The following is a 114,678-nucleotide window of genomic DNA, read 5'->3' on the forward strand; positions in this document are numbered from 1 at the left end:
ATTCCGGCACCAGGCTGGCAGATGAAGCGTCAGACTGCCCGGCGGACCCACGGGTTACCGACAGCTCCGCGCCCGCCGGAAACGCACAGGCCAGGAGGACAATTATCAGCAGCAGTGCAGGCAGCTTTGGCGCCGGGGCATCAATCATTGGTTACCGTGTCTGTCTCAGTCGGATCAACATCCTGCTCCCGGGCTTTCATGGCTTCCAGGCGGTAGCCGCGCTGGTAAATGGTTTTGATCCGGAAACCGTTTTCCGGATTCAGACCCAGACGACGGCGAAGGCGGCTCATGTGGGTGTCAACCGTGCGGGTGTTGATGTCGCGGGCCAGGCCCCAGACGCGCTCCAGAAGCATTTCCCGGGTAAGCAGGCGGCCCTGGTTCTGGAACAGGAACAGGGTCAGGTCGAAATCCTTGTCCGTCAGCGTGAGTCCTTCGCCGTGCAGAGAAATGATCCGGTGCTGAGTGTTGATTTCGAAGGGCCCGTAGCGAAGTGCTTCTTTCTCGCTGTCCGGGTTTGTGCGTCTGGCCAGGGCGTTGATACGTGCCACCAGTTCCGCCGCCCGGGCAGGCTTGGCGAGGTAATCGTCGGCACCCGCATCCAGGGCGCGGACGATATCCGCTTCACTGTCCCGTTGGGTGAGGAAAACCACGGGAATCGGCCAGTTCAGTTGGGCCCGTATGCTTTCAAGAACATCAATGCCGGTCATGTCCGGAATCTGCCAGTCCAGAATCAGGAGGTCATAACTGCGGTGCAATACCGCGCTCAGAAAGCTCTGGCCGGTAGGGAAGCTGTCGCAGTGGTGTCCGCGCTCAGACAGAATCGACTGGATGTGCTGTGCCTGTTCGGTTTCGTCTTCAAGCAAGGCAATACGCATTAAGTCTCTCCCGGAGTGTTGCTTCTTTTTTTGCCTGGCATGGCGCCGAGCTTTGGGCAGAGTGCTCTGCTATATCAATCAATTATCACAAAATGTGCATCTGTGTTCAGTATCGTTATGTAGACTTGCGTAAACGGACGGCGGGCTTTCCGTTGTCGTCATCCAGTGTTTGTCGGCAGCCGGGGAAATTACTGCAGCCCCAGAACCAGCCTTTTTTGCCTTTTCGCCGAACCAGGGGCGAGAAGCAGTGGGGGCAGGGGATCGGTTTCTGGCTGGTGCCGTCCTGGGGGCTGGCCTCTTCCAGTGGCCGGGTGCCGCGGCAGTCCGGATAGCGGGTGCAGGCATAGAAGCGCCCGAACTTGCCGTCCCGTTCGAGCATGGGGGCCCGGCATTTTGGGCAGTGGGGCGGGTTCTCGGGTGCGTCTGTGTCCGGGGGCGTGGAGCCGCCGGCTGGCTGCCCCTGGGGCCGGTTCAGGAAGCCGCGGATTTCCCGTTTCAGGGTCTCCAGAAACTGTCTCGGGTCGCCCTCGCCACGGCGGATGCCCTCCAGGGTGGCCTCCCACACCGCCGTGCGATCCGGCTTGCTGACCGATTCGGGCAAGGCACGGATCAGGGCTTTGCCTTTGTCGGTGGCGCGGATGTGCCGGCTGTCCCGGTACAGATAATCCCGTTTGAACAGGGTGTCGATGATGGTAGCCCGGGTAGCTTCGGTGCCCAGGCCATCGGTCTCGCGCAGGGTTTTGCGAAGCTCGGCATCGGTTACAAAACGGGCGATGTTGGTCATCGCCGAGAGCAGCGTGGCGTCGGTAAAAGGCTGGGGTGGTTGGGTTTTGCGTTCGGCGATGGTGCTGTCTTCGCAGAACACCGGTTCGCCCTTCTCCAGCCGGGGCAGCGGTGTTTTCTCCGGCTCGGCACGCCCTTCCCGGAGTTTTAGCTCCAGGGCTTTCCAGCCGGGCACCAGAATGGCCGTTTCCGTGGCGCGGAACTGATGCTCCGCTACTCGTACCGTCAGCTTGCCTTCCCGGTGAACTGCGTCTGCAGCGAACTGCATCAGGTAGTAGCGGCTGATCAGGCCGTAGATTTTCTGTTCCGCCGCACTGAGTTTGCCGTTGGGGGACGGCCGGCTGGTTGGAATGATGGCGTGGTGGGCATCGACCTGTTTATCGTTCCAGGCGGCAGTCTTCCTGCCCAGGTCTGCGCCATTGCAGGCTTCCTGAAGATCCGGTGCCACCCGGCCAATGGCACGCACTACCTGTTCCCGCTGGTCGTAATGGCCCTCAGGCAAGTACCTGCAGTCGGAACGGGGGTAGGTGATCAGTTGGTGGCGCTCGTAGAGGTTCTGGGCGGTATCAAGCACGTCTTTGGCACCCATCCGGAACAGCCGGCCGGCTTCGATCTGCAGCGCCGACAGGGACAGTGGTAGCGGCGGTGCTTCCGGCCGGTCGCGGAAGCGGGATTCGGTGATGGTGCCGGGCCGGCTTTGTACGCTCTCGGCTATCTGCTCGGCCACTTCCCGGCTCAGCAGGCGGTTTTCTTCGTCCAGGTGGTCCCGGAATTGTTCGTCGGGCAGCCAGCGGGCGGTGAAGGTTTGCTGGTCGGCTTCCTCTTCCTGGGCCTTGAAGCGGGCTTCAATCCGGAAATAGGGCTTGGGCCGGAAGTTTTCGATGGTGTTGTCCCGTTCCACCACCAGGCCAAGCACCGGGGTTTGCACCCGGCCAACGGAATAGACGCCTTGTTCGCCCTGTTGCTGATAGCTGAGGGTGTAGAAGCGGGTGAGGTTGATGCCGTAGAGCCAGTCGGCCCGTTGCCGGGCCAGCGCCGAATGGGACAGGCGCCGGAATTCGCGGTTGTCTTTCGGGCTCTGGAGGGCTTTGGCCACGGCTGCCGGGGTCAAATCGTTGATCAGGATCCGCTTTACCGGTGCGCGGGCGCCAAAATAGCGGATAACTTCGTCTACCAGAAGCTGGCCTTCGCGGTCCGGGTCGCCGGCATGGGTGATGGTTTCGGCCTGGCGGATCAGGGATTCGAGGACATTGAGCTGTTGCCGCACGCTGTCCTTGGGCATGACTTGCCATTTTTCGGGAAACATGGGCAGGTCTTCCTGGCGCCATTTTTTCCAGGCCGGGTTGTAGCGGGCCGGTTCCGCCGGTTCCAGGAGGTGGCCGATGCACCAGCTGACAGTGGCAGCCTGTTCGCCCTGGCCACAGCGAATCCAGCCCTGGCCTTTCTGGTGCGGGCCGGGGAGGGCGGCGGCGATGGCGCGGCCCAGGCTTGGTTTTTCGGCGATGTACAGGTGCATGGGGTCTGGTGTTTTGGAAACGGGATGGGAATGTGGCGCTTTGGCTTTGAGCTGTCAAGGTTCGGGCGGTGCCTGATATGTGTAGTAGACTGGTGGGCATGGGGGAGGCGGCTGTGGAAGTAGCTTTCCCAAAAGACGCCGTGAACCCTTCCATGGGGGCTTGGTGTTGCCATCCATGGCAACACACACTTTTGGGAAAGCTATCTCCATACCCGCGTCGGGTCACATGCAATTCGCCCCCTTAACCTCGGGTTGAGCAGTAGGAGTCCTAAAACATGAAAATTCAAAACGCAATTGAAACCAAACTGAACGAGGCGTTCGATGCGCGCTTTCTTCAGGTGGAGAACGAGAGCCACAAGCACAGTGTGCCGCCGAATTCTGAAACTCATTTCAAGGTGACGCTGGTGTCACCGGAGTTTGAGGGGCAGATGAGGGTGCGGCGGCATCAGGCGATTTATAAGGTGCTGGCCGAGGAACTGGAGGGGGAGGTGCATGCGTTGGCGCTGCATCTGTATTCTCCAGAGGAGTGGGAGGCGTCCGGGCAGGTGGCGCCGGAGTCTCCGAATTGTATGGGCGGGTCCAAGAAGGGTCCGGCGATGGCGGCACGATCCGCTCAGGGAGAGGGTTAATGAGTCAGTTTTTCCAGATCCATCCGGAGACGCCGCAGAAGCGTCTGATTAACCAGGCGGTGGATATCCTTCGCCGCGGGGGGGTGATTGTGTACCCCACGGATTCCGCCTATGCCATTGGTTGCCACCTCGGTGACAAGCAGGCGGCGGACCGGATCAAGCGGATTCGCAGGCTGGATGACAAGCACAATTTCACGCTGGTGTGCCGGGATCTTTCCGATATTGGCGTGTATGCCAAGGTAGACAACACCCAGTACCGGTTGCTGAAGAATTTCACGCCGGGGCCCTACACCTTCATTCTGGATGCCACCAGTGAGGTGCCGCGCCGGTTGCTTCATCCCAAGCGGCGGACTGTCGGTGTGCGGGTGCCGGACAATGCCATTGTTCAGGAGTTGCTGGGTGAGCTCGGTGAGCCGATTATGAGCAGCACGCTGATCCTGCCCGGTGAGACAGAGCCGATGACCGATCCCTACGACATCCGGGATACCCTGGAGCATGAGCTGGATCTGATTATTGACGGCGGGTTCTGCGGCATGGAGGCAACCACGGTGGTGGACTTCACCGGCGAAGCGCCGGTGGTGACCCGGGTTGGCAAAGGGGATCCGGCGCCTTTCGAAGTTTGATTACCCGGATGGGGCGCTGTCGGCCATCCTATGCCCGGGCGTTCAGGTTGAAAGCGTACGCCCGAGTATTGCCCGCCGCTTCTATCTGCCCGGCGCCCACCGAGCGCCGCAGGGTATCGTACCGGTGAACCAGGTCCTGAAGGCCGTTGAACTGCTGGTTTTCACTGATCAGTGTGTCCAGTAGCGGGTTGTTGACCCCGTAGGCCTGGTTCAGCTTGAGCGCGTTGTCCATGAAATCAAGCGTCGGTTCGTTGACGCTCAGGCGATTGAACGCTTCCTTGAAGTTTTTGTTCACGTTCAGGTCTTTTTCAATCAGTGCCCGGGTTTTGTCTGCAATTTTTCCTTCCACGGCAACGCTGCCGTTTTCATATTTGCTTACGTTGAGCGCGGTTGCCGGGTGCAGGTTGTATTCGGCAAGTTTATGCCGAAGTGTCTCCCGCACGAAGGCAAGATCCTGCCCCACGGTTTGTTTGTAGTCGGCCATGGCGAGCCGGCGGGCCTTCAGGCGGCCGAGGTCGGTCTGACTGTTGTCCGAGGGTGTGAAGCGGTCATCACCGGCGGTCGGCTCGGCTTCTACGGTTTTTGTTTGGGCCTTGGCCGCTGCGGTTTCCGGGCCTGTGGCCGGTGTCTGGCGCTTTTCCATGGCCTGCTGGAACTGGGTGCTTGCCCGGATCAGTGAAGTCAGTAGGGACATGGATGGTTTTCCTCCTTCGGCTTGCCCGAGAGCGGTTGCCGAACAGTCAGTGCTTGAGATTTCTGGTACTTACCACTGGTTCCTGCAGCTTTCAGGCCAACTCCACCGAACTTTCCCCGGTTTGCTTTTTCCATGCAGGGAGTGTCATTGACCTCTCCCCGATCTGACCCAAGTCAGGAAAAAAATGACACATATCTATAAAGTCCGGCGACAGTTGGCCGTTATTTTATCCAGTCAAACCAATTTTCAAGCCGCCCGCAGAGCGGTTCCTGAGTCGGGTTATCATGAAAAAACACTACTCCATTCGATTCCTGTTACTCGTTGCCCTGGCGACGGCTTTCTCGCTGGTACTTGTGTTTACCGTGCTCTATAGCGCGAATTCACAGCGTGCCCATGTTGAAGAGTTCAGCCACAAGTATGTCGACGGGCTGGCCAAGTCCTATTTCGACGGGCTGAACACCATGATGATCACCGGCACCATTGGCAACCGGGATGTGCTTCGGGAAAAGGTGAAGGCCCCCGAGGATGTTCTGGATGTGCGGGTGATTCGAAGTGATCTGCTGAACCGGGTCTTTGGTACCGGCAAGGAGTCCGAACAGAAACGGGAGCCCCTGGACAGGAAAGCGCTGTCCGGCGAGCGGGTGGAGGCTTATTCCAAAAATGAGGAGGGCCGGGTCTACACCCTGATTGAGCCGGTGATTGCCCGGGAGAACTATCAGGGCGTTAACTGCCTGGGTTGCCACCAGGCCAGGGAAGGGGACGTACTTGGCGCTATCCGGGTGGATTATTCCCTGGCGGGAAGCGATGCCCGTTTGCACCAACAGCTGCTCACCAGTGGTGGCATCCAGGTGGCCATATTCGTCGCCGTGTTTTTCCTGACGGCAGCGGCCTTGGGCCGGCTGGTGTTTTCCCGTCTGCGCCGGCTCCACGACAGGATGGACGAGATCTCCCGCAATTCCGACCTGACCATTGAGCTGGAAGTAACCCGTAATGACGAAATTGGCTCTGTCTCCCGCGCGTTTAACCGGATGATGGCGAAGATCAGGGAGAGCATGAACACCGTGATGGACAACGCCGAGCAAGTGGAGCAGGCGGCCCGCAGTATTGCTGGCAAGGCGGACACCACCGAGCGCGAGGTGCTGGCCCAGCGGGACAACACCGACCAGGTGGCCAGCGCCACCACGGAAATGGCGGCTTCCGCCGTGCAGGTCCGGGAAAACGCCATTCACACCACCCGTAAATCGGCGGACACAGCAGAATCCGCCACTAAGGGTGAGAGCCTCGCCCGCAACGCGGTGGAAGGCATCGGGGCGCTGAACAGCGAAGTACAGAGCGGCGCACAACGCATCGAACAGCTGGATCAGCGCACTAGTCAGATGTCGGATATGCTGGAGGTAATCTCCAACATTGCCGACCAGACCAACCTGCTGGCGCTGAACGCCGCCATTGAGGCCGCGCGGGCCGGTGAGCAGGGCCGTGGCTTCTCGGTGGTCGCCGATGAAGTGCGCGCACTTGCCTCACGCACCCAGGATTCCACCGAGGAAATCCGTAACACCATCAATGGGCTTAAGGGCGAAGTGGTGGACTGCGTGGCCACCATGCGACACGCCTCGGAGATGGCGGAACAGCAGGTATCCGCGATTCTCAAGGTGGAATCCGAGCTACAGGCCATTGCGGCGGCGGTGCGCCAGATTACCGATCTCAACCAGGAAATGGAAAGCGCTGCCAATGAGCAGAGCGAGGTTGCCGAATCCATCAATCACAACGTAATCGAAATCAGCCGTTCGGCGGAGCAGACCTCCGGCGACGCCAAGGAGACGGCCCGCATTGCGGGAGACTTGCTCTCCATGGCGGAAAACCTGCGAAAAACCATCGAGCAGTTCCGGCTTAACCAGGGCGGTCGCCATAAACCGGCGCGTTAACAGTTACCACGCCAGCCAGATAACGTGACGAGCGCCCTTGCCAGGGCGCAAAGCCCGCACCGTAACCGGCTCCACGGAAAACCCGGCGCGGCGCAGCCTCTCGGTAAATGCGTGCTCCGGGCCGGCGGACCAGTAAGCCAGGATGCCCTCGGGGCGCAGGGATTTCTGGGCCGCGGCAATACCATCCGGGGAGTAAATCCAGTTGTTCTCCTTGCGGGTCATCCCTTCCGGGCCGTTGTCGACATCCAGCAGGATGGCATCCCATTCGCCATCGCTGCTTCTAAGCAATTCCGCCACATCACCAACATGAACGCTGGCCCTGGGATCGTTCAACGGGTTCCTGGCAGCAGCGCCCAGCGGCCCCCGGTTCCACACTTCAACTTCGGGAACCAGTTCAGCCACCGTTACCTGCGCATCCTCGCCCAGTGCTGACAGCGCTGCGGCCAGAGTAAACCCCATTCCCAGCCCGCCAATCAGTACCCGGGGGGAGGGTTGATCTGCAATCCGCTCGCATGCCAGCGTGGCGAGCGCATCTTCCGAGCCGTGTATCCGGCTGTTCATCAACTCACCGGTAGTGCCGGCAATCTTGATAGAGAACTCATCGTTGCGCTGAAGCAGGCGTAATCGGGTTCCCTTGCCGGGAATGATTGCGGTGCCGATTTCGGTGAAGCGGGCCATTTGGGGTTCCGTTTGGTGGGTCGGACTCGCATCTTAACTTAGAGAATCCAAAAAAACGGAATACAACGATGAACATTCTTACGATTTATCGGATGATCCAGGGCAAAAGGACTATCTGGCGAAACACTGATGGACAGAAAACTTTAATCAGCCAGCGATGCGACGACGAAGTAGGTTTCAGGACTTCCTCTACTTCGTCAGCGCTCGCTGTGGATTAGAAGTTGTAACCCAGACCCACCGTATAAGCCCAGGCTCCGTCGTCCTGGAAGGCATCCGATGCGTCGTTGGTGTCGCTGAAGAAGAACTGGTATTCGGCTCGGGCGAGGAAATAGGTCTTCGTCCGCACGTAGTACTTTATTCCCGTTTCCAGGCCGGCGAAGGCGCTGTCCTTGACGCCATCGCCGTAGATCCCGCCGAGACTGCCGCCGACAAAGGGGCGCGCGCGATCAGCGAGAAACTGATAGTTGAAGTAACCACGGGTTGAGCCGTTCCAGAAATCATCCTTGACACTTTCTCCTTCGATGCTGGCGTAATTGATGCTTTGCCGGGCACCGGCAACCATGTTATCCCGCAAATACCAGCCCAGATCGCCGGTCACGCCGAAGCTGCCGCTGTTGAAATCCCGGTCGTTACTGCCTGTTCCGGAGAGGGAGAATTCGCGGTCGCCTTCATTCGGGCCGAACTCTGGGGATTGTGCGGATGCTGCCATAGGCAGGGTACCCAGAAAACAGAGCGTGATTGCCGCAGTGTAGACTCTGATCATGAGAAGCTCCTTACTTGCATTTTTCAGATTGCATTTCCGAAATGCGCTATTACGTGCTCGGCCCGGACCCGTTACGCAGCAGATGCCAAGGCAGTCAGCGGACGCCAGCACAGGCTCTCAGGATCAGTGTTTGACCGCTCGTCTGTCTGTTCGCAAGCACACACAGGAGGCTGAAAAGGGGATTTAAGGAGGGAGGAGAGTCGATACTTCTGGTCGGCTTAATCACACGAACTGTGTTGACGACATCCAGTGTTGATGCGGCAAGCGGATTGGTTTATGCCCGGCGTGCCTACACCGGAAAGTTTCCCCGGAAACGCCCGACAGGGGATTATTTATGGCATCAAAGAAGTAAGTCAACGTTACCGTGTTTGCTCCAAGAGCATTTGGCGATGGTTCGAGAAGGTCGCTTTCCGAAGCCGGTCCTGCTGTCCCCAAGAACCGCGCGGTGGCGTGAAGAGGGCCCCACTGAATTCTGTCCCTTAATAGACTTTATGAGATTAGAAGTCTAATATGAGACTGTTGATGCGCATAAAGCGGGGGTTAGTATGATGAGTGCGATTGCAGAGAAAAAATCACTCGCTGAAGCCCGTCGCATGGGTGTCAGTGGCCTAAAAACTGCGTTCAACATTCTCGATAAATGGGGATGTAGTGCCGAACAGATGCAGGCTATTCTGAGGCTCCCGAAGGCAACCTTTTACAAGTACCGGAACGATCCCGAGAGCGCCCGTCTGGACCGGGATCAGGTCACGCGCATCAGCTACCTGCTGAACATGCATCAGGCCCTGCGGATTGTGTTTGAAAATCCGGAGAACGTGTATGGATTCATGCGAAAGAGGAACCACAACCCCTTTTTCCATGGTAGGGCTCCGCTGGAGGTGATCGAAAGCGGAGATTTTGCAGCGCTATACGAGACGTTCAGGCGCATTGACGCCCTGCGTGGTGGTCTCTGGTGATGGGGTTGAACCTCCCGGTCATAACGGTTCCGAAAACAAAGGGCTTTCGCCTGGTCAACTCCAAGCTTCCTCCCATTGATATATTCAACGATGTGGCCGATCCCGATGAGTTTCAGGATCTTTTCGACCTGCAGGCCATGACAAACCCTCGCCTCAAGCAGGAAGTCGGTGACCTCAATTACATCGACCTGGAGGAAATTCCCTGGGGCATTCCCGGTTGTCCCTATGCTGCGTCGCCCTTTACCCATGTTTCCCCGGACGGAAGTCGGTTCAGTAACGGCGAGTACGGGATGTTGTATATCGGCGACACCATGGAGACAGCGCTCGCTGAGGTTGAATATCACCAGGGCCGATACCTGGCGAATATCGAGGACCTGAAATTCGACCGAATGATCTTCCGTGGCCTCGCCTGCACGTTTACCGGGGGCGTAATTCATGATGCCACCGCGTTGGCGGCGACCCACGGGATATACCAACCTGACGACTATTCCGCGTCTCGTGTGTTGGGTGCGCACCTTCGTGCTGGCGATTCTGAGGGAATCCAGTACTGGTCAGTGCGAAATTCCGGTGCCACTTGCTGGGGGTTATTTACACCAAGACACGTTCATTCGGTTGTACAGGCTGCGCATTTCGAATTCATCGTGTGTGGCGGGGAGATCGTAGACAGAAATAAAGTTCTCGGTATATGAGTTTTTCCAAAAACGCTAAAAAATTAACCTAAGCCCGGCCTCCAGTTACAGAGATACGGGGGGCACTCTGGACTAAGTGTATGTGGCGGGATGGAGCGGCATCTTAGCCTGCCCGCACCAATTACGGGTACCGGGCCGATGCTCGCCGGCATTTATTCTCTGGGGGGCTCATGCGGGCAGGCTTCACGTGGAATGGGTGGCAACCTTCAGCGGTTTACGCGGTGTCTTGGCAGTTTTCATACAAGGCTCACGTTTTCGCTCGCCATAAACCGGTAACGTTTGCGGGTTGTGAAAACCAGATCAAACGTTGTCAGGGAAGAATTCCATGATCACTCATCTCAAACCCGAATTTCGAAAGGCTTGGTTGCTTGCTGTTTTACTTTTGCTTGGCTCACTGCTCGCCGGATGTATGCCGGGTACAATTGAAACTGCCGCAGGCACCGCTTTCATCTGGGATCAGAAACAGGACTACAAACACAAGGGTGAAGTAGACCGTGCTGTCGACAGGTATGTGAGAGACCACGCCGAATCGCCTTGCAAGTATGGGGAGGACCGGGTGATGACCTCGGCGGTCGAAATTCTTAAAAAATACAGGCTTACAGGCCTGAAAGAGGTTTACAAAAGGCTTGAGGGCATCTATGAAGACGAGAGTCAGCCGGATAACGTTCGGGCTGGTGCTCTATATAACATGGCGGTTTTGCAATCACGCAGGCATGCACCCAAAAAAATACTGGCCCGGGAGTTCTTCAAGCGGCTTTACATCGAGTTTCCCAACGAGTACCGCTGTATTTTTAAAGCAACGGAATGGCGGGATTCCATGATTGAACAACAGTTACTGCTGCCGGGCGAAACCGTGGAGTCGTTTCTGCGTGAGGCCGCGGAAGATATCGAGAAAAGAAAAGGAGTGCAGTGACCGGTTGCGGCCCTGTGAGAAGAAGGCCTGCTCGCCAGTGCCCATCCAGAAACACGCGTTTTCAACCAGTTTGGCTCATCCCTGGATGTCGGTTTTGCTTTTTGCCAGCAGCCGACTGATCACATGCACGCCATCATTCAGCAACTGGCTGTCACTGGGCTGAGCAGTAGGGCTGGCCACCACGGTACTGTCGATGCGCAGCTTATCCAGAGAAGCCACCCCCGTGTCCCGCGGGCGTCCAATCTGGGCAAGGCAAAGAACTGGCGTCCTGCCAGCCCTCTGCAGGCTGTCTCTATTACAGCATTTTTTTCAGCTGTCCGTAATCTCCGCCGGTACGGAGCACCAGGGTGATGTCGTTGTCATTCCGGTTTCTGAAGAACCAGCCATGGTTGCCGGTAAAAGCGGCTTCCAGTTTGCCTTCGTCTTCCGGCACGCCCCGGCCTTTCTCGTATGAAATTGACTGGCCGCCCCCATCGCCATGGGTGTCGTAGTTGATGGGGCCACCCTCGGATGCCCAAGAGAACCGAGCCACGGCACTTTCTTCCATGGTGAGCTTGAACTCAGTACCTTCGCCAGGCGTGAGAACCACGCGCACTTCATCCTGCCACTGCGGTTCCGCAGGTACTGCTTCTGATGCTGTTTGCGCTTCGAGGGGCGCAGTTTCTGGCTCCAGGTTCGAGGCTGCGTCCTGGGTGGGTTCTTTAGCTACAGGTTGTGCTACTTCTGCTGCTGCCTGCTGATTGCCTGAGGATTGAACGGCAACCATCTGGGCGGCCTCGTCAGTGGCGGCCTCTTCGGCGAGCTGTTCCTTGATCTCGCCCATCTCGGTCAATCCCAGCAGTTGGCCCGCTCCGGTCGGGTCCAGGGCGTACTCGGCGGGCATGACCACAGTAACCAGCAGAACCAGTGCCACAATGGCAGCGATGATGGTTGATCGAATCAGTTTGGCGGCGCTGGGCAATTCTTCACGGCTTGGTGTATCGGTGTTGTACATACTGAATCTCCAGAATTAGGCTGCAAAATAACCGGTGAGCTGATAGCCAAAGAGCAGGAAACCTGCGCTCATCATGGCCACGTTGGCGGTGTAGGCGTGGCGGAAAAAGCCGTCGGTTTTACGCCAGAAGCTGATGCCGATCAGGATCATGGCCAGGGCGATGAGTTGTCCGATTTCCACGCCCACGTTGAAGGCGAGGAGGTTCGGGATTAGCCCATCCGGCGAGATGTCGTATTCGATGATCTTGGTGGACAGGCCGAAACCATGGAAGAACCCGAAAATCAGCGTGGCCGCCTTGGTATTGGGCTGGAAGCCAAACCAACGCTGATAGGCACCGATGTTGTCCAGTGCCTTGTAGACGATGGACAGACCGATAATCGCATCAATGAGGTAGCTGTTGATGCCCACGTTGAAATAGACGCCCAACAACATGGTGGTGGAATGCCCCAGGGCAAACAGGCTCACGTAGATCGCGATGTGCTTCATCTGGTAGAGGAAGAAGATCACACCCAGCAGGAACAGCAGGTGGTCATAACCGGTGACCATGTGTTTGGCCCCCAGATAGATGAACGCAATAAGGTTTACACCGGTAATTTCCTGAATGTACCCCTTATCGCCCTGGGCGACAGAATGGGCCAGCACATCGGTACTCAGGCCCAGTAAGCCCAGTGTCAGAAATATCCAGAACAGACGACTGCCTGCGCCCGTTGAGGGCACGCCACGGCAACCGCCAAGCAAGCTTGACAACATAAAGACTCCAATCGAATTTGTTTTCTCGGGCCGCCTAAGCGGCAAGAATCAAGCAGGAAGGAGTGCTTTTGGAGGGCGTTCGAGCCGATAGCGCAAGCTGCGGGGGAAATCACCGGCAAAGGGCACGGGCTGCCGGAGAACGGTCAGGCTTTGGGAAAGCAGGGGAACCCTTAGCTGGTCCACTGTCTCGTGGGTGTGATTTCCCGCATCGTGGTGCAGTGAGACCTCTGGTTCTTCGTCAAAATCATGGCTGTGCCCATGCCCACCATGACTGTCTGAATGGCCGCTGAGTCGTGATTCCCAATCACCTGCCAACTCAGCCACGCCGTGAGAGAACACCTCGCCAATCACCGACAGTGACAGGCCCGCCAATGCGAACAGCATGACGAGCGTCGGAAGCAGTTTTCTTTGGTGAATGGCCGAAATCATCAGTTTGTTGCGTCGAGTCGGTTGTTGGATTTCAGCGAAAACAAAGGATAACATCCCCCCGTGGGGGATAGGAATTAAACATGGTAAATGATCATACGCATCAATCGCACTCGAACATCATCAAACGCCTGAAGCGGGCCAGCGGCCATCTTGAAAGCGTGATTGGCATGATTGATCAGGGAAAACCCTGCCTGGAACTGGCGCAGCAGCTTCACGCTGTGGAAAAGGCCATTCAGCAAGCCAAGCGCGTACTGGTACAGGACCACATTGAGCATTGCCTGGACGATGCCATCGGGCCGCTGGAGCCGGACCAGCAGCGGCGCGTCGATGAATTCAAGGCAATCGCCCGGTATCTTTGATTCCATCACTGTTGCTTCTCTGTGTTACTCACACCGCAAAGGTTCCACCGTCACGTGGACCAGGGAGTGGCAGCGGGCCTGAATGCGTTCCTTGTAGACTGTGGGCGACTCGGGCTGGTGGGAGACCACTGAGACAATAGCCGCATGAATGTTTGGGCCAATCGCCCACACATGCAGATCACTGACTTTGGCATCGTCGTCTTCCACTGCCAGTTTGACGGTTTCCTCCATGTCTTGATGTTGCTCATCGAGGAGCACTTTTGACGTGTCTTTCAACAGGTGCCAGGACCAGCGTGTTACCAGAATGGCACCGATAATACCCATCATCGGGTCCATCCAGTTCCATCCCGCATATTTACCGGCTACAAGGGCAACAATGGCCAAGACTGAGGTCAGGGCATCGGCAAGCACATGAAGGTAGGCCGCACGGCGGTTGTGGTCATGGTGATGATGGTGGTGACCGTGATCATGTCCGTGACTGTGACCATGGTCATGGCCCGCATCCCCCAGTATCCAGGCTGACACCCCATTGACCACGAGGCCGATGATGGCCACGAAAATTGCACCATCGAAGGAAATCGAGACTGGCTGGATAAAACGCCCAACGCTTTCGATAACCATGTAGAGCGCAAAGACAGCCAGCAAAATCGCGCCGGTAAAGCCGCCCAGCGCATTGACCTTCCCGGTACCGAAAGAGAAGCGGGCGTTGCCTGCGTTTTTCCTTGCGTACGCATAGGCGAAGGCGGCAATACCCAGAGCCACCGCGTGCGAACCCATGTGCAGGCCATCGGCCAGCAAGGCCATGGAGCCATAAATGATCCCGGCCAGGATTTCCCAGACCATCATCGCCAGTGTCAGGCCCACCACGATGAGTGTTCGGGTTTCGCCGGAGCGCTTCAGATCCTGACCAAAGACGTGATTATGTTGCCAATGGTCGAGTCGTTCGTGGTGCATAACAGTGTTCCTGGCAAGGCTGATGATTGGTAAGTCCAGGGTCAAAACCAGCTTTTGACCTATCCCCCCTGGGGGGATAGCATGAGAATGCTACTGTAGTCAGATTTCTACCACAACCTTTCAGTTCCTGACCATGTCACTGGAGAGGCGGTGCTTGAGATCCTAAAACCCCGAACCTATCGCCATTTGTTCCTGGTCCAGGTGGTTGCATTGCTGGGTGCGGGACCGACGTCATCAACTTAAGCCCCGGACAAGCCAAAAGCCAGCCCTGGCAGCCTGTCGGACGTCATGGGCAGGGGATAAACAGCGTCACCGGGGTGATGTGGCAACGGTCAGCGCCGGATGAGGCGATCTGCAGGGTTTGCTTGAGGCGCAGGTAGTCGGTTTCGATGCCCCAGCGACGGTGGTAAAGCGGGGCAAAGTCGGCGGCGGGGAAGGCCTGTGCATCCCGCAGGGAGGTGGCGAGGACTTCGGTGGTACCCCCGGCAGGACTCGAACCTGCTACCTTCCCCTTAGGAGGGGGACGCTCTATCCAGATGAGCTACGGGGGCATTATCGCGAGAAGGGCGGTATGATAGCGGGCTGAGCTCTTAGGCTCAAGGTGCAGCTTTGTTTCGGTGAATTTCACGGAGTGCGTTTTGCCTGAACCTTTCTCGTTGAGCGTGATTGTCCCGGTCTGGATGGAGGCTGCGAGCGTTGCTGATACGCTCCGGGCTCTGCAGCCGATTCGCGCTCGGGGGCATGAGGTTATTGTGGTGGATGCTGGCAGCAGTGATCGCACCGCCGAACTGGCAAGGCCTCTGTGCGATCGGTTGGTGGTTTCCGGGAAGGGTCGGGCGGTTCAGATGAACGCCGGTGCGGCTGTTGCCAAGGGGGACGTGTTTCTTTTCCTGCACGCAGACACCCGGCTTCCGGACAATGCCCTGGATCATCTCGTGGAATTTGCCCGCTCGCACCGTGCCTGGGGCCGGTTTAATGTGCGCCTGAGTGGCCAGCGGCCGACGTTCCGGGTGATTGCCTGGTTTATGAACCAGCGCTCCCGCCTGACCGGTATCTGCACCGGCGATCAGGCGATGTTTGTGCGCCGGGATGCATTCGAGGCGCTGGCGGGTTTTCATCCCATGCCTTTGATGGAAGATGTGGAATTTTCCCGCCGCCTTTGCCTGGTGTCCCGTCCCTTCTGTATAAAAGAACCTGTCGTTACCGATAGCCGCCGGTGGGAAGAGCACGGTGCCTGGCGGACGATTTTCCTGATGTGGCGGTTGCGCTGGCGTTATTGGCGCGGTGAATCGCCGGAGTCTCTGGCCCAAATCTACCGATCGGATGTCCGTAATGCCTCAAAGTAATCCCCCCTCGGCGGTATTTCTCCAGTTTGCCAAGTGGCCGGAAGCCGGTCGGGTCAAAACCCGGTTGATGCCGGAATTGGGCGCGATAGGTGCGCTCGAAGCCCATATAAGGCTCACGCTGGCGGTTCTGGACAACCTGTGCGCTACCGGGTATCCGGTGGAGTTCTGGTGGGACCGGCCGGTGGATGACCGGCCAGGGGAAGCTGCCACCATTCTTGAAGAAGTGAACGGTGCGGGGCTGGTTCAGGGGGTGCAGCAGGGCAGCACGCTCGGGGAGAGAATGCACGCGGCACTCAGCCAATCCCTTCGCGACTATGACAGGGTCCTGGTGGTTGGCAGCGACTGTCCCTCTGTGGATCCGGATTATGCCCGCAAGGCGGTGGCCAGTCTGGCGGATTACGATGTTGTGCTGGGGCCGTCTGATGATGGCGGTTATGTCCTGATTGGCGCTTCACGGGTAGCCGAGGGAATGCTGGATAACATTGCCTGGGGTTCGCCGGATGTTCTGATCCAAACCTGTGAACAGCTTGATGCTGCAGGGCTCAGCTATTTCGTGCTGGAGCCCCGCTGGGATGTGGACGAGCCCGAAGACTGGGCCCGTTTTCTCCGTACCTGCTGAGACTGTCAGCTGGCGGGCACTGGCGGTAGTTCGGTCAACTTGCCCAGGGCCTGATCCGCTTGCAGGCCGTTGCCACCGGTGACCACCCGAAGTGACTGTTCCCGCTTAAGTACGGCTTTCCGGAAGGTGTCCAGAAGCTCCTGCAGACGGACATTCCTCACCGCTTCGGCCAGTTGCTCCCGGGAGTTGAAGCTTTCCGCACCACGATCAATCTCACGCCAGTAACGGCTGGAGATCTCGCCCAGTTGCCGGTCCTGTTCGAGCAGTTTGCTGATCACGGCCTGTTTTTCCTGGTTCAGCCGCTCACTGCTCAGCCCGGCCAGTGTGCTCTCGAATTCTACGGAGAATTCCGTTACCGCCTGGTCAATCTCGGTTTGTGAGGCGGACGGTGACTGCACTACAAAGCCCAGTGCCGGGGTCTCCAGCATTTCATAGGGGGTGGCGTAAACGATGTAGCCCAGCTGGCGGCTGGTTCGGATCTCCTCGTAGAAGGGGCTGCTGATGATCTGCGCCAGCAGGCGGAAACGGGCCCGCTCCTGGAAACTGGTGTTGTCTCCCTGCATGTAGAGCGTGTAGCCGGTGTCCGGGTGGTCTACGGTCAGGGAAACTTCGGTTTCCCGCTCTGGCAGTTGGCGCACCTGGCTGCGTGCTACCCGGGCGTTTTCGGTGTTTCGCAGGACCATGGCGTCGATCTGCCGGGCCAGATTGAGAGCCGATGCCTCAGTGAGATTTCCGTGGGCGAGCATCACCGGGTCTACTTGCGAGAATGCCGCCTCCGAGAACGAGCGCAGTTCATCGAACGTCACTTCCCGGGCTGCCCTGAGCTTTTCGTCCGTGCTCCAGGCGCCTTCGATCAGGGAGGTCTGGACAAATTCAGAGGTTTGCTCAACCGGGCGGTCTTTGGCCTTGTTCTGCAGGCTGTCGATCAGGTTCCGCCGGGCAATGTTGAAACGCTGTCTGGTCAGCTCCGGTGCCGCTACCTGAAGCAGGATCCGGTTCATCAGGGTGTGCAGTTTGTCGTTGTAACCGCCCACACGAACCGTGATGCCGCGCAGGTGCGTATAGACACTGTAATCCAGGCCGGCCAGGCTGGCGGAGTAGGCCCAGGCATTGAGGTTGGCGTTGATGGAGTCCACCAGCAGCTGGGTCAGTACGTTGCTTCGGGCAGATGCCCGTGCGGCCTGTGTTCGCAGGCTGATGAACACGTTGGCCCTGGGCGTATCAAACCGGGTATCCCGGGCAAACCAGATCTCCATGCCCCGGAGTGAGCCCAGTGATGTCGGCTTTTTCATGGTGCCCCCCGGCACCATCTCCAGGTCTTCTGGTACAAAGGGGTTGGCGGACGGCAATTGCAGCTGGGCGGCAAGCTCCGGCAGCTGCGGGGTTGTCAGCGCTTTCGGATCCAGTGGCTCGCGGCTCCAGGCAGCCTCGTACCAGTCGGTGCGGTTCGGATTTTCCAGCCCGGGGTTCGGCGCCAGAACGAATGCGAGGACATTATCCGGCGTCAGCCGGTTCAGAATGTCCCGGTACTGCTCCGGCGCATAACGTTCAACCAGCCAGGGTGCACGAAGCAGGTCCTCCGGCGGATAATCCATGAGCTGGCTGGACAGTCGCATGGCCTCATGCAGTGGGCTGCCCTGTTCACGGAACCGGAAATCAATGCGGGCCAGGTTCTGCATCTCCAGGAAGCGTTGCTCACTGATGCCTTTCTGGCGAATCTTTTCGATGTAATCGAACACCAGTGGCAGGATTTCCTCGTGGCGGCTCAGCCCTTCCGGGGTCAGGGAGATGCTGATTTCCAGAGTGGCGTTTTCGCCGGTGTCCATTCCCAGACCGGCTGACAAACTTTCAGCAAGGCCGGCCCGTTTGAGGACATCAAACAGGCTGCCAGGCCCCTCATGGCCGAGCAGGTTGGCCACGTAACTGGCGGGCTTGGTTCGGTAGTTATCCTCTTGCGAGGGAATAGGGAAGGTAAGCGAGAGGCTTCGCACATCCTTGAGCGCTTCCACTGTTACCTTGGCCGGCAGTGCATCCTTTTCAAAGAGACTGGCGGTATGGCGCCTGGGTTCGAGACCGCGGTTTTCGATGGTGTCAAAGCGGCCACGCACCATGGCTTCCAGATCGTCCAGGGTTTGCGGCCCGTAAACCGCCAGAGACATAAGGTTGGCGGAATAGTCCTGCTTCCAGAATTCGATGAGGTCCGGGCGCAGCGGGTTGTCGTCGGTGTTTTCAAGCGTGCTCAAATTGCCAACGGCAAACTGGCTGAAGGCGTGGTTCGGGTTGCTGACCGCCTTTTTAACGGAATAGAACCTGCGGCCATCCTCTTTCTGTTTGGCGCTGAACTCCGAATGGACGGCATTGCGTTCACGGTCCACCAGTTCGGCAGTGAACAGCGGTGCCGCAAACTGCTGGGCGAACCGGTCCAGTGCCGGTTTCAGAAATTCAGACTGAATATCAAAGAAATAGTTGGTGTCCTGGAATGCGGTAAAGGCATTGTGCTGGCCGCCATGGCTCTTGATGAACTGCTGGTATTCACCCGGCGCCGGGTATTTTTCGGTGCCAAGAAACAGCATGTGTTCCAGGAAGTGGGAGAGCCCCTCGCGATTTTCCGGATCGTCTCCACTGCCAACGGCCACATTCATTGAGGCCGCTGCCTTGTCTGCCTCCTTGTCCGAAACCAGGATGACCTTCAGGCCATTCTCCAGTTCGATGAACCGGTACTGGTTGTCATCATTGGGGCTTTTTTCCGGAATCTGGGTGGCAAGAGTAAAGGTGCTGAACAGCAGGAGTGTGAGCAGGGCAAACAGGCGTATCATCTGGCTTTGCATTGGGTGTTTCCTGGCGATGCGGGTGCTCATAGGCTCTCTGTTATCCTGTGAATGTGTTCTGGGTTCAGTGCATCAGCGCTTTGCGGGTACTTTCCGGCTGCTGGTCAAGGGTCTTACGAGCCAGGTCAGCGGCCTTCTCACCATCCAGCTGACCGGAGGCAATGCGCTCAAGGACGGTTGCCATAATGGCAACGGACTGGCGGTAATCGGAAAACTCGGCCTGAAAGGCGCTGTCGATGGCTTCGTAAACCGCCTGAATTTTCTGCTCGCGGGACCCGGCGTTTTCGGCCGTATCGTTAATGGCCTTCAGGCAGGCCCGGGCAATAGAAATGTAGCGTTCCGCGTTGGGGTTGTCTTTTTGCATGATCGGGATTCCGGCGGTCGGTTTTCCTGTGAAGTGAAGAGATGCCAAAAGGCGCGATAAGTTCCCGATTATGTCATTGCTGGCGGGGTGTTTCATTGCTTTGTGGTAATCCTGCAATCGGGCAGGCAGGCGGCAATTCCTGTGCTAGTCTCAAAAGCATTGTGTCGGTGAACCGGACACGCCTTTTAAAGGCCCCGGCCCGAAAAGTTAGAGTAATAGCTCTATTAAAAACAAAGGCTTGCAGAGTAAAAGCTCTAAAAAAGTTCGATACATGAAGGTTGCAATTAAGTACAATGCCGGCGTTTCCGGATTGACCTAAGACTTTAGTCGTATGGGTGCCGGCATGGATAGACAACAACCGAGCAACAAAGGGTGGACGATTGATGAATTATTTCCTGACCGGTGGCACCGGATTTATTGGCCGATTTCTCGTAGAGAAGCTGCTGGCACGCGGTGGCACGGTACATGTGCTGGTACGTGAGCAGTCCCAGGATAAACTCGAACAACTGCGCGAACGCTGGGGCGCAGACGAAACCCAGGTAAAGGCCGTTATCGGCGACCTGACCAGTAAAAATCTGGGTATCGATGCCAAAACGCTCAACGCCCTTAAGGGACAGGTTGATCATTTCTTCCATCTGGCGGCGGTGTACGACATGGGTGCCGATGAAGAGGCCCAGCAGGCAACCAACATTGAGGGCACCCGGGCTGCGGTCAATGCGGCCGAAGCCATGGGCGCGAAGCATTTCCATCACGTGTCCTCCATCGCGGCGGCCGGTCTGTTCAAGGGCATCTTCCGTGAGGACATGTTCGAGGAAGCGGAGAAGCTGGATCATCCGTACCTGCGCACCAAGCACGAGTCCGAGAAGGTCGTGCGCGAAGAGTGCAAGGTGCCGTTTCGCATCTACCGTCCGGGCATGGTCATCGGGCATTCCGCCACTGGCGAAATGGACAAAGTGGATGGCCCCTATTATTTCTTCAAGATGATCCAGAAAATCCGCCACGCACTGCCCCAGTGGGTTCCCACCATTGGCATTGAAGGCGGCCGGCTGAACATTGTGCCGGTGGATTTCGTGGTCAAGGCCATGGACCATATCGCCCACCTTGAGGGTGAAGACGGCAAGTGCTTCCACCTGGTGGATTCAGACCCGTACAAGGTTGGTGAGATTCTCAATATCTTCAGCGAGGCGGGTCACGCTCCCAAAATGGGCATGCGTATCGATTCCCGTATGTTTGGCTTTATTCCGCCATTCATCCGTCAGAGCCTGAAGAACCTGCCGCCGGTGAAACGGCTGACAGCAGCGGTTCTGGACGATATGGGCATTCCGCCTTCGGTGATGTCCTTCATCAACTACCCGACCCGTTTTGATGCCCGCGAAACCGAGCGCGTTCTGCAGGGTACCGGTATCGAAGTGCCGCGCCTGCCGGATTACGCACCGGTTATCTGGGATTACTGGGAGCGCAACCTGGATCCGGACCTGTTCAAGGACCGCACACTGCGGGGCACAGTTGAAGGCCGCGTTTGTGTGGTTACTGGTGCAACCTCCGGTATCGGTCTGGCCACGGCCCAGAAACTGGCTGACGCAGGCGCCATCCTCGTTATCGGCGCCCGTAAACTGGAGCGCCTGAAAGAAGTATCGGCGGAGCTGGAGTCCCGTGGTGCCAGCGTGCATGCGTATCCGTGCGATTTCTCGGATATGGAAGCCTGCGATGAGTTCGTGAAAACCGTTCTGGATAACCACGGCCATGTCGATGTGCTGATCAACAACGCCGGCCGCTCCATCCGCCGCTCACTGGATCTGTCCTTCGACCGTTTCCATGACTTTGAGCGCACCATGCAGCTGAACTATTTCGGCTCTGTGCGCCTGATCATGGGCTTTGCACCCAAGATGCTGGAGCGTCGCCGCGGCCACGTGGTGAATATTTCCTCCATCGGTGTACTGACTAATGCACCCAGGTTCTCCGCCTACGTCGCCTCAAAGTCCGCGCTGGATGCGTTCAGCCGTTGTGCCGCCTCTGAGTGGTCTGACCGCAACGTAACCTTCACCACCATTAACATGCCGTTGGTAAAAACGCCGATGATCGCACCAACAAAGATCTACGATTCGGTGCCAACGCTGTCGCCGGATGAAGCAGCAACTATGGTGGCCGATGCCATCGTTTACCGGCCGAAGCGCATTGCGACCCGTCTGGGTATCTTTGCCCAGGTGCTGCATGCCCTGGCGCCGAAGATGGGCGAGATTGTCATGAACACGGGTTACCGGATGTTCCCGGATTCACCGTCTGCCGCGGGCAGCAAGTCCGGCGAGCGGCCCAGGGTGTCTTCCGAGCAGGTAGCCTTTGCTGCCATCATGCGAGGCATTTACTGGTAATCGTAATGTTCCCCGAAACGAAAAAACCCGCCTCGGCCAAGCCGTTCACTTAAAGTGGATCTGGCTTGGCCAAGTCGGTTAGTAGAAAGGGCCGCTGAATTTCCCAGAGGCCCTTTTCGACATCTGATCACAAAAAGCAGGAAAAGCCCCTGCATGGTAATGCCATTAGCTGGATCAGGATTTGCCACCGCTCTTGCCTGCATCATTTATATCAATCATCCCTACTGAGCGTGCTTTTTTGTCAAAGCTCACTGTCGAGGTGCAACCACGGCTTTCGCAAATAACAGTTATGAGTGCATCGCTAAAATCGGCGTTCCCGGTTGAGAACCGCTTGAGCGCCAGATACACCAAATCGGCTTCGTCGATCATCAACTGTTTGGTGGTCAATAGTGCGTTGACAACATTTTGAATGGCATTTTTCGGTTGCTGGTAGCACGTCTCCAAAACCCAGATAACTTCAACCAGCACAATCGATGTAACGAAGCCTGGATTGCGCGAGGTCAACCGCTCCTCAACTAGCCTGTTAGTAATAGCCGCTTGACCTGGGTCGTCCTGGGTTAGGTAGCGCACGAGAACATTGGTATCCAGCCCAATCATAGACCCGCCCTTTGCCGGATCGCTGAGTCCATTTCCTCTATGCTGACGACCCGGGTAGGCGTAATCATTCCCTTCAGCCGACTAACATCCTCAACAGCGGCAAGCACTTCCCAGTGACCTTCCGCCACTTTCACAAACTCCACTCGATCTCCAGGGCCAACCTTCATGTCGGTGCGGACGTTAGCCGGGATCGTAATTTGTCCTTTACTGGTAATCGTTGCTGTAGTCATTTCACCTTTCCTCTTACCAAAATCCTTACTATAGGTAAGGTATCAATTAGGCAAAAAAATAGCCAGCGCTGACTCATGTTTTCCTGTCGGGTTTAAGCGCCTCGGTTTCGGCCATAACGAGGTGTTCATGGCCGGCAAGTGGGAGATCTGGAAAGATATCTTTCTATTGGAAAAAGGCACCAACACTGTATGGCTGCACAGAATTGGTACCTTTGTAGCCCGGCCCTCTTGCCTGAATCCACTTTAAGTGAACGGCTTGCGCCTCGGCGGGTTTTTTGTGGCTGTTATCCGGTCTCTTCCGGGATCAGGGGAGGCGGAAAGCCGCCCAGTTCCTTCCAGCGATTGACGATACCGCAGAACAGGTCTGCCGTTTTTTCGGCATCGTAGGCGGCTGAGTGGGCTTCCTTGTTACTGAACGGAATGCCGGCCAGCTTGCAGGCCTGGGCCAGGACGGTATGGCCGTAGGCGAGGCCCGCGAGGGTGGCGGTGTCGAAGGTCGAAAAGGGATGGAACGGATTGCGCCGGATATCGGAACGCAGTGCGGCTGCGAAGATGAAGTTGTGGTCAAAGGTCGCGTTGTGGCCAACCAGAACCGCCCGTTTGCAGTCGTGGTTTTTGACGGCCTTACGGATCGGATTGAAGATTTCGCTCAGGCCTTCCCGCTCGGGCACCGCCTCCCGTTCCGGATTCCAGGGGTCAATGCCGGTAAAGTCCAGGGCGGACTGCTCCAGATTGGCGCCTTCAAAGGGATCAATCTGCTGCACGTGGGTTTCGGTACGGCGCAACCAGCCGTCGTCGTCCATGGTCAGGATAACGGCTGCCACTTCCAGCAACGCGTCTCGCTCGGGGTTGAAACCGGCGGTTTCCACATCGACAACAACGGGCAAAAAGCCGCGGAAACGGCGGGACATAGGGTGCGGTGGTTTGTTTTCGTCAGTCACTCAAGCTCCGGTCTTGGCCGTGTGTGAGAAGGAATCAGCTATGTTTCGCCAGCCGCCAGTGAACAGTTTCACCGGCTTTCAGCGGCACAATGGTGCCCTCAACCAGGGGCAGCTCCCTGGGCATGGTCCAGGGCTCACGAACCAGGGTGATGGTGTCGGTGTTGCGCGGCAGGCCATAGAAATCGGCGCCGTTGAAGCTCGCGAAGGCCTCGAGTTTGTCGAGAATGCCCAATTCTTCGAAGATGTCGGCATACAGGCCGATGGCGCCGTAGGCGGAGTAACACCCGGCACAGCCGCAGGCCGCTTCCTTGCGATCTTTGGCGTGGGGCGCGGAATCGGTTCCCAGGAAGAAGCGTTGGTCACCGCTGGCAACGGCGTCCCGCAGGGCCTGCTGATGGCGGTTGCGCTTGAGGATTGGCAGGCAGTAAAGATGTGGGCGAATGCCACCTACAAGCATGTGGTTGCGGTTGTACATCAGATGCTGGGGCGTCAGGGTGGCGCCCAGGTTATCACCGCTATGCTGTCTCACAAAGTCCGCCGAATCGGCCGTGGTGATGTGCTCCAGTACTATCCGGAGGTTCGGGAATGCTTCCAGAGTCGGGGCCAGCACCCGCTCCAGAAAGACCTTCTCCCGGTCGAAAATGTCGATATCGGCATCGGTCACCTCGCCATGCACCAGAAGCAGCATGCCGCAGTCGGCCATGGCTTCCAGTACCGGGTAGATGTTCCGGATGTCCTTCACGCCGGAGGCGGAATTGGTGGTGGCGCCGGCCGGGTAGAGCTTTGCGGCCACGATGCCAGCGGCTGTGGCCTCCCGGATGGTTTCCGGGGTAGTGCTTTCGGTCAGGTACAGGGTCATCAGTGGTTCAAAGCCGGTGCCGCTGGCGGCTGCAAGGATCCGGTCCCGGTAGGCGGTGGCATCCGCTGCGGTTGTTACCGGTGGTGCCAGGTTGGGCATGATGATGGCCCGTCCGAAACAGGCCGCAGTGGCAGGCACGACGTCCCTCAGGATATCGCCGTCCCGGACGTGGAGGTGCCAGTCGTCGGGGCGGGTAAGAGTAAGCTGGTCTGTCATGGCAGTTGTCCGCAATACCTTTGGCGAGGCCGGGCCGGAAAAATTGGCAAGGCCGGGGCTGAAATTAAAGGACCTTGAAAAAATTTGCCGGATTATACCAGAAGGGGCCGGCGATTGTTTTCGCCTGGGGGCTAAAGAAACACGGACGAAGGCCGTTAAACACTCAAAGCTTTTTAACTCCCTGATACCGATGGCAACCGATATGGGATTCCGCCCCCGCAACAATCCGATGACTGTGCTGGCCGCCTGCCTTTTCAGTGTGTTTTTGCCCGCAAGTGGGCAGGCTGCGAGCTATGGTGCTGGTATTGAAAATAGCCAGTGGTACCTGGCCGAGTCGGTTTTCGAATGTCGCCTGGTGCACGAAGTGCCCGGTTATGGGCGAGCGGTTTTCTATCATCGCGCCGGCGAAAGCCTGTCGTTCTTTCTGGAATCTGAATCGCCGCTGATGCGCCCGGGGCGGGGTAGCCTGGTAGCAGAAGCGCCATCCTGGCGCCCGGGTGTGGCGCCGCGGCCCTTGGGAACGGTCAATGTCTCGGATGATCGCCGCCAGGTCACTCTGGATACCCGCCTGGCCTTTGTTCTGGCTCGCGGCCTGCTTGATGGCATGCGCCCCGTCGTTACCCGGGAGTCCTGGTTTGACGGCCGGCCGGTGCGGGTATATGTGTCCAACATCAATTTTTCCGGCGAGTATCAGCAATACCAGCGCTGTACTTCCAACCTGCTGCCGGTGAATTTTGACCAGATCCGCCGCTCACGCATTCCGTTTGCCAGCGGCAGCAGCCAGTTGTCGGATCGGGACAGGAAGTTGCTGGAAAATATTGTGACCTATGTGATTGCGGACTCGACAGTGGAACGGATTTTCGTGGATGGCCACAGTGACAGTATTGGCAGCCGGATCAACAACCGGGCCCTCTCGGAAGATCGTGCCAATGTGGTGGCGGATTACCTCAAGGCCCGGGGGCTTGATGAAAACATGATTACCGTCAGGGCCCATGGCGATCAGTACCCGGTATCAAACCGCCCGGCGGACAATCGCCGAACCAACATTCGCCTGCAGCGGGCCGGTGACCAGCCGGAACTGCAACAGGCCAACGGCTACGGCGGGGATCTCCGGGGATAACCGGGATCAGTAAACCGAATTCAGCACTTCCAGATGGGCGTTCACACTCTCCGCCAGAGCACGCAGGTGGTACCCGCCTTCCAGCGTTGAAATGATCCGGTCGTTGCTATGTTCATGGGCAACGCCCACAATCATTTCTGTCAGCCAGCGGTAGTCTTCAGCATCCAGGTTCAGCTCCGCCATCGGGTCCAGTCGGTGGGCGTCAAAGCCCGCTGAAATAACGATCAACTGGGGTTTGAAGTCGTTCAGCCGCTTCAGCCAGCCCGCCTCCACCCGCTTCCGGTACTCCTCTGAGGAACAGTTCGCCTCAATCGGAATGTTCACAATATTTTCCGCTTGCCGGTGCACGTGGGAGTGCGGGTAGAAGGGGTGCTGGAAGCTGGAGCACATCAGGATCCGTTCATCACCACTGACAATATCCACCGTGCCGTTGCCCTGGTGCACATCAAAATCGATGATCGCGACCCGTTCGAGATGATGGAAGGTCAGCGCGCGCATGGCGGCCAGGGCGACGTTGTTGTAAAAACAGAAGCCCATGGATTTGGCGCGCTCGGCATGGTGGCCTGGCGGGCGGGCACAGACAAAGGCATTGGTTACCTGGCTGCTCATGACCATATCCACCGCCTGGATATTGGCGCCGGCGGCCAGGCGGGCGGCGCGAAGGGTATCCGGCATCATGGCGGTATCCGGGTCGGTAAACACCCGGCCCCGGGTCGGTTGCATCAGGTCGAGCTGGTGCAGGTATTTTTCCGGGTGCACCGTCAGAAGCTGATCACGGGTAATTTCCTCCGGCCGGACCCAGTCGAGCTTCTGGTCCAGCCCGGTATCCGCCAGATAACTGATGATGGCCGCAAGTCGCTCCGGGCTCTCCGGGTGCTCCGGGCCCATGTTGTGTCTCATGAAGTCATCGTGGGAAAAGAATGCCGTGGTCATACGTCTCGGGCTGCCTTCAATATGCTTATATTTTCTCCAAGCTTATCAGGGAAAACCACAGGGTGCCGTGTTTCTTTGGTCTTATAGAGACGATAGCCATTTCACATCTGCGGTTCACGGCATAAGATAAGGGTCGCATCCATAAGTAACCTGTTTTATTGCATTTATTACCTCAACGGCCTTCCGGCCGGACAGAAGGAGAGTCAGCTTGAGCACCCGGTATCTGGAGAGCCTTTTCAACCCTGAATCCATCGTGGTGACCGGTGCGTCGGAGCGCGCGGATAACCTTGGCGGCATGGTATTGAGGAACCTGATGGGGGGCGGTTATCCCGGACGGTTGCTGGTGGTTAACCAGAACGATTACGACAACGTGCACGGGGTACCCTGCGTCAGGAAGGTCTCGAAAATGGAGTTTTCCCCGGACCTGGCGATCATTTGTACGCCGCCGGATACCGTTGCCAAGACCATCAAGCGGCTCGGCGAGGCCGGGGTACGTACCGCCATTGTAATGACCGGTGGCATGTCCCGCACCCACAGTAAAACCGGGCAGCCCCTGATGTATGCGGTACGGGAGGCCGCCCGGGAAACCGGTATTCGGGTTCTTGGCCCCAACACCATTGGCCTGATGGTGCCGGCCCGAAGCCTGAACGCCACCTATGCCCACATGGGCGCGATTCCCGGTCGGGTGGCTTTCGTTGGCCAGTCGGGCACCATTGCCAGCTCGGTGATTGACTGGGCTTTCGCCCGGGGTGTCGGGTTTTCCTATTTTCTGACCCTTGGCGATGGCATGGACATCGATCATGACGATCTGATTGATTACCTGGCCCAGGACACCCAGACCCGGGCCATTCTTCTACACATTGAGAACATTCCTAACGCCCGTCGTTTCATGTCGGCGGTCCGGGTGGCTTCCCGCACCAAGCCAGTGATTGCGGTGAAATCCGGCCGGGTGCCGGAATCCGAGTGGTTTCCCCATGAATTACCGGCCGGGCTCAAACGCAGTGACCCGATCTATGATGCCATGCTGCAGCGTGCCGGTGTGCTGCGGGTTGACGGTCTGGGGCAGATGTTCGATGCCCTGGAAACACTGACGCGAATGCGACCGCTCCGGCGGGAAACGCTGGCGATCATGGCCAATGGAGTAGGGCCGGGGGTGCTGGCGGTGGACCGGCTGGCGGACCTGGGCGGTGAGCTGGCGGAGTTGTCGGAATCCAGCATCGAGGCGTTGGCCCAGCTGCTGCCCCCATACTGGACCCGCAAAAACCCCATTGACCTTAACTACGATGCGTCTCCTGAGCTTTACGCCAAGGCCATTAAGATCCTGGCCAAGGATCCGGAAGTGGCGAATGTGCTGGTGATGTACGCACCCAGCCTGACCGAAGACAGTCTCCAGATTGCTGACGCGGTGGTGCAGGCTTCCAAGGGCACCCGCCTGAATGTGTTCACCTGCTGGTTGGGCCAAAGTACGGTCATGGATGCCCGGGAGGAGTTCTATCGGGCCGGGTTGCCGTCGTTCTTCAATCCGGAGAAGGCGGTGATGGCGTTCATGCAGCATGTTCGCCATCAGCGGGTTCAGCGGCTGCTGACGGAAACCCCGGAATCCTTTACCGATCATTTTGCCGACCGCACTCACACTCGTAAGGTGGTCATGAGGGCATTGCGTTCGGGGCGCTACCACTTGTCCAACCGCGAAGCCCGTGATCTTGTTCGGGACTATGGGGTCAGCACCATTGACACCATTTACTGCGATGACATGGAAGAGGTGCTGGAGGCCTTTGCGGTTGAACGCAGGCCGATCGATATCACCATCATTCATGAGCAGGCCTGCCACCCATTCCTGAATCTCAGTCCGACACAACGGCGCTACAAGGGCACCGTGCAGAAGCTGAACAGTGAAGCAGCCATCATGGATTCCTGCCGCTACCTGATGGAGGAATATCAGAGTCACTTCCCGGACAGTGGCTTTCTTGGGTTTGCGGTGCAGCGTTCCTACCAGCATGTGGGTGGTATCGAGTTCAGCGTTGGCATCACCCGGGACGCGCTGTTTGGCCCACTCGTGGTCTGCGGTGCCGCCGGTGCCCAGATCAACGTGATGACCGACCGCCAGATCGCTTTGCCGCCTCTGAACATGGTGCTGGCAAGGGAGCTTCTGCGCCGCACCTATATGTACAAGCTGCTCAAGGAACACAGCCTGAAGCCGGAGGAGGATATCCGGGCGGTTTCTGAAACCCTGGTGACACTGTCCCAGATTGTGATCGACATTCCGGAGATTCAGGGCCTGGAGATCGCGCCCTTGCTGTTTAACGAACAGGGGGCTGTAGCCGTGAATATCGCCATCAACCTGGCGGACAAGCCCGGCCGGCCGATTATCCAGCCTTACCCCAGAGAGCTCGAAGAGTGGATTGTGCTACCGAAATCCGGCCGGCGGGTGATTATCCGGCCGGTACTGGCCGAGGATGAACCTGCCCACCGGGCCTTCCATGAGTTGCAGTCGCCCGAATCCATCCGCTACCGGTTCTTCCAGTACCGCAAGCACTTCTCCCGGGAAGACGTGGCCCAGATGGTGCAGATTGATTACGACCGGGAAATGGTGTTCATCGCCAACGCGCCAAAGGAAGACGGCGAGGGTGAGGAAACCCTTGGAACCGTGCGAACGTGGACCGACGCCGACAACCTACAATGCGAGTTTGCGGTGATGGTGCACGACAAAATGAAGGGTGAAGGCCTGGGCGTTGCACTGATGCAGAAAATGATCGACTACTGCCGTGCCCGGGGCACCATGGAAATGGTCGGAAACGTGCTGCCGGACAACCGCCCGATGTTGCAACTGGCGGAGCATCTGGGTTTCGAGATCAAGTTCAACACGGAAGAGGAAGTGATGGATCTGCGGCTGGTTCTGAATGAACCGGAAAAGGACTGGCAGCGGGAGCGGTTGGGGAAAATGGGGTCAGATGAAAATGGGGTCAGATGAAAAGTTCATCTGACCCCATTTTCATCTGACCCCGAGTTCACGAGTTCAGGCGACAATCGCCGAGCGGTCTTCGCCGCCCAGGGCTTCCAGCAGTCCCGGAATCAGCCTGGACAGCTCCAGGGTCATCAGGGTGAAGGCTGCGTCGAACTTGGCCGCCGCGTCGTCCGCATCGACGTCGTCGAGCTGGTCCTGGAGGGTTTCGCCGAATTTCAGGCGGCGGATGCCCAGTTCCTCATCCAGCACGAACGAGACGTTGTCATCCCAGGTGAGAGACAGTTTGGTAACCTGCATGCCGGCGTCCAGATGATTGCGGATTTCGTCCGCTTTCAGGTCCAGGCCTTTGCAGCGCACCACGCCGCCGTCCTCGGACGGATCTTTCAGTTCGCATTCACTGCCCAGAACCACTGTGCCGGGTAAATCAATGGATTCGTTCAGCCAGCCGGTAAAGGTGAAGGCGGGTGCCTGCTCCACGGCCGGTGGGCGCACCGGTAGCGAACCCAGGCTCTTGCGCAGGGTTGAGGCCAGATCTTCGGCCTGTTTCGCAGAGCCGGCGTCAACGACCAGCACACCGTCCTGTGGTGCGAGATAGGCAAAACAGCGGCGATTCCTGGAGAAGGCCTGCGGTAGCATCTCCAGCATCACCTGTTCCTTGATCTCGTCCTTTTCCTTGCGGCGAACTTTGCGGCCCTGCTCGAATTCAATGGCTTCTGCTTTTTCTTCAACCGCTTCCTTGACCACCGGGCCGGGAAGAATCTTCTCTTCCTTGCGCAGGGCAATCAGATGGTAGCCGTTGGCGCTGTGAACCAGCAGCTCACCATGCTTGCCCAGCGGCGGCACCCAACCCTGGCGGCTGGTTTCCTGGGGACCGCAGGGCTTGAAGGCGTCCTCCCGGAGCTTTTCTTCCAGCTCTTCGGCGGAGATATCAAACGGTTTGGTAAAACGGAATACGCGAGCGTTGCGAAACCACATCAGGGCTGGTCCTTGTCTTTCATATTTGCATGATCTCTACGAGTACGGTTTTAACGATAAAGCCCACAACACCGGCGCCCAGTACGGTAAACAGGGCAATGGTGCCGAATTTTCCGGCCTGTGATTTCTTGGCCAGATCCCAGACGATGAAACCCATCCAGACAATCAGGCCGGTCAGAAACACCAGCATGGCGATCTGGGAAAACACTGCTTCGTTCATTGTTTACTCCGATATCAACGTGGATCAGGAAGCCTCAGGTTGACTCCCTATTGTTCATCCCGCAGGAAAACCCAGTTGTTCTTATCGGATTGGTCTTCGCTGAAGTAGTAGCCTTCGAGGTTGAACCCCTTGAGGTCGTCGGCTTGTTTAATGCGGTTCTGAATGGCAAACCGACACATCTGGCCGCGGGCTTTCTTGGCGTAGAAGCTGATCATCTTGTACTGACCATTCTTCCAGTCCTTGAATTGGGGGGTAACCAGCCGGCCTTCAAGGTCTTTCTTCTTTACGCTTTTGAAATACTCGTTGGAGGCAAGGTTCACCAGTACGCCGTCATCGTCTGCCAGCAGGCGGTTGATCTCGTCTGTGATCTTGCTGCCCCAGAACGCATAGAGATCCTTGCCACGGCGGTTCTCGAACCGGGTACCCATTTCCAGGCGATAGGGCTGCATCAGGTCCAGAGGTTTCAGTACCCCGTACAGGCCTGAGAGCATGCGCAGGTGTTGCTGGGCGAACTCGAAATCCTGCTCACTGAAGCTTTCGGCGTCCAGGCCGGTGTACACGTCGCCCTTGAAAGCCAGTACGGCCTGGCGGGCGTTCTCGGGCGTAAACGGCGTGTGCCAGTTCCGGAAGCGCCCGGCGTTCAGCTGGCCCAGCTTGTCGCTGATGCCCATCAGGTTGCTGATCTGGTGCGGTTCCAGTTCCTTGAGCTGATCGACCAGCTCACAGGCGTCATCGAGAAAGTCCGGCTGGCTGTAGGTGCTGGTCGCCAGCGGGCTTTCATAGTCCAGCGTCTTGGCAGGGGAAATAACCATCAGCATGTCAGGCAATCCTCATTGCAGGAATGTGAGTAATTCATCCCTGGTAAAAGGCCAGTCCAGTTCCTCGCCGGTGTCGTTACGTCGCAACACCGGTATCCGGGTGCCGTAGCGTTCCACCAGCTCTTCGGACTGGGCAATGTCCACCACGTCTACCGGTATGGGTTCCGGCATCGGCGTATTTACAAGCAGGGCTTCGGCCAGTTCGCACAAATGGCACTGAGATGTAGTGTAAAAAAGCAGTTCCATTATTTCGGTTGTGCGTCCAGTTTTTGGCCGTTGACACCCTGGCTGTCCCTGCCCATGAGATACAGGTAAATCGGCATAAGGTCTTCCGGCGCCGGATTCTGCTGTGGGTTCTCCGCCGGGTAGGCGTGGGCTCTCATATTGGTACGGGTGGCGCCCGGGTTCAGACTGTTTACCCGCACATTGTGACGCTCGTCATCCAGCTCTTCGGACAGCAACTGGCTGAGGCCCTCTACCGCAAACTTGGAGACTGCGTAAGCGCCCCAGTAGGCCCTTGCTTTCCGGCCGACGCTGGAGGAGGTGAAGATCACCGAGGCATCGCCGGATTTGCGCAACAGGGGAATCATCGCCCGGCTCAGGAGAAAGGGGGCCGTGGTGTTCACGTGCATGACCTTGTTCCAGGTTTCCGGGTCGTACAACTCCACCGGGCATAGGTTACCCAGGATGGCGGCGTTGTGCAGCAAGCCGTCCAACTGGCCGAAATTATCTTCCAGGGTCATCGCAAGTTCTTCGTAATCCTTGACTGCCGCCCCCTCGAAGTTCATTGGCACAATGGCAGGTTTCGGGTGGCCCGCGGCCTCGATTTCGTCGTAAACCGTTTCCAGCTTGCTGACAGTGCGGCCCACAAGTACGACAGTCGCACCATGGGCGGCATAGGCTTTGGCGGCGGCCCTGCCAATGCCGCTTCCGGCACCGGTAACCATGACGATACGGTCTTTCAGAAGATCCGCGGGTGCTTGGTAATCATGCATAATCTGTCTCCGTGTCAAGCTTTTCCCGGCCTGGAAGCCGGATCGTCAAATTGGCTGGCTATTGTAACAGCTTTGCCAGATCGGTGACGGTGTCGGCGATCAGGTCGGCTTGCCACAGGTCAATGCTCTCCGGTTGCTCGATGTAACCGTAGCGCACCGCAATGGTTTTCATGCCGGCATTACGCCCGGCTTCGATATCACGTTCGTGGTCGCCCACATAAATGCCTGTGCCGGGCTCCGTGCCCATTTGGTGGCAGGCCAGGATCAGAGCTTCGGGGTGAGGTTTGCGTTGGGCAACGTGATCCGGGCAGACCAGCGCCGCACAGCGGTCTGCCAGATCCAGTGCCTGGATCAGCGGTACGGCGAACCGGGCCGGCTTGTTGGTGACAATGCCCCAGGGTATTCCCCGCGCCTCGAGGGCTTTCAGAAGCTCGTCCATGCCCTCAAACAGTGTGGTTTCAACCGCCACGCCTGTTTCGTAGAGATCCAGGAAGGCCGTGTGCTTTTCCAGATAATCCGGATCCTCCGGTTTCAGCCCGAGCCCGACCCGGATCATCGCCCGGGCGCCGTTGGAGACCGAGCGGCGAATGTGTTCCGGGGGCAGGGCAGGCAGTCCATGCTGTTCCCGCAACTGGTTCAGGCAGCGGATAAAATCCGGTGCCGTGTCAATCAGCGTTCCGTCCAGGTCAAACAGGACAGCAGAGGGCTCAGTCTTCACGGATATCCCTGGCATGCATCAGGTAGTTCACGTCCACATCCCGGCTCAGTTTGTAGATCCTGGTGACCGGGTTATAGGTCATGCCGGTAAGCTCACGGACATCCAGTCCGGCGTGACGCAGGTGATCGGACATCTCCGAGGGCCGGATGAATTTTTTCCACTCGTGGGTTCCCTTCGGCAGCAGCCTGAGCACGTATTCGGCACCGACAATGGCGAACAGGAACGACTTCGGATTGCGGTTGATGGTTGAGACGAACAGATGGCCGCCGGGCTTGAGCATGGCGGCACAGGCCCTGATCACCGATGCGGGGTCCGGCACGTGTTCCAGCATTTCCAGGCAGGTGACCACATCGTACTGGCCGGCATGCTCGCTGTCCTGGGCCAGTTCTTCCACGGTTATCTGGCGATAATCCACATCAACCCCGCTTTCCAGGCCGTGCAGCCGCGCCACGGAGAGTGGCGCCTCGCCCATGTCGATGCCGGTTACGTGGGCGCCGCGCCGGGCCATACCCTCGGACAGCAGGCCGCCGCCGCAGCCGACATCCAGTGCTCGCTTGCCAGCCAGGGAGACCCGCTCGTCAATGTAGTTCAGGCGCAGGGGATTGATGTCGTGCAGCGGCTTGAATTCGCTGGTGGGATCCCACCAGCGGCTGGCCAGGGCTTCAAACTTGGCGATTTCATTCCGGTCTACGTTCTGGTTTGTCATGGTTGGTTCTGCCTGGTGAATCAATAGAAAATCGGTTGGTCAGTGCGTTTGCGGATTCGCCCGGCCCAGTCATCGACCCGAAGCATGAGATCGGCGACATCAATTCGGGTAAGCCGGCCATCCTGTAGTTGCGGTACGCCGTTTATCCAGCTGTGGCTTACTGACCGGCCGTGGTTGCTGTACACGAGGTGGGAGGCGGGGTCATAAACCGGCTGCAGGAACGGGTCGCTCAGGTCAATGGCTATGATGTCGGCCAGCTTGCCCGAAACCAGGGAGCCCAGCTCGTGATCCCGGCCGAGGGCCCGGGCACCGTTGATGGTGGCTATTTCCAGGGCCCGGTGCGCCGACAGCGCGGCAGCGTCCCCGGCCACAACCTTGGCCACCATGGCAGCGGTGCGCATTTCACCGAACAGGTCCAGATCGTTGTTGCTGGCGGCACCGTCCGTACCGATGGCAACGTTTACTCCGCTATCGAGGAGTTTCTGGACCGGACACAGGCCACTGGCCAGCTTCAGGTTGGATTCCGGGCAATGGATAACCTGGGCCCCAGACTGCTGAAGCAGGCTGATATCGCTGTCATCGATCTGGGTCATGTGTACGCACTGGGTTTCCGGGCGCAACACGCCAAGCTCTGCCAACCGGGCTGTTGGGCGCTTGCCGAGTTTTTTACTGGCCTCGGCCACTTCGAAAGCCGTTTCATGCAGGTGTATCTGGATCCGTGCGCCGGTGTCTTCTGACAGCCGGACCGCTTCGGCCATGGGGCCGTCTGACACAGTATAGGGCGCATGGGGGCCAATGGCCGACATGATGTAGTCATCGGCCTTCCAGGTGTCGATAAACGCTCGCCCTTTACTCAGATACTCCTCCGGTCCTGAACCCCAGGGGGTGGGGGCATCCAGTAACGGAAAGCAGATCTGGGCGCGGATACCGGCGTCGTGGGCGACCTGGGCCGCAATCTCGGGGAAGAAGTACATGTCCGAGAAAGTGGTGGTGCCTGTGCGCAGCATTTCGGCCATGGCCAGCTGGGTGCCATCGGCAATGAACGGCTCGCTGATAAAGCGACCCTCGGCCGGCCAGATGTGATCGTTCAGCCAGGTCATCAGCGGAAGGTCATCCGCCATGCCCCTGAAGAGCGTCATCGCCGCGTGGCCGTGCATATTGATCAGGCCAGGCATGACCACATGATGCGGCAGATCAACCGTTTCGCGGGTTCTGAACTCCCGGTCTGCCTGCTGTTGGGGAATAATCCCGGCAATCCGGGTTCCCTGAATGATCACTGCCTGGTTCTCAAGCACCATGCCCGCCGGCTCAATCGGGATCAGCCAGCGTGCGTTGATGCGAATATCGGCTGCGGTGATGGTGTCGGCCGTCATTAACCCTGCCTTCCAGCGGTTGGCGCGGTGCCGCCGCGCTATGGAAATGTAGTTCGGAAGTATAACCGTTATACTGAAGCTTTTCAGCGCTGCAAACCGGAGCATTTTTATGGCACAAACCCCGAAACCGTCTTCTGAGCGTGGCATTGGCACCGTTGCCATAAGATGGCACGGCAGCAGTCTTGAACTGCTGGACCAGCGCCTGCTGCCCGGGGAGGCGCACTGGATTACCCTCGAAGGCGCAGTCGGTGTGGCGCAGAGCATTCGGGATATGGTGGTTCGCGGCGCCCCGGCCATTGGTATCAGTGCGGCTTACGGGATCGCTCTGGCGGCACGGCATGCAGGTGGCGGCGACTGGAAGGCGGAAATAAAGCAGTCTATCCGCGAGCTTGCAGCGTCCCGACCCACGGCGGTCAACCTGTTCTGGGCGTTGCAGCGAATGGAGCAGGTGTTTCACCAATGCCATTCCCTTGACGAGGCGGAAAAGCGGCTGGCCAAAGAGGCGGTGGCGATTCACGAGGAAGATCTCGCCGCCAATGTTGCCATGGCGGACCATGCCCTGGAATTCATGGCGCCGGACAAACCCATATCGGTGCTTACCCACTGCAATACCGGAGCTCTGGCCACAGGCGGCTACGGCACAGCGCTGGGTGTTATCCGCCGGCTGAACGAGGAAAAGCTGCTGAAGGAAGTCTTTGCCGATGAAACCCGGCCCTGGCTTCAGGGCAGTCGCCTGACCGCCTGGGAGCTATCCCGCGACGGTATCCCTGTCACCCTGAATGTCGATGGTGCGGCGGCGGCGATCCTGGCTCGGGGAGAGGTGCGATGGGTCATTGTCGGTGCGGATCGCATCACCGCCAATGGCGATGTCGCCAACAAGATCGGCACCTACAGCCTGGCGGTTCTGGCACGCCACCATAAGGTTGGCTTTATGGTGGTGGCCCCCTCCAGCACGGTGGATATGTCCCTGGCCTCGGGCGCGGACATCCCCATTGAAGAGCGTGAAGGCCTGGAAGTGCGGGAGATTCGGGGGATTCCGCTGGCGCCGGAAGGCGTAAAGGTGTTCAACCCGGTGTTTGATGTAACCCCGGCCAGCCTGATTGATGCCATCGTTACGGAAAAGGGGGTGGTGCATAACCCGAATATTACCGGTATGCGGGCGCTATTTGGCTGACGGACTCTTGCCCGCTGGTCGCTTCCTGGCCGTTGGCTGCTTTTCAGGCTTGCCGGGCTCAGCGGGCTCCGGTTCCTCATAAGCCGCACGCAGTTCCTCTACCTGCCTTTCCTGTTCTTCCACAAAGTGCAGGGACATCTCGAAACTGTGGCGGGTGAACTCCAGTACCTTCTGGAAACCTTCGTCTGAAAGCGTGCGGGCATCGTCATGCCGGCGGAAGATATTGATGAACTCCCGCTCGCGCTCGAACTGCAGCGGCAGCCTTGCCAGACCCCAGTCATTCAGGAGCTGCCAGACCTCGGGGTTGTAGTTGCGCGTGGTGCGCATGATGAACGGAATGGGGTCGTTCCGGGCGATAAGGGCAGCAAGCCGGAGGATCAATTCGAACGAGAGGGTGGTGGTGCCGTTTTCAATGGCTTCCAGGACCGATTTGTCCCGGAGATTCAGGGCCTCGCTCATTTCCGACAGGGTCAGGCCGGCCACTTCCCGGATATCTTTCAGGGACTGACCAGCGGTTAGCATGGCCCGCAGCTGATCCTGGGAATTGATCAGGGCCCGGCCAACCCGACGGGAAGTGTCGGTGGCCTTGACCCCAAAACGAAGCGCCGAGCCGGTCAGGCTGGCCAGGCGGTCAATCAGGCCCTCTTGCGTTCGTTCCTGGGCCGCCGGTTTTTCAAGGCCGTCAACCTCTTCCAGAGAGCGCATGGCATGAAGTGCGTCCAGGAGCATGTCCCGAAGCATTCGCGCCTTTTGCCGGTTGTCCTGTCCGCCGTCGCCGTTTTCAGTCATGGGAGCTGGTGGCTTCTGCTGCCACTTATCTGGCCGGAGCCTGGGCCGCAAACTGCTGTGGGGTCAGAATAGAAGCCATGCGGCTATCCAGATCCAGCATGTCCGCCATGATGTGTCCACCTTCCCGAATGACGAAATCGAGTTCTTCATCGGTTGAGTTCAGGTCCGCAGCCTGCTGGTCCTGCCAGTCTTCGAGATCGTCCAGCGAATCGAACGGCTGCTCTCCTTTGAGCTCCCGGCGGGCATTGGCAATCGCCAGGCGGGTGCGCTCAACCTGCTTGTGCTGCTCGCGGCGTTCTTCCTGATTAAGGCTGACGCTGTCTGTCGCCCGCTGTTCGGCCAGGAAGTCGATTTCCTGTTGCAAAAGACTGAACTCGGGGCTTGTCGAGAAGCGCTCCTCATGACGCTTGCGAAGCTCATCAATAATTCCGCTGAAATCGTAGTAGCGGGTGTGAGGCACGGCCTCAATCTGGTCCCAGGGAAGGGCATGATCAAGGGCGTCTTCACCGATCCGGGTCTTGTCGATGCGGGACGGAATCTCGATATCCGGGATAACTCCCTTGTGCTGGGTCGAACCGCCGGATACCCGGTAGAACTTCGACTGGGTAATCTTGAGCTGGCCATGGTTCAGCGGGCGAACGGCCTGCACTGTCCCCTTGCCGAAAGTCTGCGAGCCGACGACCAGCCCACGGCCATAGTCCTGAATGGCCCCTGCGAAGATCTCGGAGGCGGACGCACTCATGCGGTTGGTCAGGACCACCAGAGGGCCGTCATAAGCAACGGACGGATCGTCATCGTTGAGCACCTGCACGTCGTTGTTGGCGTTGCGGATCTGCACGGTTGGGCCTTTGTCGATAAACAGGCCGACCAGGTCATTGGCCTCATGCAGGGCGCCACCGCCGTTATTGCGCAGGTCAATCACCAGCCCGTCGACGCTTTCCGCCTGCAGCTCGGCAATCAGCTTGCGAACATCCCGGGTCGTGCTCTTGTAGTTGGGGTCACCGGCCTGCATGGCCTGGAAGTCAGCGTAGAAGGTAGGGATCGTGACAACGCCAATGGTGTATTCCTTGCCGCCCCGCTCCAGTTGGAGAGTGTCTTTGCTGGCGCTTTGCTCTTCCAGTTTCACCTCATCCCGTTTGATGGCGATGGTTTTGGTCATGGTTTCATCAGAGGCGGTGGCCGGAATAACTTCCAGGGTCACGGTTGAGTTCCTTGGGCCGCGGATCAGGTCCACGACTTCATCAAGGCGCCAGCCAATGACATTCACGGGTTTTTCATCTTCCTGGGACACCGCGACGATCCGGTCTGCCGGTTGCAACTGGCCCTGCTTGGACGCCGGCCCGCCGGGAACCAGCCGGACCACCTTGGTGTATTCGTTGTCTGACTGCAGAACCGCACCGATCCCTTCGAGAGAAAGGCTCATGTTGATGTTGAAGTTTTCGGATGTGCGCGGCGAAAAATAAGAGGTGTGTGGATCCCACATGCCGGTAAACGCGTTCATGTAGGCCTGAAACGCATCCTCACTGCGGGCCTGGTAGGCGCGTTTTAGCTGACCTTCGTAGCGACGAAGCAGCGTTTCTTTAATAGCATCGTCCTCGGTGCCACTGAGTCGTTGTGCCAGGACGGCGTTCTTGATTCGCTTGCGCCAGAGTTCGTCCAGGGCCCGGGCATCAGGTACCCAGTCCGTTTCTGAGCGATCGACGAGAATGCGCTCGTTTTCCGAGAAATCCAGATTGTTGATGCCATTGTCGATCACGCTAATGGCAAACTGCAGTCGCTCAATGATGCGCTGCTGGACCAGATTGTAGATATCGAAGCCGGGCTGTAACTGGCCGGTTTTCAGGGCTGAACCCAACTGACCTTTTATCCGGTCGAACTTCTGTATGTCCCCTTTGGTGAGGTAGATTCGCTGGCCGTCCAGATAAGCCAGATAGGCATCAAACACATCGCCGGACAGCTTGTCGCTGATGCCCAGATTGCGGAAATGGGTAAACTGCAGCTGGCGGGCAATCAGGATGTTTGCCCGTGCCTGCTCGATAGTGGGCGCGACCGGCTCGTAGATCGACGGAGAGTCGACTTTGGCCTGCAGTCCCAGTGGCGTCGAGAGTAGCAGCGCAACCGTGACTGCCTTGCATACTCCTGTCCGGATGTTCTGTGCCGGAGAGCGACGGGCCATAATTCTTTCCGCAATGGTCATAAATGTATACCTGACGGTGTTGGGCAGAAAAGCACAGTAAAGACGCTTGCCTGACCGTGAGCGAATAAATTTATTGTAGGCAAGCGCTACACCCGTTGCCATAGGCAGCACGTATCGGTTCGTGACAATCTGTCCATGAAGCCGGCAGGTTAGTAACCGGAAAGCCTTTGGCGGTGCGCAGAAAGCAGAGAAATCTCGCAGTGAGAATGCCGGGAGGCGCTGTCATCCTCCTCCCGGCGCGGTGGCCTCAGGCGAAGGGTGAGTTGCTCTCGGCTCTCTCCAGTAGCAGTCTGGGTGGAGCAAAGCGCTCGCCATAAACGCTGGCAAGCTCTGTCGCCCGCTCTGTGAACGCTCTCACGCCATACTGATTAATGAATTGTAGGGTGCCACCAGTCCAGGGCGCATAGCCAATCCCGAAAATACTGCCGATGTTGGCGTCTTCCACCGTACGCAGAACACCTTCTTCCAGGCAACGGACGGTTTCAATGGCCTGGATGAATAGGATCCGGTCCTTCAGTTCCTGCAGTCTGACATTTCGGGCCTTCCGCGTATCCACGAACAGGTTCTCCAGCTCTGGCCACAAGTGTTTTTTGCCGTTGGCGGGGTAGTCGTAGAATCCGGCGCCTGCTGCTTTGCCTTTGCGGCCATGCTCGTTAACCATCGCATCAATCACCGCTTCCGCCGGGTGGACGTTCCAGGTGCCCCCTGCGGTTTCGGTGTCTTTTTTGCTCTGGTTCCGGATGTGCTGCATCAGGGTCATACTGACTTCATCGGATATCGCCAGCGGCCCCACAGGCATGCCCGCCAGTAGCCCGGCGTTTTCGATGCTGGAAGGGTGAATGCCCTCGCCGAGCATGCAGATACCCTCGTTAACGAAGGTGCCGAATACCCGGGAGGTGAAGAAGCCCCGACTGTCGTTCACCACCACCGGGATCTTGCCAATCTGCTGCACGTAATCGAATGAGCGCGCCAAGGTTTCATCGGAGGTTTGTTCGCCAACGATGATTTCCACCAGCTGCATTTTGTCGACTGGGGAGAAGAAGTGCAGGCCGATAAAGTTCTCAGGCTTTGTCGAAGCTCCTGCGAGCTGGGTAATGGGTATGGTGGAGGTGTTGGAGGCAAAGATGCCATTGTTCACCAGCCAGGGCTCCGCCTCCTGTGTTACCCTGGCCTTCAGTTCGCTGTCCTCGAACACGGCCTCAATCACCAGATCGCAGCCTTCCAGATCTTCAGCGGAGTCGGTGGCCTTGATGCGGCCGAGAATGTCGGCTTTCTGTCCATCGGTCATCCGGCCACGGCTGACTTTCCTGGCCAGCAGATTCTCCGAATAACTTTTACCTTTCTCGGCGTTTTCCATCGAGACGTCTTTAAGAACCACCTCAATACCGCGGGAGGCCGTAGAGTAGGCGATACCTGCTCCCATCATGCCTGCACCGAGCACACCCACCTTGCGGAAGGTTTCCTTTTCAACGCCGTCGGGGCGGCTGCCCCCAGCCTTGATGGCGTTCAGTTGGAACCAGAAGGTCCCGGTCATGTTCTTGGCGACCTGGCCAATCACCAGCTCGGCAAAATACCGGGTTTCGATCAGGCTGCCATTATCGAAATCCACCTGGGCGCCTTCCACTGCGGCGGAGAGTATGCGCTCCGGCGCGGGGTAGCAGCCTTTGGTTTTCTGTTTCAGCATGGCCGGGGCAATGGCCAGCTTCTGGGCCATGGCGGGGTGATGGGGGGCGCCGCCTGGGATTTTGAAGCCTTTCTGGTCCCAGGGTTGCTGACACTTGGGATGGGCGTCGATAAAGGCACGGGCCTTGGCGATCATGCCCTCGTAGGAATCCGCCAACTCATCGACAATGCCGGCTTTCAGGGCGGCTTTCGGGTTTAACTTCTTGCCTTCCATCAGGTACGGGAAGGCAGCCTCAAGGCCAATCATCCGCGGAAGCCGCTGGGTGCCGCCACCTCCGGGCAGCAGCCCCAGGGTCACTTCCGGCAGGCCCAGCTGGATGCTGTCATCGTTAATGGCAACACGGTGATGGCAGGCCAGGGCGATCTCGAGCCCGCCGCCAAGGGCGGTGCCGTTGATGGCGGCGACCACCGGCTTGCCGCTGGTTTCCAGGAAGCGCATATCGGCTTTCAGGCCGTTGACCATATCCTCAAAGGTCTTGGCGTCTTCCCGGGTGACCTTGTGAAGTTCTTTCAGGTCACCGCCGGCAAAAAAGGTTTTCTTGGCCGAGGCAATGATCACGCCCCGGATGTTGTCCAGGTCGCCTTTGACCTTCGCGGTGGTTTCCGAGAGGGCTTCCCGGAAGACGGCATTCATGGTGTTGGCGGACTGGCCAGGCAGGTCGATGGTGAGGGTCAGGATCTGGTCTGAATCCAGTTCATAACGGATGGCACTCATAATCGGTTCTCCTTAAAAAAGTGGACGGGTTCAGACGCGCTCGATGATGGTGGCAATACCCATGCCGCCACCGACGCACAGGGTGGCCAGGCCGTAGCGTAATTCTCGCCGCTCCAGCTCATCCAGCAGGGTGCCGAGAATCATGGCACCGGTGGCACCCAGCGGGTGGCCCATGGCGATGGCGCCGCCGTTCACGTTCACTTTTTCGTCGGGAACCGAAAGTTCCCGCTGGAAGCGCATCACCACTGAGGCGAAGGCTTCGTTGACTTCAAACAGGTCGATCTGGTCGGCGGTCATGCCTGCCTTTTCCAATGCCTTGCGGGCTGCGGGGGCAGGGCCGGTGAGCATGATGGTTGGGTCTGTACTGGTAACCGCGGTGGCGACAACGCGGGCGCGGGGCTTCAGGCCCATGGCCTTGCCCTTGGCTTCGCTGCCAATCAGCAGAGCGGTGGCGCCGTCGACAATACCGGAGGAGTTGCCGGCGTGATGCACGTGATCGATCTTTTCCACGTAGTGGTATTTTTCCCGGGCCACGCCGTCGAAGCCCATTTCGCCCATCATCTGGAACGAGGGCTTGAGACCGGCGAGGGACTCAACCGTAGTGTTGCCGCGAACGTGCTCATCACGGTCTAGGATGACAACCCCATTCTGGTCGGTGACCGGAATAATGGATTTTGCGAAGTAGCCGTTCTGCCAGGCGCTGGCGGCTTTCTGCTGGGATCTCACGGCGAAACCGTCGACATCTTCACGGCTGAAGCCTTCAAGAGTGGCGATCAGATCAGCGCCGATACCCTGGGGCATGAAACCGGTGTGCAGATTGGTCTCCGGATCCGTGGCCCAGGCGCCGCCATCGGAGCCCATGGGCACCCGTGACATGGCTTCCACGCCGCCGGCAACCACCATGTCTTCCCAGCCCGAGCGCACCTTCATGGCGGCGAGATTGACCGCCTCGAGGCCGGAAGCGCAGAAACGGTTCAGGGTGACGCCCGCCACCTTTTCATCCCAATCTGCCGCCAGGGCCGCAGTCTTGGCAATATCCGCACCCTGGTCGCCAACGGCGGTCACGCAGCCCATAACAATGTCGTCGATCTGGGCGGTGTCCAGGCTGTTCCTCTCCTGCAGCGCGCGGAGCACCGTGGTCAACAGCGTGATGGGTTTGACGCTGTGGAGTGATCCGTCTTTTTTTCCACGCCCCCTGGGGGTGCGGACTGCATCGAAGATATACGCCTCGGTGGTCATTGCTTGTCCTCTGGCCATGTTGTTTTCGGGATTGATTTATCGATAACACAACCATAGCCGGTTGCAGCTGTGGGGTGTAGTGACGCGGTCTGCCAATCGCATTGGCGAAATTGCTCATGCACCATGACAAGCCGCGGTGTGGCTTCTATGGTGTTAAGAACCGCAGATGAATTCAGGAGGCGTTTGCCATGTCTCTGCGAGATGCAATCGACAATTTCTACGAACGGTTGGTGGTGGATGCGATTGACGCGACCCGTGAGGAGTCCGATACCGCAGATTATCTGACCGACGTCATGTGTGTGGCGCTAAACCGCCTGCCCACGCGCTATTACCGCCACTCCATCGATATGATGTTCTATCTGGCGGATGAAGAGCTGAAGGAAATGAAACAAAAATCCCTGGCCGCCGTGAAAGACGCCAGGGAATTTGTCCGGGAGCACCAGCGGCAGTGACCCGCTTATCTGCTCAGGAGTTGATCAGGTTGGAAAGTGCACCATTCAGGCGCTCTGCCAGTTCGCGATTCGCGGCCTCGCCGGTCGCGCCCAGGCACCAGTTCGCTACCAGCTTTTCCACGTCCCTGAGTTGATCGCCGCTGGTATCCGGGGACCCCATTCCGTCGGCCAGGCGCTGCACCTGGATTTCCATCCGGCGTTGCTGATCCGAATCCGGTGACGGCACGCCGCACAGGATTTCGGCGCGGATCACCAGCTCAGCCGGATCCTGACCATCTGAAGCGTCTGCCAGTTCAGACCAGTGCTCCGGGGCCGCATCGATCACAGCCTCACCGGTCGCAGCTGCGAGCACAAGCGACCGCCAGGACGTCATTTTTGACTGCAATTGCAGGCCTGACAGAATCTGGGCCAGGCGCTGTTTTTCCTGCTGAACCTGCTCCCTGACACCCTTTGAAAGGGCAGCGGCATCAATTTCCCGGAGGGCGGAGAGCGCTGCCATTATTGCCTCCTCGTCGCTGTCGCCAGTCACCCCGGACGATTGCTGCAGGCTGGCTTTCGCAGCCTCGTCAGCGGCACGGTAAGCCTGTTGCTGTTCGCTGCGTTCGGTATCCCGGCGGGCGAATATCTGATCGCAGGCCTTGCGGAAGGCCTGCCAGAGTTTGCGGTCTTCCCGGTGACGGGTAATGCCAATGGCTTGCCAGTCAGTTTGCAGTGCCTTGGCTTTATTCATGGCATCCTGCAGAGGTTCGTGATCCACCAGCGCCTGGGCTGTCTGGACGATCTCCTGTTTCAGGCCCTCGTTTTTACGGCGCTCCTCATCCAGCGGCGCTTCCAGTCTTTTAAGCAGATCATCGAACCGCTTCTGAACCTGCCGGTTGTCCCGGAACTCCACCGGCCAGGCTTCCTTCCATTCCTGGCGGGCGGTCTGGTGAATGCGTTCGGTGGCTTTCCAGTCGATGGAAGACCAGTCGGCATTGTCCAGGAAGGTTTCCAGTTGCTCGCAAATGGCGGATCGCTTCTCCAGATTCGCCTGCTTCAACCCGGATTTTGCGGAGAAATACGCTTTGCAGGGTTCGTAGGCTTTGTCCGAAGCGGCTTTGAAACGGGACCAGAGGCTTCGGTCTGAAGATCCGCCCAGATCCCGCCATTCGTTCTGCAATTCCTTGATCCGCTCCGCCTTGGCTTCCGGGTCCATGGGCTGGTCGGCCAGGTATTCCATCTGCTCACACAGGGCAATCTGCTTTGGCTCTGTGGCAAAGCCCTGCCAGTCGGTAAGCTCTCTCAGTTGTCCGGTCAGAAGCTGCATCCGGGCCTGGAAGGGTTTGCCATGGCGATGGTCAAGGTCCCTCAGGTGCTGCTGGGCCGTCTTGAACAGTTGTTTCGATTCTTTGAGCTGTTTTGCCTCAAGGGCCTCTTCCAATTGTTGCAGATCGGTGTGCAGGCGAGCCGCCAGGGCTTTTTGTCGTTCCTGATCCGCCGGCGCTTCAACGGGGGATTTGCGCTTTCCAGCCAGCTTGCGAAGTGGCTCAAGCAGTGCCGGACTGGGATAGCCTTCCGGCCAACGGATTTCCTGGATCAGTGTTTTTGCCTGGGCGCGCTGATCCTCGGATGTGTCCTGCTTGCTGTCGAGGGCCGCGCTTAGCTCGGCAATCGTTTCCCGCTCCTGGTTGATGCGCCTCACCGCACTCAGATAGTTGCGCAGGGCGAGCATGGCGGTCTCGTAAGTTTTCTGCTCCTGCTTTTCGACGGCGGTATCCCGGGTTGCCTCAAGCCACCGGTTTTCCTGGGTCTTCTGCAAGGCATCCAGGGACGCTTGTGAGGGCAGGGTCTGCGGCGACTGCGCCTTGAGATCATCCAGAGTGCTGGTTAGCATGTTCAGGGTTTCCCGGCGCTGCAATGTCTGCTCGCGCTGGCGTTTTTCGTCCTCGGCAGCAGACTGGATGGCCGCTATCCTCTCCTTGCACCGATGAACCGCCTCCAGGAAAGTCTGGGCCTGTTCGGGGGAGGCGTGAGTTTCCACCTCTGACCATTGTTTCAACAAGGAATCCAGCCGGGCTTCGTAGAGTTTGGTATCGTCACTCTGTGCCTGATTCCGGGCGTGGCTGATGAGCGTGGCAATGGTCTGGGTGATACCTTCCTGGCGGGCCTGTTCCTCCCGCAGTTTCTGGAGCGTCAGTTTGACGGTCTGATACACCCCTTTGTCTTTGCTCTTGGCCCGCTTCTGAACCTGTTGCAGGCGGCTTTCTTCGGTCAACCGGCTGGCGGCAGTCTGGCGGATATCAGCCGTTGCGCCCTCAATCGCGATTTTTGCCAGGACATCCTGTGACGGGGAGCCTTCCATCGTTCTGAGCTGCTCCTCTCTCTGGCTGGCCCGCGTGTCTTCCTGCCCGACCGGGGCAGGTTGGGGGGCTTTCCGGCTTTTCGGGGCAGCATCGGGTGTCTTGCGGGATCTGAACAGTTTCTGGATGAACGCGGCCATAAGAGTATCCTTTGGTATTGAAACCAGTTCACGGTGTCGGGCAAAGTTAAGCCGCCACCGGCCATCGGCGCCCGGGTTCGGATGCCGGGTAGTTTCACCGGCCAGTCTGTCTGGCCAGCTGGAGAAATTCGCGGCTAGTCTAGCGTTTTGTATGCGTATGCGGAAAGGGTCTGTATGGCAAAACAGGAAAATCAGGACGATCAGGAATACAAGGCTCGGGCAACGGCCCTCAGGTTGCTGGCCAGGCGGGAGCACAGCCGTCTGGAATTGAACCTGAAACTCCGCCAGAGGAAAGTCCCGGGCGACGTTATCGAGGCTGTGCTCGACGAATACGAGAGTGAAGGCTGGCTCGACAATAACCGCTTTGCCGATGTCTATGCCCGCCAGCGAATGGACCTTGGCTATGGGCCCTTGCGAATTCTTGGGGAACTCCAGCAACGCGGGGTTCACCGCAGCCCGGTATGCCTGGATGACATGGCAGAGGAGGACTGGTGTCAGAAGGCCATCGATCTCAGGGAGAAGCGGTTTGGTCTGGCGGATCTCAGTGAAGACTGGGACGAGAAGCTTCGCCAGGCACGTTTTCTTAACCGGCGCGGGTTTTCGGCCAGTCAAGTGGAGAGAGCTCTGGAGGCCCGTTCACAGTAGCCGTTTGCAGTCGATGACTCAGAGTGTGGGTGGGATCATGCCCAGTTCCGGCGGCAGGCCCGCCCTGAGCTTGGATTCCGGGTACACATCCTGCGCCGGATTGTTGTTATCCCTTTTTTCTTCCATCTGAACGAATTGCGGTTTTTCCGGGGGAGGTGGCGGCGTGCCCGGTTCGTTGAGGCGGGCCAGCACATCATAGTAACGTCTGATGTTCTGAACGTAGACCACCGGCTCTTGGCCCCGGGCATAGCCGAAACGGGTTTTCGTGTACCACTCCTTCTGGGCCAGCAATGGCAGGAATTTTTTCACGTCCATCCACCGGTCGGGATCCTTTCCAGCGCCTTCCGTTAGCCTTCTGGCATCCTCAAGGTGCCCGAAGCCAACATTGTAGGAGGCCAGGGCAAACCAGGTCCGGTCCGGTTCCGGGATTCGCTCCGGAATTTTTTCACGCACTATCTTGAAATACTTGGCGCCGCCCTGAATGCTTTCTTCCGCATCCAGCCGGTTGTTGATGCCGATGTGGCTGGCCGTGTTGCGTGTCAGCATCATCAAGCCCCTTACGCCCGTGGGCGATACAGCGTTGGGGCGCCAATGGGACTCCTGGTAGCCGATGGCGGCGAGCAGTCGCCAGTCCATGCTGAAATCCCTGGCATAGTCACGGAACAGGGACTCGTATTTGGGCAACCGGTTTTCCACGTGGTGCATGAAGGTGCGTGCCCCGACATAATTCAGGCGGTCGAGATGACCGTAAAAGCGTTCGGAAATCTGGGCCAGAGTGCCGTTGGCCCTGAGCTTTTCCAGGAACTCCTCAGCGGCGGCGGCCAGTGATTTGTCCTGGGCTGCGGGAAAGAACCAGGCAAGCTTCCGGGGTTCCCCGATAGCAAAGGCCTCTTTCACCATGGGGTAGAAGACGTGGTTCAGGTCCAGTTCGTTGGAGGAGATGATCGCATACGGAAATTCTCCGCTTTCGACCCGGGTCAGTACTCCTGCGGCATCGAGGCCGGGGTGGACTTGCCACTGCAGGTCAGGGATTTCCGTCTGTGCCTCGGCGAGCCAGTCCTCGTGGTTGCTTTCGGCAACAACGTGGAGTGGTTTTCCCGCAAGATCAGCCAGAGAGTCAGGGCCTTCGACGTCTCGATTGTAGACCAGAACAGACTGAGCGGTAATGCCTGTCGGTACGGTGTGGTACTGGCCGGCAAGCGCCGGTTGCCCGGAGAGCCCGGCCATGCCGATATGGGCGTAGTTTTTCTCCAGCACCGAGAGGATTTCTGTATTGTCTTCGGCAACGCGGATGCGGAGTTTCACGCCCAGCCCTTCGGCAAAGAGCTTTACCAATTCATAGTCGTAGCCCGTCGGCCCGTCCTCTCCTTCAACATAAATCGAGGGCGCGACGCGAGTGATAACGTGCAGAACACCCTCTTCCCGGATTTCCTGAAGGGTGGTGGGCCGTGAGCAACCGGTAATAATAAAGGCCACACCAAGGAGAAGAAGGGTCCTGGCAGGTGCGCCTGCTATCGCAGTACGAAATCTCGACAAATCCTTGGTCTCCGTTATAGCTGGATCATCTGGTTACGGCGAACGTGAGGGCACCGTATCCTTTCCTATCCCGAGAGTGGATTCCCTTTCCAGCCTTTAGATGATCCTTGGTGTCGGAGGTCTGGTCAATAAATCTGGTTAATTAACATGCAAAACAATGTCAATTGTACTGTCCGGGGTTAACGTTTCCAGCGCTGTATCCTGACCCCGCTTTCGAGTATCATGGCGGCCTTTCAAATTGCACCCAGGCTTCCCCGTTTCGCGCGATACAGGTTGATATCATGCTTGAACTTCGCGGCGCACCCGCGCTCTCGCCATTCCGCTCCCGCAAATTGCATTCCCGGATTCAGGAAATCGTGCCTGAAATCGAGCATGTCTATGCAGAGTTCATGCACTTCGTTGATCTGGAGGCCGACCTTTCAGAATCCGAGCAGGCCATACTCGACCGGCTTCTGACCTACGGACCCAGTGTGCCAGTGGAAGAGCCCGATGGTGTGCTGTTCCTGGTTGTGCCACGCCCCGGCACCCTCTCACCCTGGTCCAGCAAGGCGACAGACATTGCCCGGAACTGCGGGCTCCGGCAGATTCACCGGATCGAGCGAGGTACCGCCTACTATGTGAGGTCTGGCCGCAAGCTGGGTCTGGCACAGCGTGAGAAAATTGCCGCACTGCTGCACGACCGCATGACCCAGAAGGTGTTTCACGAAATGGGCGGCGCGGAACTGCTGTTCAGCCATGAAGAGCCACGGCTGCTTGGACGGGTTCCGGTCCTGGCTGGGGGCCGGGATGCGCTGGTGGAGGCAAACTCACGTCTCGGGCTGGCGCTTGCAGAAGATGAAATTGACTACCTGGTCAAATCCTTTACGGATCTTGAACGGGATCCGACGGATGTTGAACTGATGATGTTCGCCCAGGCCAACTCCGAGCATTGCCGTCACAAGATTTTCAATGCCTCCTGGGATATCGACGGCGAGGGCCAGGAAAAATCCCTGTTTGCCATGATCCGCAACACCTATGAAATGAACAGCGAAGGTGTTCTCTCAGCCTACAAGGACAACGCTTCCGTCATTCGGGGCAGTCGTGGTGGCCGTTTCTACCCGGATCCTGAGACCGGTGTATACGGCTATAATGAGGAAGACATCCACATTCTCATGAAGGTGGAGACCCATAACCACCCGACGGCCATTGCGCCGGCGGCCGGTGCAGCGACCGGTTCCGGCGGTGAAATCCGGGATGAGGGTGCGACCGGCCGTGGCTCCAAGCCCAAGGCAGGCCTGGCAGGCTTTTCGGTCTCCAACCTGAACCTCCCCGATGATCCCCAGCCCTGGGAAATCAATTATGGCAAGCCAGAGCGGATTGCCTCGGCCCTCGACATCATGATCGAAGGCCCGATTGGTGGTGCCGCGTTCAATAACGAATTTGGCCGCCCCAATCTGGCCGGCTATTTCCGAACGTTTGAAGAGAAGGTGCCCGGTGCTGCCGGTGAGGAAGTGCGCGGTTACCATAAGCCCATCATGATTGCCGGCGGTCTCGGTAATATTCGTGAAGAGCATGTGGAGAAGGGCAACATTCCGGTGGGGGCCAAGCTTATTGTCCTCGGCGGGCCGTCCATGCTGATCGGCCTCGGTGGTGGTGCCGCCTCTTCCATGGATTCCGGCTCCAGTAATGAAAATCTCGATTTTGCGTCGGTACAGCGTGATAACCCTGAAATGGAACGCCGCTGTCAGGAAGTTATCGACCGTTGCTGGCAGATGGGTGACAAAAACCCCATCGCGTTTATTCATGATGTTGGCGCCGGTGGTCTCTCCAACGCCATGCCGGAGTTGGTAAAAGATGGCGGCCGTGGTGGCAAGTTCGAGCTGCGGGATATTCCGAGCGACGAGCCGGGCATGTCTCCACTGGAGATCTGGTGTAACGAATCCCAGGAACGTTATGTCATGGCCGTGGCGCCTGAAAACCTGGAGCTGTTCGATGCCCTCTGCCGCCGCGAGCGCTGCCCCTATGCGGTGATTGGTGAGGCGACCGAAGCGCACCATCTTGAGCTCGGCGATTCCTATTTTGATGACAAGCCCGTTGATCTGCCCATGGAGGTGCTGTTTGGCAAGCCGCCCCGCATGCACCGCAGTATCAGCCGCGCTTCGTTTACCAAACCGGTTTTTGATTCCACGAAGGTTGATCTGCACGATGCCATCCGCCGGGTTCTCCGCCTGCCGTCCGTGGGCTCCAAGAGCTTCCTGATCACCATCGGTGACCGCACCATCACAGGCCTGGTTGCCCGTGACCAGATGGTAGGGCCCTGGCAGGTTCCGGTCGCCGACGTGGCAGTCACTGCCAGCTCATTTGATGTCCGCACCGGTGAAGCCATGGCAATGGGCGAGCGTACGCCGGTTGCCACGATTGATGCGCCGGCATCCGGCCGTATGGCCGTGGGTGAGGTGATTACCAATCTGGCTGCGGCGCCAATCGGCAAGCTTTCCGACATCCGGTTGTCCGCCAACTGGATGGCCGCGGCAGGTCACCCGGGCGAAGACGAAAACCTCTATGAAACGGTTCGCGCGGTGGGCATGGAACTCTGCCCGGAGCTTGGAATTACGATCCCGGTCGGCAAGGACTCCATGTCCATGAAGACCATGTGGGAAGAGGATAACGGTGAGCAGAAGAGTGTAACCGCACCGCTTTCGCTGATTGTCAGCGGCTTTGCACCGGTCACTGATGTCGCGAAAACCCTGACCCCGCAGTTGGTGAAAGAGGCCGGCGAAACCGATCTGATCCTGGTGGATCTCGCCGCTGGCCAGAACCGCCTGGGCGGCTCTGCGCTGACCCAGGTTTATCGCGCGGTAGGGGCGGTAGCGCCGGATCTGGACGACCCCGAGGATATCAAGGCCTTCTTCGCTGTGATCCAGGGCCTCAATGCGGACGACAAGCTTCTGGCCTACCACGACCGCTCGGACGGTGGTTTGTTCGTAACCCTGGCTGAGATGTGTTTTGCCGGCCACTCCGGGGTCGACATCAAGCTTGATGGCCTGGCAGAAGACCGTACCCAGTTTGCACGGGAGCTGTTCAACGAAGAGCTGGGCGCCGTTATCCAGGTGCGCCGGGAAGACACCGGTTTTGTGCTGCAGCAGTTCTCGGCGGCCGGACTTGGAGATTACATCAGCGTTATTGGCAGCCCGAACGACACTGACCGGCTGCGCCTGACTTTTGAAGGCTCGACGGTTGTTGATGAGGCGCGCGTTGAGTTGCAGCGCCTATGGGCTGAAACGAGCTACCGTATCCAGTCCCTGCGTGACAATGCCGATTGCGCCCGGGAAGAGTTTGATAACCTGCTGGATGCCGAAGATCCAGGTCTTCACGCCGAACTTTCCTATGATATCAATGACGATGTGGCTGCGCCTTACATCAACAAGGGCGCACGTCCGAAGGTGGCTGTTCTGCGCGAGCAGGGTGTGAACGGGCAAGTGGAGATGGCGGCCGCGTTTGATCGCGCCGGCTTCGAGTCTGTCGATGTGCACATGAGTGATCTGCTCTCTGGCCGCGTGACTCTGGATGGGTTTAACAGCCTGGTGGCCTGTGGCGGCTTCTCTTACGGTGACGTTCTTGGCGCGGGCGAAGGCTGGGCGAAATCCATTTTGTTCAGCGACCGTGTCCGGGATCAGTTCGCGGCTTTCTTTAACCGGCAGGACACCCTGGCGCTCGGCGTCTGTAACGGGTGCCAGATGCTCTCCAATCTGCACGAGCTGATTCCCGGCAGTGAAGGCTGGCCGCGTTTTGTGCGCAATCAGTCCGAGCAGTTTGAGGCTCGCCTGGCGATGGTTGAAGTGATGCCGTCGCCGTCTGCCTTCATGGATGGTATGGCCGGTTCACGTATGCCTATCGCGGTCGCTCATGGTGAGGGCAGGGTTGAGTTCGCTGGCGGGACATCTGCCGCGGGCTTGTCTGAGAATGAACTGGTGGCCCTGCGTTATGTGGATAACCGGGGTGAAGCCACTGTTCGCTATCCCTACAACCCGAACGGCTCAGAGGCCGGCATTACCGGGGTTACTACCCGTGACGGCCGTGTGACCATCATGATGCCTCACCCTGAGCGTGTGTTCCGCGCTGTTCAGCATTCCTGGCATCCCTCCGGGTGGCAGGAAGACGGTTCCTGGATTCGGATGTTCAGGAATGCGAGACGCTGGTTCGGCTGATTAATCGGCCGGAAAACAAGCCGGTTTTGGATGCGCTTGCAAGAAGCGTTTACTCCAAAGCCGGCTTTTTATTTGCTGCTCTGTTTTTCAGCGTTTTTCAAGATAAAAATACGAAAAAATTGGTAAAAAATCCCTTGACTGAGTATTTTTATGCACACTCGTGGTGCCTTCCTGTTTGTTCTGTGAGCAAAAACATGGAGTTCGGTTCAACTTTTGCTTGAAAGCTATAACTAATTGAAAAATAAATGAAAAAACAATCAGGTGATTTTGTCGCCAATTTGACGGGAGTTCAGTGATTGCGGGGTTTGAGAGCTTGTTCCCAAAAACTTTCCCCAGAGTTATCCACAGATTCTGTGGGTAAGTATCTAAGCTATTAATCTGTACAAAAAATATCCGATTTGAAGGAGGGTCTTCGATGTACAAGATGTGTTATTTCGTCCCGGAAACTCATGTCGAACAGACAAAACAGGCGCTGTTTGATGCCGGGGCGGGCCGCATTGGTGATTATGATCGTTGCGCCTGGCAGTGCCTCGGCAGGGGGCAGTTTCGCCCGCTGGAAGGGAGTGACCCTTTCCTGGGGAAAGCCGGTGAGGTTGAAGCGGTGGATGAATACAAGGTGGAGCTGGTTTGCGAGGATGATCTGATCAAAGACGCCCTTGCTGCGCTAAAGCGGGCTCATCCTTATGAAGAGCCCGCTTATGAGATTTATCGCCTTGAGGATTTGTAGCCGGCTGCTTTACTGGCGATCTCTTGCCATCGGGTGACGGATATCACTGACATGAACACCGAACGACTCACTCCTGTAATCGGTGAGGAACAGCTCCAGGGTTCGCTTCACGGTTGGGAAGGAGATTTCGTCCCAGGGAATGTCATCCAGTTCGAACAACCTGGATTCCAGGGACTCCTCACCGGCGCCGAATTGTCCGTCCTTCAGGGTGGCACGATAGAACATATGCACCTGGTTGATGTGCGGAACATCGATGATGGAGTAGAGGCCCTCGATGTTTACTTCTGCCAGTGCTTCCTCAAGGGTTTCCCGTTCCGCGGCTTCAATGGTGGTTTCGGCGTTCTCCATGAAGCCGGCCGGTAGTGTCCAGTAGCCGTAACGCGGTTCGATGGCCCGCCGGCACAGGAGTATCTTCCCTTCCCAGACAGGAACCGTGCCGGCAACAATGCGCGGGTTCTGGTAATGTATGGTATCGCAACTGACACAGACATAGCGGTGCCGGTTATCGCCTTCGGGGATGCGTTGTTCAACCGGGTGGCCGCATGTGCTGCAGTACTTCATGATTTTCCCCGTATACTTTATTGGTTTGGTAGTCAGTTTAACGATCCCGGCTGCCGCTGTCTCATTCAACATCAGGGTGTACTTTGGAGACAAAACTTGCGTGATCTACTTGCCGAGCGCCTGGCCGGCTATGCGCCCAGACAGCTTGCTCTGGATTATCCCGAAGCCGGTATTCTGGTACCTGTAACCGATGATCATCGAAACCCCGAAATGATCTTTACGCTCAGATCTGAAAATCTGAGCACGCACCGGGGACAGGTGGCGTACCCGGGCGGAAAACGCGATCCCGGCGACCCCTCCCTTGCGGCGACGGCGTTGCGGGAAACCCACGAAGAGATTGGTTTGCCGCCGGATCAGGTGCAGATTATCGCTCCGCTCAGCCAGGTGATGTCCCGTTACGGAATCCTGGTTACTCCGTATGTTGGCGTGATTCCCGGTGACCATCCCCTGAAGCCTAACCCTCATGAGATTGAAAGCGTATTCCGGGTGCCGCTGTCCTTTTTTCTGGAAGACAGGCGGGAAAGAACCGACGCTTTGAATTTTCTGAACCATACGTTTTACGTGCCCTGCTACCGTTGGGGGCGCTATCGGATATGGGGGCTGTCCGCAGTGGTTCTGGTGGATTTTCTCAACGCTGTGTACGATGCCGGAATTGATCTGCTTGAACCGCCCGAAGGAAGCTGACCGAATCTTTCGGTCTTCTATTCGTTCACTGATTTCTCCCTCCCTCTCTTTCTATCTCAGGTGTTTTCTGGTTCCCGCCGTTTGAAAAATAACGGAGGGGGCATGTTTGCGCTCAAAAAAACACTTAAAGATAAGGCTAAAGTCTAATATGGTTAATCGGTGAACAGGTATTACATGGTGAATACTGTATGCAAACGATATCGAAGGAGCTGTGTCGTGGAGTTTGTTCAATGAAGAAAATCCAAACCGAGAAGAACCTTCCAGAGCTCATTTACGATTCGGTGGTTAATGCCATCGTTGAAGGTTTGCTCAGGCCGGGTGAGCGGGTTACCCAGGAAAGCCTGGCCGAAAGACTGGATGTCTCACGGTTGCCGGTGAGCCAGGCAATGCAGCGTCTACGCGATGACGGTTTCCTCTCCGCCGTGGGGCGTCGGGGCCTGATGGTTTCCGTACTTGATGAGAATTTTGTGGCGCAGTTGTACGAATTTCGATGCGGCATTGACCTGATCAGTGCAGGGCTCGCCGCCCAGCGGGCGGATGCCGGGTCGCGAAAACGTGGTGAGGCCATTATCGAGGATGGCTATGCAGCAGGAAAGGCAAACGACCTTCCCGCTCTTATCGACGCCGATATGCGCTTTCACGGCTTCATCTATGAGCTGGCGGGAAACACCTTCATTCTGGATTCAATGGAGGCCCATTGGAACCATGTAAGGCGTGTTATGAGTGACATCCTGATCGTGGAAAAAAACCAGAAACAGATCTGGGAAGAGCATGCGGCAATACTCGATGCGGTATTGGCCGGTGATGCCCGGACGGCTGAAACCCTTGCGAGGCAGCATGTGGAAACCGCATCAAAGTGGCTTCAGCAAGAAATTCAAGACTCCCGTGAACCTCTGAAAAGAAGCGGTGGCGCAACTAGTTAATCCAAGGAGAATGCGATGCAAAACAATGACAATAATGCAGGTGTGATTCGGGTAATGCTGGCAAAGATCGGTCTTGATGGTCATGACCGAGGCATAAAGGTGGTCGCGCGTGCTCTAAGAGATGCCGGCATGGATGTGGTGTATACCGGACTGCATCGAACGCCCGAGGAAGTAGTCGATGCCGCTATCCAGGAGGATGTCGATATTCTGGGTATCAGCTTGCTCTCGGGTGCGCACATGCACATTTTCCCCAAGGTACTGGAGCTTCTGAAAGACAGGGAAGCGGAAGACATGATCGTTGCGGGTGGTGGTGTCATTCCGGACGACGATGTCGAAGAGCTGTACCAGATGGGCGTCCACAAGATTCTTCTGCAGGACACTCCTCCCCAGGAAATCATTGATTCGTTCCGGCAATTGGTCGCAGACCGTGGTGTCCGATAAATCCGGCACTATGGCGGTCGGGCAAAGCCGGGCGCTCAAAACAGGTTTCCTCAGATGACAACCAATAACAATATCAGGAGTCTCCGATGGAAGAGTGGAATTTCCCCCCCAGTTACAGCAACGACTATTTCCCCGACCCGAACAACCCCTACTGGTTTCGGGATCGCGAAACGATGGATCCTGAAAAACGAGATGAGTTAATTGTTGCGCGCATCCGCGAAGTGATGGCCTATGCTTACGATCACTCGCCATTTTACCAAAGCAAGTGGGACGAGGCCGGTATAACGGCCAACGACATCCGTACCCTTGCAGACTTCGAACAGGTTCCCGCCGTTACCAAGCAGGAGCTGCGTGACTCCCAGGCGAAAAAACCGCCATTCGGGGACTATCTTTGCTGCCCGGAAAGCGAGATCCATCATATCCACGGCACCTCTGGCACAACCGGCCGGCCCACCGCTTTTGGTATTTCCCGGCGTGACTGGGAGACCATTGCCAACAACCATGCCCGAATCATGTGGGGTATGGGCCTGCGGCCGGGAGATACGGTGTTTGTCGCTGCCATCCTGAGTCTCTATATGGGATCCTGGGGCGCGTTGATCGGTGCTGAGCGCTTAGGCTGCAAAGCCTTCCCGTTTGGCGCGGGTGCTCCCGGAATGACGGCGCGAGCGGTCACCTGGTTAGGGATGATGAAACCCGCTGGACTCTACTCCACACCTTCCTATGCGCTAAGGCTGGCGGAAGTGGCCCGAGAAGAAGGCGTTGACCCCAGGGAGTTCGGTATCAGGGTGCTGTTCTTTTCCGGCGAGCCGGGCGGTTCCATCCCCTCCATCCGGGATAAGATCCAGGATATCTACGGTGCCAAAGTGGTGGATTGCGGAACCATGGCCGAGCTGACGCCCTGGATGCACGCCTCTGGCAGTGCGGACACCGAGGGTATGCTGCTGTGGCAGGACATTGTCTACACGGAAGTGGCAGACCCCGATACCAACCGGCGAGTTCCCTATGGTGAGCAGGGTACGCCAATCTATACCCATCTCGAGCGAACCTCCCAGCCGATGATCCGCATGGTCTCCGGCGATTTGACCCATTGGGTGATGGAAGACAATCCCTGTGGCCGAACTTATCCGAAATTGCCCAAAGGCATCTATGGCCGTATCGACGACATGTTCCAGATCCGGGGTGAAAACGTTTACCCCAGCGCCATCGCTGAAATTCTGGAAGGCCTTGCGGGTTATGGTGGTGAGCACCGGATTATCATTTCCCGTGGTGGCTCAATGGACGAGCTGGCCGTGCAGGCAGAATTTGACCAGGAGACCAGGCGCAGAGGCCCGGATGCGGTCAGGGCGTTGTCAGAACGGGTAGAGGCCGAATTCAGTCGCGTGCTGAGTGTCCGGGCAAGGATTGTGATGGTCGAGCCGGACACCTTTCCGCGCACCGACTTCAAGGCCCAACGGGTGGTTGACGACCGGGACCTTTACCACAGCCTTAACCAGAAACGTGGGGGTTAGATGATTAACCGCATATCTTCGATGGCGCTGGCGGAACGGGTGGGGGAGGGACACCCCCGCGCCATCGCCAGGCTTATTACCCGCGTTGAAAGTGGCGGCGACCCTGAAGTGCGCCAGGCCCTGGCGGCGCTCTACAAGAGCACCGGCCGCGCCCATGTAGTGGGCATTACCGGTGTACCGGGGGCAGGGAAGTCGACCCTCGTTACACAGCTGGTCCATGAATACCGGGCCAGTGGCCGTAAGGTCGGTGTCGTTGCCATTGACCCCTCAAGCCCGTTTTCCGGTGGTGCGATCCTCGGTGATCGTATCCGCATGGGAGACTTGGTTTCCGACCCCGGGGTATTCATTCGCAGCATGGCCACCCGGGGAACCCTAGGTGGCCTGGCGAGACCGGCCCTGGACGCCGTCGACCTCCTGGATGCAGGTGGGTTTGATGTGGTCCTGATCGAGACGGTCGGGGTGGGCCAGGACGAAGTTGATATCGTGCGTGCGGCTCATACCACGGTGGTTGTCAACGCGCCTGGTCTGGGCGATGACATTCAGGCCATCAAGGCAGGGGTGCTTGAGATAGCCGATGTCCATGTGGTGAGCAAAGCCGACCGGCCGGACTCCAACAAAACCATCCAGGAACTCAAGGCCATGCTGATGATGAGCTTGGAGCCGGGTGAGGGCATCTGGCGGGTGCCGGTGGTACCGACCAGTTCTGAAAAGCACACCGGTTTCGGCGAGCTGATGGCCGCGATTGACCGTCACGCAGAGCACCTGGAGCGAAGCGGCGAAATCACCGAGCGGCGCCGCCAGATTGCTTTAACCCGGGTGGTGAAGGTCGCCGAAGAGATTGTCCGGGACAATTTTGTACGTGACAGCAGGTCGCAAACCGAAGAGCTGCTCAAAAAGGTTACTCAACGCGAACTGGATCCCCACGGCGCCGCGGTGATCTTGCTAAAAGCCATGAAGGAGACGATTCATGAATCACACTGACCAGTATGACCCCGCTGCACTCAAGCATATTGAAAAAGAGTTCAACGAGTGGGAAAAGAACGAAGTGTCGTCCTTCATAAAGCGGGCGCCGGAGAGTAAGTCAGAGTACACCACCGCGTCGGGGATGCGGACGAAGCGCACGTATACGCCACTGGATGTCAAAGACACCCCGTTTGAGGACGTTGGTTTTCCCGGCCAATATCCCTTCACCCGGGGGCCCTACCCCACCATGTACCGTGGCAAGAACTGGACAATGCGCCAGATTGCCGGTTTCGGTACTGCCAGGGAAACCAACGGGCGCTTCAAATACCTCATTGCCCAGGGCCAGACCGGGCTGTCGATCGACTTCGACATGCCTACCCTGATGGGGTATGACTCGGGCCATTCCATGAGCCAGGGTGAGGTGGGCCGCGAGGGTGTCGCCATCGACACTCTGGCGGATATGGAGGAGTTGTTCGACGACATTGACCTGACAAAAATTTCCGTCTCCATGACGATCAACCCGTCAGCCTGGATACTCTACGCCATGTACATTGCCCTGGCGCAGAAGCGCGGCTATGACCTCAATGACCTCTCGGGCACCATCCAGAACGACATTCTCAAGGAGTATATCGCCCAGAAGGAATGGATATTCCCGGTGCGGCCGTCGGTTCGCCTGGTCCGTGACTGCATTCAGTACGGATCCGAGAACATGAAGCGGTACAACGCCATCAACATCTCCGGGTACCACATATCGGAAGCCGGTTCGACCGCTGTCCAGGAAGTGGCGTACACAATGGCGACCACCATGGAGTACGTTCAGACTGCAATCGACGCCGGGGTGGATGTTAATGAGTTTGGTCCCCGCCTCTCGTTCTTCTTCGTGAGCCAGGCAGACTTCTTTGAAGAGATTGCCAAGTTCCGGGCGGCCAGGCGGGTATACGCCAAAATCATGCGGAAAAAATTCGGCGCCACGAAACCCGAGGCAAGCCGGTTACGTTTCCACGCACAAACCGCGGCAGCGACCCTGACCAAGCCGCAGTATACGATCAACCCGATCCGCACCGCGCTTCAGGCACTGTCTGCTGTGCTGGGTGGCGCTCAGTCGCTGCACACCAATGGCATGGATGAGGCCTTTGCCATACCCACCGAGGAAGCGATGCGGATCGCCCTGCGAACCCAGCAGATCATTGCCTACGAAACCAACATCACCCAGGTGGTGGATCCATTGGGTGGTTCCTACTATGTCGAAAGCCTTACCGATGAGATTGAACGGGAAGTCTGGAAAATCCTTGATGAGGTTGAAGAACTTGGTGGCACCCTCCAGTGTATTGACGATGGCTACTTCCAGAGAGGCATATCCGATTCGGCCTATGATTTCGCGCTACGCAAGGCCAGCGGGGAGCGACCGGTCATCGGCGTCAATATGTTCGTCCAGGAGGAAGAGGATGTTGAGATTGAAACCCATCCACATGATCCGGAAACCGAGCGCCGGCAGATTGAGCGCCTGAACAAGGTCAGGAACAATCGCGATGAAGAAAAAGTCCAGAGTCTGCTCACGCAGTTGAAAGAGCAGGCCGAGGACGAAACGGTAAACCTTATGCCCATAACCATTGAATTGGTCAAAGAAGGGGCTTCGATGGGCGATATTGTTGAAACCCTGAAAGGCATTTGGGGAACCTACCGGGAAAAACCTGTAATCTGACCGGCTTCGTTGATGGACGGAACCGGGTCACGGGAGAAATGAATGGTCAGGCTCACCAAGATATATACGAAAACCGGAGATAAGGGCGATACCGGCCTGGGTGATGGTAGCCGGGTCGCCAAGTACGATCCGCGTGTGGAAGCCTACGGCACGGTGGACGAAGCAAACGCCGTTATTGGCCTGGCGCGGCTGCATGTCGACGAGACGCTGGACAGGATCCTGGCACGCATCCAGAACGATCTGTTTGATGTCGGTGCCGATCTTTGCACGCCTGTTGTGGAAAATCCGAAATATCCGCCACTCAGGCTTGCAGACTCCAAGACCCTTGAGCTTGAGCAGGAAATAGACCGGTTCAACGCGGATATTCCGTCCCTGCGATCTTTCATTCTCCCGGCGGGCAATCCCGCAGCAACGTATCTTCACCATGCCCGGACAGTGACTCGCCGGGCTGAGAGGATCATTGTTCAGTTGAAGGAAGAGCAGGAGATTAGCCCCTCGGTGCTGGAGTATATGAACCGCCTGTCTGATTTGCTGTTCGTGATGGCCCGCTATTCGAATGCCAAGGGAAAAGGCGATGTGCTCTGGGTACCCGGTGAATGACATCCGCTAACGATGAAGGTCCTGGGGTTTGATATTCTCGTCTCCCGAGCACGGTGGCCGGCGCCGTGCCGCAGTGTCCCGTCTGGCTAATTCGCAGTAGATTAGCGAATTAGCCAGACGGGACACTAGTGTACCCACTGTCGGATCTGGGGTATGGCAACATCTGGAGGAGCCCCTGACCGAACAGGTATTAGAAGCAGAGGCCAGGAAAGGTTAAAGTGAGCGCCTTTGGGCCACATAGTTTTCCACTTGGTCACGGTTAAGCAGTCAGGTGAGGTAGGCAGGATGAAAGTCGCCGATAAGGTACGCTCGCCCTGTGTGAGCATTTGCGCGCTGGACGAGAATGACATTTGTGTTGGTTGTCATCGCAGCGGAGAGGAAATTACGCGGTGGTCTCGGATGAGCAACGAAGAACGCCGTGACGTGCTGCGAAAAGTTGCCGAGCGTGAAAGCAAGGTTTTGGTCTAGATTGTTATGTTCATTAGGGCAATCGCGTTTATGGCGTCGCCGGGCAATATTGGGCATTCGTAGATACCACACAGGACAGGCAATATCATGACTGACACAGTTCGAATTGGTACTCCTCTGAAAGAAAACGCCTTCAGGGTTCTCTTTTGTGGTTCCGGAGAGCTGGGCAAGGAAGTTGTCATCGAGCTTCAGCGCTTTGGCGTGGAGGTCATCGCGGTTGACCGTTATGCCAATGCTCCGGCCATGCAGGTTGCCCATCGCAGCCACGTTGTCGATATGCTGGATGGAGAGGCCCTTCGCCGCATTATTGAGGCGGAAAAGCCGAACCTGATTGTGCCTGAGATAGAAGCTATCGCCACTCCCGAACTGGTGAGGCTGGAGCGCGAAGGCTATCACGTGATTCCCACCGCACGGGCCGTTAACCTGACAATGAACCGGGAAGGTATCCGTCGCCTGGCCGCCGAGGAGCTCGGGCTTGCTACATCGCCGTACCGATTCGCGGAATCGAAAGAGGAATATCTCGCGGCGGTCGAGGCCGTCGGTTTGCCCCTGGTGGTGAAGCCGGTGATGAGTTCGTCCGGCAAGGGGCAAAGCCTGGTCAGGTCTAGCGATGATATTGAGGCTGCCTGGGATTATGCCCAGACCGGTGGTCGCGCCGGTAAGGGGAGGGTGATCGTTGAGGGGTTCGTGGACTTCGAATACGAAATCACCTTGCTTACCGTAAAGCATCGCGACGGCATTTCGTTCTGTGATCCGATCGGGCACCGTCAGCAAGACGGGGATTACCGTGAGTCCTGGCAGCCGCAGCCAATGAGTGAAAAAGCCCTGGCCCGTTCCCGGGAAATCGCCGAAGCTGTTGCCGGCAACCTTGGTGGCTATGGGGTCTATGGGGTGGAGCTGTTTGTTCGGGGCGACCAGGTATGGTTCTCCGAAGTGTCGCCGCGCCCCCACGACACCGGGCTGGTTACCCTGGTTTCCCAGGATTTGTCAGAATTTGCGTTGCATGCCCGCGCGATCCTGGGGCTGCCAATACCGGCGATACGCCAGCAGGGGCCATCTGCTTCCGCAGTGATATTGCCTGAGGGAGATTCCGATGCCGTTTCCTACTCCGGGCTTGAAAAAGCGTTAGCTGAGCCTGATATTTTTCTCAGGCTGTTTGGTAAACCTGAACTGAGAGGGCGCCGCCGTATGGGGGTGGCTCTTGCGACCGGTAGTTCGATTGCCGAGGCGAGGGAAAAAGCGACCCGGGCGGCGGCCGCGGTAAAAACCGAGTTTTGACGGTACATTGTCGATTTACCGAAAAAGTTATAACGAACCGTTGACACCTCTGAGCAGGTCTGTAGAATGCGCCTCTCTTTCGAGGGACAAGCCACTGACACAGGGGCTTCTTGAGGGAGTAACTGCTTGAAAGCGCTGAAGAAATTGAGTTGAAAAAATTCTTCAGAAAGCGATTGACAGGAAAGCGATTCGCTGTAGAATGCGCGCCTCGAAACAGGTAGTAAGCCGGTAAGTTTTTCGGCGATTTCCGGAGACGGAAGCAGCGAAAAATAAACGGTTGACAGGGTGGCGGAACGATGTAGAATACGCCTCCTTGATTGAGCCACGGCTCAACCGCTCTTTAAAAAGTTAACCAAGTAATTCGTGTGGGCGCTGGCCGAGGTATTTCGGAGATGAAATATCAGGACAGTGACTCGTCGAAATTGAGTTTTGTCTTGAGCAAGAATAGAGGATCTTCGGATTCTTGTATGATTTAAACTGAAGAGTTTGATCATGGCTCAGATTGAACGCTGGCGGCAGGCTTAACACATGCAAGTCGAGCGGTAACAGGTCCTTCGGGATGCTGACGAGCGGCGGACGGGTGAGTAATGCTTAGGAATCTGCCTGGTAGTGGGGGATAGCCCGGGGAAACCCGGATTAATACCGCGTACGCCCTTCGGGGGAAAGCAGGGGATCTTCGGACCTTGCGCTATCAGATGAGCCTAAGCCGGATTAGCTAGTTGGTGGGGTAAAGGCCCACCAAGGCGACGATCCGTAGCTGGTCTGAGAGGATGATCAGCCACATCGGGACTGAGACACGGCCCGAACTCCTACGGGAGGCAGCAGTGGGGAATATTGGACAATGGGGGCAACCCTGATCCAGCCATGCCGCGTGTGTGAAGAAGGCTTTCGGGTTGTAAAGCACTTTCAGTGAGGAGGAAGGCCTTAAGGTTAATACCCTTGAGGATTGACGTTACTCACAGAAGAAGCACCGGCTAACTCCGTGCCAGCAGCCGCGGTAATACGGAGGGTGCAAGCGTTAATCGGAATTACTGGGCGTAAAGCGCGCGTAGGTGGTTTGATAAGCGAGATGTGAAAGCCCCGGGCTTAACCTGGGAACGGCATTTCGAACTGTCAGGCTAGAGTGTGGTAGAGGGGTGTGGAATTTCCTGTGTAGCGGTGAAATGCGTAGATATAGGAAGGAACACCAGTGGCGAAGGCGGCACCCTGGACCAACACTGACACTGAGGTGCGAAAGCGTGGGGAGCAAACAGGATTAGATACCCTGGTAGTCCACGCCGTAAACGATGTCAACTAGCCGTTGGGACTCTTGAAGTCTTAGTGGCGCAGCTAACGCACTAAGTTGACCGCCTGGGGAGTACGGCCGCAAGGTTAAAACTCAAATGAATTGACGGGGGCCCGCACAAGCGGTGGAGCATGTGGTTTAATTCGACGCAACGCGAAGAACCTTACCTGGCCTTGACATGCTGAGAACTTTCCAGAGATGGATTGGTGCCTTCGGGAACTCAGACACAGGTGCTGCATGGCCGTCGTCAGCTCGTGTCGTGAGATGTTGGGTTAAGTCCCGTAACGAGCGCAACCCCTATCCCTAGTTGCTAGCAGTTTGGCTGAGAACTCTAGGGAGACTGCCGGTGACAAACCGGAGGAAGGTGGGGATGACGTCAGGTCATCATGGCCCTTACGGCCAGGGCTACACACGTGCTACAATGGCGCGCACAGAGGGCTGCAAACCCGCGAGGGGGAGCCAATCTCACAAAACGCGTCGTAGTCCGGATCGCAGTCTGCAACTCGACTGCGTGAAGTCGGAATCGCTAGTAATCGTGAATCAGAATGTCACGGTGAATACGTTCCCGGGCCTTGTACACACCGCCCGTCACACCATGGGAGTGGATTGCACCAGAAGTGGTTAGTCTAACCTTCGGGAGGACGATCACCACGGTGTGGTTCATGACTGGGGTGAAGTCGTAACAAGGTAGCCGTAGGGGAACCTGCGGCTGGATCACCTCCTTAAACGAAGCCGAAGGCTTCGGTCAGAGTCCACACGAATTACTTGGTTGGCTAATAAAGAGAGCAAAGGGTCTATGCAGGCCCGTTGTCGGTTTGGTTCAAACCACGAGACGATCTCGGGGTTTGGCGCCGGATTCGCGCCAGCTGACAAGGCGCAGGCTGAGAGAGTGAGGGAGCGTACCCAGGTACGTGACTGAGTGATCGAAGACTGCAACGCAGCCCAGGTGGTGCGAAGACAAGCAAAACCGGGTCTGTAGCTCAGGTGGTTAGAGCGCACCCCTGATAAGGGTGAGGTCGGTGGTTCAAGTCCACCCAGACCCACCAAAATTGCGTTATCCGTCGTTATCGCCGGGCTCACGTGCTACTCGCACGCTACACCCGCCGATGCCTAGGCTAACCCAATTTTCGGAGCGCGCCTCGCGGTAAAGAGGTGGGCCGAGTGGGTCATCCGCAAAGGTAGCGACGTACGCGGATGCGCCGGACAGGTTTTGTCAATCCAGGCGCAGCTTGAATGAGTGAAGGAGTGACCCTCGATGGGTCATGACGGATGCGAACGAAGGCTGCAACGACGAGTGACAGAAGCTGGACAAGTAGACGGGGCTATAGCTCAGCTGGGAGAGCGCCTGCCTTGCACGCAGGAGGTCGGCAGTTCGATCCTGCCTAGCTCCACCAAATTTACTGACCAACGCGAGTTGGCAGTGTACAGAAACAAGTTTTTCAGTTTGATGACCGAGTTAAGGGTTATGGCTGAAGGCCTTCTTTCTGATCACTGGGTCAGATTTGCTCTTTAACAAATTGGACGAGATAGAACACGAAGACGTTTTCTCATTATCTCCGAGAAAACGTGTTCAATGTGATAGCGATTTCAAGCGTTATCCGGTGTTGTCGTTGAAGTGGTTGTTATATTGCTTCAAGTGACTGTCTCGAAACAGGGTTCTTTGTCAGGCTTGCCTGGTAAGGGATGTTGATTCGTGAACAGTTGTCTTGGGGTTATATAGTCAAGCAACTAAGCGCATACGGTGGATGCCTTGGCAGTCAGAGGCGATGAAAGACGTGGAAGCCTGCGATAAGGCTCGGGGAGCTGGCAAACAAGCTGTGATCCGGGCATCTCTGAATGGGGAAACCCACCGACTTTCGGGTCGGTACCGTACAGTGAATACATAGCTGTGCGGGGCGAACCGGGGGAACTGAAACATCTAAGTACCCCGAGGAAAAGAAATCAACCGAGATTCCCTCAGTAGCGGCGAGCGAACGGGGACCAGCCCTTAAGCTGGACGACGGGTAGGAGAAGGCTCTGGAAAGGGCCGCCATAGTGGGTGATAGCCCCGTATCCGAAACCCAAGTTCAGTGAAATCGAGTAGGACGGGACACGTGATATCCTGTCTGAACATGGGGGGACCATCCTCCAAGGCTAAATACTCCTGACTGACCGATAGTGAACCAGTACCGTGAGGGAAAGGCGAAAAGAACCCCTGTGAGGGGAGTGAAATAGATCCTGAAACCGTATGCGTACAAGCAGTCGGAGCGGACGTGTTCCGTGACGGCGTACCTTTTGTATAATGGGTCAGCGACTTATGTTCAGTGGCGAGGTTAACCGTTTAGGGGAGCCGTAGGGAAACCGAGTCTGAATAGGGCGATTTAGTCGCTGGGCATAGACCCGAAACCGGGCGATCTATCCATGAGCAGGTTGAAGGTTGAGTAACATCAACTGGAGGACCGAACCCACTGTCGTTGAAAAGCCAGGGGATGACTTGTGGATCGGAGTGAAAGGCTAATCAAGCCCGGAGATAGCTGGTTCTCCCCGAAAGCTATTTAGGTAGCGCCTCGGACGAATACCACAGGGGGTAGAGCACTGTTTCGGCTAGGGGGTCATCCCGACTTACCAACCCGATGCAAACTCCGAATACCTGTGAGTACTATCCGGGAGACACACGGTGGGTGCTAACGTCCATCGTGAAGAGGGAAACAACCCAGACCGCCAGCTAAGGTCCCCAAGTACCAGTTAAGTGGGAAACGATGTGGGAAGGCTCAGACAGCTAGGAGGTTGGCTTAGAAGCAGCCATCCTTTAAAGAAAGCGTAATAGCTCACTAGTCGAGTCGGCCTGCGCGGAAGATGTAACGGGGCTCAAACTGGTCACCGAAGCTGCGGCTGTGCACGCAAGTGCACGGGGTAGGGGAGCGTTCTGTAAGCCTGCGAAGGTGTGTTGAGAAGCATGCTGGAGGTATCAGAAGTGCGAATGCTGACATGAGTAACGACAATGGGGGTGAAAAACCCCCACGCCGGAAGACCAAGGGTTCCTGCGCAACGCTAATCGGCGCAGGGTGAGTCGGCCCCTAAGGCGAGACCGAAAGGTGTAGTCGATGGGAAACGGGTTAATATTCCCGTACCTTGGATAGCTGCGATGGAGAGACGGAGAAGGCTAGGTGAGCCGGGCGACGGTTGTCCCGGTTTAAGCGAGTAGGGAGTGGACTTAGGCAAATCCGGGTCCACAATCTCGAGACGCGACGACGACTGCTCATAGAGCGGGAAGTCATTGATGCCCTGCTTCCAGGAAAATCTTCTAAGCTTCAGGCTATTCGGGACCGTACCCCAAACCGACACAGGTGGTCAGGTAGAGAATACCAAGGCGCTTGAGAGAACTCGGGTAAAGGAACTAGGCAAAATGGTGCCGTAACTTCGGGAGAAGGCACGCCGGTATTACGTGAAGCCCCTGCGGGTGGAGCGGACGCCGGTCGAAGATACCAGGCCCCTGCGACTGTTTATTAAAAACACAGCACTGTGCAAACACGAAAGTGGACGTATACGGTGTGACGCCTGCCCGGTGCCGGAAGGTTAATTGATGGGGTTAGCGCTTGCGCGAAGCTCTTGATCGAAGCCCCGGTAAACGGCGGCCGTAACTATAACGGTCCTAAGGTAGCGAAATTCCTTGTCGGGTAAGTTCCGACCTGCACGAATGGCGTAACGATGGGGCGCTGTCTCTACCCGAGACTCAGTGAAATTGAAATCGCCGTGAAGATGCGTGTATCCGCGGCTAGACGGAAAGACCCCGTGAACCTTTACTATAGCTTCACAGTGAACTTTGAGCATGTTTGTGTAGGATAGCTGGGAGGCTTTGAAGTGGGAACGCCAGTTCTCATGGAGCCAACTTGAAATACAGCCTGACCTGTTTGAGGTTCTAACTTGGTCCCCTGATCGGGGATGAGGACACTGTTGTGGTGGGTAGTTTGACTGGGGGCGGTCTCCTCCCAAAGCGTAACGGAGGAGCACAAAGGTGGGGCTAAGCATGTCGGACATCATGCGGTTAGTGTAATGGCACAAGCCCGCTTAACTGCGAGACAGACACGTCGAGCAGGTACGAAAGTAGGTCATAGTGATCCGGTGGTTCTGTATGGAAGGGCCATCGCTCAACGGATAAAAGGTACTCCGGGGATAACAGGCTGATACCGCCCAAGAGTTCACATCGACGGCGGTGTTTGGCACCTCGATGTCGGCTCATCACATCCTGGGGCTGAAGCCGGTCCCAAGGGTATGGCTGTTCGCCATTTAAAGTGGTACGCGAGCTGGGTTTAGAACGTCGTGAGACAGTTCGGTCCCTATCTGCCGTGGACGTTGGAGATTTGAGGAAAGCTGCTCCTAGTACGAGAGGACCGGAGTGGACGAACCTCTGGTGTTCGGGTTGTCACGCCAGTGGCATTGCCCGGTAGCTATGTTCGGACAGGATAACCGCTGAAAGCATCTAAGCGGGAAGCCCCTTCCAAGATGAGATCTCCCTGGCCCCTCGAGGGCCCTGAAGAGCCGTTCAAGACCAGGACGTTGATAGGTCGGGTGTGTAAGCGCTGCGAGCGTTGAGCTAACCGATACTAATTGCTCGTGCGGCTTGACTATATAACACCCAAGACAATTGCGGGTAACGCAAACCGGAAATCGATTATCACTCAGAAAACACCCTGAACGTTCCATCTCGTCCCCCAGTGATCAACCGTTTTTGCCTGACGGACCATAGCGGTCTGGAACACCTGATCCCATCCCGAACTCAGAAGTGAAACAGACCAGCGCCGATGGGGTAGTGTGGCGTTGGCCCATGGTGAGAGTAGGTCATCGTCAGGCTCCTATATAAACAAGCCCGACAGGCAATAGCTGCCGGGCTTTTTTTGTGTTGTGCGCCAGGCATGGCGGCGTAGCGCCTTGACGGGGCGCTGTTCCGGTACAGGTGGTGCTGGTGCCGGATGACTGGGGGTGCAATCCCCTGTGGGCCCGGGTAAGGGGAACCACTAGCCGGACGGGCAAGGTGTCCATCGCGAGGGTGGAATCTGAAGGGAAGCCGCAGGGCAAAACACTGACCTGCGACGAACAGAAATCGCATACGAGGCGGGCACACTGGGTAAGGCGGCCAATATCGTCAAAGCCCGATACTTGCACAGGAAGGTGTGAACGTAGATGCGGCGGGTATAAGTGTGAAGGTCACGCGTCTTACCCTGGGAAGTCTGGTTTTCTGCCACCGTGCTACTCACCTCGTGAGGGGTGGGGATGGGAAGCCAGAACTCAGCAGAGGCCATAGTAGGTGTGTCACCGCACACTGAAGGGCTGAACATGGTTGACCGCAAGTAGGCGATGAGTGCTCGTTGGTCGTGCTTATGAAGACAGAAGCGGCCCGGATGGGGGTCAGGGCAATCAGGGAGCGCCGGACGGAATCCGGCAGAGACTGGTGCCCGTGTCGAGGCAGACGCGGGAGGCTCATTCGTGGTACGAACGCGGAGCGAACGCGCGGATGGAACAGGTGCTTGAGCGCCCGAACCTGATGCGTGCGTATCAGCGGGTTGGTGTCCAACAAGGCGCAGCTGGCCGTCCGATCAGATGCCCACAACGGCCCTGAAAGGCCACCTGCAACAGCATTGGCCAACGGTGCGTGAGCGCTTATTGGCCGGGACGCTACCATCCTCAGCCCATACGCCGGGGTCAGTATCCCAAGCCGCAAGGCGGCGAACGGGTACTGGGTATTCCGACGGTACAAGATCGCCTGATTCAACAAGCCCTTCACCAAGTGCTGAGCCCGATTGCTGGAACCGACCTTCTCGGATCACAGTTACGGCTTCCGGCCTGGGAGAAGTGCCCATCAGGCGGTCAAGGCGATGCAGCAGCACATCAATGAGGGCCACCGTTGGGGTTGGTCGATCTGGATTCTGGCCCAGTTCTTTGACCGGGTCAACCACGATGTGCTGATGAGCCTGCTGGCTCGTCGCCATCACCGACCGCCGGATACTGACCCTGATCCGACGTTATCTGCGAAGCCGGCATGCTGGACGGTGGGGTGGTCAGCCCGAGACGGGAAGGACGCCACAAGCGGCCCGCTCTCGCCTCTGCTCTCCAATGTTCTTTTGACCGAACTGGACAGGGAGCTGGAGCGCCGGGGCCATCGGTTTCTGCCGCTACGCGGACGACTGCAATATCTACGTTCGTAGCAAGCGAGCCGGGCACCGGATCATGGCCAGCCTCACCCACTATCTGGAAACGCACTTGCGCCTGAAGATCAACACGGAGAAAAGCGCCGTGGATCGGCCTTGGCGCCGGAGCTATCTGGCGTTACAGCGTAAGCTGGCACAAACAGGTTCGGCTGAGGATTGCGCCCAAGAGCCTGAAAGCTCATCAGGCCAACCTGCGTCAGTTGCTCCGACGATCACGGGGGCGATCGCTGCTGACCACCATCCAACACCTGAATCCAGTGCTGCGAGGGTGGGCGAACTACTACCGCCTGACCGACTCAAAGCGCTCGGTAGAGGCGATGGACGGGTGGGTACGGCGACGACTCCGCCTGATCCTGTGGCGACAATGGAAGCGAGTTCACACTCGAGCTCGCAACCTGATGCGGCTTGGACTGGTGGAGGAACGGGCTTGGAAAAGCGCGACAAACGGGCGCGGGCCTTGGTGGAATAGCGGGGCATCGCATATGAATGCCGCACTCCCCAAGAAGGTCTTTAACCGCCTGTCTCTGGTAAGCTTGTTGGATACGATGACTCGGCTTCAGAGCCAGCCATGAACCGCCGTATACGGAACCGTACGTACGGTGGTGTGAGAGGACGGGGGAGGTAACTCCCCCTCCTACTCGTTCCCGGAATTTGTGTTTATGTTGTGCCAGTCAGGGCAACCAGATTTCAAAAACGCCACCACCAAGGCTGCCGCCATTGTGCAATTTGATGGCTCCGGTTCTTTTCCCGTCGCTGTGAAGCTCGGCAACGGAAGACGCAAAGAACAGCCCGAGGCTGGTGCTGCCACTTTTGAAATCCAGGGATTTGAAGCTCAGGGTGCCAGTGTGCTGCATGCTGTCCGGGTACCCCTTTCCGTCGTCTTCAACACCTATCACGAGATAGCCGTCCCTTTCGCCGGCCGTAAGGCGGATCTTGCTCTTGGTGTAGCGTATGGCGTTATTGATGGTGTTATTGAGCGCGCCGGTCAAAAGATCCTCGTCGAAAAAGCCGTTAATCTCCTCGGCCTCTACCGAGCAATCAATGCCCAGACCCTTGAGTAGCGGGGTGTGCCGGACCAGGTGTTCGGAGAGGAAGTCGGGCACAAAGTGCTCCTCAATATGAGCAGACAGGTTATTTTCCCCCAGCCGGTAGATACCCAGAAGCTGAACCAGGTCGTTATGCATGCGTTCGGCTTCATACTGCAGGGTATTGAATCGTGAAGACTCCCCCAGTGCTCTCTCCTGTTCTGATCGCAGTTCGTCCAGGGAATTCAGGAGCATACCAAGGGAGTTCTTCATATCGTGAACAGCGGAGGCAAGGACCATTGAAAAATCAATATTATGGTTGTTCATTCGGTGAGCCCCTTCAGCTTGCGTTGCAAGGCGATATAACGTCGGTGTTGGCGGTGTTGCCCTGGCAGGTTTGATAACCGGTCCAGGCAGGTCTGGCAACGCCTGAGAAGATCGGTTTTTTCCGGGTTATTGTCGTATTCCTTCATCAGCACCTGCACCAGGTTCAGGTTCAGGGCGGCATGATCAGGAACAATTTCCAGGGCTTTGGTAAACGTGTCCGCGGCTTCCCGCAGGTCCCCGGACTCAAACGCCCTGATGCCGTCGCGGTTAAGCGTGCGGGCCATGATCTTCTGACGGAATCCGACAGGCTCGTCCAGGAGACTTTCGATTTTCTGCAGGGTGTCTGGATCATCGCTGAAACGTTCGGCCATTTCGGCCAGAAGCTGTTTCGCTTCCGTCTCGTGGCTCATCCGGAACAGGGTTTTTGCATAGTCCAGCGCCGTTTGTACGTCCAGTGTTGTGGTGTCCTGAAGCTCAGGCCTGATTCTTTCGAGGATCTTGGCCGCCTGCTGATCCTGCCCCTGGCCAGCATACACCCGGCACTGAATGATCTGACTGCGCACCGCGATGTCTTCTTCCTCCGCGAACCGTTTTTCCATTTTTTTCAGCATAGCCAGTGCTTCTTTGGCCCGCGCGGCGCCTTCTTCTTCCAGATCGCCCTCACTGAGGTCGGACAACGTTTGCCCGAGAGCAAGATAATGGCCAGAGTTGTCGTGAATCGAGTAGGTTCCGAGCTCAACGGTCCGGCGCCACGCATCCGACGCAGTGTCCATGTCCTGATTGGAGCCGGCCAGCTCCGCCAGATGCTTCTGTCTGAGCAGGGCATTAGGGGAGTGTTGTGCGGCCTGTTCGAGTATTTGCTGGGCCTGGGTCGGACGACCCTGTCGCTCCAGACCTTCCGCGAGGAGGTCATAGGCTTCCATATAGTCTGGATGCTTGGCGATAAGCTCCCGAAGTCCATCAACTGCGTCGTCGAAGCTTCGTTTTGCAAGCAGGACTTTGCAGCGGCCAAACCTTGCCCATGAAAGCTCACGTTGGGCCAGCACATCGTCAAAAACCTTGAGCGCGTGAGCGAGATCCCCCAGTTGGAAGTAGAGGTCTCCCAGGGTTTTCATCAACCAGGTTTTGTAGCGGGGTTGCCTGGGGAGTGCCTGGAGGCATAGGGAGATGGCCTCCGGATAGTTCTCCCGGTCGATTTCCCGGTTAATGGGCATAAGCGCGTTACGCTGGCTGATGAGGCTGCCAAGTCTTTTCTCTAGAACTGCCCGGTTGATCGGTTTGGTCAGATAGGCATCCGGCTGATATTCCCGAGCCCCCATTACCATTTCCTTGGATGTCTCGGCGGTGACCATCAGAAACAGGGAGGAGCGCTTCAGGAGCTTTTTATGGCGGAGTTCTTCCAGTATGTGCTGCCCGTTTTTGCCTTCCCCAAGGTTGAAGTCACAGAGCACTACATCAACGTGGTTGTAGGTGCAGTACTGGATAGCCGGATTGGCATGGGCAACCAATTCGATTTTGTCTGCGCCACAGCTGCGTAACATCTGGCGTATGGACAACCGGAAGTTCTCGAAGTCATCAATAATCAGGAATGTCAGCTTGCCGAAAGGATTGAAATCGGTTTTTGAATCGGTCATGAGCGCTTCTGCTTGAGTAACTTGTTAACCAGCGCCCGCAATGCAGCGGGTTTTACAGGCTTGTAGAGAATCTGGTAACCACGGTTAATGGCATCTTCCCGAACTTCGGGTGCCATATACCCGGTGATAAGTATCCCCGGGATGTCCTCGCTAAGCGCGTCACGGATACTGTCCATGGCATCCAGGCCATTCTTGTTATCATCAAGCTGGTAATCGGCAAGTATAATATCGGGTCTCTGGCCTTCCAGTTTTTCCATGGCATCTTCGAGGCTTTCCGCAGCGGTCACATCACACTTCCAGTTACCAAGCAAAGCCACCATGCCGTGAAGAATGGCAGGGTCGTTGTCGATACACAGGAAGTGCAGGCCGCCGAGGTTCGAAACCCGTCGTGAGGTTGAGGCAGACTTAGTGGCGACGGGCTCGTTCTGTTCCGGCGCGGCGACAGGGACGGTGATTCCGAACACACTGCCACGGCCCTGAACCGAGTGTACGCTGACCGGATGGTTCAGCATGCCACTGATCCGGTCCACGATGGCCAGGCCGAGCCCGAGCCCTTTCTTGTCCCGGCCGTGCTGGAAACGGCGAAACTCCTCGAAAATGTGCGCCAGCTGGTCTTCGGGTATACCCGGACCCGTGTCCCAGACTTCAATGCGGATATACCCCTTTAATCTCCGGCAGCCGAGCAGAATCTTCCCTTCCGGCGTATAGCGTATGGCATTGGACAGGAAATTCTGGACCACACGGCGCAGCAATTTGGCGTCCGAGCGGATCCAGACACTGCTGGGTACAACGTGGAGCTCCAGGTCCTGATCCTTGGCAATCGCCGAAAAGTCGGTCGCAAGATGTCGCATGATCTCATTAACCGGGAAGGCCCCGATGTCCGGTTCCAGTGCACCTGCATCAAGTTTGGAGATATCAAGCAATGTACTGATGATCTCTTCGGCAGCACCGAGGGAACTGTCAATATGATCCACCAGATCTTTCATTTCAGTATCGTCGGCCTTGCCAGCCAGGGCAGAGGTAAACAGACGGGCCGCATTGAGGGGCTGCAACAGATCATGACTGGCCGATGCCAGAAACCGGGTCTTGCTCTGGTTGGCCTGCTCGGCAACGGATTTCGCTTTCAGCATCTGCTCATTGATGACCTGAAGCTCCTGGGTACGCTCCTTCACCCGTTGTTCAAGGTAGATATTGGTTTCCTTGAGGGCCTGCTCGGTCCTTCGCATGGCTGTGATGTCCTGGAAGGTGGTTGCATAGCCACCCCCGGGTATCGGGCTGCCGTCTACCCGCAGGACGGTTCCGTCGGGCCTCTGGCGCTCGTAGGACATCGGCCGGCCTTCCCGCATGCTGGTGCAGCGGTCCTCGACAATTTCATCAATCCTGCGGGCTGACAGGTTGGCGTTGGTCAGGTTATACCGCATCAGATCTTCGACCGGGCGCCCAACCTTGACAAACCCCTTGGGGTAAGTGAACAGCTCGAGATAGCGATGATTCCAGACCACCAGTTGTTGCTGATGGTTAACCACCGAGACGCCCAGACTGATGTTTTCAATGGCTGACTGTAGCAGTTCCCGGCTGAACGTCATGGCCTGGGAGGCCTCATCGACGATGCTGACCACGTCCTCAATCTGCATGTCGCGACCGGTGAGGGTGGATTCCAGCACCACGCGGGCCGTGGAGGCCCCGATAACGGAAGCCAGCTGCCGCTCGATGTACTTCATGAGGTGGGCGGATGCAGGACGGTGTGGGTGCAGCCGGATGGCGTTGCGGCGCTCGTAATTCCGGAAAATCGTCTCGGAACGCTCCTCGCCCATGAAACGGTCGGTGAGGGCCTGCAGGTCAGAGGTCAGAATCTCGCCCTGCCAGCTCTGGTGCTGGGCGGTTTCCGCTTTCGGCTGGGGATCGTGAAAGAACGAGGCAATCTGGATTTTTTCCCGCACCCGTTGTCGGGTAAGCATGGAAAGCAGGATGTAGACCACGGTATTTATGCCAAGGCTCCAGATAATGCCATGGCTGATCTGATCCAGATCAGAGCCAAACAATGCCGTGGGTCGGGTCCAGTTGATACCCCAGATGCCCTGTTCAATCAGCGAGTCCGTTACCCATCCGGTGGTTGCGAGTGCCGGCAGCAGCAGGGTGTAGCACCACATCAGGAAACCCAGGCCGAGGCCCCAGACGGCGCCCATGTAGTTGCCGCGCCGCCAGATGATACCACCAACCAGCGCCGGCCCGAACTGCGCGGCTGCTGCGAAGGAAAGCAGTCCAAAGGCGGTCAGGCTGTAATCCTCGCCCGCCATACGGTAGAAGCCATAGGCAGTCAGCAGGACCACAAAGATCGCGACACGGCGAATGCTGAGCAGAAGATAGCTCAGGTCGTTGCGCCGGTTCATCCCCGGCCGGAAAAATTTCAGGAGCGCCGGCATGATAATTTCGTTGCTTACCATGGTGGCGATGGCGACCGAACTGACGATCACCATGGCCGCTGCGGCGGAGCCACCACCCAGAAACGCCAGTATCGCAAGCCATTCCTCCCCGGCCATGATCGGCAACTGGAGAATCAGTATATCGGGGTTGCCCGCGGCCGCTTCGGGAGACAGCATGCCCGCCGCAGCGATGGGAAGTACAAAGGCGGAGGCCACGATCAGGTAGATGGGCATGGCCCAGCGCGCGATCTCAAAATCCCGGTGATCGGTGTTCTCGACCACCATGACATGGAATTGTCTTGGCAGGCAGATGATAGCCAGCATCGCAACCAGGGTCTGGGTGATAAAGGCGGGAGCCTCGATGCCGTCGGTGGTCAGGGTGCCCATCAGGTCGGCGTCTTTCGCCCGGGAAAACAGGTCGCCGAATCCACCGTACAGGCCGTAGCCGACAAAAAGGCCGACGGCGATAAAGGCCACGAGCTTTATCAGGGACTCGAAGGCGACCGCCTGAATCATCCCCCGGTGGTGCTCCGTCGATTCCAGGTGCCGGGTGCCAAACAGCACAGTGAATACCGCCAGGGCCAGGGTGATGTACCAGGCAGAATCCTTCCAGGCCGCTGAGCTTAGCCCCTCGTAGCCGGTACCTGTCCCGGACAGGACGGCGAAGCCCATGGCAATGGCTTTCAGCTGCAAGGCAATGTAGGGAACGCTGCCTATGAGGGCGAAGGTTGCGATCATCGCGGCCAGGAGCTGTGATTTGCCGTACCTGGAGGCGATGAAATCGGCGATGGAGGTGCTGTTGTTGCGTTTGCTGATGTAGATAATCCGGCGCAGCATGTGAGCGCCGAACACGAAGACCAGCAGCGGGCCCAGGTAAATCGGGAGAAAGCCAAGGCCTTCCTGGGTGGCGCGGCCCACGGCGCCATAGAAGGTCCAGGAAGTAAAGTAAACTGCCAGTGACAGGGCGTAGATATGGGTTCGTGCCAGGCGCCGCCGATACAGCCCCGGATGTTTGTCGCCGGCCCAGGCGATCACGAACAGGATCGAAATGTAAGTGATGGAAATAAGAGCCAGCAACCAGGCGCTAATCATGGATATTCATTCCCGTCAGGGTCGGCAGGTCAGGGCGTCACGCTATTGTCGCATCATTCCGCACAGACGGTGTCATACAGGGCATCTCCGGGTTCAAGAACCTTCAGATTGTCTACCCGGGGGCTTCCGTCCGATCCCAGGGGCACGAGTTCCCGGGACGCACAGTTGATGATGTGAATGCGGTGGGAAACGGCGTCTATCACCTTCTGTTCGAAGCGATAGAGCGTAAACCGGACGATGTCATCGCTGTTTGTGTCACGGCTGATACTCTTGATATCCACAGTCGAAAAAGCGGTAACATACGGAAAAACAAAGGTCCAGGGCCGCCAGAGGATGCCGTCAGTTTCAGTATTCACAACCACGGCTTCTTCCGGCAGGCGGGATTGTTTCTGGTCGAACCAGGTGTATTCCATGTAGATGAGATAGCCGAGCATGCCGGCGCCGGCAAAAACGGGGATGATCCACTTCGGGGCTTTGTTTCGGGTAGCGGCCCTGATACCGAGAGCGATACCTGCGGCACCCAGGCCGCAGACTACTGTGGCAACAAATGTCCAGAACATAAAATAACTTCCTCAAAAAAGAACGGGCTCCCTCATTGAGGAAGCCCGTTCAGTATCAACCTGTCAGTTCAGGGAACGAATCAGGTTGAGATGTTGCTCAGTGGTCTTGAGCTTGGCCGGACCCACGTGGGTAACGGACGCTTTCAACCAGCTCCTGAATCTCAACGGGCGGCTCTTCAGTTGCGTTGGATACAATGAAGGCTACCGCAAAGTTGACAATTGCGCCAACCGCGCCGATGGACAGCGGGGAGATGCCCAGCACCCAGTTCTCCGGGGTATCTGCCAGGTTGTTGGTACCCGGAATGAACAGCCAGCCCTTATAGACGAAGATGTACGCCAGGGTGAAGCCCAGGCCGGTCAGCATGCCGGAGATGGCACCGGTGTTGTTAACACGCTTGGAGAAGATACCCATCATCAGCGCCGGGAACAGGGACGCGGCGGCAATACCGAAGGCAAGTGCCACCACCTGTGCCGCGAAGCCCGGGGGATTGGCGCCAAGCCAGGTCGCCACCGCGATCGCGACAGCCATGGAGATCCGTGCTGCCAGCAGTTCGCCTTTCTCCGAGATGTTCGGGTTGATAGACCCCTTGATCAGGTCATGACTCACCGCGGAGGAAATCGCCAGCAACAGGCCCGCTGCTGTGGACAGTGCTGCCGCGAGGCCGCCCGCCGCAATGAGACCGACCACCCAGCCTGGCAGGTTGGCGATTTCCGGGTTGGCCAGAACCAGGATATCCCGGTTAACGACCAGCTCGTTGCCTTTCCAGCCACGGGCGTCAGCCTCGGATTGGAAAGCTTCGCTGTCGTTATACAACTGGATACGGCCATCTTCGTTCTTGTCGGTGAACTGAATCAGACCGGTAATTTCCCACTCCCTGATCCAGTTCGGACGCTCATCGTACTGGATTGGCTCAGCTGCGGTGCCGTCCGGGTAGATGGTGGTCATCAGGTTCAGGCGCGCCATGGAAGCAACAGCCGGCGCAGTCAGGTACAGCAGGGCGATGAAAACCAGGGCCCAGCCGGCTGACCAGCGCGCGTCGGCAACTTTCGGCACGGTGAAGAAGCGGATGATGACGTGCGGCAGGCCAGCAGTACCGATCATCAGTGACAGGGTAAACAGGACCATGTTCAGTTTGTTGTCCACGTCCGCGGTGTACTCGTTGAAGCCGAGGTCGGTGATGACCTGATTCAGCTTGGAGAGTAGCGGCATGCCGGAGTCCACGTGGGTGGAGAACAGGCCGAGACCGGGAATAGGGTTACCGGTCAGTTGCACGGAGATGAACACGGCAGGGATGGTGTAGGCGACGATCAGCACGCAGTACTGGGCAACCTGGGTGTAGGTGATACCCTTCATGCCTCCCATAACGGCGTAGATGAAGACCACGACCGCAGCAATGATCAGACCCAGGGTGGCGTCAACTTCGAGGAAGCGTGAGAAGGCAACACCGGCACCGGCCATCTGGCCGATTACGTAGGTCACGGACGCGACGATCAGACAGATAACCGCCACCAGGCGCGCATTCTTGCTGTAAAAACGATCACCGATGAACTCGGGTACGGTGAACTTACCGAACTTCCGCAGGTACGGGGCCAGCAGCATCGCAAGCAGAACGTAACCGCCGGTCCAGCCCATCAGGAAGGTGGAGTTGGCGTAACCACCGGCGGCAATCAGGCCCGCCATGGAAATGAAGGATGCCGCTGACATCCAGTCGGCACCGATCGCCATACCGTTGGTGATCGGATGAACGCCGCCGCCGGCAACGTAGAAGTCCTTGGTGCTACCGGCTTTCGCCCAGACAGCGATCAGGATATAGATGAGGAACGAGGCCCCTACGAAAATGATGTTGATGGCAAATTGGCTCATTCGTTCTTACTCCTCGTGCACGCCGAATTGTTCGTCGATCTTATTCATGCGCCAAGCGTAGAAGAAGATCAGAGCGATAAACGTAAGGATGGAGCCTTGCTGGGCGAACCAGAAGCCCAGATCGGTGCCACCAATCGGAATGCCCGCGAGCATCGGACGAAGCAGAATTGCAAAGCCATAAGATACCAGGGCCCAGACAATCAGGCTCCCGAATATCAGGCGCAGATTCGCCTTCCAGTACTTCTCAGCGTCGTAGCTATGACCAACTGACATAGGATCACTCCTGTTTTGTTGTTGTGGAGGTTGGGTGGGTTTTTGGCGAGGCACTTGGGTTAGAGAATTTATTATTCATATAAGTACTTCTCCGACTAGTTGTCCCTACTGACTTTACTGGTCAAGCGATTTATAGATATTGGCAAAAGGTCTAATTCTCAGTCATTTGCCGAATAATTGATCGAATTCTGCGCACTCGTTCGTAGCTGGAATTAAAAACGATGCATGTTTTGCAGTCGCCGGTGATAAAGAAGCTTGTCGTGGAGTCCCTTAAGGGTTTTTACCCCCTCCTTCCGGGCCTTGTTCAGGGCCACCAGGGTCAGCTCTGCGGTCGCCAGGGCATCGGACGCGGCGTGGTGCCGTTCAGTAACCTCCAGGCCAAAATAGTCCGCCCAGTGATCAAGGCCCTTGCCGCCCGTCTTTGTATTCGGAAAAAAGGCCGGCATCAGGTCTGCAACGTCCATCCAGGTGTGGCTCAGGGTGTAGCCAATCTGGGCCCGTAGGGTTCTCTCCAGGAATTTCTGGTCGAATGCCGAGTGATAGGCCAGTACGGGATCGCCGTTCATCCATTCCAGCAGGTAAAGCAGTGCATCTTCGGTTTCCTGGCCCTGGGTAAGGGCTTCGGGGCCAATTCCGTGGATGAGTACGGTTTCCCGTATATCCAGTTCCGGTCGCCTCAGAATCAGATCAAACTGGTCACTGAGGTGGATAATGCCGCCCCGGATGGCAACAGCGCCGATTGCGATGACCTCATCTTTCGCAGCATTCAGCCCCGTGGTTTCCAGATCGAGTACAATCAGGCGGCAATCGGATAGCAGCTGCTCCCCCGGTGATTTGGGATGGGGCAGATTGTCCGGGTCGTGGCTGCCAATCTTCCCGCCCCGGCGCTGCTCTATCCATTGTTTTATCTGTTCCAGCATGACGTGTTGCCTGACGGTCAGAGTTGGTAGGTCACTTCGAGTTTCTGTTGCAACCGCTGAGCCTGTCTGAAAGACTCCCGGAGGATGCGCCGATCCAATGGGTTCAGATCGTCCGGATCAATGTAGTTGGTCAGTTCTTCGCCCTTTTCGAGCATTTCCTGGTGGGCTCGCATCCGGATGGCCTGGATCAGGCTATAGCTTTCCTTCCAGGCATTGGCGTCCTTCGGATCAAAGACCCCTTTTTTTGCCAGCTCATCCATGCGCTCCAGGGTGTTTGCCGTTTCGACCCCGTTGGCTAATGCAAAGACCCTGATCGCTTCCACGAAGGGCGCAAGGCCCTGGCGTTTGAGGTCAAGCGCACGCTTTTTGCCTTCTGAGACATAGCGGAAATTCCGGAACATGGTCAGCGGCGGCTTCCGTTGAAAGGCATTGCCCGCCAGCATCTTCTGGAACAGGGCGTTTTTCCGGATACGGGACAGCACTTTGTCCAGCAGATCATGCAACGGCTCGGTGGCGCCAAACACCGCTCTCATATCGAGAAAGATTGAGGAGTACACCAGGTTCTGGGGTGTCGAGGCATCAATAAACCGGATAAACCAGTCGTCCCATTCCCTGTCACTGAGGCAAAGCTTCGGGTTGCTGGCCATGATGTTGCCTTTGCACAGGGTAAAGCCGCACTCCGCCAGCTCCTGGGTGACGGTCTGGGCAAATGGCAGCAGTTTCTCCCGAACCTGTTCTTCGGTCATGCCTTCCGGGGTCCGGAACAGGATGCCGTTGTCCTGATCGGTCAGCAGTGTCTGCTCCTGGCGCCCTTCGCTGCCGAAGGTCAGCCAGGTAAAGGGAATGCCCGGGTCGTTTTTCTTGATGTTCAGTTCCAGTACCCGTCGAACGGTTACGTCGTTCAGGGTTGTGATGATCTTGACCACCTGCCCGGAATCGGCGCCGTGGGCCAGCATGGCATCGACCAGACGGGACACGTCTGATCGCAGGCTGACCAGGGTGCGCAAGTGGGTGGCGGTACTGATGGTGCGGGCAAGGTTGACCAGATCCACCCGTTGAAGGGCGAAAAGGTCCCGCTCCGACACTACGCCAATAAGTTTGTTTTCATCATCGACCACGCACAAGTGGGCAAAATGGTGTTCCGCCATCAGCATGGCAGCCTCAAAGGCATCCGCATGGGAGGGCAGGCAGCAGGGCTCTTTCGTCATGACCTGCCGAATTGGCGTATTCAGGGGGCCCTTTTCCTCGGCGATCATGGTACGAAGATCCCGCAGCGTAAAAATGCCGGTTGGGTGGCGGTTGTCGTCGGTAACGATAATGCTGCCGACGTTGTTTTCGTGCATGCGTGCCACTGCTTTTCGTACCGGAAGGTCCGGGGAGCAGACAATCGGATTGCGCAGGGCAAAGCGCTCAAGAGGCGTGTCCAGGGACGTGCTGGAGCCCATGGAGGCCATAGCGCCGGACTGGATGCGCCGGTTTACCTGATCAAGCAGGCTGCTGACACCGCGAAGGCAGAAATCCCGGAAAGGCTCACTCTCTGAAAACAGGGTAATGAAGGCATTCTGTCCGATGCTGAGGCAGAAGGTGTCTCCAGACGCGCGGTGCAGGGTTCTGGTTGGCCGTTCGCCAATGATGGCCGCCAGTGGAAAGCATTCGCCCTGGCTGATTTCAAAGGTGGTTTCCGTCCGGTCTTCCTTTTCATTATGTCGCTCGCCACGAATCCGCCCCTGCTTGACCACGTAGAATCTTTTTACGACGCCCTGATCCGGAGACAGAACGGCGTCGCCGTCTGCATAGAACTGCAGAGATGCGTGCTCGGCAAAATGTGCGAGGTGCGTATCATCCATGCTGGAGAAAGGCGCATGTTCCCGAAGAAAGGTCATAATCGCGCGGATGTTCTGGGGGGGGGTGGTTTCTGTGTTTGCTGCGGCCATGTCCGTATCCACTCGATTGTTATTATTTTCCGTAAGAAGTGTAGTTCAGTGAGTAAGGTCACCGCCCTACGATTTTCGTCGCAAACTGACTGACGCAAGTCAGTTTTCTTTAAGGGAAGGGGGGTGGGTGGTAAAGTTCCTGTCGAACCAGGTCATTAATTGTAATGTCATGACTACCAAAGACGAACGCCTCAGTTTTCTTGAGGAAATGAAAGATGTCCGGCGCATCCGAAAGCCCAACCGCGCCGAGGTATCGACACCCCGTGAACTGACGCCAGGGCATCTTGAGCGACAGCGGTCCGCCGTGGAAAGTCCGGTCCGGGACAAAAACCCCCTGACCTCGGACATAGTCGAACCTCTCACAGCCCACGACGTTCTGAGCTGGCGGCGTCCGGGCATACAACACGGGGTATTTCGCAAGCTGCGGCTGGGGCAATACCCCATTGAAGCCCGGCTCGATTTACACCGGATGACGGTGGAACAGGCCCGAAGAGAAGTGTTTACATTTGTCGGTGATTGCGTCCGTTATGGTCTGCGCTCTGTGATTATTCTCCATGGCAAGGGGGAGCGCAATCCTGATGGCATTGCACAATTGAAAAGTTACCTTGCCAAGTGGTTGCCCGAGCTGGCTGATGTCATGGCCTTCCATTCGGCCCAAAAACACCATGGTGGAACCGGAGCGGTTTATGTCATGGTGCGAAAAAGTGAACGGGACAAGCAGCACAATCGTGAAGTTCACGGAAGCCGTTAACGGCTCCAGCTTCTGAGGTCTTCAAATCTGGTCATTCAAACGGCCAAACGGAGGTTATCGTCGTGAAAAAAGCAATGTTGGTTGTATGTGCAGTACTGGCGCTTGCTGGCTGCAAGGATCGCGTAATCTGGAACGACAACGGCAAGGTGGAAGAGGCAACCACGGACCGGGAGGTCTGGGATTCCAATGATCAGATGGAAACCGGAGAGCGCAAGATCTGGGTTAACAAGGACGGAAAGGAGGTTATCAAGTAAGACCGGGTGAACTTCGACACCAATAAGAACGATAAATCCGGCGCACAGAACCGGAATGCCTACAGGAGAGAGTAGGAATGGCATTAAGGCTGACAGTCAACGGAGAGCAGCATTCGCTGGATGTGGAGGGGGATACACCCCTGTTGTGGGTAATCCGTGACGAGCTGGGGCTGAAAGGTACCAAGTTCGGCTGCGGTGCCGGACTTTGCGGCGCCTGCACGGTGCATCTGAACGGCCAGCCTGTCCGGTCCTGCTCGACGCCGGCTGAAATGGCGGCCGGTGGCCAGGTGCAGACCATCGAGGGGCTGGGTGGTGGCGATCAGCTTCATGCCCTGCAGCAGGCCTGGATTGAGCAGGGCGTTCCGCAATGCGGTTACTGCCAGTCGGGCCAGATCATGAGTGCGGCACACTTGCTGGCCAACAACCCGGCTCCCTCGCGGGACGATATTGTTGCCGCGATGACAGGCAACCTGTGCCGTTGCGGAACTTACTCCCGGATTATTGCGGCGGTGGAATCCGTTGCCACCGGTTCATCCAACAGTCAGGAGGTATGACATGGCGATGAATCGACGGGATTTTCTCAAGGTCGGCGCTGGTGCCTCCGGCAGTCTGGTGGTTTCCCTGGCTTTGCCGGGCTGTGCCGGAATCCAGACAGGTTATCAGCCAGAAGCCGGTGAGTGGCGGCCGGATGCCTGGCTGGAACTGACCGAAAACGATGAGGTGTTCTTCACCCTGGCCCATGACCCCCGGATTGACGATATGGGGCTGCTGGCGGCGTTGCAGTCGAAAGCATTTTACATCGGTGCCATGGGCTCCCGAAAGACCTCGGAAGCACGGCGTGAACGACTGAGTTCGCTGGGCCTGGAAGACGCGGTACTCGACCGCTTGCGCGCCCCCATTGGCGTCGATATTCCCAGCAAGACGCCTGCGGAAATTGCAATCTCCGTGGTCGCGGACCTGATCGTGGCCCGACACCATTTGCGGGCCGCCCCTCCATCCCTATAATGTCGGCAAATGAACGTGTCAAAGACATCTGAACCCCGGGAGAGAATCCGTGTTTGATGTAACCCGATACGCCAGGGCGGCCGACTCGATTGTCGAAGCTGGGAGCTTCCTTTACCAGCGAGGCTGGTCGCCGGCGACCAGCAGCAATTACTCTGCGCGCATTGACGGCGAGCATATTGCCATAACCGTATCTGGTCGTCACAAGGGGCAACTGGGTGCTGGCGATGTTATGGTGGTGGATCTGGCGGGCCGTCCGGTTCAGAGCAACTGCCGATCTTCGGCCGAAACCCGGTTGCACACCATATTGTACGAAGTTTTCCCGGAAGTCGGCGCGGTGCTTCATACCCACTCGGTCAAGGCGACAGTCCTGAGCCGGCTGCTGACACCGGGGCAGCCGCTGGAGCTGGAAGGCTATGAGCTTCAGAAAGCCTTTGCCGGCGTTGAAACCCACGAATCGGTATTAACCATTCCGGTCTTCGACAACACCCAGGATATTGATGCTCTGGCGCAGGAGACCGGGGACTGGTTCCGGGGCCATCCGGATCAGCCCGGTTACCTGATTCGGGGCCACGGTCTCTACACCTGGGGCAACACCATGGCCGACTGCCTGCGCCACGCCGAAGCCTTTGAATTCCTGTTTGAATGTGAACTTGAAACCATGAGGATGCGCCCATGACGACCTTGAGTGTTTTTGATCAAAGCCAGCCAGAAACGGCCCGCACGGTCACCGAAAACCCCGCCGAGATCCGCGAACTGCTCGCCCGGCATGGTGTTCGCTTCGAACAGTGGCCCACCCGGGATCTGCCAGCGGACGCGTCCCAGGAGGAGGTCCTGGAAGCATACGGCGATGAAGTAGCGAAGCTGAAGGCGGAATGCGGGTTCCAGGCTGCTGATGTGGTGAGCCTGAACCCCGACAATCCCCAGAAAGAGGCGCTCCGGAAAAAGTTTCTGGACGAGCACACCCACAGAGAGGATGAGGTTCGTTTTTTCGTGCGGGGCCAGGCTCTGTTCTACCTGCACTTCGGCAACGAGGTGTTCGCCGTGCTGTGCCAGAAGAATGATCTGATCAGCGTGCCGGATGGCACACGGCACTGGTTCGATATGGGGCCGGAGCCGGAATTCACCTGCATCCGCCTGTTCACCAACCCCGAAGGATGGGCTGCCGATTTCACCGGCGAGGACATCGCCGCCCGGTTGCCGCACTACGAGGCGCTGGCAGGAGCGGCGGGGTGATCCGGGTCGTGCTTACGGACATCGAAGGCACCACCAGTTCCATTTCCTTTGTCCACGATGTCCTGTTTCCGTATGCCAGTGAGCATCTGCCGGGCTTCGTTCGTGCCCGGTGCCAGGATAATCCGGCGGTTGCAGGGCAACTGGATGCTGTAGCGGAAAAATCCGGTGTAGCGCGCGATGATGTTGATGGACTTATCGAGGTCCTGCAGGGCTGGATTCGCGAGGACCGCAAGGAAACCGCGCTCAAGGCGTTGCAGGGTATGGTCTGGGAGCAGGGGTACCAGCAGGGAGAGCTTAAGGGACATATCTATGCCGACGCGGCCGAATACCTGCAGCGCTGGCACGATCGGGGCCTGCGTTTGTTCGTATATTCCTCCGGGTCGGTCAAGGCCCAGAAGCTGATTTTCGGCTTTACCACGGAGGGCGACTTCACGCCGTTCTTCTCCGGCTATTTCGATACCCGTATCGGGGGCAAGAAAGAGGCGGATTCCTACCGCAATATCCTGTCGGAGTTGGGCGTTGAGGCGGGCACGGTGTTGTTCCTGTCCGATGTTGAGGCCGAGCTTGAGGCAGCCGAACAGGCAGGCATGCAAACCGCCTGGCTTGTTCGCGAGGGAGATCTGCCGGAAACCGGACGTTTTGTGGCCCGTGATTTTGCGGAGGTCGATACCCTGCTGCAAAAGCGGTAAGGCCACAGCTCTGTCACGCCAGCGCAGGAGGACGGACCCAATGCCCGGAACCGGATTTTTCAGAATTGTCACTCCGGTCCTTGCGTTGCTTCTTGCAGGTTGCAATCCCTTCTCAGATGCCCGCCCCATGATGGATGAATACGTGGAGCGGGTCGCCCGCGTCCTGGAAACCGACCCTCAACTCTCTGACATCGGTTCTGCCAGCCAGCTTCCCCGTCGCCGGGATCGTGTGCTGACCATGCCGGAACTGGACATGGGGGTGCTGGATTTTCTCTCCCTGTATGGTTGTGAGCTGCAGTACGTTGTGGGTGAGAAAAACTCGGTGATGGGGCGGGTGATGCAACCCCTGAACCGCCTGCGTTATGAAATCCGGTTTATCGAGGCGGCCAGGGACTGTCTTCCCGGGATCGAGGATGAGGACTTCTCGGAGGAGCTTGGCGAGGCCATCAAGAGCAAGCTCGAATCCCTGCCCATTGCCATCTGGAACGCCACCTGGGGTGTGGAAGAGGTCGAAAAGCTGTTTACCCTGGCCAAGGGCTATTATCCGGTCGCGGCGGACGGCAATCCCGTCTCCGATCTGGCCCTTGATATCGACAGCCTGAACGCAGCGGTTGCCAGGTTGCGCGCAGAGGACCTGGCCGTTTCCCTGGATTTTGCCGGCGATGTTCATCAGCGCTGGCAGGCCGAGTACCGGGTCGGCCAACTGATCAACAGCGCGCTCCTGCTGACAGCGCGATTGCAGGATGGTACCGAATTACTGAAGCAGCGAATTGAAGGACGGCCCCTGTGCCTCAACGGCCAGTCCAATAATCAGTCGGATATCGTGCAGAATACGTTTTTCAGCGTGTACATCGAAAAGATCCAGCCGTACATGAGTGCGGTCAGGCAGGGGCGGACTGAGCTTATTGAGCCGTTTGAGCGGCTGGCCGAGCTTCAGGCGGATATCATGCCGGACAGCTTCGCTGGCTGGTATGAGCGGCATCTTTCGCAGGATGCCGAGACCAGTCTCTGGCGGAAACTCGACGTGGCCATGATGGACCACACCGGAGCCTGGCAGGATTTACTCGGCCAATGTGGCTTGCGTCCCGGCACCTGATCCGTTTCAGCGCTGGCTTTCCGGCGTTACCCTCAGGATTTCCTCGACCGTGGTCTGGCCCGCGGCCACCTTCTGGGCACCACTCAGGCGCAGGGACTTCATGCCTTCCTTGTAGGCGTCCAGCCTGAGCGGTTCCAGCTCGCAATGATCGGTGATCTGCCGGAGCAACGGGCCCGAAAGGGTCATGATCTCATAAACCCCGGCGCGGCCCAGGTAACCGGTGTTCCGGCATTCCAGGCAGCCTACGGGCTGATAGAACTGCTTCGGAACTGGTGCCTTCCAGGGCCGGGTCAGTGTCTGCCAGGCCTGTTCATCGGCGGGGCCGGGCGACTTGCAGTGGGGGCACAGGGTTCGGGCAAGGCGTTGCGCCATCACGCCCAGCACCGTGGCCCGGATCAGATACGGCGGAATGCCCAGTTCCATCATCCGGGTAATAGCACTGGGGGCGTCGTTGGTGTGCAGGGTGGAAAGCACCAGATGGCCGGTGAGTGCAGCCTGCACCGCCATTTCAGCGGTTTGCAGATCACGGATCTCGCCGATCATGATGATATCCGGGTCCTGCCGAAGCAGTGCCCGAACACCGGCCGCGAAGGTCAGGTCTATGGTGGTCTGAACCTGCATCTGGTTGAACGCCGGTTCCACCATTTCGATGGGGTCTTCGATGGTGCAGACATTGAGCTCGGGCAAGGCGATCTGTTTCAGAGTTGAATACAGGGTTGTGGTCTTGCCGGAACCGGTTGGCCCGGTCACCAGAACAATGCCGTGGGGCCGGGAGGTAATTTCCTGCCAGCGCTGGCGGTCTTCCTTGCTGAATCCCAGTTGCTCATAGGATTTCAGCAGTACATCCGGATCAAAGATCCGCATGACCATCTTCTCGCCGAACGCGGTCGGCATGGTAGCCAGGCGAAGCTCGACCTCGCTGTTATCCGGTTTGCGGGTCTTGATCCGTCCGTCCTGGGGCCGGCGTTTCTCCGCCACATTCAGGCGCCCAAGAATCTTCAGGCGGCTGGTGACCGCTACTCCGACGTGTTCCGGGAATTCATAAACGTTATGAAGCACGCCGTCGATCCGGAACCGAACCTGAGTGACGGACCTCCGGGGCTCAATGTGAATGTCCGAAGCGCGCTGGTCGAAGGCGTATTGCAGCAGCCAGTCAACAATCTTGACCACATGCTGGTCGTTGGCATCCGGGTGTTCGCTGGCGCCCAGATCCAGAAGCTGTTCGAAGTTCTGGTTACCGGCAACACCAGTGGCCTTGCCACCACTGGCTTTGCTGACGGAACTGGCAAGCTGATAGAACTCAACGGTGTAACGGCGGATATCTACGGGATTGGCAGCCACGCGCCGGATGTCCTTGCGAACGGCTTGCTGCAGGTTCTGCACCCAGTCGCTCTTGAAGGGTTCTGCGCTGGCGATCAGCACTTCCTCCCGGCCAATCTCCACCGCCAGGATGCCGTGGCGCTGGGCAAAGGCGTAGGACATCACCCGGGCAATCGCCGGGGTATCAATCTTCAGCGGATCGATGTGGTAATAGGGCTGCCCGGCCCAGTCGGCCAGCCACTGGGTAAGCCGGTCCAGATCCAGGGTGCGACCGCTTGTTTCGCTGGTCAGGGAGGCAATAGCCACCAGTTCAAGCGGATGGCGCTTGGCGGCCTGCCCGCTGCCGGTTGTCGCGCCAAGGTTTGCCGATAATACGCGCTCGGCGTCTTCCTGGCTGACTTCGCCACTGCTCACCAGAGCGGTACAGACATCTCGCAGGGTCAGGGTGCTTCGGGGCGGCGCGGGTGGCCGCTGCACGGTTTCGGAGGTGTCTGTTTCAGCCATAAGCGGTCAGATCCAGGTATCGATAAGTGTGTTTCAGTTCGTCACCGGCCGGTTCACTTTAAGGTGAATCATGGCAACAGTGAACAGCAGGAAGGTCAGTATCGTCAGAATGACCGGTCCGGGGGCGCCTTCGCTGAGCCAGGCCGAAACGACCGCCTGGGTGAAATAGAAGATCACCACGAACGCCATCCAGATATAGCCCCGGTTGTTGGCCCGGACTACCGGTACGGCGAAGGCCAGCAGCGGAATCAGCTTCACCGACAGCATCAGTGGAATCGACACGCCCTCCACCGGCGCCGGATAGAAGGTGGTGATCAATAGTGTGGCCAGCACGCCGATGTAAAGGGCAATGGTTGCCCGGGCAGTGTAACGGGCCTTGGGGTTGTTCAGCATAGTATGATTCCGGCATAGAAAAGTGGTTGAGAAGTTACGTTCCGGGCCAAAGCCTGTATCAGTCCGCGGTCTGGCTCAGAGAATGGAAAGTACGTTTTCCGGTGGCCTGCCAAGGGCCGCTTTGCCGTTTGCGAGCACAATTGGTCGCTCGATCAATTTTGGAGTGGCAGCCATGGCGGCGATTAATTGTTCACGGCTAAGGTCGGGATTATCGAGGCCCTGCTCCTTATACTCTTTTTCCCTGGTGCGCATGAGATCACGGGGATCCAGATTCAGTGCAGCAAGAATATCCTCGAGCTGCTGCTCTGTCGGTGGCGTTTCAAGGTAGCGTATAATCTCCGGTTCAATACCCCGTTCGGTAAGCAGTTCAAGGGTTTGGCGGGATTTTGAGCAGCGAGGGTTGTGGAAAATCCGGGTTGGTTCTGTCATCTTCGTGCCTGGTTGTCTGAATGGATACCACGATTTCCGTGGCCGGTAGTCTAACAGGAGGTTTTCCAGTGCAGTACCCTGATTCGTTGCGTGTTCGCCCGCGGCTTGCCTCTGCCGGCTTTTTGCTGATGGTGATCGCACTGGCGGGCTGCCAGAAAACTGAACTGGAGCGGGCCGGCGGTACAAAACTGAACTGGGACACCTTGCGTGGCCAGTGGGTGCTGGTGAACTACTGGGCGGAATGGTGCAAGCCATGTCTGGAAGAAATTCCCGAGTTGAACGAGCTGGACAAGGCACCTGATATCACTGTTCTCGGCGTTAACTTTGATGGCATACGGGGCGAGGCGCTGGTGGAGCTGGGTGGTCGGATGGGTATCGATTTCACCATGCTTGCGGACGATCCGGGCCCCGGGTTTGGCTGGAAGTTACCCCTGGCTCTGCCGGCTACATTTATCGTTAACCCGGACGGCGATCTGGTTGAAACCCGCTTTGGCCCGCAGACTGAAGAAGACATCCGGGCGCTGATTGGCGGCTGAAGACCGTTGCCCTAACCGAATTTTACAGCAGGAATAACCTGACATTATGTCGCAGACTTTTGTACACCTCCGTGTCCATTCCGAGTACTCCATGGTGGATGGCCTGGTACGGGTTAAGCCGCTGATCAACCGTGTTGCTGAGCTGGGCATGCCCGCGGTGGGGCTGACCGAACAGTCCAACATGTGCTCGCTGGTGCGTTTCTACAAGGCAGCCATGGGGGCGGGCGTAAAGCCCATTATCGGCGCCGATATCTGGCTTGAAAACCCGGATGAGCCCGATAATCCGTTCCGGGTGACACTGCTGGCCCGGGATAACGACGGCTACCTGAATCTGACCGAGATCATTTCCCTGGGTTACACCGAAGGCCAGCGCTTCGGAAAACCGATCATACAGCGCAAATGGCTTGAGGCCCGCCCGAAGGGCCTGATTGCGCTCTCCGGCAGCAAAATGGGGGATGTCGGTAAGGCGCTTCTGGCAGGCAAACCGGAACTGGCCAGTGAGCGCGCCCGTTACTGGATGGAGCTGTACCCGGAAAGCTATTACCTGGAATTGCAGCGCACCGGCCGCCCGGGGGACGAAGACTGCCTGCACCTGAGTGTCGAGCTGGCCCAGGCATTGGCCCTGCCGGTGGTGGCCACCAACGATGTCCACTTCCTGGATGCGGATGATTTCGAGGCCCACGAAGCCCGGGTGTGCATCGGCGAGAGCCGTACCCTGGATGACCCCCGTCGTGACCGTCGCTTCAGTGACCAGCAGTACCTGCGCAGCGCCGGGGAAATGATCGAGCTGTTCAGCGACATCCCGGAAGCGATCGAGAACACGGTGGAGATCGCCCGCCGCTGTTCGGTCAAGGTCCGCATGGGTGAATACTTCCTGCCGAACTACCCGATTCCGGACGGGATGACCATAGACGAATACTTCCGCAAGGTATCGGAAGAAGGCCTGGAAGAACGACTTGCCAAAACCCTGAGCAAAGACGACCCGGAATACGATGCCAAGCGCGAGGCCTACTACACACGCCTGAATTTCGAGCTGGACATCATCATCCAGATGGGATTCCCGGGCTACTTCCTGATCGTTATGGACTTTATCAAGTGGGCCAAGAACAACGGCGTGCCGGTCGGTCCGGGTCGGGGCTCCGGTGCCGGCTCCCTGGTCGCCTATGCCCAGCTGATCACCGACCTGGACCCCCTGGAATACGACCTGCTGTTCGAGCGGTTCCTGAACCCGGAGCGGGTTTCCATGCCCGATTTCGACGTCGATTTCTGTATGGAAGGGCGGGACCGGGTGATTGCCTATGTGGCCGAGAAATACGGCCGGGAGGCGGTCTCCCAGATCATCACCTTCGGTACCATGGCAGCCAAAGCGGTGGTGCGTGACGTTGCCCGGGTGCAGGGCAAATCCTACGGCCTGGCAGACAAACTCTCCAAGATGATTCCCTTTGAGCCGGGAATGACCCTCGAGAAGGCCCTGATTCAGGAGCCCCAGCTCAAGGACTTTTTGGATCAGGACGAAGAGGCCCAGGAAATCTGGGAAATGGCCCTGAAGCTGGAAGGGGTCTGCCGCAACGCCGGCAAGCACGCTGGCGGTGTGGTTATTGCCCCCACCAAGATCACCGATTTCTCGCCCCTGTACTGCGACGACGAGGGCGGCAGCCTGGTCACCCAGTTCGATAAAGGCGATGTTGAAGACGCCGGCCTCGTAAAGTTCGACTTCCTCGGGCTGCGGACGCTGACGATCATCGACTGGGCTCTGAAGATGATCAATCCTCGCCGGGAAAAGCGGGGATTGCCGGCACTGGATATCAACGAGATTCCCCTGGCGGATGCGCCCTCGTTCGACATGCTGAAAAAAGCGGAAACCACGGCGGTGTTCCAACTGGAATCCCGGGGTATGAAAGACCTGATCCGGCGCCTCCAGCCGGATTCCCTGGAAGACATGATCGCCCTGGTGGCCCTGTTCCGCCCCGGGCCGCTGCAATCCGGCATGGTGGACGACTTTATCGACCGGAAGCATGGTCGGCAGCCCATGTCGTTCCCGCACCCGGATTATCAGTACGAGGGTCTGAAACCTGTCCTGGAGCCTACCTACGGGGTCATCCTGTACCAGGAGCAGGTCATGCAGATCGCCCAGGTGATGGCGGGCTACACGCTTGGTAACGCTGACATGCTGCGCCGGGCCATGGGCAAGAAAAAGCCCGAGGAAATGGCGAAACAGAAGCAGTTTTTTCTGGACGGTTGTGAAAAGAATGGCATCAACAAGACCCTGGCAGAAAACATTTTCGACCTGGTGGAAAAGTTTGCCGGTTACGGTTTCAACAAATCGCACTCGGCCGCCTATGCCCTGGTGTCCTACCAGACCCTGTGGCTGAAGGCCCATTACCCGGCGGAGTTCATGGCCGCAGTGCTTACCGCGGATATGCAGAATACCGACAAGGTGGTCACCCTGGTCGAAGAATGCCGGACTATGAAGCTGGATCTGCTGGTGCCGGATGTCAGTCGCTCTGAATATACCTTCACGGTTAACGATGAGGGCCAGATCGTCTATGGTCTCGGCGCCATCAAGGGGTTGGGTGAGGGGCCGATCCAGAGCATTGTGGAAGGGCGCGGAGAAGGCGGGCCGTACCAGGATATTTTTGATTTCTGCCGGCGGGTCGACCTGAAAAAAGTCAACAAGCGGGCCATGGAGGCCCTGATCCGCTCCGGTGCCATGGACAAACTCGGTGCTGGCCGGGCCCAGTTGATGGCGAGCATCGAAAAGGCCGTGCAACAGGCCGACCAGCAATCCCGCAACGAATCTGTCGGCATGATGGACATGTTCGGCGAAATGCTGGAGGCCGGTGACGGCGGCGATCCGTACGAAGATGTCGCCGGGATTCGAGAGTGGCCTGAAAAGCAGAGGCTCAAGGGGGAGAAGGATACCCTGGGGCTTTACCTGACCGGCCATCCGTTCGATGAATATGAGAAAGAGGTACGGCGGTTCGTGCGGTCATCCATTGCCGACCTGAAACCCAACAAATCGCCCCAGCGGGTTGCCGGGCTCGTGGTGGCCCAGCGCACCATGAAAACCCGCACCGGGTCCACCATGTGTTTTATAACACTGGATGACCGGAGTGCCCGGATTGAGGCGACCCTGTTCTCGGAAGCGTTTTTCGAGAATCGGGAGCTGCTGCAATCCGATCAGGTGATTGTGGTGGAGGGGCAGGTGAGCCACGATGACTACTCCGGTCAGATGAAGATGCGGGTGAGTTCGGTGATGGATGTCGCCACAGCGCGCCAGCAGTTCAGTCGCGGACTGAAGCTGAATCTCCATGCCGATCAGCTGCGGAATGGTCTGCTTGAAAAACTGGACAGCACCTTGCGGCCCTTCCGCTGCGAAGGCAGCCCGGTGTGGATTGAGTACAGCAGTCCTGAGGCTTCAACCCGGATCGAGCTGGGTGAGTCCTGGCGGGTCCAGCCCGACGATAACCTGTTGCTGGAGCTCCGGTATCTCGTAGGCGACCAGTCGGTAGAACTGGTCTATGATTAAGTAAGCCCGAAAATTAAAACTTTGTCAGATTGCGGACTCATACCAAGGTCCGCTTTAGCCCTTGGCCGGGCGCTGCTATCTTTGTTTCAAATTCTGGTTTGGCGGAGCGTTGTCCCGCCTGGCAAAAAATGATGGAACATCATGAACCCTAATTATCTGGATTTCGAACAGCCAATTGCCGACCTGGAAGCCAAGATTGAAGAGCTTCGTATGGTCGGCAACGACACCGACATCAACATCTCCGACGAAATTACCCGGCTGAAGAAAAAGAGCGTCAGCCTGACGGAGAGTATTTTCTCCGACCTTCAGCCCTGGGATGTTTCCCGTCTTGCCCGGCATCCGCGCAGGCCCTATACCCTCGATTACATCGAATCGATTTTCGAGGATTTCGACGAACTGCACGGTGACCGCCGCTATGCCGACGATCTTGCCATTGTGGGCGGTACTGCCCGGCTGGATGACAAGCCGGTGATGGTCATCGGTCACCAGAAGGGCCGGGAAGTGCGTGACAAGGTCAAGCGCAACTTCGGCATGCCACGTCCAGAGGGGTATCGCAAGGCCCTGCGCCTGATGGAAATGGCCGAGCGGTTCAGGATGCCGATCCTGACCTTTATCGATACGCCGGGTGCCTACCCGGGCATCGGTGCCGAGGAGCGGGGCCAGAGTGAGGCCATCGCTTTCAATCTGGCGGTGATGTCGCGGCTGAAAACACCCATTATTTCCACGGTGATTGGTGAAGGTGGTTCTGGTGGCGCACTGGCCATCGGTGTCTGCGACCAGCTGAACATGCTTCAGTATTCCACCTACGCGGTTATTTCCCCGGAAGGCTGCGCCTCTATACTCTGGAAGAGCGCCGAATATGCCGCTCAGGCGGCAGAGGCGATGGGGGTTACCGCAGACCGGCTGAAAGAGCTCGGGTTGGCGGATAATGTTATCCGGGAGCCTTTGGGGGGTGCGCATCGCAACCCCGAGAAAATGGCGGAATCTCTCAAGGAAGTTCTCGCAAAAGGTGTCGCAGAACTCAGCCGCCTGCCCCTGGATGAGCTGGTAGCCCGCCGCTATGAGCGGCTGACCCGCTATGACACCGGGCGCTGAGCCCGGATCCGGATTCCGCTGGCCGGAGGCCTTGAGTGCCCCGGTCAGAGAACTCTCCGACTTTTCCCGCCTTTGGGTTGCCCTGAGTGGTGGCCTGGATTCGACCCTGTTGCTGCATCTTGCCGTCCATTGCCATGGCCCTGCAGGAACCGTTAACGCTGTCCATATCAATCACCAGTTGCAGCCGAACGCGTCGGAAACCGAGGCGTTCTGTCGGGCGCTGTGCGCCGTCTTGGAAGTGCCGCTGGTGGTTGAGCGGGTGTCGGTTGTTTCCGGTGATGATCGCGGAGGTTCCGGTGGCATTGAGGAAGCGGCTCGCACGGCCCGGTATGGGGTGCTTGAGGAGCTCATGCGGCCAGGGGACATTCTGTTGATGGCCCATCATGGTGACGATCAGGCTGAAACCGTTTTGTTCAGGATGCTCAGGGGAAGTGGTGTGGCGGGGCTGGCGGGTATGCCGGCCAGTCGCGCCCTGGGCGCCGGGCGTCTGGTTCGGCCATTGCTACACCTGGAGCGGTCAGAGCTTGAGCACTGGGCACAGGCGGCCGGACTATCCTGGATCAACGATCCCAGCAATACCAACGAGCGTTTCGACCGGAATTTTCTCCGGCACAGGGTGCTGCCGCTCGTGCGGTCCCGCTGGCCGGGGCTGAACCGCAGGCTTTGCCACACCGCCGACGCCTGCGCCGAGAGCGAAACCCTGAACCGGAAACTTGCCGCGTTGCAGTGGAAGTCTCTCGGTGGTGAGTGGGACCGCTTGCCGACAACCGGCCTGAAGGCACTCTCGCTGGCAGAGCAGAAGAACCTGATTCGCTGGTGGGTCCGGGAGCGCGGGTTTCAGCCGCCCTCGGTCGCAGACTGGCAGCAGAGCCTGCATGATCTGCTTTTTGCAGGCGAGGACCGGGAGCCGGAATTGAGGGCTGAAGGCTTCAGCCTTCGACGGTTTCAGGGTGGTTTGTATCTGGTTCCAGAGAAAGCGCCATTGCCGGAAACGCCGGTGGCCCTCGAACCCGGTCCGGCCCGGCGTTGGGGCGAATGGTCCCTGAAGCTGGAGCCGGTCTCTACCCCGGAAAGCCTGCCACCGCCAATACGGATATTTACGAGGCAGGGCGGGGAGCGCGTTCGTTTTCACCCTGATGGCCGGTCCAGATCGCTCAAGAAATGGCTTCAGGAGCTTAGGGTGCCACCCTGGGAGAGACCCCGCCTGCCGCTGGTTTTTGCAGGCTCCGAGGGCGTTGGGGAACTCATCGCCATTGGCGATTTGTGGTGCTCTGAACAATACTCGGGAGGCGCCCATGCCGCCGCTTGGCGGCTGGTTGTTGAACGGGAATGTGATTGAGTCAGTGGGGCCTTTCTGGTAGTCTGGCGTCCCATCTTGAGATGACAATCTCCCTCCTTCACCGAACCAGACAATCATGGAATCTGCATGACGCGTTATATTTTCGTCACCGGCGGTGTCGTGTCCTCCCTGGGGAAAGGTATCGCATCAGCTTCTCTGGCTGCGATCCTCGAGGCACGCGGCTTGAAAGTCACTATTCTCAAGCTGGACCCGTACATCAACGTGGACCCCGGCACCATGAGCCCGTTCCAGCACGGTGAGGTTTTTGTCACCGAGGATGGCGCGGAAACAGACCTCGACCTGGGCCACTACGAGCGCTTCATCCGTACTCCGATGAGTCGTCGTAACAACTTTACTACCGGCCGTGTCTACGAAGAAGTTATTCGTAAGGAACGCCGCGGTGATTATCTCGGCGGTACCGTTCAGGTGATTCCTCACATCACTGATGAAATCAAGCGTCGTGTTGTGGAAGGCGCGGCCGGTGCCGATGTCGCCTTGATCGAAATCGGTGGCACCGTGGGTGACATCGAATCCCTGCCGTTCCTTGAAGCCTGCCGTCAGTTGAAGGTGGAAGTCGGGCCCCAGCGCGCGATCTTCATGCACCTGACCCTGGTGCCTTACATCGCCACCGCAGGCGAGATCAAGACCAAGCCGACCCAGCACTCCGTCAAGGAAATGCGCTCTATCGGTCTGCAGCCGGACATTCTGCTGTGTCGTTCCGAGCATGAGGTAGATGCAAGCTCCCGCCGCAAGATCGCCCTGTTCACCAACGTTGAAGAGCGGGCCGTTATTCCTCTCCAGGATGCCAGGTCCATCTATGCCATTCCGCGCATGCTTTATGAGCATGGCCTGGATCAACTGGTTATCGAGCGCTTCGGTCTGGACGCCCGGCCTGCGGATCTGAGCGAGTGGGACAACGTTGTTGAATCGTTGATGAACCCGGAGCAGGAAGTGACCATTGCCATGGTTGGCAAATACATGGAGCTTCTGGACGCCTACAAGTCCCTGATCGAATCCCTGCTGCACGCGGGCATCAAGACCCGCACCAAGGTCAATATCAACTACATCGATTCCGAGGATATTGAGCGTGACGGCACCGGGGCCCTGGCCAGTGCCGACGCCATTCTGGTGCCCGGTGGTTTCGGTGAACGCGGTGTGGAAGGCAAGATCCGCACGGTTCAGTACGCCCGCGAGAACAAGGTTCCGTATCTGGGCATCTGTCTGGGTATGCAGGTAGCGGTTATTGAATACGCCCGTAATGTGGCCGGCCTGAAGGACGCCCACAGTACCGAGTTCCGCGAGCACACCCCCGAACCGGTGGTCGGCCTGATTACCGAATGGCTGGACGCCACCGGTGAGCGTGAGGAGCGGACTGAAGAATCGGACCTTGGCGGCACCATGCGGCTGGGGGCCCAGGACTGTGTGCTGAGCGATAATTCAACCATTGCCAGTTGTTATGGCAAGAAAACGATCCGCGAGCGCCACCGTCATCGTTATGAGGTGAACAACCATTTCCTGGCGAGGCTGGAAGAAGCTGGCCTGAAAATCGCGGGTCGCTCAACCGATGGCCGGTTGGTGGAAGTGGTCGAGGCGCCGGATCATCCCTGGTTTGTGGCCTGTCAGTTCCACCCGGAATTCACCTCCACGCCCCGCGACGGCCACCCGCTGTTCAAGGGTTTTGTTGAGGCAGCGCTGGCCAACAAGAAAGGATCCTGAGTATGGCGCAGAGTACCGTAAACGTTTCCGGAATCGAGGTCGCCAACGACAGGCCGTTTGTACTGTTCGGCGGCATGAATGTCCTCGAGTCGCCGGAACTGGCCATGGAAGTGGCGCAGGCTTATGTTGAGGCCACCGGCAAGCTCGGTATTCCGTACGTGTTCAAGGCGTCTTTTGACAAGGCCAACCGGTCGTCTGTGAACTCCTTCCGGGGCCCCGGCCTTGAGAAGGGGCTGCAGATACTGGCGGACATTAAGAGCAAATTCGGTGTTCCCATCATCTCTGACGTCCACGAGCCGGCACAGGCGGCTCCGGCTGCTGAAGTCTGTGACATTATCCAATTGCCGGCGTTCCTGAGTCGCCAGACTGACCTTGTGGTCGCGATGGCCAGAACCGGCGCGGTGATTAACATCAAGAAGGCTCAGTTCCTGGCGCCTCAGGAAATGAAGCACATCATCACCAAGTGCGAGGAAGCCGGCAACGACAAGGTGATCCTGTGTGAGCGGGGCAGCAGCTTCGGTTACAACAATCTGGTCGTCGATATGCTCGGCTTCGGTATTATGAAATCGATGAACGTGCCGGTGATGTTCGACGTGACTCATTCGCTGCAAATGCCAGGTGGACGATCCGATTCTGCCGGTGGCCGCAGGGCACAGGTCACCGATCTCGCGCTGGCGGGCATGTCTCAGGGTTTGGCTGGTTTGTTCCTGGAGGCCCACCCGGACCCGGATCAGGCCAAGTGCGATGGTCCCTGCGCCCTTCGCCTCAGCCAGTTGGAGCCTTTCCTGCAGCGGGTGAAAGCAGTAGATGATCTGGTAAAAAGTTTTAAACCTATCGACACCGCCTGACTGGCGGTGTTGGCGTTTATACGGACTATGGGAGTGAGCGGGAACGGCCCTGCGAAAATGTAGAGGGCCAAGGATGGCCCGAAACAAGCGCACATGGATGTGCTTGTAGCGGTTTTCGCAGGGCCGTTCCCGCTCGCTCTGACTCCCAAATTTGAACACAAACTTGGAGACAGAGAAGAATGACCAAGATTGCCAACATCAAAGGCCGTGAGGTTCTGGATTCCCGCGGTAACCCCACTGTCGAAGCAGACGTTATCCTCGAAGACGGCACTGTGGGCACTGCCTGCGCGCCGTCCGGTGCCTCCACCGGTTCCCGGGAAGCGCTGGAGCTGCGTGATGGCGATAAATCCCGTTACCTTGGCAAGGGTGTCCTGAAGGCGGTTGAGGCTGTAAACACCAAAATTCGTGATGCCCTTATCGGCAAAGATGCGGCCGATCAGCGTGCTCTGGACAACATCATGCTGGAGCTGGATGGCACCGAGAACAAGGCCAACCTGGGCGCCAACGCAATTCTGGCGGTTTCCCTGGCGGCGGCCAAAGCGGCGGCGATCTCTCTGGGCAAGCCGTTGTACGCGCACATTGCCGACATCAACGGTACGTCTGGCAAGTTTTCCATGCCGGTGCCGATGATGAACATCCTGAACGGTGGTGAGCACGCGGATAACAACGTTGATATCCAGGAGTTCATGGTGCAGCCGGTGTCTGCCAAAAGCTTCTCCGAGGCCCTGCGTGTTGGTGCGGAAATTTTTCACAGCCTGAAGAAAGTACTCAAGGCCCAGGGCCTGAACACTGCAGTTGGTGACGAGGGCGGTTTTGCCCCGAACCTGCCCTCCAACGAAGCGGCGCTGGCGGTGATTCAGGAAGCGGTTGAGAAGGCCGGTTACAAGCTGGGAACCGATGTGACTCTGGCTCTGGACTGTGCGTCTTCCGAATTCTACAAGGGCGGCCAGTATCAGCTTTCCGGTGAGGGCAAGAGCTTCGATTCCGAGGGCTTTGCCGATTACCTCGCCGGTCTGTGTGAGCGTTACCCGATCGTGTCTATTGAAGACGGCATGGACGAGAGCGACTGGGGCGGCTGGAAGGTTCTGACTGACAAGCTGGGTAGCAAGGTTCAGCTGGTCGGTGACGATCTGTTCGTAACGAACACCAAGATCCTGAAGCAGGGTATCGACAGGGGAGTTGGCAACTCCATCCTGATCAAGTTCAACCAGATCGGCAGTCTGAGCGAAACCCTGGATGCCATCAAAATGGCCCAGGATGCCGGCTTTACGGCAGTGATCTCGCACCGCTCCGGTGAAACCGAGGACACCACCATTGCCGATCTGGCTGTGGCGACCTGTGCAGGCCAGATCAAGACCGGCTCCCTGTGTCGTTCGGATCGGGTTGCCAAGTACAACCAGCTGCTGCGCATTGAAGAAGCCCTGGACGGCAAGGCGCCGTATCGCGGTCTGAGCGAGATCAAGGGGCAGGGCTGATCGACGGATTTGACCGGTTCTGGCAAAGTGTCAGGCCGGTCGTCAGCAGAAAACTGTTAAGGCCATCGTGTTCCGGGCGAAAGTTTGGATGCGATGGCCTTTTTGTACAGGCAGTTAGAAGAATTTGTTGCTAATCTACTCTAAGGTCTATACTCAACGTCCGGCGTTGTTATTCTGACTGATTAATTTTTGAACGGTATCGGCAATGAAGTTGCTCTGGACCCTAATGGTGGTTGCGATTCTCCTGCTCCAGGTGCGCCTGTGGGTCGGGGAAGGCAGCTTTGCGCAGGTGTGGGCACTCGAGCAGTCCATTGCTGAGCAACGTAAAGAAAATGCCGAACTGGCTACCCGCAATGAACGTCTCTATGCCGAGGTCAGGAATTTGCGCAACGAGCAGGGCGCCGTCGAAGAACGGGCCAGGATGAACCTTGGCCTGATCAGGGAAGACGAGACCTTTTTCCTCGTTGTCGAAAACTGATTGTCTATGACCGCTCCGAGACTTTGGCTGATTGTTCCTGCCGCAGGCATTGGCCAGCGTATGCAGGCCGGGCAACCGAAACAGTATCTTCGGATCGATCAACGTTTCATTCTCGATATCACCCTGTCCCGACTGATGGATTCCGCGCCTTTTTCCGGCTGCATGGTGCCACTGCATCCCGCCGATCACTGGTGGCCGGATACAGAGGCCAGCCGCGATAGTCGTATCCAGACCTGTACTGGCGGCTCTGAGCGCGCCTGTTCGGTTTTGTCGGCACTGCATGCTATGGCGGAGCAGGTAGCGGATGATGACTGGATTCTGGTTCACGACGCCGCCAGGCCATGCCTTCACACCCGGGATCTGTCCAATCTCATTGAGCGGCTCTACGACCATCCTGTTGGTGGCCTCCTCGCTTCGCCGGTGGCAGATACTCTCAAGAGAGCCGATACCGGCGAGCTCCACGAAGTCGCCGAGACCGTCGACCGTTCGGACCTGTGGCGGGCCCTTACGCCCCAAATGTTCCGCTACCGGTTGCTGGTTGATTCCCTGGAGGCCGCTCTCAGGGAGGAACTTCCGGTCACCGATGAGTCCTCTGCCATTGAGTTTTCCGGTAACATGCCGGTTCTGGTTGAGGGGCGGCCTGACAACCTTAAAATAACGGTACCTGCGGATCTGGCACTCGCAGGTTTTATCCTGAGCCGGTTCTGATTTCCCGAGTTTTCCGGAGCACATTATGCGTATTGGTCAGGGCTTCGATGTCCATGCCTTCTGTGAAGGCGACTCTGTCATTATCGGCGGTGTAAACATTCCGCATTCCCGGGGGCTGAAGGCCCACTCCGATGGCGACGTACTCTTGCATGCACTGGCTGATGCACTTCTGGGTGCCATGGCAGTTGGCGATATCGGCCATTTTTTTCCGGACACCAGTGACGAGTGGGCGGGGGCAGACAGTCGTGATCTGCTGCGCCGGGTAATGGCGCGTGTGCGTGATGAAGGGTTCAGTGTGATCAATGTTGATACCACGGTAATTGCCCAGGCCCCGAAAATGGCGCCTCATATCGATGCTATCCGCCTGAACATTGCGGAGGATCTGGGGGTTCCCGCCAGCCGTGTCAGCGTCAAGGCAACAACAACGGAAAAGCTTGGTTTCACCGGCCGTGGTGAGGGTATTGCCTGTCAGGCCATTTGCCTGCTTGAAGCGGTGGATTCGTGAGCCACTGGAGGCTTGACTGGCCAACCTCTGGTGGCGTGCGTTTGGCGCATGCCCAGCTCAAGGTGTCACCCGCGGATTTCTTCGTGGACGAGGTCCTGGACCTGGCTGGAGAGCTGACCGCTCCGGAGCCAACGGAGGTCAGGGGTCGCGGGGAGCACCTCTGCTTGAGGCTGGAGAAAGTCGGCGACAATACCGAGTTTGTCGCCCGTGAACTGGCGCACCTGACTCACTGCCGCAGCTTTGACGTGGGTTTTTGTGGTCTGAAGGATCGTCATGCGGTAACCCGTCAGTGGTTCAGCCTCTATCGTCCGGGCCGTGAGGCTGAGGACGCGGACCTGCTTCAAGAGGTTTCCTCCCGCTGGTCGGTGGTATCTTCCTTCCGGGATGCGCGGAAGTTGCGTCGCGGTGACCACTGGGGTAACCGTTTCGTGATTACCCTGAGGAATGTTTCCGGGGATCGGCAGGCGATAGAAAACGCCCTTCAGCGGCTGGCTACTGTCGGCGCTCCGAACTATTTCGGTCCCCAGCGGTTTGGAAGAGATGGCGCCAATCTGGACCGGGCTCTCCATACCGATCCGTCAGTGTTGAACCGGCGTAGCCGATCGGGTGGAAAAGGTCGCGGAGGTAAAAAGCGCGCTGGAAGCGAGGGCGCTAAAAACGTATTGTATTTTTCGGCGGCGCGCTCCTGGCTGTTCAATGAGGTGCTTGCCGCCCGCGTCCAGGATGGCAGCTGGGCTGAGGCTTCGGCAACCGGCCCGCTGTGGGGCGACGGCGGCACCACGGCCACGGGGCCGCTGGAGGCGCTGGAACGAGGTATTGTGTCGCAGACACCCGGGCTGGCGGATCTGTTCTCGGTCACCCGTATGAAACCCGAGCGCAGGCCCCTGGCGGCAAGGCCGGAAGATCTTGTCTGGCACTGGCAGGGTGACGACTGTCTGGAGTTGGCGTTTTTACTTTCTCCGGGGCAGTACGCCACGACGATTTTGAATGATATTTTCGAGCTTGAGGACATGAGCCTCGGCCGACATAACGAACAACAAGGCTAGCGGAGAACACTGTGCGTATTCTGTTGTCGAATGATGACGGCGTTCATTCACTGGGGCTGATTGCTCTGTACGAGGGGCTGAAGGGGCTTGGTGAGCTTGAGGTAGTGGCGCCTGACCGCGATCACAGCGGTGCCAGTAACGCGTTGACCCTGAACCGCCCGCTGACCGTGGAAGAACATCCCAACGGCTTTCGTTCCGTGGATGGAACGCCGACAGACTGTGTACACCTGGCGGTAAACGGTCTGTTCCGGCAACCGTTTGACCGCGTGGTTTCAGGCATCAATACCCACGCCAACCTTGGCGATGACATTATCTACTCAGGCACCGTAGCTGCGGCCACCGAAGGGCGCCACCTCGGACTGCCTGCCATTGCCGTTTCGCTGGTTAACAACGGTTATTTTCATTACGAGACGGCGGCCCGGGTTGTCCGGATGCTCCTTGAGAGCGAACGCCCCCTGGTCCTTGGACCGCGCTCCATTCTCAATGTGAATGTCCCGGATGTGCCCTGGGAGCAACTGGCCGGTATTCGTGTTACCAGGCTTGGTCATCGTGAACGGGCAGAAGGTGCGGTTCCGATGACCTGTCCCCGGGGCAGGGAGCGGTACTGGATCGGTGCCGCCGGGGCGGGCGGTGATGCCGGCCCCGGAACGGATTTCCACGCCATTCGTGAAGGCTACGTGTCGGTGACGCCGGTTCACATTGACATGACCCGCCATGAGGCACTGGTTCCGCTCAGGGAATGGCTGGGTACGCTGGAGGGCAGTGGATGACGGCTCAGCTCGAAGGCATCGGGATGACCTCCCGCCGTACCCGGATGCGGCTGGTTCAGCGCCTGAGGGAAGCGGGCATTGAATCAGACAAGGTTCTTGAGATTATGGGAGAGGTGCCCCGGCACATTTTTCTGGATGAAGCCCTGTCCCATCGGGCTTACGAAGACACATCGCTGCCGATTGGCTACGGGCAGACCCTTTCCCAGCCTTACATCGTGGCCCGGATGACCGAGCTGATGCTGGCTCACCGTCCCTCAAATGTGCTGGAGCTGGGTACTGGATCCGGTTACCAGACCGCTGTGCTCTCGCGCCTGTTTGCTGAGATCTACAGCGTTGAACGTATCAAACCGCTTCAGGACCGGGCCCGGGAGCGTTTGCGGCAGTTGCACGCCAGAAACGTATTTTTCAAGCACGCCGATGGCGGCATGGGCTGGCCGGAGCGTGGCCCTTTCGACGGTATTATCGTGACGGCGGCACCTATTGAGGTTCCCGGTGAGCTGCTTAGCCAGTTGGCGGACGGGGGTGTTCTGATTGCACCGGTCGGTGAGGAACGTCAGGTGCTGGTGGAAGTGACTCGTCGCGGCGCCCGTTTTGACCACAAGGAGCTCGAACCTGTCCGGTTTGTGCCTCTGCTCGGAGGAGTTGTCCGATAGTTATGAACAGTCCCGTATCGAATAGTGCCAGTCCCGAATCCGCGCGTAGCCATCGTCCAGCGGCGGTCTTTCTTCGCGGTATCGCCATGGGGGCCGCCGATATTGTGCCGGGTGTGTCCGGCGGTACCATTGCATTCATTACCGGTGTCTACTTCCGGTTGCTGGAAGCCATTAATGCCGTGCCCGTTGCAGTTTTCCGGCACCTGTTCCGGGGCAATTTTAGGGCGTTCTGGCACGCCTGCGACGGCACCTTTCTGGTATGCCTGCTGGCGGGCATTCTCATCAGTATTGCGACGCTGGCTTCAGCGATCAGTTATGTATTGGTGGAATACCCCATCCTCATCTGGAGCTTTTTCTTTGGTCTGATCGTTGCCTCGGTGTGGCATGTGGGCCGCCAGGTGCGACACTACAAAGTGGCACTGTTGGCACCGCTGTTGGCCGGTATTGTGGTTGCCTGGTGGATTACCACCTTGTCTGCGGGACAGGTTTCACCGTCTGGTCTGGCGTTCTTCGGTGCCGGGGCGCTCGCCATCTGTGCCATGATTCTTCCCGGTATTTCCGGCAGCTTTATTCTGGTCATTATCGGTATGTATGCGCCGGTCCTGGCGGCCATCAAGTCATTGGATATGGGCGTTTTGCTGCTGTTTATGGCGGGCTGTGTGGTCGGCCTGTTATCGATAGCGCGTCTGATTACCTGGGCGTTTCATCACTTTCATGATCTGGTGCTGGCTTTGCTGACAGGATTCATGGTCGGCGCCCTTAATAAGGTCTGGCCCTGGAAAGAAATACTCAGCTGGCGCACCAACAGTGCCGGTGAACAGGTGCCCCTTAATGAGGTAAGCATCTGGCCCTGGACATTCGCCGAACAGGCCGGGCAGGACCCTCAGATAGCACTGGCAGTGTTGATGGCGTTGGCCGGGTTCTGTCTTGTTTTGCTGGTTGAGTGGGTCGGTTTTCGCAGCCGGAGCGTCGCTCAGGCCGGGTAGCGGGGCGGCAAAACTGTGCGAAAGTGTTACCTGACGCACAAAATAAGTGTTTCGGCAGGTAACAGGGGTGGCCGGGTAGTAACTTGGATCCCATCGGGAAATGTGCAATATATTAGCAAGTTACTATTAAAATTTTAGAATTTGCTTCTACAGGCTGGGTGGTTTATACGGATTTTTCATAACTGGGTTATTTTTATTTCTGTGAGATTTTTGCCTGGGTTACTCAATGCCGATCTTCCGGCGTCCCCGCGGTTCCCGCCTGGTGCCTGTGAATCCTCTCGCCCCCTGAAAAAGACGCAGTACCGGTCCTTCCCACTGATTTCCCTCATTGCACTGCTGTTTCTTTCCGGCTGTAACACCCCGGCACTGTACCAGGATGATCTATATAACCCTCCGGTATACTGGGGCCGGCACGTTGTCAAACCGGGCGAAACCCTCTACAGCATAGCTTGGCGGTACGGGCGGGATTATCGTGAGCTTGGCAATGCCAACGGCATGGGTCCTCCCTGGAACCTGAAAGCCGGTCAGGTGCTGCGCCTTGATCTTCGCGGAACTGTAACCTCTGGCAGTCAGACTGGTTCAGCAAGCAGGCCTGCGGCGTCTGCCTCCAACACCCAAAGCCGGGTTTTAACGCCGAGACAGACAGCGGCTACCGCGCCAAAACCCTCGGTCACGAGGGCGCCTCGCAAGGATGCGCCGCTGGGGTCCCAGACCCAGACCGTCGCCCGCATTGAGTGGCGCTGGCCGCATGTTGGCACCGTAATTGCTAGATACTCAACATCCGGAAAAGTCAATAAAGGTATTGATATCGCCGGGCAAGCCGGGGATGCTGTTAGAGCCGCAGCCACGGGAAATGTGGTTTACGCCGGCAACGGGTTGCTTGGATACGGCAACCTGATTATTGTGAATCACAACGAGCACTATTTGAGTGCTTACGCTCATAACCGGAAGATTCTGGTGCAGGAAGGGGAGGATGTGAAAGCCGGGCAGGTGATTGCAGAGCTCGGTAGCAGTGGTGCTGAACGACCCATATTGCATTTTGAGATCCGAAAAAATGGCAATCCGGTCGATCCAGTCCATTATCTGCCACCGCGCCAGTGAACCGAGCAGTCAGCAGGCTGCCTGATCGCACTCCCCGGCACTGACAAATAAACCGCGTTCGCAAAAAAACAAAAACGGTAAAGGCCGTAACAGGCCGACCAACAAAATGTCCTGAAGAAAAAACATGAAGACGAAAACGTCCGCAATAACAAGAAGTATCGGGCGAACATCCAGGATTATTGAGAGGCGGGGCAAGACAAATGTCAGCAGAGCAAGAAGACATCATCATGGATCGTGTGTCAGATATTGATGACTCAGAAGATCAGCTGTTAGCTGAAGAAAAAGTCGACAAGGACGTGACCGAAGAGGTTGCGGCGGTCGAAGAGGATTTTCCCACCAAGGGGCGTTATTTCACCAGCCAGAAACAGCTGGACGCCACTCAGCTTTATCTCAACGAAATCGGTTTTTCACCCCTCCTGACTCCTGAAGAAGAAGTCTATTTTGCCCGCCTGGCGCGCAAGGGAGAGGAGTCTGGCCGCAAGCGGATGATCGAAAGTAACCTGCGTCTGGTGGTCAAGATCGCCCGCCGTTACGTGAACCGGGGCCTCACCCTGCTTGACCTGATTGAAGAGGGTAACCTGGGCCTGATCCGGGCCGTTGAAAAATTTGATCCGGAGCGTGGGTTCCGCTTCTCCACCTATGCAACCTGGTGGATTCGCCAGACCATTGAACGGGCGATCATGAACCAGACCCGTACTATTCGGCTGCCGATTCACGTGGTAAAGGAGCTGAACCTCTACTTGCGGGCCGGGAGGGAGCTGACCCAGAAACTGGACCATGAGCCATCGGCGGAAGAGATTGCGAAGATGGTGGACAAGCCGGTTTCGGACGTGAAACGAATGCTGGGCCTCAACGAGCGTGTCGCGTCCATGGATACGCCCATCGGCAGCGGTGGCGAGAAGTCTCTGCTGGACACAGTGGCGGATGAGGGCGCGTCTGATCCTGCCGATCTCCTGCAGGACAACAACATGTGTTCCTGTCTGGAAAAATGGATTGATCAGCTTAGCGACAAGCAGCAGGAAGTGCTTTCCCGTCGCTTTGGCCTGCGAGGCTACCCGGTGAGCACCCTGGAAGAGGTCGGGCAGGAAATCGGGCTGACTCGCGAGCGTGTTCGCCAGATCCAGGTTGAGGCGCTTCGCCGGCTCCGGGAAATCCTTGAGAAGGAAGGCTTGTCAGGGAACCTGCTGTTCAAATAAGCCCTTTCTGGCAGTTCGACCGCAAAAAGCCAATCAGGATACTCCTGGTTGGCTTTTGTGTTTCAGGATCGCTGCAAATGAGAACCAGGTTGCGCCTTTCTGGCCGGCCTCATTGATAGAATGCCGGGACCGGGCGGGGATAAGGGTGTCGAAACCCGGTGCACGAATGAAACACGTCAATAATAACGATCGAAAAGGAAAGGACTATGAAGAAGGCTCTTATAATCAGCTTTACCTCCCTTATGATGGCGGCCGTGCTGTCCGCACCGGCCTCAGCACTGACCGTTGAAGGTGTTGATGTCCCGGATACATACTCCGCCATGGATACCGAACTGAAGCTGAACGGTGCAGGCACCCGTTCCAAGTGGTTCATGGATCTGTACGTCGGTGGTCTTTACGTGCCGGAAACCATCAACGACGGCGAAACCGTGATTAATGCGGATGAGCCCCAGGCCATTACTCTGCACATCATTTCCGGCATGATCACCAGTGAGCGGATGACAGAGGCCACGCTGGACGGTTTCAAGGCGTCAACCGACGGTGATATGTCCGCCATTCAGGAAGATGTTGACCAGTTTATGGCGGTGTTTCAGGAAGAAATTACCGAAGGTGATGTGTTTGATCTGGTCTACCTGCCCGGGAAGGGTGTGAAAGTTCTCAAGAACGGTGAGCACAAGGACACCTTAGGTGACCTGGCTTTCAAAAAAGCCCTGTTCGGAATCTGGCTGTCCGATAAGCCTGCCCAGAAGGATCTGAAGGAGAAGATGCTGGGCCAGCGTTAACAAGGAGACAGCTGCCAGTAAAAAGCCGGCGTGACGCCGGCTTTGCTGTTCCTGTTGCAAGGTATCGGGTCTGGCTTAAAGGTAATCCCGCTTATGTTTGAATTCGCAGAGATCTTCAATAGAACAGGCCCCGCATTTGGGTTTCCGGGCGGTACAGGTATAGCGGCCATGAAGGATCAGCCAATGGTGGGCGTCAAGCAGGAACTCTTTGGGGACCAGACGCAGCAGCCGTTTCTCCACTTCCAGAACGTTCTTTCCCGGCGCAATTCCAGTGCGGTTTGAAACCCGGAAGATATGGGTGTCCACGGCCATCGCCATGTGACCGAATGCCGTATTGAGAACCACATTCGCGGTTTTGCGTCCTACGCCGGGAAGCGCTTCCAGGTCTTCCCGGTTTTCCGGTACCCGGCCATCGTGTTTCTCAATAAGAATACGGCAGGTCTTGATAACGTTTTCGGCCTTACTGTTAAACAGGCCAATGGTTTTAATGTATTCCCTGAGGCCATCAACACCCAGAGCCAGTATGGCTTCCGGCGTGTTGGCCACCGGAAACAGCTTACCGGTAGCCTTGTTCACGCCCACGTCCGTTGCCTGAGCCGACAGGATTACCGCAATCAACAGCTCGAACGGGCTCGAGTAGTTCAACTCCGTGGTCGGATGGGGGTTGGCGTCCCGCAGCCGGGTAAAGATCTCAACACGTTTGAGTTTGTTCATCAGCGCTCAGTCAGTTGCTAACCGGGGGTCAGGAGATGTTCCCGGTAATCCGGACCCGTTTGCTTCCAGCCTCTATCGGAGCCGGTTCGCTGGCCTTTCGGCGTTCTTTCAGGTGGTTATCGATGCTGTTTTTCAGGGCAATCAGCAGGCCGAGGCCCACAAAGGCACCGGGTGGCAGGATCATAAACAGCATGCCTGGGTAATTTTCGAACGGTCGGACGACCCAGTCGGCGGCCGCGGGGCCGAGCAGCAGGTTCATGTCAACAAACAGGCTTCCCTGACCGGTGAGCTCCCGAATGCCGCCGAGCACAGCCAGTACTGCGAGAAAACCGAGCCCCATCATGGCTCCGTCCAGAAGGGCCGGGCCAGGTGCGTTTTTGGAGGCAAAGGCATCGGCCCGGCCAAGGATAGCGCAATTGGTCACGATGAGCGGAATGAAGATGCCCAGAATCTGATAGAGCTCGTAGGTAAATGCCTGCATCAGCAATTCGGCGCAGGTCACGAAGGAAGCGATGATCATGACAAAAGCTGGCAGGCGCACGGATTCACTGACAAAGTTGCGAATCAGTGACACGGCAAGGTTGGAACCCATAAGCACCATCAGGGTTGCCACGCCAAGACCAATGGCATTCACAACGGTGCTGGTAACGGCCAGCAAGGGACACAGCCCGAGAACCTGCACCAGTGCCGGGTTATTGTCCCAGAGACCGTCGCGGATGATTTCGCTGGAAGATTTGGTCGCCATGATCAGGAATGCTCCGTGTTGGATGATTCGCCAGCAATCGCTTCCGGTTTGAGGGCTTCGTTCCTCTGAGACGGCGCTTCGTTGAGACGCTCCCGGATTACCCGGCGATTCTCTCGAAAATAGATCAGCGCTTTCTGAACAGCCTTTACCACGGCCCTCGGAGTGATCGTGGCGCCGGTAAACTGATCAAATTGGCCGCCGTTCTTTTTCACGGCCCACTCCCGGTGGGGTGGTTCGCCGAGCGACCGGCCGTCGAAGCTCTTGATCCAGTCCGATTTCTTGGTCTCGATACGGTCGCCCAGCCCCGGGGTTTCCCTGTGGCTGGTTACCCGGACGCCAAGAATGGTGCCCTGCATGTCCACGCCAACCAGCAGGTAGATGTTCCCGGAGTAGCCGGCGGATGCCACAATGGGCATGATCATGCCTATCGGCCGGTCATCCTGCCGGGCAACCCAGACGGTCAGGGGGTCCGGCAGGGCCAGCCGTTCGCTGGCCGGCAACTGCACGGTATCCCTGAGCAGGTCGTTGGTGTGCCGGCTTTCGGGAATGATTTCGAACAACGCCTTTGCTTCGGCGCGCGCTGCCTGCTGTTTAATTCGTTCCTCGGTGGCCACCTGAGTCACTGCAATGGTGCCACCGGTTATGACGGCGAACAAGCCGAGGCCGATGGCGCTGCGGCGCATGGACTGTGCTATGGCGGCCATGGTTTACCCCCGATTGCCTGGTACACCCCGGCGGGCCTTGTGATGGCCGTAAGTCCGCGGTGGTGTGTAGTGGTCGATAAATGGCACGGCAAAATTCATCAGCAGAACGCTGAAAGCAACGGCGTCGGGATAGTTGCCCCAGGTACGGATCAGATAGAGCAGAATGCCGATTCCCGCCCCGTAAATCAGTTTACCCTGATGGCTGGTAGCAGCGGAGACCGGGTCGGTGGCGATAAAGAAGGCACCGAGCATGGTACCGCCAGCCAGAAGATGGAGTGATACCGGCGTATACAGGTCTGCATTGTTGCCAAACGCCAGGCTCATCAGGATCAGGCCACCGAGAAAACCGGCTGGAATGTGCCAGCTGATAATACGAAGGCCGATCAGCAAGAGGCCGCCGGCAAGAAAGGCTGCATTCACCCATTCCCAGCCTTTGGCGATGCTTTCACCGAAGGTCGGGTGGATCAGTACCTCGGCCGAGGTGTGGCCGGCGATCTTGTGTTTGTACTCGTCAAGGGGCGTTGCCATGGTCCAGCCATCTACCGCTGTCTGCTGGCCTGATGCGATGGTCGCCAGGGTTTCACCGAAGCCCGGCGCGCCGTCCCAGAGCATGGCTGGTTCTGCCCAATTGGTGGTCATGGCGACCGGAAACGACACCAGTACCAGCGCATAACCCACCATGGCCGGATTGAATGGGTTGGAGCCCAGTCCACCGTATAGCTGCTTGGCAATAACAATGGCGGAAATGACAGCCACCGCCGAAACCCACCACGGCGTGAATTGTGGCAACGAGAGGCCCAGCAGTAGCCCGGTTACCGCGGCCGTGTTGTCCCTGATAAAAAAGACCACGGGTTTTTTCCGAAGCCTGAGCACGGTCGCCTCGGAGAACACGGCAACGGCGATGCAGAAGACCACATTGATGAGGTTGCCCCAGCCGAAAAACAGAGTCTGGGCGAACAGGCCAGGCAACGCCGCAATCATCACCCACAACATCACGCGGGACGTCGGTCGGGCCTTGTGGGCATGGGGTGAGGACTGTTGAACAAACGCCATGTGTGTCGAGCCTGATTCCGTTAGTGGGTGGGCTGGGATTCGGTCGGCCGGGCGGCCAGTTTGTCTCGGGCTTCCGCCAGCATCTCTTCGGCCCGCTTTACCCGATCATGGTTCTTGGCTACTGCGCGCTCAAGCTTGTCCACGTTATCCGCCTGTTGCGCTTTTGCCTCGTCAAGCATGCCCTGCATGGTTTCCAGCTTGGATCGGGCCTGGCCAAGTTGCTTTTCCAGAGCGTCAATATCCGGCTTTTCTTCAGCTGTGTCGGTCGCAGGTGGTGGCTGGGATGCCTCGGCTTTTGCCTTCTTGCGGGCCAGGGCCTGCTCGACCAGAGCGGCCTTGGCAGAGCGTTCGTCAACGGCCTCACCCTCTGCTGTTACTTGCTCCGCTTCGGCTTTTTTCCTTGCCTGGGCGTCGGCCGCCGCTTTTGCCCGTTCCTTGCGCCTCAGTTCTTTCTCTTGCTGTTCCCGCTCCAGGCGGGCCTGACGAGCTTCGAAGCGTTCCCGGGCGCGGTCCGCTTTCAGCTGTTCTGCGCGCTGAACGCGAATTTCGCCTTTGGCGAAGCGGTAGTACTGCACCAGCGGGATCGAGCTCGGGCATACATAGGAGCAGGCTCCGCATTCGATGCAATCGAACAGGTTCAGGTGCTCGGCTTTCTCAAACTCGGTGGCCTTGGCATACCAGAACAGCTGCTGTGGCAATAACTTCATAGGGCAGGCTTCGGCGCACTGTCCGCATCGGATACAGGGTTGCTCCGGCGGCGGTGCCGGTAACTCGCTGGCCGTTGCAGCAATGACGCAGTTGGTGGTTTTAATCACCGGAACGGCGTCGGTTGTAAGGGTATAGCCCATCATCGGGCCGCCGAGCACCAGACGGCTGAGCCTGTCCTGCTGAACACCGGCCTGTTCGAGCAGATATTCGATCGGCGTGCCAATCAACGCCTCGAAATTGCCCGGTTCGCGTACCGCTTCGCCGGTAATGGTAACAACCCGGGAAATCAGTGGTGTGCCTTCAACCACGGCCTGCGCCACGGCAACGGCGGTGCCGATGTTCTGGCACATAACTCCGATATCAGCCGGAATACCACCGCTGGGCACTTCCATGCCAGTCAGTATCCGGATCAGCTGTTTCTCACCGCCGGAAGGGTACTTGGTTGGAATAACGACGATTTCAGTCTGGGTGCCCTCGGTTGCCTCGCGCATCGCTGAAATGGCTTCCGGCTTGTTGTCTTCAATACCAATAACGCAACGTTCCGGACGAAGAATCCACGCCATAACCTTCAGGCCGGCAACAACCTCATCGGCTTTTTCCCGCATGGTCATGTCATCGGCGGTAATGTAGGGCTCGCACTCAGCGCCGTTCAGAATCAGCGTGCTTACCTTGCGGTTCCGGGGTGGCCGGAGCTTGATGTTGGTGGGAAAGCCGGCGCCGCCCATGCCGGAAATGCCGGCATCCCGGATAATCCCGAGGACCTGGTCACGGGCGAGGGTGCGATAGTCAGGCACCGGGTTGCGGGAGCACCATTGATCTTCGCCATCTGGCCTGAGCGTAATGCACCAGTCCGCCATTCCCGACGGGTGGGGAACGGGGTGTTCCACAATGCTCTCAATGACACCGGACGTCGGCGCATGAACGGCTACACCCATGCCGGTTTTGACATCTGCGATTTTCTGCCCTTTCAGAACCTGCTCGCCCACTTCAACAATCGCTTCGGCCGGGTCTCCGATATGCTGCTGGAGTGGCAACACCAGCCGTTCCGGAATTCCGGCTCGACGAACCGGCCGGGCCGTTGAGAAGTCTTTGTGCTCCGGCGGATGAATGCCACCGGAAAAATCCCACAGTTGTGTCATCAGGCGCTGGCTCCCTGGCGGTCGGTGGCAATGAGCCCCGGGGTCGGCGGTGTCCAGGTCCAGGTACGGATATCCGGTTCAACAGTCACCATATCGATACAATCGACCGGGCAGGGCTCCACACAGAGGTCGCAGCCGGTGCATTCGCTTTCAATGACCGTGTGCATGTGCTTGGCGGCACCAAGAATGGCATCCACGGGGCAGGCCTGGATGCACTTGGTACAGCCGATGCACTCGTCTTCACGAATCACTGCAACCTGCTTGACCTGCTCAACACCATGCTCGGCATCGAGAGGTTCCGGTTCAACGTCCAGCAGGTCGGCCAGTGCCTTGATGGTGGACTCGCCTCCGGGCGGGCACTTGTTGATGGGGCCGCCCTCGGCGATGGATTCGGCGTAGGGCCGGCAACCCGGATAGCCACACTGCCCGCACTGGGTCTGTGGCAGGAGCGCATCGATCTGGTCGGCCAGTGGATTACCCTCCACCTTGAACCGTTCAGCGGCAAAGCCCAGCAAACCTCCGAACACAACGGCCAGGGCCAGAAGAACCAACACGGCAACCAGAATGCTTGTCCACATAAACTGCTACTCCTAATCCAGCTGCCCCTAATCCAGCTGCCCCTAATCCAACTGCCCCTAATTCTGCTACCCCGTCAAACGCTGACCAGGCCACCAAAGCCGAGGAACGCCAGCGACATCAGCCCGGCCGTAACCAGCCCGATCGCAGCCCCGCGGAACGCAACCGGAACGTCAGAGACGGCGATGCGTTCCCGCATGGCGGCAAACAGGACCAGGACCAGGGAGAAGCCGGCCGCTGCGCCAAAACCGTACAAAACCGACTCAACGAAGTTGTTGTTCTTGTTAATGTTCAGGAGAGCGACCCCAAGCACCGCACAGTTTGTGGTGATCAGGGGAAGGAAAATACCCAGCACCCGGTAGAGCAAGGGGCTGGTCTTGTGAACGACCATTTCCGTGAACTGGACCACCACG

The 114,678-nt window shown here is 57.7% G+C and carries 103 protein-coding genes, 3 tRNA genes, 3 rRNA genes and 1 pseudogene (2 of these 110 only partly in view); 58 read left to right on the forward strand and 52 right to left on the reverse strand.

Translation table 11 applies throughout. The annotated features are described in order from the left end of the window. From D0851_RS19350 to D0851_RS19360, 3 genes are all read right to left on the reverse strand, one after another. Window positions 1-148, reverse strand: partial view of a FecR domain-containing protein gene (locus tag D0851_RS19350; RefSeq protein ID WP_117620084.1) — the start only. It extends 1,490 nt beyond the left edge of the window; the window shows 148 of its 1,638 coding nt (coding positions 1-148); its start codon is at window positions 146-148; its stop codon lies off the left edge, out of view. Next, window positions 141-875, reverse strand: a complete 735-nt coding sequence (locus D0851_RS19355; protein ID WP_117620085.1) for a response regulator transcription factor — start codon at window positions 873-875, stop codon at window positions 141-143. The genes D0851_RS19350 and D0851_RS19355 overlap by 8 nt, the downstream gene beginning before the upstream one ends. Window positions 876-990: 115 nt before the next feature. Then, on the reverse strand, window positions 991-3,174 hold the full coding sequence (locus tag D0851_RS19360) for a DNA topoisomerase 3 (protein ID WP_117620086.1): 2,184 nt from the start codon (window positions 3,172-3,174) through the stop codon (window positions 991-993). Window positions 3,175-3,449: 275 nt separating this feature from the next. On the opposite strand from D0851_RS19360, the gene D0851_RS19365 reads away from it, so the two are divergent. After that, window positions 3,450-3,803, forward strand: a complete 354-nt coding sequence (locus D0851_RS19365) for a BolA family protein (RefSeq protein ID WP_117620087.1) — start codon at window positions 3,450-3,452, stop codon at window positions 3,801-3,803. Continuing rightward, the gene (locus D0851_RS19370) at window positions 3,803-4,426 is read left to right on the forward strand and encodes an L-threonylcarbamoyladenylate synthase (protein WP_117620088.1); all 624 of its coding nucleotides are present in this window, start codon (window positions 3,803-3,805) and stop codon (window positions 4,424-4,426) included. The genes D0851_RS19365 and D0851_RS19370 overlap by 1 nt, the downstream gene beginning before the upstream one ends. Before the next feature lie 28 nt (window positions 4,427-4,454). Here the strand turns inward: D0851_RS19370 and D0851_RS19375 are convergent, their stop codons facing one another. Continuing rightward, on the reverse strand, window positions 4,455-5,120 hold the full coding sequence (locus tag D0851_RS19375) for a hypothetical protein (RefSeq protein ID WP_117620089.1): 666 nt from the start codon (window positions 5,118-5,120) through the stop codon (window positions 4,455-4,457). 284 nt (window positions 5,121-5,404) lie between these two features. On the opposite strand from D0851_RS19375, the gene D0851_RS19380 reads away from it, so the two are divergent. Beyond that, a complete protein-coding gene (locus D0851_RS19380) occupies window positions 5,405-7,042 on the forward strand; it encodes a methyl-accepting chemotaxis protein (RefSeq protein WP_117620090.1) in 1,638 nt (545 codons plus the stop codon). Window positions 7,043-7,045: 3 nt separating this feature from the next. Here D0851_RS19380 and D0851_RS19385 read toward each other — a convergent pair whose 3' ends face one another. Then, the gene (locus tag D0851_RS19385; RefSeq protein ID WP_117620091.1) at window positions 7,046-7,720 is read right to left on the reverse strand and encodes a spermidine synthase; all 675 of its coding nucleotides are present in this window, start codon (window positions 7,718-7,720) and stop codon (window positions 7,046-7,048) included. Between the two features lie 214 nt (window positions 7,721-7,934). After that, on the reverse strand, window positions 7,935-8,483 hold the full coding sequence (locus D0851_RS19390) for a hypothetical protein (protein ID WP_205422239.1): 549 nt from the start codon (window positions 8,481-8,483) through the stop codon (window positions 7,935-7,937). Window positions 8,484-9,031: 548 nt separating this feature from the next. Between D0851_RS19390 and D0851_RS19395 the strand changes: the two genes are divergently transcribed. The 3 genes from D0851_RS19395 to D0851_RS19405 all read left to right on the forward strand — a co-directional run bounded on the left by D0851_RS19395 (window position 9,032) and on the right by D0851_RS19405 (window position 11,038). Continuing rightward, window positions 9,032-9,436, forward strand: a complete 405-nt coding sequence (locus tag D0851_RS19395) for an MbcA/ParS/Xre antitoxin family protein (RefSeq protein ID WP_227539578.1) — start codon at window positions 9,032-9,034, stop codon at window positions 9,434-9,436. Beyond that, window positions 9,436-10,125 (forward strand): RES family NAD+ phosphorylase, encoded by a 690-nt coding sequence (locus tag D0851_RS19400; RefSeq protein ID WP_117620093.1) that lies wholly within the window; start codon window positions 9,436-9,438, stop codon window positions 10,123-10,125. The genes D0851_RS19395 and D0851_RS19400 overlap by 1 nt, the downstream gene beginning before the upstream one ends. Before the next feature lie 325 nt (window positions 10,126-10,450). Further along, window positions 10,451-11,038 (forward strand): hypothetical protein, encoded by a 588-nt coding sequence (locus D0851_RS19405; RefSeq protein WP_227539367.1) that lies wholly within the window; start codon window positions 10,451-10,453, stop codon window positions 11,036-11,038. Window positions 11,039-11,125: 87 nt separating this feature from the next. Here D0851_RS19405 and D0851_RS19410 read toward each other — a convergent pair. The 4 genes and pseudogenes from D0851_RS19410 to D0851_RS19425 form a co-directional block, all read right to left on the reverse strand. Beyond that, window positions 11,126-11,266 (reverse strand): annotated as a pseudogene (locus D0851_RS19410) (ISNCY family transposase); the annotation flags it as partial. Window positions 11,267-11,333: 67 nt separating this feature from the next. Continuing rightward, window positions 11,334-12,032, reverse strand: a complete 699-nt coding sequence (locus tag D0851_RS19415) for a hypothetical protein (RefSeq protein ID WP_117620095.1) — start codon at window positions 12,030-12,032, stop codon at window positions 11,334-11,336. Window positions 12,033-12,047: 15 nt separating this feature from the next. After that, window positions 12,048-12,782: a HupE/UreJ family protein gene (locus D0851_RS19420; protein ID WP_227539368.1), complete on the reverse strand. Its 735-nt coding sequence runs from the start codon at window positions 12,780-12,782 to the stop codon at window positions 12,048-12,050. Between the two features lie 48 nt (window positions 12,783-12,830). Further along, entirely contained in the window at window positions 12,831-13,211 is a 381-nt protein-coding gene (locus tag D0851_RS19425; RefSeq protein WP_117620483.1) for a hypothetical protein, read from the reverse strand. 80 nt (window positions 13,212-13,291) lie between these two features. On the opposite strand from D0851_RS19425, the gene D0851_RS19430 reads away from it, so the two are divergent. After that, window positions 13,292-13,570, forward strand: a complete 279-nt coding sequence (locus D0851_RS19430) for a metal-sensing transcriptional repressor (protein ID WP_117620096.1) — start codon at window positions 13,292-13,294, stop codon at window positions 13,568-13,570. 24 nt (window positions 13,571-13,594) lie between these two features. On the opposite strand, the gene dmeF is transcribed toward D0851_RS19430, so the two are convergent. Both dmeF and D0851_RS19440 read right to left on the reverse strand, forming a co-directional pair. Beyond that, entirely contained in the window at window positions 13,595-14,524 is a 930-nt protein-coding gene (gene dmeF, locus D0851_RS19435; RefSeq protein WP_117620097.1) for a CDF family Co(II)/Ni(II) efflux transporter DmeF, read from the reverse strand. Between the two features lie 474 nt (window positions 14,525-14,998). Then, window positions 14,999-15,075, reverse strand: a tRNA-Arg gene (locus D0851_RS19440). An 87-nt stretch (window positions 15,076-15,162) separates the two neighbouring features. On the opposite strand from D0851_RS19440, the gene D0851_RS19445 reads away from it, so the two are divergent. Together D0851_RS19445 and D0851_RS19450 are read left to right on the forward strand one after the other, a co-directional pair. After that, on the forward strand, window positions 15,163-15,870 hold the full coding sequence (locus D0851_RS19445) for a TIGR04283 family arsenosugar biosynthesis glycosyltransferase (protein WP_117620098.1): 708 nt from the start codon (window positions 15,163-15,165) through the stop codon (window positions 15,868-15,870). Further along, a complete protein-coding gene (locus D0851_RS19450) occupies window positions 15,857-16,489 on the forward strand; it encodes a TIGR04282 family arsenosugar biosynthesis glycosyltransferase (protein WP_117620099.1) in 633 nt (210 codons plus the stop codon). Before D0851_RS19445 ends, D0851_RS19450 begins: the two co-directional genes overlap by 14 nt. A 5-nt stretch (window positions 16,490-16,494) precedes the next feature. Here D0851_RS19450 and D0851_RS19455 read toward each other — a convergent pair whose 3' ends face one another. Both D0851_RS19455 and D0851_RS19460 read right to left on the reverse strand, forming a co-directional pair. Beyond that, window positions 16,495-19,317, reverse strand: a complete 2,823-nt coding sequence (locus tag D0851_RS19455) for an insulinase family protein (protein ID WP_117620100.1) — start codon at window positions 19,315-19,317, stop codon at window positions 16,495-16,497. A 64-nt stretch (window positions 19,318-19,381) separates the two neighbouring features. Beyond that, entirely contained in the window at window positions 19,382-19,681 is a 300-nt protein-coding gene (locus D0851_RS19460) for a hypothetical protein (protein WP_117620101.1), read from the reverse strand. A gap of 383 nt (window positions 19,682-20,064) precedes the next feature. Here D0851_RS19460 and D0851_RS19465 point away from each other — a divergent pair, with 383 nt between their 5' ends. After that, entirely contained in the window at window positions 20,065-22,050 is a 1,986-nt protein-coding gene (locus D0851_RS19465) for an SDR family oxidoreductase (RefSeq protein WP_117620102.1), read from the forward strand. A gap of 174 nt (window positions 22,051-22,224) precedes the next feature. On the opposite strand, the gene D0851_RS19470 is transcribed toward D0851_RS19465, so the two are convergent. The 4 genes from D0851_RS19470 to pyrC form a co-directional block, all read right to left on the reverse strand. Continuing rightward, window positions 22,225-22,647, reverse strand: a complete 423-nt coding sequence (locus D0851_RS19470; RefSeq protein WP_117620103.1) for a PIN domain-containing protein — start codon at window positions 22,645-22,647, stop codon at window positions 22,225-22,227. Beyond that, window positions 22,644-22,877: an AbrB/MazE/SpoVT family DNA-binding domain-containing protein gene (locus D0851_RS19475; protein ID WP_117620104.1), complete on the reverse strand. Its 234-nt coding sequence runs from the start codon at window positions 22,875-22,877 to the stop codon at window positions 22,644-22,646. Before D0851_RS19475 ends, D0851_RS19470 begins: the two co-directional genes overlap by 4 nt. 284 nt (window positions 22,878-23,161) lie before the next feature. Then, a complete protein-coding gene (gene rnt, locus D0851_RS19480; protein WP_117620105.1) occupies window positions 23,162-23,818 on the reverse strand; it encodes a ribonuclease T in 657 nt (218 codons plus the stop codon). A gap of 34 nt (window positions 23,819-23,852) precedes the next feature. Further along, entirely contained in the window at window positions 23,853-24,893 is a 1,041-nt protein-coding gene (pyrC, locus tag D0851_RS19485; RefSeq protein ID WP_117620106.1) for a dihydroorotase, read from the reverse strand. Window positions 24,894-25,095: 202 nt separating this feature from the next. Between pyrC and D0851_RS19490 the strand changes: the two genes are divergently transcribed. Then, window positions 25,096-26,013, forward strand: coding sequence for a flagellar protein MotY (locus D0851_RS19490; RefSeq protein ID WP_117620484.1), 918 nt, complete (start codon window positions 25,096-25,098; stop codon window positions 26,011-26,013). A gap of 6 nt (window positions 26,014-26,019) precedes the next feature. On the opposite strand, the gene D0851_RS19495 is transcribed toward D0851_RS19490, so the two are convergent. Then, window positions 26,020-26,946 (reverse strand): histone deacetylase family protein, encoded by a 927-nt coding sequence (locus D0851_RS19495; protein WP_117620107.1) that lies wholly within the window; start codon window positions 26,944-26,946, stop codon window positions 26,020-26,022. A 208-nt stretch (window positions 26,947-27,154) separates the two neighbouring features. Between D0851_RS19495 and D0851_RS19500 the strand changes: the two genes are divergently transcribed. Further along, the gene (locus D0851_RS19500; protein ID WP_117620108.1) at window positions 27,155-29,917 is read left to right on the forward strand and encodes a GNAT family N-acetyltransferase; all 2,763 of its coding nucleotides are present in this window, start codon (window positions 27,155-27,157) and stop codon (window positions 29,915-29,917) included. A gap of 45 nt (window positions 29,918-29,962) precedes the next feature. Here the strand turns inward: D0851_RS19500 and rdgC are convergent, their stop codons facing one another. The 8 genes from rdgC to D0851_RS19540 are packed head-to-tail and all read right to left on the reverse strand — an operon-like array spanning window position 29,963 to window position 35,716. Beyond that, complete coding sequence (gene rdgC, locus D0851_RS19505) at window positions 29,963-30,886, reverse strand: recombination-associated protein RdgC (protein ID WP_117620109.1); 924 nt, start codon at window positions 30,884-30,886, stop codon at window positions 29,963-29,965. Between the two features lie 19 nt (window positions 30,887-30,905). Next, window positions 30,906-31,106 carry a DUF2788 domain-containing protein gene (locus D0851_RS19510; RefSeq protein WP_058090221.1) on the reverse strand — a complete coding sequence of 67 codons (201 nt, stop codon included), beginning with the start codon at window positions 31,104-31,106 and terminating at the stop codon, window positions 30,906-30,908. 47 nt (window positions 31,107-31,153) lie between these two features. Beyond that, a complete protein-coding gene (yaaA, locus tag D0851_RS19515) occupies window positions 31,154-31,924 on the reverse strand; it encodes a peroxide stress protein YaaA (RefSeq protein WP_117620110.1) in 771 nt (256 codons plus the stop codon). Between the two features lie 12 nt (window positions 31,925-31,936). Then, window positions 31,937-32,170, reverse strand: a complete 234-nt coding sequence (locus tag D0851_RS19520) for a glutaredoxin family protein (protein ID WP_117620111.1) — start codon at window positions 32,168-32,170, stop codon at window positions 31,937-31,939. After that, complete coding sequence (locus D0851_RS19525; protein ID WP_117620112.1) at window positions 32,170-32,919, reverse strand: YciK family oxidoreductase; 750 nt, start codon at window positions 32,917-32,919, stop codon at window positions 32,170-32,172. The genes D0851_RS19520 and D0851_RS19525 overlap by 1 nt, the downstream gene beginning before the upstream one ends. Window positions 32,920-32,977: 58 nt before the next feature. After that, the gene (gene gph, locus D0851_RS19530; RefSeq protein ID WP_117620113.1) at window positions 32,978-33,652 is read right to left on the reverse strand and encodes a phosphoglycolate phosphatase; all 675 of its coding nucleotides are present in this window, start codon (window positions 33,650-33,652) and stop codon (window positions 32,978-32,980) included. Next, complete coding sequence (gene ubiG, locus D0851_RS19535; protein WP_117620114.1) at window positions 33,627-34,343, reverse strand: bifunctional 2-polyprenyl-6-hydroxyphenol methylase/3-demethylubiquinol 3-O-methyltransferase UbiG; 717 nt, start codon at window positions 34,341-34,343, stop codon at window positions 33,627-33,629. Before ubiG ends, gph begins: the two co-directional genes overlap by 26 nt. 20 nt (window positions 34,344-34,363) lie before the next feature. Further along, window positions 34,364-35,716 (reverse strand): TRZ/ATZ family hydrolase, encoded by a 1,353-nt coding sequence (locus D0851_RS19540; RefSeq protein WP_117620115.1) that lies wholly within the window; start codon window positions 35,714-35,716, stop codon window positions 34,364-34,366. A 109-nt stretch (window positions 35,717-35,825) separates the two neighbouring features. On the opposite strand from D0851_RS19540, the gene mtnA reads away from it, so the two are divergent. Further along, a complete protein-coding gene (gene mtnA, locus D0851_RS19545; RefSeq protein ID WP_117620116.1) occupies window positions 35,826-36,890 on the forward strand; it encodes an S-methyl-5-thioribose-1-phosphate isomerase in 1,065 nt (354 codons plus the stop codon). Here the strand turns inward: mtnA and D0851_RS19550 are convergent. The 4 genes from D0851_RS19550 to D0851_RS19565 form a co-directional block, all read right to left on the reverse strand. Beyond that, on the reverse strand, window positions 36,879-37,679 hold the full coding sequence (locus D0851_RS19550) for a helix-turn-helix domain-containing protein (RefSeq protein ID WP_117620117.1): 801 nt from the start codon (window positions 37,677-37,679) through the stop codon (window positions 36,879-36,881). The genes mtnA and D0851_RS19550 overlap by 12 nt on opposite strands. 25 nt (window positions 37,680-37,704) lie before the next feature. Next, window positions 37,705-39,876, reverse strand: a complete 2,172-nt coding sequence (locus D0851_RS19555; protein WP_117620118.1) for a carboxy terminal-processing peptidase — start codon at window positions 39,874-39,876, stop codon at window positions 37,705-37,707. Window positions 39,877-40,123: 247 nt separating this feature from the next. Continuing rightward, a complete protein-coding gene (locus D0851_RS19560; protein ID WP_117620119.1) occupies window positions 40,124-42,274 on the reverse strand; it encodes a 3-hydroxyacyl-CoA dehydrogenase NAD-binding domain-containing protein in 2,151 nt (716 codons plus the stop codon). A 30-nt stretch (window positions 42,275-42,304) separates the two neighbouring features. Then, complete coding sequence (locus tag D0851_RS19565) at window positions 42,305-43,513, reverse strand: acetyl-CoA C-acetyltransferase (protein ID WP_117620120.1); 1,209 nt, start codon at window positions 43,511-43,513, stop codon at window positions 42,305-42,307. A gap of 188 nt (window positions 43,514-43,701) precedes the next feature. Between D0851_RS19565 and D0851_RS19570 the strand changes: the two genes are divergently transcribed. Then, the gene (locus D0851_RS19570) at window positions 43,702-43,965 is read left to right on the forward strand and encodes a late competence development ComFB family protein (protein WP_117620121.1); all 264 of its coding nucleotides are present in this window, start codon (window positions 43,702-43,704) and stop codon (window positions 43,963-43,965) included. Window positions 43,966-43,978: 13 nt separating this feature from the next. On the opposite strand, the gene D0851_RS19575 is transcribed toward D0851_RS19570, so the two are convergent. Continuing rightward, window positions 43,979-46,444 carry a DUF349 domain-containing protein gene (locus tag D0851_RS19575; protein WP_117620122.1) on the reverse strand — a complete coding sequence of 822 codons (2,466 nt, stop codon included), beginning with the start codon at window positions 46,442-46,444 and terminating at the stop codon, window positions 43,979-43,981. 174 nt (window positions 46,445-46,618) lie between these two features. On the opposite strand from D0851_RS19575, the gene D0851_RS19580 reads away from it, so the two are divergent. Further along, window positions 46,619-47,089: a regulatory protein RecX gene (locus D0851_RS19580; protein ID WP_117620123.1), complete on the forward strand. Its 471-nt coding sequence runs from the start codon at window positions 46,619-46,621 to the stop codon at window positions 47,087-47,089. Between the two features lie 18 nt (window positions 47,090-47,107). Here the strand turns inward: D0851_RS19580 and mltF are convergent, their stop codons facing one another. After that, window positions 47,108-48,625: a membrane-bound lytic murein transglycosylase MltF gene (mltF, locus tag D0851_RS19585; RefSeq protein ID WP_117620124.1), complete on the reverse strand. Its 1,518-nt coding sequence runs from the start codon at window positions 48,623-48,625 to the stop codon at window positions 47,108-47,110. A gap of 281 nt (window positions 48,626-48,906) precedes the next feature. Here mltF and purL point away from each other — a divergent pair, with 281 nt between their 5' ends. Beyond that, window positions 48,907-52,812: a phosphoribosylformylglycinamidine synthase gene (gene purL, locus D0851_RS19590; RefSeq protein ID WP_117620125.1), complete on the forward strand. Its 3,906-nt coding sequence runs from the start codon at window positions 48,907-48,909 to the stop codon at window positions 52,810-52,812. Window positions 52,813-53,227: 415 nt separating this feature from the next. Further along, window positions 53,228-53,539, forward strand: coding sequence for a YqfO family protein (locus D0851_RS19595; protein WP_117620126.1), 312 nt, complete (start codon window positions 53,228-53,230; stop codon window positions 53,537-53,539). Window positions 53,540-53,548: 9 nt separating this feature from the next. On the opposite strand, the gene D0851_RS19600 is transcribed toward D0851_RS19595, so the two are convergent. After that, window positions 53,549-54,100: an NUDIX hydrolase gene (locus tag D0851_RS19600; protein WP_117620127.1), complete on the reverse strand. Its 552-nt coding sequence runs from the start codon at window positions 54,098-54,100 to the stop codon at window positions 53,549-53,551. A 96-nt stretch (window positions 54,101-54,196) separates the two neighbouring features. Here D0851_RS19600 and D0851_RS19605 point away from each other — a divergent pair, with 96 nt between their 5' ends. From D0851_RS19605 to D0851_RS20715, 16 genes are all read left to right on the forward strand, one after another. Beyond that, on the forward strand, window positions 54,197-54,784 hold the full coding sequence (locus tag D0851_RS19605; protein ID WP_117620128.1) for an NUDIX hydrolase: 588 nt from the start codon (window positions 54,197-54,199) through the stop codon (window positions 54,782-54,784). Window positions 54,785-55,014: 230 nt separating this feature from the next. Continuing rightward, window positions 55,015-55,707 carry a GntR family transcriptional regulator gene (locus tag D0851_RS19610; protein WP_117620129.1) on the forward strand — a complete coding sequence of 231 codons (693 nt, stop codon included), beginning with the start codon at window positions 55,015-55,017 and terminating at the stop codon, window positions 55,705-55,707. Window positions 55,708-55,722: 15 nt separating this feature from the next. Next, window positions 55,723-56,148: a cobalamin B12-binding domain-containing protein gene (locus D0851_RS19615; protein WP_117620130.1), complete on the forward strand. Its 426-nt coding sequence runs from the start codon at window positions 55,723-55,725 to the stop codon at window positions 56,146-56,148. Between the two features lie 86 nt (window positions 56,149-56,234). Further along, window positions 56,235-57,656 carry a phenylacetate--CoA ligase family protein gene (locus D0851_RS19620; RefSeq protein ID WP_117620131.1) on the forward strand — a complete coding sequence of 474 codons (1,422 nt, stop codon included), beginning with the start codon at window positions 56,235-56,237 and terminating at the stop codon, window positions 57,654-57,656. Next, complete coding sequence (gene meaB, locus D0851_RS19625; RefSeq protein WP_117620132.1) at window positions 57,657-58,637, forward strand: methylmalonyl Co-A mutase-associated GTPase MeaB; 981 nt, start codon at window positions 57,657-57,659, stop codon at window positions 58,635-58,637. Further along, the gene (locus D0851_RS19630) at window positions 58,624-60,321 is read left to right on the forward strand and encodes a methylmalonyl-CoA mutase family protein (RefSeq protein ID WP_117620133.1); all 1,698 of its coding nucleotides are present in this window, start codon (window positions 58,624-58,626) and stop codon (window positions 60,319-60,321) included. The genes meaB and D0851_RS19630 overlap by 14 nt, the downstream gene beginning before the upstream one ends. Window positions 60,322-60,363: 42 nt before the next feature. Next, entirely contained in the window at window positions 60,364-60,921 is a 558-nt protein-coding gene (locus D0851_RS19635; RefSeq protein ID WP_117620134.1) for a cob(I)yrinic acid a,c-diamide adenosyltransferase, read from the forward strand. A gap of 285 nt (window positions 60,922-61,206) precedes the next feature. Beyond that, the gene (locus D0851_RS19640; protein ID WP_117620485.1) at window positions 61,207-61,389 is read left to right on the forward strand and encodes a DUF1289 domain-containing protein; all 183 of its coding nucleotides are present in this window, start codon (window positions 61,207-61,209) and stop codon (window positions 61,387-61,389) included. 87 nt (window positions 61,390-61,476) lie between these two features. Further along, window positions 61,477-62,667, forward strand: a complete 1,191-nt coding sequence (gene purT, locus D0851_RS19645) for a formate-dependent phosphoribosylglycinamide formyltransferase (protein WP_117620135.1) — start codon at window positions 61,477-61,479, stop codon at window positions 62,665-62,667. Between the two features lie 474 nt (window positions 62,668-63,141). Further along, a 16S ribosomal RNA gene (locus D0851_RS19650) occupies window positions 63,142-64,677 on the forward strand. A gap of 244 nt (window positions 64,678-64,921) precedes the next feature. Continuing rightward, window positions 64,922-64,998: transfer RNA gene (locus D0851_RS19655), tRNA-Ile, on the forward strand. A 272-nt stretch (window positions 64,999-65,270) separates the two neighbouring features. After that, window positions 65,271-65,346 (forward strand) — tRNA-Ala (locus tag D0851_RS19660). A 324-nt stretch (window positions 65,347-65,670) separates the two neighbouring features. Next, window positions 65,671-68,560 (forward strand): 23S ribosomal RNA (locus tag D0851_RS19665). A 103-nt stretch (window positions 68,561-68,663) separates the two neighbouring features. Further along, window positions 68,664-68,782, forward strand: a 5S ribosomal RNA gene (gene rrf / locus D0851_RS19670). Together the 16S, 23S and 5S rRNA genes with 2 tRNA genes alongside form the textbook arrangement of a ribosomal RNA operon. 947 nt (window positions 68,783-69,729) lie before the next feature. Next, window positions 69,730-70,134 (forward strand): reverse transcriptase domain-containing protein, encoded by a 405-nt coding sequence (locus tag D0851_RS20710; protein ID WP_227539372.1) that lies wholly within the window; start codon window positions 69,730-69,732, stop codon window positions 70,132-70,134. A gap of 203 nt (window positions 70,135-70,337) precedes the next feature. Further along, a complete protein-coding gene (locus tag D0851_RS20715) occupies window positions 70,338-70,709 on the forward strand; it encodes a group II intron maturase-specific domain-containing protein (protein WP_264756455.1) in 372 nt (123 codons plus the stop codon). Window positions 70,710-70,808: 99 nt separating this feature from the next. On the opposite strand, the gene D0851_RS19680 is transcribed toward D0851_RS20715, so the two are convergent. From D0851_RS19680 to D0851_RS19715, 8 genes are all read right to left on the reverse strand, one after another. Further along, on the reverse strand, window positions 70,809-71,489 hold the full coding sequence (locus D0851_RS19680) for a sensor histidine kinase (RefSeq protein WP_117620136.1): 681 nt from the start codon (window positions 71,487-71,489) through the stop codon (window positions 70,809-70,811). Beyond that, on the reverse strand, window positions 71,486-73,123 hold the full coding sequence (locus D0851_RS19685; protein WP_117620137.1) for a response regulator: 1,638 nt from the start codon (window positions 73,121-73,123) through the stop codon (window positions 71,486-71,488). Before D0851_RS19685 ends, D0851_RS19680 begins: the two co-directional genes overlap by 4 nt. Continuing rightward, complete coding sequence (locus D0851_RS19690; RefSeq protein WP_117620138.1) at window positions 73,120-76,638, reverse strand: PAS domain-containing hybrid sensor histidine kinase/response regulator; 3,519 nt, start codon at window positions 76,636-76,638, stop codon at window positions 73,120-73,122. Before D0851_RS19690 ends, D0851_RS19685 begins: the two co-directional genes overlap by 4 nt. Before the next feature lie 53 nt (window positions 76,639-76,691). Then, on the reverse strand, window positions 76,692-77,198 hold the full coding sequence (locus tag D0851_RS19695) for a hypothetical protein (protein ID WP_117620139.1): 507 nt from the start codon (window positions 77,196-77,198) through the stop codon (window positions 76,692-76,694). 97 nt (window positions 77,199-77,295) lie between these two features. Then, window positions 77,296-79,062: a sodium:solute symporter family protein gene (locus D0851_RS19700; protein WP_117620140.1), complete on the reverse strand. Its 1,767-nt coding sequence runs from the start codon at window positions 79,060-79,062 to the stop codon at window positions 77,296-77,298. Window positions 79,063-79,068: 6 nt separating this feature from the next. Further along, window positions 79,069-79,335 carry a DUF4212 domain-containing protein gene (locus tag D0851_RS19705; protein ID WP_117620141.1) on the reverse strand — a complete coding sequence of 89 codons (267 nt, stop codon included), beginning with the start codon at window positions 79,333-79,335 and terminating at the stop codon, window positions 79,069-79,071. A 212-nt stretch (window positions 79,336-79,547) separates the two neighbouring features. Next, window positions 79,548-80,255 carry a PolC-type DNA polymerase III gene (locus tag D0851_RS19710; protein WP_117620142.1) on the reverse strand — a complete coding sequence of 236 codons (708 nt, stop codon included), beginning with the start codon at window positions 80,253-80,255 and terminating at the stop codon, window positions 79,548-79,550. A gap of 17 nt (window positions 80,256-80,272) precedes the next feature. Further along, window positions 80,273-82,189, reverse strand: a complete 1,917-nt coding sequence (locus D0851_RS19715) for a putative nucleotidyltransferase substrate binding domain-containing protein (RefSeq protein WP_117620143.1) — start codon at window positions 82,187-82,189, stop codon at window positions 80,273-80,275. Window positions 82,190-82,358: 169 nt separating this feature from the next. Here D0851_RS19715 and smrA point away from each other — a divergent pair, with 169 nt between their 5' ends. The 8 genes from smrA (at window position 82,359) to D0851_RS19755 (ending at window position 87,217) form a co-directional block, all read left to right on the forward strand. Next, window positions 82,359-82,940, forward strand: a complete 582-nt coding sequence (smrA, locus tag D0851_RS19720) for a DNA endonuclease SmrA (protein WP_117620486.1) — start codon at window positions 82,359-82,361, stop codon at window positions 82,938-82,940. A 62-nt stretch (window positions 82,941-83,002) separates the two neighbouring features. Beyond that, complete coding sequence (locus D0851_RS19725; protein WP_117620144.1) at window positions 83,003-83,194, forward strand: hypothetical protein; 192 nt, start codon at window positions 83,003-83,005, stop codon at window positions 83,192-83,194. A 77-nt stretch (window positions 83,195-83,271) separates the two neighbouring features. Next, the gene (locus D0851_RS19730; protein ID WP_117620145.1) at window positions 83,272-83,748 is read left to right on the forward strand and encodes a (2Fe-2S)-binding protein; all 477 of its coding nucleotides are present in this window, start codon (window positions 83,272-83,274) and stop codon (window positions 83,746-83,748) included. Window position 83,749: 1 nt separating this feature from the next. Continuing rightward, complete coding sequence (locus tag D0851_RS20720) at window positions 83,750-84,199, forward strand: XdhC family protein (protein WP_117620146.1); 450 nt, start codon at window positions 83,750-83,752, stop codon at window positions 84,197-84,199. Window positions 84,200-84,248: 49 nt separating this feature from the next. Beyond that, window positions 84,249-84,875 (forward strand): methylthioribulose 1-phosphate dehydratase, encoded by a 627-nt coding sequence (locus tag D0851_RS19740; RefSeq protein ID WP_117620147.1) that lies wholly within the window; start codon window positions 84,249-84,251, stop codon window positions 84,873-84,875. After that, on the forward strand, window positions 84,872-85,432 hold the full coding sequence (locus tag D0851_RS19745; RefSeq protein ID WP_117620148.1) for a 1,2-dihydroxy-3-keto-5-methylthiopentene dioxygenase: 561 nt from the start codon (window positions 84,872-84,874) through the stop codon (window positions 85,430-85,432). Before D0851_RS19740 ends, D0851_RS19745 begins: the two co-directional genes overlap by 4 nt. Then, window positions 85,429-86,121, forward strand: a complete 693-nt coding sequence (gene mtnC / locus D0851_RS19750; protein ID WP_117620149.1) for an acireductone synthase — start codon at window positions 85,429-85,431, stop codon at window positions 86,119-86,121. The genes D0851_RS19745 and mtnC overlap by 4 nt, the downstream gene beginning before the upstream one ends. Window positions 86,122-86,161: 40 nt before the next feature. Beyond that, window positions 86,162-87,217 (forward strand): DUF3080 domain-containing protein, encoded by a 1,056-nt coding sequence (locus D0851_RS19755; RefSeq protein ID WP_117620150.1) that lies wholly within the window; start codon window positions 86,162-86,164, stop codon window positions 87,215-87,217. Window positions 87,218-87,223: 6 nt separating this feature from the next. Here the strand turns inward: D0851_RS19755 and D0851_RS19760 are convergent, their stop codons facing one another. From D0851_RS19760 to arsC, 3 genes are all read right to left on the reverse strand, one after another. Next, window positions 87,224-89,041 (reverse strand): GspE/PulE family protein, encoded by a 1,818-nt coding sequence (locus D0851_RS19760; RefSeq protein ID WP_117620151.1) that lies wholly within the window; start codon window positions 89,039-89,041, stop codon window positions 87,224-87,226. 33 nt (window positions 89,042-89,074) lie between these two features. After that, window positions 89,075-89,434: a DUF2069 domain-containing protein gene (locus D0851_RS19765; RefSeq protein WP_117620152.1), complete on the reverse strand. Its 360-nt coding sequence runs from the start codon at window positions 89,432-89,434 to the stop codon at window positions 89,075-89,077. Window positions 89,435-89,509: 75 nt separating this feature from the next. Beyond that, a complete protein-coding gene (gene arsC / locus D0851_RS19770) occupies window positions 89,510-89,863 on the reverse strand; it encodes an arsenate reductase (glutaredoxin) (RefSeq protein WP_117620153.1) in 354 nt (117 codons plus the stop codon). Window positions 89,864-89,931: 68 nt separating this feature from the next. On the opposite strand from arsC, the gene D0851_RS19775 reads away from it, so the two are divergent. The 17 genes from D0851_RS19775 to D0851_RS19855 all read left to right on the forward strand — a co-directional run bounded on the left by D0851_RS19775 (window position 89,932) and on the right by D0851_RS19855 (window position 108,626). After that, window positions 89,932-90,399, forward strand: coding sequence for a TlpA family protein disulfide reductase (locus tag D0851_RS19775; protein WP_117620154.1), 468 nt, complete (start codon window positions 89,932-89,934; stop codon window positions 90,397-90,399). A 46-nt stretch (window positions 90,400-90,445) separates the two neighbouring features. Further along, entirely contained in the window at window positions 90,446-93,928 is a 3,483-nt protein-coding gene (dnaE, locus tag D0851_RS19780; protein WP_117620155.1) for a DNA polymerase III subunit alpha, read from the forward strand. 141 nt (window positions 93,929-94,069) lie between these two features. Beyond that, window positions 94,070-95,023: an acetyl-CoA carboxylase carboxyl transferase subunit alpha gene (gene accA / locus D0851_RS19785; protein ID WP_117620156.1), complete on the forward strand. Its 954-nt coding sequence runs from the start codon at window positions 94,070-94,072 to the stop codon at window positions 95,021-95,023. After that, complete coding sequence (tilS, locus tag D0851_RS19790; protein WP_117620157.1) at window positions 95,007-96,362, forward strand: tRNA lysidine(34) synthetase TilS; 1,356 nt, start codon at window positions 95,007-95,009, stop codon at window positions 96,360-96,362. The genes accA and tilS overlap by 17 nt, the downstream gene beginning before the upstream one ends. Window positions 96,363-96,449: 87 nt before the next feature. Next, window positions 96,450-98,078: a CTP synthase gene (locus D0851_RS19795; RefSeq protein ID WP_117620158.1), complete on the forward strand. Its 1,629-nt coding sequence runs from the start codon at window positions 96,450-96,452 to the stop codon at window positions 98,076-98,078. A 2-nt stretch (window positions 98,079-98,080) separates the two neighbouring features. After that, window positions 98,081-98,926 carry a 3-deoxy-8-phosphooctulonate synthase gene (gene kdsA / locus D0851_RS19800; RefSeq protein ID WP_117620159.1) on the forward strand — a complete coding sequence of 282 codons (846 nt, stop codon included), beginning with the start codon at window positions 98,081-98,083 and terminating at the stop codon, window positions 98,924-98,926. 179 nt (window positions 98,927-99,105) lie between these two features. Beyond that, window positions 99,106-100,401 carry a phosphopyruvate hydratase gene (gene eno / locus D0851_RS19805; protein WP_117620160.1) on the forward strand — a complete coding sequence of 432 codons (1,296 nt, stop codon included), beginning with the start codon at window positions 99,106-99,108 and terminating at the stop codon, window positions 100,399-100,401. 205 nt (window positions 100,402-100,606) lie between these two features. After that, entirely contained in the window at window positions 100,607-100,879 is a 273-nt protein-coding gene (locus tag D0851_RS19810) for a septum formation initiator family protein (RefSeq protein WP_117620161.1), read from the forward strand. Between the two features lie 6 nt (window positions 100,880-100,885). Further along, a complete protein-coding gene (ispD, locus tag D0851_RS19815; protein ID WP_117620162.1) occupies window positions 100,886-101,587 on the forward strand; it encodes a 2-C-methyl-D-erythritol 4-phosphate cytidylyltransferase in 702 nt (233 codons plus the stop codon). A 25-nt stretch (window positions 101,588-101,612) separates the two neighbouring features. Next, on the forward strand, window positions 101,613-102,092 hold the full coding sequence (gene ispF / locus D0851_RS19820) for a 2-C-methyl-D-erythritol 2,4-cyclodiphosphate synthase (RefSeq protein ID WP_117620163.1): 480 nt from the start codon (window positions 101,613-101,615) through the stop codon (window positions 102,090-102,092). Beyond that, the gene (truD, locus tag D0851_RS19825; protein WP_117620164.1) at window positions 102,089-103,138 is read left to right on the forward strand and encodes a tRNA pseudouridine(13) synthase TruD; all 1,050 of its coding nucleotides are present in this window, start codon (window positions 102,089-102,091) and stop codon (window positions 103,136-103,138) included. Before ispF ends, truD begins: the two co-directional genes overlap by 4 nt. An 11-nt stretch (window positions 103,139-103,149) precedes the next feature. After that, window positions 103,150-103,908: a 5'/3'-nucleotidase SurE gene (gene surE / locus D0851_RS19830; protein ID WP_117620165.1), complete on the forward strand. Its 759-nt coding sequence runs from the start codon at window positions 103,150-103,152 to the stop codon at window positions 103,906-103,908. Next, window positions 103,905-104,561, forward strand: coding sequence for a protein-L-isoaspartate(D-aspartate) O-methyltransferase (locus D0851_RS19835; protein ID WP_117620166.1), 657 nt, complete (start codon window positions 103,905-103,907; stop codon window positions 104,559-104,561). Before surE ends, D0851_RS19835 begins: the two co-directional genes overlap by 4 nt. A gap of 2 nt (window positions 104,562-104,563) precedes the next feature. Beyond that, window positions 104,564-105,547 carry a DUF368 domain-containing protein gene (locus D0851_RS19840; RefSeq protein WP_117620167.1) on the forward strand — a complete coding sequence of 328 codons (984 nt, stop codon included), beginning with the start codon at window positions 104,564-104,566 and terminating at the stop codon, window positions 105,545-105,547. A 210-nt stretch (window positions 105,548-105,757) separates the two neighbouring features. Next, entirely contained in the window at window positions 105,758-106,648 is an 891-nt protein-coding gene (locus tag D0851_RS19845) for a peptidoglycan DD-metalloendopeptidase family protein (protein WP_117620487.1), read from the forward strand. Between the two features lie 200 nt (window positions 106,649-106,848). Then, window positions 106,849-107,844 carry an RNA polymerase sigma factor RpoS gene (rpoS, locus tag D0851_RS19850; RefSeq protein ID WP_117620168.1) on the forward strand — a complete coding sequence of 332 codons (996 nt, stop codon included), beginning with the start codon at window positions 106,849-106,851 and terminating at the stop codon, window positions 107,842-107,844. 206 nt (window positions 107,845-108,050) lie between these two features. Beyond that, on the forward strand, window positions 108,051-108,626 hold the full coding sequence (locus tag D0851_RS19855) for a chalcone isomerase family protein (RefSeq protein WP_117620169.1): 576 nt from the start codon (window positions 108,051-108,053) through the stop codon (window positions 108,624-108,626). Window positions 108,627-108,701: 75 nt separating this feature from the next. Here the strand turns inward: D0851_RS19855 and nth are convergent, their stop codons facing one another. The 7 genes from nth to rsxA form a co-directional block, all read right to left on the reverse strand. Further along, entirely contained in the window at window positions 108,702-109,340 is a 639-nt protein-coding gene (nth, locus tag D0851_RS19860) for an endonuclease III (RefSeq protein ID WP_117620170.1), read from the reverse strand. Window positions 109,341-109,368: 28 nt separating this feature from the next. Further along, window positions 109,369-110,085, reverse strand: a complete 717-nt coding sequence (locus D0851_RS19865) for an electron transport complex subunit E (RefSeq protein ID WP_117620171.1) — start codon at window positions 110,083-110,085, stop codon at window positions 109,369-109,371. Between the two features lie 2 nt (window positions 110,086-110,087). Next, window positions 110,088-110,789: an electron transport complex subunit RsxG gene (gene rsxG / locus D0851_RS19870; protein WP_117620172.1), complete on the reverse strand. Its 702-nt coding sequence runs from the start codon at window positions 110,787-110,789 to the stop codon at window positions 110,088-110,090. Window positions 110,790-110,792: 3 nt separating this feature from the next. Continuing rightward, window positions 110,793-111,842 (reverse strand): electron transport complex subunit RsxD, encoded by a 1,050-nt coding sequence (rsxD, locus tag D0851_RS19875; protein WP_117620173.1) that lies wholly within the window; start codon window positions 111,840-111,842, stop codon window positions 110,793-110,795. Window positions 111,843-111,862: 20 nt separating this feature from the next. Further along, window positions 111,863-113,689, reverse strand: a complete 1,827-nt coding sequence (gene rsxC / locus D0851_RS19880; protein ID WP_117620174.1) for an electron transport complex subunit RsxC — start codon at window positions 113,687-113,689, stop codon at window positions 111,863-111,865. Beyond that, window positions 113,689-114,267: an electron transport complex subunit RsxB gene (gene rsxB / locus D0851_RS19885; RefSeq protein WP_117620175.1), complete on the reverse strand. Its 579-nt coding sequence runs from the start codon at window positions 114,265-114,267 to the stop codon at window positions 113,689-113,691. Before rsxB ends, rsxC begins: the two co-directional genes overlap by 1 nt. Before the next feature lie 74 nt (window positions 114,268-114,341). Then, on the reverse strand, window positions 114,342-114,678 hold the 3' portion of the coding sequence (gene rsxA, locus D0851_RS19890; RefSeq protein WP_117620176.1) for an electron transport complex subunit RsxA. It continues 245 nt past the right edge of the window; only the last 337 of its 582 coding nucleotides appear in the window; its start codon lies off the right edge, out of view — the gene reads right to left on this strand; the stop codon is at window positions 114,342-114,344.

Source organism: Marinobacter sp. Arc7-DN-1 (genome assembly GCF_003441595.1).
In the GTDB taxonomy this organism is placed as follows: Bacteria; Pseudomonadota; Gammaproteobacteria; order Pseudomonadales; family Oleiphilaceae; genus Marinobacter; species Marinobacter metalliresistant.

What these genes read in the sequence shown, in the direction of transcription:
- D0851_RS19355 (WP_117620085.1), bottom strand. Translation starts at nt 875, where the DNA reads ATGCGTATTGCCTTGCTTGAAGACGAAACCGAACAGGCACAGCACATC.
- D0851_RS19360 (WP_117620086.1), bottom strand. Translation starts at nt 3,174, where the DNA reads ATGCACCTGTACATCGCCGAAAAACCAAGCCTGGGCCGCGCCATCGCC.
- D0851_RS19365 (WP_117620087.1), top strand. Translation starts at nt 3,450, where the DNA reads ATGAAAATTCAAAACGCAATTGAAACCAAACTGAACGAGGCGTTCGAT.
- D0851_RS19370 (WP_117620088.1), top strand. Translation starts at nt 3,803, where the DNA reads ATGAGTCAGTTTTTCCAGATCCATCCGGAGACGCCGCAGAAGCGTCTG.
- D0851_RS19375 (WP_117620089.1), bottom strand. Translation starts at nt 5,120, where the DNA reads ATGTCCCTACTGACTTCACTGATCCGGGCAAGCACCCAGTTCCAGCAG.
- D0851_RS19380 (WP_117620090.1), top strand. Translation starts at nt 5,405, where the DNA reads ATGAAAAAACACTACTCCATTCGATTCCTGTTACTCGTTGCCCTGGCG.
- D0851_RS19385 (WP_117620091.1), bottom strand. Translation starts at nt 7,720, where the DNA reads ATGGCCCGCTTCACCGAAATCGGCACCGCAATCATTCCCGGCAAGGGA.
- D0851_RS19390 (WP_205422239.1), bottom strand. Translation starts at nt 8,483, where the DNA reads ATGATCAGAGTCTACACTGCGGCAATCACGCTCTGTTTTCTGGGTACC.
- D0851_RS19395 (WP_227539578.1), top strand. Translation starts at nt 9,032, where the DNA reads ATGAGTGCGATTGCAGAGAAAAAATCACTCGCTGAAGCCCGTCGCATG.
- D0851_RS19400 (WP_117620093.1), top strand. Translation starts at nt 9,436, where the DNA reads ATGGGGTTGAACCTCCCGGTCATAACGGTTCCGAAAACAAAGGGCTTT.
- D0851_RS19405 (WP_227539367.1), top strand. Translation starts at nt 10,451, where the DNA reads ATGATCACTCATCTCAAACCCGAATTTCGAAAGGCTTGGTTGCTTGCT.
- D0851_RS19415 (WP_117620095.1), bottom strand. Translation starts at nt 12,032, where the DNA reads ATGTACAACACCGATACACCAAGCCGTGAAGAATTGCCCAGCGCCGCC.
- D0851_RS19420 (WP_227539368.1), bottom strand. Translation starts at nt 12,782, where the DNA reads ATGTTGTCAAGCTTGCTTGGCGGTTGCCGTGGCGTGCCCTCAACGGGC.
- D0851_RS19425 (WP_117620483.1), bottom strand. Translation starts at nt 13,211, where the DNA reads ATGATTTCGGCCATTCACCAAAGAAAACTGCTTCCGACGCTCGTCATG.
- D0851_RS19430 (WP_117620096.1), top strand. Translation starts at nt 13,292, where the DNA reads ATGGTAAATGATCATACGCATCAATCGCACTCGAACATCATCAAACGC.
- dmeF (WP_117620097.1), bottom strand. Translation starts at nt 14,524, where the DNA reads ATGCACCACGAACGACTCGACCATTGGCAACATAATCACGTCTTTGGT.
- D0851_RS19450 (WP_117620099.1), top strand. Translation starts at nt 15,857, where the DNA reads ATGCCTCAAAGTAATCCCCCCTCGGCGGTATTTCTCCAGTTTGCCAAG.
- D0851_RS19455 (WP_117620100.1), bottom strand. Translation starts at nt 19,317, where the DNA reads ATGCAAAGCCAGATGATACGCCTGTTTGCCCTGCTCACACTCCTGCTG.
- D0851_RS19460 (WP_117620101.1), bottom strand. Translation starts at nt 19,681, where the DNA reads ATGCAAAAAGACAACCCCAACGCGGAACGCTACATTTCTATTGCCCGG.
- D0851_RS19465 (WP_117620102.1), top strand. Translation starts at nt 20,065, where the DNA reads ATGAATTATTTCCTGACCGGTGGCACCGGATTTATTGGCCGATTTCTC.
- D0851_RS19470 (WP_117620103.1), bottom strand. Translation starts at nt 22,647, where the DNA reads ATGATTGGGCTGGATACCAATGTTCTCGTGCGCTACCTAACCCAGGAC.
- D0851_RS19475 (WP_117620104.1), bottom strand. Translation starts at nt 22,877, where the DNA reads ATGACTACAGCAACGATTACCAGTAAAGGACAAATTACGATCCCGGCT.
- pyrC (WP_117620106.1), bottom strand. Translation starts at nt 24,893, where the DNA reads ATGACAGACCAGCTTACTCTTACCCGCCCCGACGACTGGCACCTCCAC.
- D0851_RS19490 (WP_117620484.1), top strand. Translation starts at nt 25,096, where the DNA reads ATGGGATTCCGCCCCCGCAACAATCCGATGACTGTGCTGGCCGCCTGC.
- D0851_RS19495 (WP_117620107.1), bottom strand. Translation starts at nt 26,946, where the DNA reads ATGACCACGGCATTCTTTTCCCACGATGACTTCATGAGACACAACATG.
- rdgC (WP_117620109.1), bottom strand. Translation starts at nt 30,886, where the DNA reads ATGTGGTTTCGCAACGCTCGCGTATTCCGTTTTACCAAACCGTTTGAT.
- D0851_RS19510 (WP_058090221.1), bottom strand. Translation starts at nt 31,106, where the DNA reads ATGAACGAAGCAGTGTTTTCCCAGATCGCCATGCTGGTGTTTCTGACC.
- yaaA (WP_117620110.1), bottom strand. Translation starts at nt 31,924, where the DNA reads ATGCTGATGGTTATTTCCCCTGCCAAGACGCTGGACTATGAAAGCCCG.
- D0851_RS19520 (WP_117620111.1), bottom strand. Translation starts at nt 32,170, where the DNA reads ATGGAACTGCTTTTTTACACTACATCTCAGTGCCATTTGTGCGAACTG.
- D0851_RS19525 (WP_117620112.1), bottom strand. Translation starts at nt 32,919, where the DNA reads ATGCATGATTACCAAGCACCCGCGGATCTTCTGAAAGACCGTATCGTC.
- gph (WP_117620113.1), bottom strand. Translation starts at nt 33,652, where the DNA reads ATGCCAGGGATATCCGTGAAGACTGAGCCCTCTGCTGTCCTGTTTGAC.
- ubiG (WP_117620114.1), bottom strand. Translation starts at nt 34,343, where the DNA reads ATGACAAACCAGAACGTAGACCGGAATGAAATCGCCAAGTTTGAAGCC.
- D0851_RS19540 (WP_117620115.1), bottom strand. Translation starts at nt 35,716, where the DNA reads ATGACGGCCGACACCATCACCGCAGCCGATATTCGCATCAACGCACGC.
- mtnA (WP_117620116.1), top strand. Translation starts at nt 35,826, where the DNA reads ATGGCACAAACCCCGAAACCGTCTTCTGAGCGTGGCATTGGCACCGTT.
- D0851_RS19550 (WP_117620117.1), bottom strand. Translation starts at nt 37,679, where the DNA reads ATGACTGAAAACGGCGACGGCGGACAGGACAACCGGCAAAAGGCGCGA.
- D0851_RS19555 (WP_117620118.1), bottom strand. Translation starts at nt 39,876, where the DNA reads ATGACCATTGCGGAAAGAATTATGGCCCGTCGCTCTCCGGCACAGAAC.
- D0851_RS19560 (WP_117620119.1), bottom strand. Translation starts at nt 42,274, where the DNA reads ATGAGTGCCATCCGTTATGAACTGGATTCAGACCAGATCCTGACCCTC.
- D0851_RS19565 (WP_117620120.1), bottom strand. Translation starts at nt 43,513, where the DNA reads ATGACCACCGAGGCGTATATCTTCGATGCAGTCCGCACCCCCAGGGGG.
- D0851_RS19570 (WP_117620121.1), top strand. Translation starts at nt 43,702, where the DNA reads ATGTCTCTGCGAGATGCAATCGACAATTTCTACGAACGGTTGGTGGTG.
- D0851_RS19575 (WP_117620122.1), bottom strand. Translation starts at nt 46,444, where the DNA reads ATGGCCGCGTTCATCCAGAAACTGTTCAGATCCCGCAAGACACCCGAT.
- D0851_RS19580 (WP_117620123.1), top strand. Translation starts at nt 46,619, where the DNA reads ATGGCAAAACAGGAAAATCAGGACGATCAGGAATACAAGGCTCGGGCA.
- purL (WP_117620125.1), top strand. Translation starts at nt 48,907, where the DNA reads ATGCTTGAACTTCGCGGCGCACCCGCGCTCTCGCCATTCCGCTCCCGC.
- D0851_RS19595 (WP_117620126.1), top strand. Translation starts at nt 53,228, where the DNA reads ATGTACAAGATGTGTTATTTCGTCCCGGAAACTCATGTCGAACAGACA.
- D0851_RS19600 (WP_117620127.1), bottom strand. Translation starts at nt 54,100, where the DNA reads ATGAAGTACTGCAGCACATGCGGCCACCCGGTTGAACAACGCATCCCC.
- D0851_RS19610 (WP_117620129.1), top strand. Translation starts at nt 55,015, where the DNA reads ATGAAGAAAATCCAAACCGAGAAGAACCTTCCAGAGCTCATTTACGAT.
- D0851_RS19615 (WP_117620130.1), top strand. Translation starts at nt 55,723, where the DNA reads ATGCAAAACAATGACAATAATGCAGGTGTGATTCGGGTAATGCTGGCA.
- D0851_RS19620 (WP_117620131.1), top strand. Translation starts at nt 56,235, where the DNA reads ATGGAAGAGTGGAATTTCCCCCCCAGTTACAGCAACGACTATTTCCCC.
- meaB (WP_117620132.1), top strand. Translation starts at nt 57,657, where the DNA reads ATGATTAACCGCATATCTTCGATGGCGCTGGCGGAACGGGTGGGGGAG.
- D0851_RS19630 (WP_117620133.1), top strand. Translation starts at nt 58,624, where the DNA reads ATGAATCACACTGACCAGTATGACCCCGCTGCACTCAAGCATATTGAA.
- D0851_RS19635 (WP_117620134.1), top strand. Translation starts at nt 60,364, where the DNA reads ATGGTCAGGCTCACCAAGATATATACGAAAACCGGAGATAAGGGCGAT.
- D0851_RS19640 (WP_117620485.1), top strand. Translation starts at nt 61,207, where the DNA reads ATGAAAGTCGCCGATAAGGTACGCTCGCCCTGTGTGAGCATTTGCGCG.
- purT (WP_117620135.1), top strand. Translation starts at nt 61,477, where the DNA reads ATGACTGACACAGTTCGAATTGGTACTCCTCTGAAAGAAAACGCCTTC.
- D0851_RS19680 (WP_117620136.1), bottom strand. Translation starts at nt 71,489, where the DNA reads ATGAACAACCATAATATTGATTTTTCAATGGTCCTTGCCTCCGCTGTT.
- D0851_RS19685 (WP_117620137.1), bottom strand. Translation starts at nt 73,123, where the DNA reads ATGACCGATTCAAAAACCGATTTCAATCCTTTCGGCAAGCTGACATTC.
- D0851_RS19690 (WP_117620138.1), bottom strand. Translation starts at nt 76,638, where the DNA reads ATGATTAGCGCCTGGTTGCTGGCTCTTATTTCCATCACTTACATTTCG.
- D0851_RS19695 (WP_117620139.1), bottom strand. Translation starts at nt 77,198, where the DNA reads ATGTTCTGGACATTTGTTGCCACAGTAGTCTGCGGCCTGGGTGCCGCA.
- D0851_RS19700 (WP_117620140.1), bottom strand. Translation starts at nt 79,062, where the DNA reads ATGAGCCAATTTGCCATCAACATCATTTTCGTAGGGGCCTCGTTCCTC.
- D0851_RS19705 (WP_117620141.1), bottom strand. Translation starts at nt 79,335, where the DNA reads ATGTCAGTTGGTCATAGCTACGACGCTGAGAAGTACTGGAAGGCGAAT.
- D0851_RS19710 (WP_117620142.1), bottom strand. Translation starts at nt 80,255, where the DNA reads ATGCTGGAACAGATAAAACAATGGATAGAGCAGCGCCGGGGCGGGAAG.
- D0851_RS19715 (WP_117620143.1), bottom strand. Translation starts at nt 82,189, where the DNA reads ATGGCCGCAGCAAACACAGAAACCACCCCCCCCCAGAACATCCGCGCG.
- smrA (WP_117620486.1), top strand. Translation starts at nt 82,359, where the DNA reads ATGACTACCAAAGACGAACGCCTCAGTTTTCTTGAGGAAATGAAAGAT.
- D0851_RS19730 (WP_117620145.1), top strand. Translation starts at nt 83,272, where the DNA reads ATGGCATTAAGGCTGACAGTCAACGGAGAGCAGCATTCGCTGGATGTG.
- D0851_RS20720 (WP_117620146.1), top strand. Translation starts at nt 83,750, where the DNA reads ATGGCGATGAATCGACGGGATTTTCTCAAGGTCGGCGCTGGTGCCTCC.
- D0851_RS19745 (WP_117620148.1), top strand. Translation starts at nt 84,872, where the DNA reads ATGACGACCTTGAGTGTTTTTGATCAAAGCCAGCCAGAAACGGCCCGC.
- D0851_RS19755 (WP_117620150.1), top strand. Translation starts at nt 86,162, where the DNA reads ATGCCCGGAACCGGATTTTTCAGAATTGTCACTCCGGTCCTTGCGTTG.
- D0851_RS19760 (WP_117620151.1), bottom strand. Translation starts at nt 89,041, where the DNA reads ATGGCTGAAACAGACACCTCCGAAACCGTGCAGCGGCCACCCGCGCCG.
- D0851_RS19765 (WP_117620152.1), bottom strand. Translation starts at nt 89,434, where the DNA reads ATGCTGAACAACCCCAAGGCCCGTTACACTGCCCGGGCAACCATTGCC.
- arsC (WP_117620153.1), bottom strand. Translation starts at nt 89,863, where the DNA reads ATGACAGAACCAACCCGGATTTTCCACAACCCTCGCTGCTCAAAATCC.
- dnaE (WP_117620155.1), top strand. Translation starts at nt 90,446, where the DNA reads ATGTCGCAGACTTTTGTACACCTCCGTGTCCATTCCGAGTACTCCATG.
- accA (WP_117620156.1), top strand. Translation starts at nt 94,070, where the DNA reads ATGAACCCTAATTATCTGGATTTCGAACAGCCAATTGCCGACCTGGAA.
- tilS (WP_117620157.1), top strand. Translation starts at nt 95,007, where the DNA reads ATGACACCGGGCGCTGAGCCCGGATCCGGATTCCGCTGGCCGGAGGCC.
- D0851_RS19795 (WP_117620158.1), top strand. Translation starts at nt 96,450, where the DNA reads ATGACGCGTTATATTTTCGTCACCGGCGGTGTCGTGTCCTCCCTGGGG.
- kdsA (WP_117620159.1), top strand. Translation starts at nt 98,081, where the DNA reads ATGGCGCAGAGTACCGTAAACGTTTCCGGAATCGAGGTCGCCAACGAC.
- eno (WP_117620160.1), top strand. Translation starts at nt 99,106, where the DNA reads ATGACCAAGATTGCCAACATCAAAGGCCGTGAGGTTCTGGATTCCCGC.
- D0851_RS19810 (WP_117620161.1), top strand. Translation starts at nt 100,607, where the DNA reads ATGAAGTTGCTCTGGACCCTAATGGTGGTTGCGATTCTCCTGCTCCAG.
- ispD (WP_117620162.1), top strand. Translation starts at nt 100,886, where the DNA reads ATGACCGCTCCGAGACTTTGGCTGATTGTTCCTGCCGCAGGCATTGGC.
- ispF (WP_117620163.1), top strand. Translation starts at nt 101,613, where the DNA reads ATGCGTATTGGTCAGGGCTTCGATGTCCATGCCTTCTGTGAAGGCGAC.
- D0851_RS19835 (WP_117620166.1), top strand. Translation starts at nt 103,905, where the DNA reads ATGACGGCTCAGCTCGAAGGCATCGGGATGACCTCCCGCCGTACCCGG.
- D0851_RS19840 (WP_117620167.1), top strand. Translation starts at nt 104,564, where the DNA reads ATGAACAGTCCCGTATCGAATAGTGCCAGTCCCGAATCCGCGCGTAGC.
- rpoS (WP_117620168.1), top strand. Translation starts at nt 106,849, where the DNA reads ATGTCAGCAGAGCAAGAAGACATCATCATGGATCGTGTGTCAGATATT.
- D0851_RS19855 (WP_117620169.1), top strand. Translation starts at nt 108,051, where the DNA reads ATGAAGAAGGCTCTTATAATCAGCTTTACCTCCCTTATGATGGCGGCC.
- nth (WP_117620170.1), bottom strand. Translation starts at nt 109,340, where the DNA reads ATGAACAAACTCAAACGTGTTGAGATCTTTACCCGGCTGCGGGACGCC.
- D0851_RS19865 (WP_117620171.1), bottom strand. Translation starts at nt 110,085, where the DNA reads ATGGCGACCAAATCTTCCAGCGAAATCATCCGCGACGGTCTCTGGGAC.
- rsxG (WP_117620172.1), bottom strand. Translation starts at nt 110,789, where the DNA reads ATGGCCGCCATAGCACAGTCCATGCGCCGCAGCGCCATCGGCCTCGGC.
- rsxD (WP_117620173.1), bottom strand. Translation starts at nt 111,842, where the DNA reads ATGGCGTTTGTTCAACAGTCCTCACCCCATGCCCACAAGGCCCGACCG.
- rsxC (WP_117620174.1), bottom strand. Translation starts at nt 113,689, where the DNA reads ATGACACAACTGTGGGATTTTTCCGGTGGCATTCATCCGCCGGAGCAC.
- rsxB (WP_117620175.1), bottom strand. Translation starts at nt 114,267, where the DNA reads ATGTGGACAAGCATTCTGGTTGCCGTGTTGGTTCTTCTGGCCCTGGCC.